The organism is Streptomyces sp. NPDC005435, assembly GCF_040703155.1.
GTDB lineage: Bacteria > Actinomycetota > Actinomycetes > Streptomycetales > Streptomycetaceae > Streptomyces.
In genome coordinates this window covers 113,632-226,474 of record NZ_JBEXEQ010000012.1, presented here as the reverse complement: position 1 = coordinate 226,474, position 112,843 = coordinate 113,632, and the positions used below count along the sequence as shown (strand labels likewise).

Sequence of the window (112,843 nt, the reverse complement as noted above, 5' to 3'; positions counted from 1 at the left end):
CAACCTCGACCTGTTCGAGCGCGAGGGCCTCAACCAGCACGTCCTGGACAACGAGGACGCCTTCCGCGCGACCCTGGAGAAGCTGTACGACCTGCCGATCGTCGGCGACGTACGCGGCAACGGCTTCTTCTACGGCATCGAGCTGGTCAAGGACAAGAACACCAAGGAGTCCTTCGACGACGAGGAGATCGAGCGCATCCTCTACGGCTTCGTCTCCAAGAAGCTGTTCGAGAACGGCCTGTACTGCCGCGCCGACGACCGGGGCGACCCGGTGATCCAGCTCGCCCCGCCGCTGATCTCCGACCAGCGGACCTTCGACGAGATCGAGCAGATTCTGCGCGCCACGCTGACGGAGGCGTGGACCCAGCTCTGACCTCCCGCGGATGCCTCCGGTCGGCAGACCGGCACGGCCCCGGCGCCGCCCGTTCGAGTGAGAACGGCGGGCCGGGGCCGTGTGCTGTCCGGCCACCGGCCGACGGCTCCTTAGCGTGCCCAGTGACCGATCGGCCCGGCGTTTCGTTCCCCCGGACGGGGGACGGGACACGGGAAAAACGGATCAGAACCGAGGTGTACGCCATGGAGGCCCCGCCGGACAACGACGTGCTCTGGGCACGCTCCCTCAGCTTCAGGCACCCCGACGGCTCCCCCGGTGTCGCCGGGATCTCGCTCGGTGTGCGGGAGGGTGAGATCCTCGCCGTCGGCGGTCCGCGCGGCAGCGGCAAGACCACCCTGCTGCGCTGTCTGTCCGGCCAGGTCCGCGTGCGCGACGGCGAGGTCTGGTTCAACAGCACCCCGGTGCACACCATGGGCCCGATCGCCCGCGAGCGGCTGCGCCGCGACCGGTTCGGCTGGATCGACCCGGCCCCGGCCCTCGTCCCCGAGCTGAACGTCTGGGAGAACGCCGCCCTCCCGCTGATGCTGCGCGGCACCTCCCGGCGCCGGGCCAAGGTGGCCGCCATGGAGTGGCTGGAGCGCCTGGACGTCGGCGACAAGTCCCGCAAGCGCCCGCACGCGCTGCTCCACGCCGAACGCCAGCGCGTCGCCATCGCCCGCGCGCTCGCCACCGGCCCCACGGTCCTGTTCGCCGACGAGCCGACCGCCCCGCTGCACCGCGCCGACCGGGGGCATGTGCTGCGCACCCTCACCACGGCGGCCCGCTCGCACGGCATCACCGTCGTCCTCGCCACCCACGACCCCGAGACGGCGGCCCTCGCCGACCGCACCGTCTCCCTGCTGGACGGCCGGCGCGTGAAGACCGTGCACCTGCCGGACGCGGAGGAGAAGGAGGGCCGGGCCGCGTGCTCGCTCTCCGCCTGACCCGTGCGGCCCGGCCCGCCGTCCAGCTGCGCCGCCTGCTGGTGGCCGCGGCCTCGGCGGGCACCGGGTTCCTGCTGCTCGGCTCCCTCGGCTACGCGCTCGGCCACCCCGCGACCCCGGGCGCGGGCGCGCTGCGCCTGGCCTGGTGCGTGGCGCCGCTCGCCGCCACCGCGTACCTCGCGCTCGCGGTGGCCCGCACCGACCCGGGCACCCGGCCGCGCCCGGGGCTCTCGGCGGTCGGGCTCGGCCCCGGGCGGCTGATGGCGATCTCGGCGCTGACCACGGCGCTCTCCTGCGTGCTGGGCTCGCTGGTGGCCCTGATGTTCTTCCTGCATCTGCGCGGCGACATCACGGGGATGCCGTTCGACGGCGACGGGGCCAGGCTGCTCGCCGCCGACCAGCCGCTGCCCGTACCGGCCGCGCTGACCCTGCTCCTCCTCCCGCCGGCCGTCGCGTCGCTGACGGTGGCCCTCGCCCTGCGCCCCACGGAACGGCGGCCGGGGGCGGAACGGCGGCCGGGGGCGCGCTGGTACGACACGGCGCTCGGCCGGCGCCCGGCCGAGGGCGGGACCATCGAGGCCGCCGATGCACCACTCGGTGACTCCCTCGGTGAGACCGAGCCCGAGGCCGTCGCCGTACCGCCCGCCCCGCGCGAGGCGCCGGCCGGTTTCCCCTGGGGTGTGGCCGCGCTGGCCGGCGGTCTCGCCGTCCAGGCGTACGCGGGCCGGGTCGCCCCCGCCCCCTCGCTCGCCGCGCTGCCCGCCGGGGGCGCGGCGGTGCTCGCGGGCTGGATCCTCACCGCCCTCGGTCTCGTCCTGGCCGCGCCGGGGCTGACGTACCTCGCCGGACGCCTGTTGCAGTGCGCCCAGCCCGGTGCGCTCAGGCTGCTGGCCGGGCGGGTCCTGATGGCCGAGGCGACGCGGATCGGGCGCCCGCTCGGCGTGCTCTGCGCGGTGGCGTCCGCCGCGTTCGCGATGACCGTGCTGTACGACGGCTCCGCCCCGCCCTTCGGCCCGCTGACGCTGCTCGGCACGCTGGTGGTGGCCGGCTGCACGCTGGCCACGCTGCTGACCGCCGCCGTGGAGGCCCGCCAGACCCGGGCCGGCACCACCGGCGCGCTGCTGCGCCTCGGTGCCCCGGCGACGATGCTGCGCGGAGCCGCCGCGCTGCGGGCGGCCGCCCTGCTCGCGGTGTTCGGCCCGCTGACGCTGCTGATCGCCTATCTGTCCGTGCTGCCCACCCGCTGAGCCCACCGATGAGTTCCGGGGGTGTCCGCCGTCTACACGACGGACACCATCGAGCACACGGACCCCGGAGGGCCCCATGTACCGTCAGATGATCTTCGTCAACCTGGTCACCGCCGACGTGCCGGCCGCGCGGAAGTTCTTCACCGAGCTGGGCTACGAGATCAACCCGCAGTTCTGCACCGACGAGAACGCCTGCGTCGTCATCAGCGACACCATCGTGGCGATGCTGATGACGCGCGAGCACTACGCCCGCTTCACCGACAAGGAGATCGTGGACGCGCGGACCTCCAGCGAGGTGCTGCTCTGTCTGAGCGCCGAGAGCCGGGCTGCGGTGGACGAGCTGGTGGACAGGGCGATCGCGGCGGGCGGCACGGCCCACGGCGAGCCGCAGGACCTCGGGTTCATGTACGGCCGCGCCTTCGACGACCTCGACGGGCACACCTGGGAGGTCATGTGGATGGACCCGGCGGCGGTCCAGGGCTGAGCGCCGGCCGGGCTCCCTCGTCTTCTCCCGCCGCGGGGGCGGGAGTTGGCCAGGTCAGCGACCGGATAGAGTCGGCACGCGAGGCGTTGAAACGTCTCGTCAGTTAATAAGAAAGTAAAGTCAACGGCTCACAGGTGTCTACGCATTGACACTCCTTATGGAGCGCTTATAAACCTGTGTGTCTCGTGGGGGTGCCGGGGCTCCGCCTCACCCCGCCCCAACTCCCCCACTACCCCCCGCAGTTCTGCACTCAGCAAAGGACAGGACTTGTCCATATCCCGCCGCAACGCACGCCGTTCCGTGCGCATCCTGGGTCTCGCCTCCGCGTCTGCCGCGCTGGTCCTGGGCGTCTCCGGCCAGGCTCTCGCCTGCAACATCAGCGAGTTCTCGGCCGAGGCCGTCTGCAACGGTGGCAAGGCCTCCATCGTCGTCACCGACAAGGACTTCTCCGGCCAGAAGGCCACCGTCACGGTGTTCCTGGAGAACAACGGCGCCGACGAGAAGAAGATCGGTGAGCAGGAGGTGACCGGCACCCGGGAGGGCGCCCAGATCACCTTCGACGAGGACTGGAAGCCCGGCGCGGTCTACCGCGTCAGCGTCAACGTGCCCCGGTTCATCAACAACAAGGACATCACGCCCAACCTGACCGCCCCGGCGACGGCGTGCGAGAAGGAGGCGTCCCCGGCGCCGAGCGACTCGGCCTCCGAGTCCGCCAAGCCGTCCCCGTCGGAGACCAAGCCGGCCGAGGAGAGCGCCTCCCCGTCCGACTCGGCGTCCGAGAGCGCCGCGGCCCCGGCGTCCGACGTCCCGAGCAACGCGCCGTCCGCGGCCATCGGTGACTCGAACCTCGCCGAGACCGGTGCCAACTCCAACACCGGTCTGATCGCCGGTGTCGCGGGCGCCCTCGTGGTCGTCGGCGGCGGCGCCGTGTACTTCGGTATGCGCCGCCGTGGCGCGAAGACCGGCAGCTGACGCCGGGCTTCAGCCGCCCTTGTCATACGGCTGCGGCCCGTCCCCGAATCCACGGGGGCGGGCCGCAGTCGCGTTCCGGTCCGGGTCAGCCGAGGACGACCACGTCCGCCGCGTCGAACACCACGCCCGCCTCGGCGCCGGTCTCCGGCGCGTCGGCGAGCGCGCAGGCCGCTTCGAGGAGGGGTCCGCCGTCGTGCGGCCGCAGCCGCACCGCCACATGGGTGCCCTTGAAGGTGCGCGCGGCCACCGTGCACGCCAGCCCCGCGTCCGTTGCCACGAGCCGTACCCCGGCGGGCCGTACGAGCAGTTCACGGGCGCCCTGCGGCGAGCCCCCGGGCACCGGCAGCTTGCCCCACGGGGTGTCCGCGACCTCGTCGGTGACGGTCGCCGCCACCACGTTGTCGAAGCCGAGGAAGCGCGCCACGAACGCGTCGGCGGGCCGCTTCCACACCTCAAGTGGCGTACCGGACTGGGCGATCCGTCCGTCCCGCATCACGATCACCCGGTCGGCGAGCGCGAACGCCTCGCCCTGGTCGTGCGTGACGGCGAGCACGGTGGTGCCCAACCGGCCGAAGAGTTCGCGGAGTTCGACCACCAGGCGTTCGCGCAGCGAGCGGTCGAGCTGGCCGAGCGGCTCGTCCAGCATCAGCAGCCGGGGCCGGGGCGCCAGCGCCCGCGCGAGCGCGACCCGTTGCTGCTCGCCGCCGGACAGCCCGGCGACAGCCCGCCGTTCGGCACCGGGCAGCCCGACCAGCTCCAGCAACTCCCGCACCTTGGCGTCCCGTTCGGACTTGGAGACGCCGTGCATCCGGGGGCCGAAGGCGACGTTGCCGCCCACGTCGCGCTGCGGGAAGAGCTGGTGGTCCTGGAACATCAGGCCCACACCCCGCCGGTGCGCGGGCACGCCCGCCTGGTCGCGTCCGTCGAGCAACACCCGTCCGGCGTCGAGCGGTTGGAGTCCGGCGACCGTCCTGAGCAGTGTGGACTTGCCGCTGCCGCTGGGTCCGAGCACGCACACCACCTCGTGCTCGGCCACATCGAGGTCCACGCCGTCCAGCACCGGCCGCCCGCCGAGACGTACGGTCGCCTCCCGAAGGCTCAGCAACATCAGAACTCCCCCGTCCGGTCCACGCGGGCCCGCTCCAGGAGGAGCAGGGCGGCCGCGCAGACGACCATGAGAATCGTGGAAAGGGCCATCGCCTGGCCGTAGTTCAGCTCCCCGGGGCGGCTCAGCAGCCGGGCCACCGCGACGGGCAGGGTCGGGTTGTCGGGGCGCGCGATGAAGACGGTCGCCCCGAACTCGCCCAGGGACACGGCGAACGCGAACCCGGCCGCGACCAGCAGCGCCCTGCGCACCAGCGGCAGATCGACCTCCCGCCACACCCGCCAGGGCGAGGCCCCGAGCACGGCGGCCGCCTCCCGCAGCCGCAGGTCCACCGCGCGCAGCACGGGCAGCATGGTCCGTACGACGAAGGGGGCGCCGACCAGTGCCTGGGCGAGCGGGACGAGGATCCAGGACTCGCGCAGGTCGAGCGGGGGGCGGTCCAGGGCGATCAGGAAGCCGAAGCCGACGGTCACGGCGGAGACGCCGAGCGGCAGCATCAGCAGCGCGTCGAACCCGCGCACCAGCCGCCCCGCGTCCCGCCGGGCCAGCGCGGCGGCGGCGAGTCCGCCGATCAGCACCGCGATGGCGGTGGCGGCGGCCGCGTACTCCAGGGAGGTCCACACCGCGTTCAGCGGCGCGGTCAGGAACGTACCGCCGTCGGCGTCGGTGAGCGCCCGGTAGTAGGCGAAGCCGGGCGCGTCCAGGGAGCGGCGGACGAGCACGGCGAGCGGCAGGACCAGGAGCAGGGCGACGGTGCCGAGGACCCCGGCGAGCAGCGCCCGCTGTCCGGCGCCGCGCGGGCGGCGGGCGGTGACGGAGGCGTCGACCAGGCGCAGGGTGCTCTCGCGCCGCCGTACGGTCCAGGCGTGCACGGCGAGGATCGCGCCGACCGCGGCGAACTGGAGCAGGGTCAGGACGGCGGCCGTGGTGAGGTCGAAGACTTCGGAGGTCTGCCGGTAGATCTCCACCTCCAGGGTGGAGAAGGTGGGGCCGCCGAGGATCTGCACCACACCGAAGGAGGTGAAGGTGAACAGGAAGACCATCAGCGCGGCGGCGGCCACGGCGGGCGCGAGCGCGGGCAGGGTGATCCGGCGCCAGGCGCCGAGCGGGGAGGCGCCGAGCATCCGGGCGGCCTCCTCCTGGCGTGGGTCGAGCTGGGCCCACAGTCCGCCGACGGTGCGGACGACGACGGCGTAGTTGAAGAAGACGTGCGCGAGGAGAATCGCCCAGACCGTGGTGTCCAGGCGCAGACCCCACAGCTCGTCGAGCAGTCCGCCGTGGCCGACGAGCGCCAGGAACGCGGTGCCGACGACGACGGTCGGCAGCACGAACGGCACGGTGATGACGGCCCGCAGCACCTGTTTGCCGGGGAAGTCGAGCCGGGCGAAGACGTAGGCGGCGGGCAGCGCGATCAGCAGGGTGAGCGCGGTGGAGGCGAGCGCCTGCCAGGTGGTGAACCACAGCACATGGCGGATGTCCGGGCGGGCGAGCACGTCCGTGACGCGCCCGAGGTGCCAGGTGCCGTCCGCCTTCAGGCCGCGCAGCACGATCGCGGCGACGGGCCAGGCGAAGAACACCGCGAAGAACGCGGCCGGCACGGCCATGAGACCGAGCCGGGCCGCGTTCGCGCGGGCGCGCCGCCTGGCCGCCTGCCGCGCGGCTACTTGAGTACGAGCGACGTCCACGAGCTGACCCACTGGTCGCGGTTGGCGGCGATCCGGCCGGGCGCCATGGTCTCCGGGTCCTTGGCGGCGGGGCCGTACTTCGTGAAGTCGGCGGGCACCTCGGCGCCCTTGACCACCGGGTACACGAACATGTTCAGCGGCATGTCCTGCTGGAAGGTCCGCGACAGCAGGAAGTCGAGGAACGCCTTGCCGCCCTTGGGGTTGCCCGCGTGGCTGAGCAGTCCGGCGAACTCGGTCTGCCGGAAGCAGGTGCCCTCGGAGACGCCGGTCGGGGCGGTCGAGGGCCGCTTCTTGGCGTAGATGACCTCGGCGGGCGGCGAGGAGGCGTAGGAGACGACGAGCGGACGGTCGCCGCCCGCCTTCTTCCCCTCGGAGGAGCCGGAGAACTCCTGGTAGTAGGCCTGCTCCCAGCCGTCCACGACCTTCACGCCGTTGGCCTTGAGCTTCTTCCAGTAGCCCTCCCAGCCCTTGTCGCCGTAGCGGGCGGCGCTGCCGAGCAGGAAGCCGAGGCCGGGCGAGGAGGTGGAGGCGTTCTCGGTGACCAGGAGGTTCTTGTACTTCGGGTCGGCGAGGTCGGCGAAGTTTTGCGGGGGTGTGAGCTTGTGCCGGGTGAAGTACGCCTTGTCGTAGTTGACGCAGATGTCGCCGTAGTCGACGGGCGTGACGCGGTGCTTGTCGCCGTCGAGCTGGAAGGCGGGGTCGACCTGGTCGAGGCCCTTGGCGGTGTACGGCTCGAAGAGGCCGTTGTCGAGGGCGCGGGAGAGCAGGGTGTTGTCGACGCCGAAGAGGACGTCGCCCTGGGGGTGGTCCTTGGTGAGGATCGCCTTGTTGACGGCTTGCCCCGCATCGCCGTCCTTGAGGACGCGGACCTTGTAGCCGGACTGCTTCTCGAAGTCCTTGACGACGCTCTTGGACGCGGCCCACGAGTCGTGGCTGACCAGGGTCACGGTCTTGGTGCCGGCGGCCGTGTGCCCGCCGCCGGCGGCACTGGAGCCGCACGCGGACAGCGTGACCATGCCGAGGCCGACCGCCGCGGCCACAAGGGTCTTGGTGTGCACTGGATGTTCCTCCTGGGTCTGGCCAGGAAGAGACGCGGCCCTGCCCGGTCTCCGCGGACGGAACCCGGGCAGGGCGCAACAGCTTGAGTGGTGACCGAACTTCCTACCCAGAATGACCTGGGCGAGGTTCAGAGGGTCTGCGGGCCTTGGTGCCGCACTCTCAGCGCTGTGGCGCTCCCCTGTCGGAATATGCAGATGTATGACAGATATGAAGTTGTGTGGACCGGCCCAGGTTACCGCTCGGTTGCGGCGAGCTGACCACACGCCCCGTCGATCTCCTGACCGCGGGTGTCCCGGACGGTCACCGGAACGCCGTGCGCGGCGATGGCCTCCACGAACGCCTTCTCGTCCTCGGGGCGGGAGGCGGTCCACTTGGAGCCCGGCGTCGGGTTCAGCGGGATCAGGTTGACGTGCACGGGCCGGCCCTTGAGCAGCCGGCCGAGCCGGTCACCGCGCCACGCCTGGTCGTTGATGTCCCGGATCAGCGCGTACTCGATGGACAGCCGGCGGCCCGACTTCTCCGCGTACTCGAAGCCTGCGTCCAGCACCTCGCGCACCTTCCACCGCGTGTTCACGGGGACGAGGGTGTCGCGCAGCTCGTCGTCGGGGGCGTGCAGGGAGATCGCGAGCCGGCACTTGAAGCCCTCGTCCGCGAAGCGGTGGATGGCGGGGACGAGCCCGACCGTCGACACGGTGATGCCACGCTGCGACAGCCCGAGCCCGTCGGGAGCGGGATCGGTGAGCGCGCGAATGGCTTGGACGACCCGCTTGTAGTTGGCGAGCGGCTCGCCCATCCCCATGAAGACGATGTTGGAGAGCCGCGCGGGCCCGCCGGGCACTTCCCCGTCCCTGAGCGCCCGCATCCCGTCCACGATCTGGTGCACGATCTCGGCGGTGGACAGGTTCCGGTCGAGTCCGGCCTGACCGGTCGCGCAGAACGGACAGTTCATCCCGCATCCGGCCTGGCTGCTGATGCACATGGTCACCCGGTCCGGGTACCGCATCAGCACCGACTCCACGAGCGTGCCGTCGAACAGCCGCCACAGGGTCTTGCGGGTGGTCCCCTGGTCCGTCGACAGATGCCGGACCACCGACATCAGCTCCGGGAACAGCGCCTCCCGCAGCTTCTCCCGCGAGCCGGCCGGAATGTCCGTCCACTCCTCGGGGTCGTGCGCGAACCGGGCGAAGTAGTGCTGCGACAGCTGCTTGGCGCGGAACGGCTTCTCCCCGGCCTCCGCGACAGCGTCCTTGCGCTCGGCAGGCGTGAGATCGGCAAGATGCCGCGGCGGCTTCTTGGCTCCGCGCGGCGCGACGAAAGTGAGTTCTCCGGGCTTGGGCATGGTGGTTCTAGTGTCGCAGATCGACACCGGGTGCCCAGGCCGGAGCGGGGTGGGGGTGGTCACCCGTGGGTGCCTACTGTCAGCGTTGGTCGGCCTCGGGCGCCCCAGGTTCGGTGCTTGGAAGGTGCAGGCACGCCTTGGTAGGCGGGTCTGAAGTGGCCTTGCCGGTACCACCCCCGGCCGCCAGGTGCCGCAATCTTCCATCACCCATGCCGTCACCGTTGCCGTCAGAGCACTCCCATATGCCCGCTAGGCGTACGCAGCACCGCTTTCCACTTCTGGCCGCTCTGTACCTGGGTGGGTGACAGACTGGTGGGATGTCCGATGGTGCTGCCGAATCGCCTCAACCTCACGACCTGCTCGACTTCATGAACGAAGTGTCACACGAGCTGCAATTCGAGTATGAGCGCATTACTCGCAGGTCTAAGCAGGATCCGGGAACCGCTGGCGATGAAGGTGAAAGCTTGTGGAGAGAGATCCTCTCGGGCTGGCTGCCCCGAGACCTTCCCGTCGCAACAAAGGGCAGAATACTTGGCGCTGACGGCAATTCCAGTCCACAAGTAGATGTACTTGTACTCCATTCAGGCTATCCAGAGAAGCTGATCGCGAAAAAGCAGTATCTCGCGGGCGGCGTACTAGCGGCGTTTGAATGCAAGCTAACGCTGCGCAAGCGTGACATCGCTAAAATCGGCGAGAATGCGCACACCATTAGAGAGATCGCTGCTCGCGCGAAAGACGAATCACCGTACAAGGCACTGCATTCGCCGATCGTTTATGGGGTCTTGGCGAACAGTAGCGAGTGGAGCACGCGAGGAGATGCACTTAAGGTCGACTCAGTTATTTCCGATCTATTCTCAAGCACAGTCAGCCACAGGATGTCCTAGACGTTATTTGCATCGCCGACTTGGCTTGCTGGACTCGGTTTACGACCGTGGCGTGCGGCACGCCTTACTGGCCAGCCGATCTATGGGAGAAGTCGCGCAATTTGTACGGATGGCCAGAGGAAGGTGTTATCCACGATCAATATTCGAGATGGATAGAGATGGAAGGGGTGGACGACTCTGCCCCTAACGCGATACATGTTCTCATCAGTAAGCTACTGAGGCGGATCGCTTGGGAAATGCCACAATATCGCGGGCTTGCCGACTACTGGAATATCGCGGACGTTCCAGGCAAAAATGGGGGTGCGGGCGCGGTGCGAAATTGGCCGCTATCTGTCATGCCGGATGAGGTTGTGCAACGGGTTAGGCACCGGTTACCACTAACTCGGTGAATTCACGCATTAGGTCGGCGGAGCGGCTTTGGGCTGGAGCTGCTTTGGGGCGAGTGATCATGGCCCCGTAAGCCGATGGCGAGTCGGGCAGTCTGTGGACCTGCTCGTGAAGCACGACGTTGGGGCCATGATCTTAGAGGCTCGCCCCAAAGCGGCTGCCTAAAGCCGTGGAGCCGCGGGGCCTTGACGAAATAGGGAAAGTCTTACCGCATCATGGTCAACCGGATCGGAGTCGTTCTGCTCCTGACGGGAGCGGTCATGTCGCGCAAGTCTCGATCAGCCGAGGTAGGGCCGCTCGCGGTGTTCCAGGTAGTGGCGGATTCGAAGTCGCTGCGTGTGGTGCATCGGCAGTTGGGCGATCTCCTCCGGCTGGACGAACCGCAGCTCCGTGGACTCGTCCGAGATGGCGAGCCGGCCGCCGGTCGCGCGGGCGGTGAAGCAGATGTTGAACTGTCGGCGCACCTCACCGTCCGAGTAGGCGATGACGTGGCGAGGGTCGGTGTACGTGCCCACGAGCCCGGTGATCTCTACGTCCAGACCGGTTTCTTCGTTCACCTCGCGGACGGCCGCTCCCGGGAGCGAGTCGGTCATGTCCATGCCGCCGCCAGGCAGCGCCCAGAGATCGTTGTCTCGGCGGCGCTGAAGGAGTATGCGCCCTTCGTCGTCGGTGACCACGGCGGACGCGGCGACCACCAAGCTGTTCGGCTCCGGCGCCGCCGGGTCGTCGTAGTACTCGGTCCGTGCCATGGTCACCCTTCTCGTATCGGCGTCGCGGTCCCCCACACCGCGTCGAAGCTGCTGGCGTAGGTGTCGAACAGGCCGCCCGTTCCGCTGCGCCGAAGATGCCATACGGGAGCACCGTAGGCGTTCACACCCCAGACGTGGGCATTGACCAGCGCCTGGTCATCCGCACGGTAGATCGAGTTGTAGAGCGTGGTGGCATGGGTCCGCACCTCGATGCCAGGTACCGCGGCAAGGGGGCGATAGTGCATGAGGGCGAGTCGGCATCGGGATTCGATCCCATGACCGAACCTCTCTTCGGCACCGCGCTGTTGAACGTTCGTGCTGTCCGGGTCGCCGATCGCGATACGCACCGCGCACCCATCGGCGGCTCGCTCTCGCAGCAGGTCGTTGAGCCGTGGGTACGCCTCGTGCAGGAAGACGGCCGCGTACACCAACACGTCGATGTGCTCACGGGCTTGGGTGAGCATGTCCACCAAGGTGGACACGGGGACGTCCGCCCGCTGGTCGTAGAGAGCCACAAGTTCGGGACTGACGGCGCGGGCGGGGCGGGCCTGTCGGAGCGCCGGCCAGAGAGCGTGCACGTCTTCCCCTAGCGTTTCCGCTGCCAACCATAGCCGTGACGCGACGCGGGGTCCGCCCCGGATTGACCCATCGTTCAACGGACTTGGGATCGACGTCGACCTTTTCCGCAAGGGCGGCGTACGTCCAACCGCCGGCTGCCATGACAGCTCGTAACCGCTCGTTCGGCATTCCCATCTCTCCTGACGCTCAGGGACGGCACTAGGGACGTTCTACCCGACACAGGACGTCCCAAAGTGGGCTTTGTCGGAGGTTCCGACGTCCTGGTGGAGAGCGGGATGCTCATTCACATGGCGAGCAACCAGCAGACCAGACCAGGCATCGGTGAGCTGGCGAAAGACACTGCCCGTGGGCGTATCGGCGTCGTCATGGGTGAGGTCGGCGTCCGGGTGCGGATAAGGCCCGTCGGCGGCGGCGTCGAGTGGGACGCCATGCCGGACAACGTGGTGGCCCCGACCGCGCGGGAAGAACTGAGCGCCCGCCTGGCCATCAAGAACGGCAACAGCCGAAGCGGACTGTGATGCGCGCCATCGATCGGTACGGCATAAGTGCCAGGGCACAGCGACCATCAAGGAGATTCGTATGACGGCAACGGCCAACGCCCAGAGGACCGGCCGCGCGGTGGCCGGCGAGGAACTGTTCGACAGCCTCACCCACTTCGTGGTGATCCACAACGGACAGCCGTACGAGCGCGCCGAGCGGATCGCGGACCAGGCGGTGGCCTTCGCGGTCACCGCGGCGACCGCCACCGTGCCCATGAGCCCCTCGGACGACGTGGACCTCGGCCTGCACGCGCTCATCCTGCACACCAAGGAGTACGCCGAGCTGTGCGAGCGGTTCGCGGGCCGCTTTCTCCACCACAACCCGAAGCCGGGTGGAGGGGCACGTGACCCGGAGATGGTCGCCGCCTCCGCACACGCGATGAAGGCGGCCGGGTTCATGGTCTTCGACGACCTGTGGACCGTGGACGGCACGAGCCTCGCGCAGTGCGACTCGGACTGCGGCCGTCCGTACGGTCAGGCGTAGCGACAAGAGCCCAGCGGCGCGGCCGGCCCTCGATGCGGGGTCGGCCGTACCGTCCGGAAGGAGAACAGACGTTGTCCGGGACACCTCCTGAACTGCCGATCGTCGTGCTCGATGCGCTCATGCCCACCGCTCAGCGCCTGGTCCTCGATCGCCGGGGCTCGATGGTCTGGGAGGTCAGGAGCCATCGCGGTCATTACGCCGTGAAGGTCGGCTATCCCATCGAGGCAACGGCCGACTGGCCTTCCCAGCCGTGGACGGCGCTCGCACCCGCACGCGAAGGCTCCGTGCTGTACCGCCTCGGGTTCCATGACGTCGCGTACGGCGAGTGGGAGGGCGGCACGTGGAACTTCCAGCCGTGGCACGAGGGGCCGGATCTCTACCAACTGTGGGAGCCCTGTCGCACGCCGAACTCGCGCATCGAGCCGCACATCAGCGTGGCCCGGGGCTGCGTGAACGCGCTGGCCGAGCTGCACGCCAAGGGCTGGGCTCACGGTGACGTCCAGCCCGCGCACTTCATCATCGGCCCGGAACGGACGCACCTCATCGACCTGGCCCTCGCGCACGGCGGACGCGTAGCCGAGGGATACGACTTCCCGTTCCGCGGCTGTCTCGTCCACTACGAGGCGCCGGAGATCGCGCGCAGCGTGCTCGCCACCGGAGTAGCTGAGCCCACGCGGGAAGCCGACATCTACGCCCTGGGCGCATCCCTGCTCATCTCCGCCACGGGCTGGCGGCCCGTCGAATACCCGGACGACGCACCACGTCCCGAGCAGAGAAAGGCCGTGGCGAGCGGCAGGCGGCGCCCTGTGAAGGTGGGTGGCGAACTGGGTGAGCTGATCGACGCCATGCTCAGCCCCGCGCCCGAGGACAGGCCCACGATCGACGAAGTCGGTAAGGCCCTGAGCTGAACCATCCGCCAACCATGGAGTGCCTGCTACCGGTGATCCGAACAGAACTCCAGCCCCACAATGCCGACGGGCCCCGCCCCGCCGAAGCGGAACGGGGCCCGAGAGCCGTAAGGCAGGGTTCAGGACCCCACGAACGCCACCATCAGCAGCCAGACCACCGGGGCCGTCGGCAGGAGGGAGTCCAGGCGGTCCATGATGCCCCCGTGGCCGGGGAGCAGGGTGCCCATGTCCTTGATGCCGAGGTCCCGCTTGATCATGGACTCGCCGAGGTCGCCCAGCGTGGCGCTCACGGCGACCGCGAGGCCGAGCAGGAGGCCCTGCCACCAGGCGCCGTCGTCGATCAGGAACCGCATGCACAGCGCGCCCGCGACCATGGCGAACAGCACCGCGCCGACCAGGCCCTCGCGGGTCTTGCCGGGGCTGATGCGCGGGGCGAGCTTCTTCTTGCCGAAGCGCCAGCCGACCGCGTAGGCACCGGTGTCGCTGACCACCGTCAGGATGAGGAAGGTCAGGACCCGCCAGGCCCCGTCGTGGGCGGTGAGCAGCAGCGCGACGAACGTGGCCAGGAACGGCACGTAGAACGCGGCGAAGACACCGGCCGTGACGTCCTTGAGGTAGTTCTCCGGCGGCTGCGTCATCCGCCAGACCAGGACCGCGAGCGCGGTGAGCGCCATGGCGATCCAGGCGCCCTCGGCCCCGCGCGCGTACCCGGCGATCACCATGGCCGCGCCGCCCACCGCGAGCGGTACGAGCGGCGCGTTGATCTCCTTGCGCTCGCGCAGCCTGCTGGTCAGCTCCCAGAGCCCGACGACCACGGCGACCGCGATCACGCCGACGAAGACGGCCTTGACGACGAACAGGGACGCGATGATCACCGCGCCGAGTCCGACGCCGACCCCTATGGCCGAGCTCAGGTCACGGCCCGCGCTCTTCTTCTGCGGCGCGGGCGCCGGCTGCGGGGAGTCGGGCATGGGCTCCGGATTCTGCGAAAGGCTCGGATACGGGCTGCCGTGCTGCGGGGCGAGCGCCCCGTCGTACGCCGGACCCGCCGGGGCAGCACCCTGGGCGGGTCCACCGTCGGTGGACCCCCAGTAGCCGGCCTGCCCCGCCTGCGGCGGCGCCCCCCAGGAAGAGTCGCTCATCAGACTTCGAGCAGCTCCGCTTCCTTGTGCTTGAGAAGCTCGTCCACCTGCGCGACGTACTTCGCGGTCAGGTCGTCGAGTTCCTTCTCCGCGCGGCGGCCCTCGTCCTCGCCGACCTCGCCGTCCTTGATCATCTTGTCGATGGCGTCCTTGGCCTTGCGGCGCACGGAACGGATCGAGACCTTGGAGTCCTCGGCCTTGCCCTTGGCGACCTTGATGTAGTCGCGGCGGCGCTCCTCGGTCAGCTCGGGGAACACCACACGGATGATGTTGCCGTCGTTGCTGGGGTTGACGCCCAGGTCGGAGTCACGGATCGCCTGCTCGATGTTGCGCAGCGCGGTCTTGTCGAACGGGGTCACGACGGCCATGCGCGGCTCCGGCACGGAGAACGAGGCCAGCTGGTTGATCGGCGTCGGGGCCCCGTAGTAGTCGGCCACGATCTTGTTGAACATCGCCGGGTGCGCACGCCCGGTGCGGATCGCGGCGAAGTCCTCCTTGGCGACCACGACGGCCTTCTCCATCTTCTCCTCGGCTTCGAGGAGGGTCTCTTCGATCACCACTTGCTCCTGCGTGTCTTGAGTAAGGCCCGGCTGCGGTTCCCCGATCGGGCGGCGGCCGGCTGCGTCGCGTCTGCTTCCTGCACGGTTCCCCACCGGCAGGACATTGTCCATCCCCCGGCCAGGGTGCGTCCGGTCCGGCACCCGGACAAGTCGCACCCCTGGGCGGGGAGTGCCGGTCAGTCCCGGCTGCCCTGGTCACCCACAAGCGTGCCGATCTTCTCACCCTTGACCGCCCGCGCGATATTGCCCTCGGCGAGGAGCTCGAACACGAGGATCGGAAGGCGGTTGTCCCGGCACAGGGTGATGGCGGTGGCGTCGGCGACCTTGAGGTCGCGGGTGATGACCTCGCCGTAGCCGAGCGCGTCGAACTTGACGGCGTCGGGGTTGGTCTTGGGGTCGGAGTCGTAGACCCCGTCCACCCCGTTCTTGCCCATGAGGAGCGCCTCGGCGTCGATCTCGAGGGCGCGCTGGGCGGCGGTGGTGTCGGTGGAGAAGTACGGCATGCCCATGCCGGCGCCGAAGATGACCACGCGGCCCTTCTCCAGGTGGCGCACGGCGCGCAGCGGGATGTACGGCTCGGCGACCTGGCCCATGGTGATGGCGGTCTGCACGCGGCTGTCGATGCCCTCCTTCTCCAGGAAGTCCTGGAGGGCGAGGCAGTTCATGACGGTGCCGAGCATGCCCATGTAGTCGGAGCGGGCGCGGTCCATGCCGCGCTGCTGCAGCTCGGCGCCGCGGAAGAAGTTGCCGCCGCCGATGACGACCGCGATCTCGGCGCCGTCGCGCACGACGGCGGCGATCTCACGGGCGATCTTGTGCACCACGTCCGGGTCCACGCCGAGGCCCCCACCGCCGGAGAAGGCCTCTCCGGACAGCTTCAGCAGAAACCGGCCGCTTACTTTGCCATCGTCGCTCTTCTGGGCCTTGGTGGTCATGGGGAATCCCGTCTTTCACGTGGTGCACATACGAAGAAGGCCATTGCCGGTGGGGTCGCTTCTCGCTCCCTTGCGCGGCAATGGCCTCCTCGTCAGATCTGCTGCCGTCCGTCACACGCCCGGCCGGCGGTGTGCGCGGACGACTGCTGTCGACCCTATCCGGGTCTCGCGTCGAACGCGGTACGGACTCAGATGCCGACCTTGATGCGCGAGAAGCGCTTCAGGGTGACACCGGCCTCGTCCAGGACCTTCTGGACGGACTTCTTGTTGTCCAGGGCGTACGGCTGGCCGAGCAGCGTGGCGTCCTTGAAGAAGCCGTTCAGACGACCCTCGACGATCTTGGCAATCGCGGCCTCGGGCTTGCCCTCGGCGCGGGTGGTCTCCTCGGCGACGCGACGCTCGGTCTCGACGACCTCGGCCGGGACGTCGTCCTTGGAGAGGTACTTCGGCGCGAACGCGGCGATGTGCTGGGCGATGCCCTTGGCGACGTCGGAGTTCGGCTTGTCCAGCTCGACGAGGACACCGATCTGCGGGGGCAGGTCGGGCATCGTGCGGTGCATGTACGCGGTCACGAAGCCGTCGGAGAACTGCGCGAAGCGGTCCAGGACGATCTTCTCGCCGAGGTTGGCGTTGGCCTCGTCCACGAACGCCTGGACGGTCTTGCCGGCCTCGATCTCGGAGGCGAGCAGCGCCTCGAGGTCGGCCGGGTTCGTCTTGGCGATGTGCTCGGCGATGGTGTTGGCCACGGCCTGGAACTTCTCGCCCTTGGCGACGAAGTCCGTCTCGCACTTCAGCTCGACGATGACACCGGAGGAGTTGTCGTCGGCGATGATGGAGACCACGGCGCCGTTCTCGGCGGAGCGGCCCTCGCGCTTGGCGACGCCCTTCTGGCCCTTGATGCGCAGCGCCTCGACGGCCTTCTCGACGTTGCCCTCGGCCTCGTCCAGAGCCTTCTTGCAGTCCATCATGCCGGCGCCGGTGAGCTCACGGAGCTTCTTGACGTCGGCGGCGGTGTAGTTCGCCATGAGTCTGTGAGTCTTTCTGGAAGTCTTGAAAGATCGGAGATCCGCACGGGCCCGCGACCGGCGCGGGGCCGGATCGCGGGCGTCATGTCGGCCTACGGGTGACCGGCGGGGACGGGGTTCATGCCGCCCCCACCGTCAGCACCGTGGGTCAGGCCTGCTCGCCCTCGGCCACCTCGGCGGCGGCCTCCTCGACGGCCTCGGAGACCTTGGCGTCGGGGGCGGGCGTCTCGGCGGCGGCCTCGACGGCCTCGTCCTTCTTCTCGCCCTCGAGCAGGTCGCGCTCCCACTCGGCCAGCGGCTCGGCGACAGCGGCCTTCTCGCCCTTGTCACCGGTGGCGACGCGCGAGCGGGAGATGAGACCCTCGGCGACGGCGTCGGCGATCACGCGGGTGAGCAGGGTGACGGAGCGGATGGCGTCGTCGTTGCCCGGGATCTTGTAGTCGACCTCGTCGGGGTCGCAGTTGGTGTCGAGGATGGCGACGACCGGGATGTTGAGCTTCCGGGCCTCGCCGACCGCGATGTGCTCCTTCTTGGTGTCCACGATCCAGACGGCGCTGGGCACCTTCTGCATCTCGCGGATACCACCGAGGGTCTTCTCCAGCTTGGCCTTCTCGCGGGAGAGGACCAGCAGCTCCTTCTTGGTCAGACCGGAGGCGGCGACGTCCTCGAAGTCGATCTGCTCAAGCTCCTTGAGGCGCTGCAGACGCTTGTAGACGGTCGAGAAGTTGGTGAGCATGCCGCCCAGCCAGCGCTGGTTGACGTAGGGCATGCCGACGCGGGTGGCCTGCTCGGCGATGGCCTCCTGCGCCTGCTTCTTCGTGCCGACGAACATGACCGTGCCGCCGTGGGCGACGGTCTCCTTGACGAACTCGTAGGCGCGGTCGATGTACGACAGCGACTGGAGCAGGTCGATGATGTAGATGCCGTTGCGCTCGGTGAAGATGAAGCGCTTCATCTTCGGGTTCCAGCGACGGGTCTGGTGACCGAAGTGGACGCCGCTCTCCAGCAGCTCCCGCATCGTGACGACGGCCATGGCCATCTCCTTGAGTTTCTCGGTTGTGCCGCGTCCGCCGGACGGCGGTCGCGCCTGACGCCCGCGTGCGCCCAGCCACGAAGGACCGAGGGGCGCTGATACGAGTCGGGTGACCGGCCTCGTACCGGGGCGTGCGAAGTCGACCCGGTGACCCGGATCGCCGTAAGAAGTGTACGGGACGGGCAGGGCACCGGGTGACGCCCCTGTCCACAACCACGCGGTCGTCCACAGCCCGCAGCGGGACCGGCCGGGACACGGCAGGGTTCTCCCATGCGACGAGCACTGCGATACATGACGCTATGGGTGGCTTTACCCCTGGGTACGGCCCTGGCCACGCTCACCCCGGCGGCCTGGGCGGACGTCCCGGAACCCGTCCCCCGGCCCCCCTCGGACACGGGTGCGCCGGTCCCGAAGGCCGCCCGGACCTGGCCGGTGGGCACCCGCCCCGCCGTACTCCGCGGCTGGGAACCACCCGCTTCCGTCTACGGCCCGGGCCACCGCGGTGTCGACCTGGGCGCGGAAAAGGGCGCACCGGTGCGCGCGGTGGCGCCCGGCCGGGTGTCGTACGCGGGCCGGATCGCCGGAAGAGGCGTCGTCGCGGTGGAACTGACGGGCACCGGCCTGCGGACGACGTACGAGCCGGTCACGCCCTCGGTGGAGAAGGGAGCCGAGGTGGAGGCGGGGGACGTGGTGGGCACGGTCGAACCCCCGGCAGGACCGCACTGCGCCCGGGCCTGCGTGCACTGGGGCCTGCTGCGCGGGAAGACCTACCTCAACCCGCTGGAGCTGCTGCCGCCGTGGCTGCTGGATCGGGGTCCGTCGCGGCTGCTGCCGGTGGTGGGGGTGCGGGTGCCGGTGTAGGGGTGGGGGTGAGGAGGGGGGAGGGGGGTGGGGGGTGGGGGGGTCAGCCCCGTACGCCGCGCAGCGCCATCGTCACCGCGGCGTCCGTGATCGCCTCCGGGTCCTCGGCCGCGCCCAGCTCGATCCGGCGTACGGCCGCGTCCACGACGCCCTGGAGCAGCATCGCGGCGAGGCGGGGCTGGGCGTGGCCCAGGTCTCCGAGCGCCTCGACGATCATCGCGACGAGGCCGCCGTGCGCGGCGCGGATCTTCTCCCGTGCGCCGGCGTCCAGTTCGCTCGCGGAGATCGCCACCACGGCTCTGTGCCGCCGGTCGCCGACCAGCGCGAGCTGCCGGCGGACGTACGCCTCGACCTTGCCCTCGGCGGACGCTTCGCCGGCCATCGCGGCCTCGACCTCGGCCGCCCAGACGGGGAAGTCGACCTCGCACAGCTCCTCGACCACGGCGGCCCGCGACCGGAAGTACTCGTACACCGACGAGCGCGCGAGTCCCGTGCGCTCGGCCAGGGCGGGGAAGGTCAGCGCCTCCGTCCCGCCCTCGGACAGCAGCGTCCGGGCCGCGTCCAGCAGGGCGGCTCGCTGCATCGACCGGTGCTCGGCCACGGAGGCCGCTCGAATCCTTGGCACCCCACCACTTTACGGATCCGCCGCGCCGGAGGGGAGATCGTCAGCGTCCGAAGCTCGCCAGCTTGGCCCTCAGCTGGAGGACGGACTTGGTGTGGATCTGGCTGACGCGGCTCTCGGTGACGCCGAGGACGTTGCCGATCTCGGCGAGGGTGAGCCCCTCGTAGTAGTAGAGCGTGACCACCGTTTTCTCCCGGTCGGGCAGTGTGTTGATCGCCCGCGCCAGGAACCGGCGCAGTTCGCGGTCCTCGGCTACCTCCACCGGGTTGTCGGCGGCGGTGTCCTCCAGGGTGTCCATGAGGCTGAGCCGGTCGCCGCTCTCGCCGCCGACGTGCAGCAGCTCCTCCAGGGCGACGACGTTGGCCAGGGACAACTGGCTGAAGACGGCGTGCAGTTCCTCGACCTCCACGCCCAGTTCGGCGGCGACCTCACCCTCGCTGGGTGTCCGCCGCAGCCGTGCCTCCAGGGTGGCGTAGGCGCGCTCGACGTTGCGCGCCTTCTGCCGGACCGAGCGGGGGATCCAGTCCAGCGCCCGCAGTTCGTCGATCATCGCGCCCCGGATGCGGGTGATCGCGTACGTCTCGAACTTGATCTCGCGGTCGATGTCGAACTTCTCGATCGCGTCGATGAGCCCGAACACCCCGGAGGAGACGAAGTCCGCCTGCTCGACGTTGGGCGGCAGGCCGACGCTCACCCGGCCCGCCACGTACTTGACCAGCGGCGAGTAGTGCAGGATCAGCTGCTCCCGGAGCCGGTCGTCCCCCGTCGCCTTGTACGACCGCCACAGCTCGTCGAGTGTCGAGGGAGCGGGCGGCCGCGCGCTGCCACCGTCGCGGGCGGCTGGGGGGATCGCCGCCCGGTCGGACCCGGAGGTGTGCTGGGGCATTCGTCGCCTAGTGCCGTTCTGCCGTGAAGTGCCGTGAAGTGCCGTGCGGTACGAAAAGAGGTGCGGGGTGTGCGGGACGGGTGGGGTGCGGGGTGTGTGGTTCGGGTGGGGTGGGCCACCCGGGTGGGATGCCGGACCGGTGCCGGGTCGCGCGATCCTCACCCGGGACTTCGTGAGCGTAGCGTGACTGAGCTGTCGCGGTGTGCGAACAGCGAGGCACCACCCGTGCGCGAACCCCCTCCACCGGCCGCTCCCCCGCACGCCGTTCCCGCTCGCCGGGAGCCGCCCGGGGCGCCAACTCCGGGAAAACCCAAGGGTGTAGGGGCATTCCCCCGGACGGCCGAACCCGCCGGTCAGCCCGGGGCGGGCCCCGCCCGGACCGCGATCACCGCCTGGCGTGTCAACTTCCAGCCGTCGTCGTGTCGTTCGACATAGCCAAGCGCTCGAAGTTCGTACAGTCTCGCGACCGCCTCCTCCCTGGTCGTCCGTGCGCCGCGTGCGATCTCCCCGGCCTGCGCCGCGCGGCCGCCGGGCAGGGCGGCGAGCACCTCGCGCGCGGCCGGCTCCAGCAGGTCGCGCGGGAGCACCGGGCCGCGCCGGGGCGGGGCCAGCTCGCCGATCGCCCCGACGAGCTCGGCCACCTCGTCCGCGTCGGTGACCAGGAACGCCTCGCCGCGCAGCAGCTCGTGCACCCCGGCCGACAGGGCGCTGGTGACCGGTCCGGGAACCCCCATCGTCGATCTGCCGAGGCGCTGGGCGGCCCGCGCGGTCACCAGTGAACCGCTGCGGCAGGCGGCCTCCACGACGACGGTGCCCCGGGTGAGGGCGGCGATCACGCGGTTGCGCACGATGAACCGGCTCGGTGTCGGGTGGTCGCCCGGCGGCAACTCCCCCACCAGCAGGCCCTGTTCGGCGATCCGGTCGAGCAGTGCGGTGTGGCCGCGCGGGTAGGGCCGGTCCACTCCGCAGGCCAGGACGGCGACAGTGGCCCCGTCGGCCGCGAGCGCGCCCCGGTGGGCGGCGCCGTCGATGCCGTAGGCGCCGCCGGAGACCACCACCCAGCCGCGCTCGGCCAGTCCGGCGGCGAGGGCGGCGGCCGTGTGGGCGCCGTACTCCGTGCAGGCCCGCGCGCCGACGACCGCGACGGATCTCAGCGCCCACATCCTCAGGCCGGGCCGTCCCCGCACCCACAGGCCCACGGGCCGGGCGTCGCCGAGGTCGTCCAGCTGGGCGGGCCACTCGGTGTCCCCGGGGCACACGAACCGTGTCCCGGCCTCGTGCGCGACGGCGAGGTCCCGCTCCGGCTCGGCCCGCTCGGCGCGGGCGAGCAGCCCCTGCCAGCGTTTGCCGCTGACCCCGGGCAGCGGCTCGCCGCCGCCCCGCAGCCGCCGGGCCACTTCCGGCGCCCCCAGCTTCCGCAGCCAGCGCCCGGCCGTCTCGTCACCGGGCTCGACGACCCGGGTGAGGAAGATGCGCGCGGTGCGGTCGTCCCCGTCCGCCTTCCCGGCGGCGGCACTGGACGGGCTCCTGGCGGTGGCACCGGAGGGGCTCCCGGCGTCGTCCCCGGGGATGTCCCAGAGCCCGTCCCCTCCCCCGCTCACGCCGGCGCCCCGATCGCCATCGGCACGCCCCGGGGGACGCCCGTGCGCAGCTGGAGTGCCAGGCGGACGTCGTCCGCTCCGGGGCGGTCGTGTCCGGCCAGGTCGGCGATGGTCCAGGCGACGCGGAGCACCCGGTCGATGCCGCGCGCGGTGAGGACACCGCGCTCCAGGCCGCGTTCGGCCTCGTCCATCGCGCCGGGCTCCGCGTGGAAACGGGTGCGCAGCTCGCGGCCGGGGACCTCGCTGTTGGTGTGCCAGGGGGTTCCGGTGAGCCGGGCCGCCGTGCGCTGCCGGGCCGCGCCCACCCGCTCGGCCACGCGCGCGGTGGACTCGCCCCGCGCGCCGGGACCGGTGAGCTGGGCGCGGGTGACCGGGTCGACCTCGACGCGCAGGTCCACCCGGTCCAGGAGCGGCCCGGACAGCCGGGACTGGTAGCGCCGGATCGCGGAGGGCGGGCAGTCGCACAGGGAGTCGCGCTGGGAGAAGCGTCCGCAGGGGCAGGGGTTGGCCGCGAGGACCATGAGGAACCGGGCCGGGAAGCGGACCACCCCGGCGCTGCGCGCGATCACCACGTGCCCGGACTCCAGGGGCTGTCGCAGGGCGTCCAGGGTCTGGCTGTGGAACTCCGGGGCCTCGTCCAGAAAGAGCACGCCCCGATGCGCCAGGGACACCGCGCCGGGCCGGGCGATGCCGGGGCCGCCGCCGACGAGGGACTGCATGGTCGCGGAGTGGTGCGGGGCGCAGTACGGGGGCACGTCGACCAGGGGCTTGCCCGGGGGCAGCAGCCCGGCCACCGAGTGCACGGCGGTGACTTCCAGGGATTCCTGGCGGCCGAGCCGGGGCAGGACGGCGGGCAGCCGTTCGGCCAGCATGGTCTTGCCCGCGCCCGGCGGGCCTTCGAGGAAGAGGTGGTGTCCTCCGGCGGCGGCCACCTCCAGGGCGGTGCGGGCCGAGGTCTGGCCGACCACGTCGGCCAGGTCGTGGCCCTGGTCCTGCTGGGCTGCTCCGGCGCTGTGCATGGCGGCGGAGGCGCCGGTGCCGGGCATGCGCAGTCCGGCCAGGAGCGGGTCGGGGCGGCCCTCGGTGTCGGGTTCCTCGTCGGGCACGGGTTCGTCGGCGAGGACCGCGATCAGCTGCCGCAGGGTGCGCACTCCGAGGACGGAGATTCCGGGGACGAGGGCGGCCTCGGCGGCGGCGCATTCGGGCACCACGACCTGCTGGTAGCCGGCCTCGGCGGCGGCCAGCACGGCGGGCAGGATGCCCCGCACGGGCCGGACCCGGCCGTCCAGGCCGAGTTCGCCGATCATCACGATGTCGGCCAGGACGCGGGGGTCGATCCGTTCGGCGGCGCCGAGGATCGCGCAGGCCACGGCCACGTCGAAGCCGGAGCCGCCCTTGGGCACCGAGGCGGGGCTGAGGCCGACGGTGAGTTTCTTCTGCGGCCACTCGCCGCCGGAGTTCACCACCGCGGCGCGGACCCGGTCCCGGCTCTCCGAGAGGCTCTTGTCGGGCAGTCCGACGAGGGCGAAGGCGGCGACTCCGGGTTCCAGGTCGGCCTGGACCTCCACGACGACGCCCTCGACGCCGACCAGGGCCACCGAGCATGTACGGGCGAATCCCATCTCAGGCCACCCCCCGGGCGTGCTCCACGGCGGCCGCGCCCCGGCGGGGCAGCAGGACGCCGACCAGGTCGACGCGGACGCCGCCCGGCGGGGCTCCTCCGTGTGAATGGACCCAGCGTTCGGCCAGGCCCAGCAGTCGCCGTGCCTTGCGTGGGGTCACGGCGGCCATCGGATGTTCGAAGCCGCCGTTCCTGCGGGTCTTCACCTCGCAGACGACCAGTGTGTCCCCGTCCCGGGCCACGATGTCGATCTCGCCGGAGCGTCCGCAGCGCCAGTTGCGCTCCAGGATGCTCATCCCGGCCTCGGTCAGCCGCCGCGCGGCCAGATCCTCGCCGTACCGGCCCAGTCCACTGCGTGCCTTGCTCATGTCGGCACCACCTCCGGCACCCACCGTCACGCAGATCCCGGAGCGAAGTGGATCTTGGTGGACCGTCCGGCGGTTGTGGAAAACTCCGCCACTCGTGTGGGGGACGCCCCCGGGACGGCCGGGCAGGCCCGAGTCTCACGCCGGCCCGAGCCTCACGCCGGCCCGAGCCTCACGCCGACCCGGGCCTCAGGCCGGCCCAAGCCTCACGCCCGGGCCCGCCCCCACCCGTCAGCCGCTAGGCAGCTCCAGATCGCTCTTGTTCAGCTCCTCGATGTTCACGTCCTTGAAGGTGAGGACGCGGACCTGTTTGACGAACCGGGCCGGGCGGTACATGTCCCAGACCCAGGCGTCCGCCATGGTCACCTCGAAGAACACCTCACCCTGGACCGAGTGCACCTGCATCTCGTAGTCGTTGGTGAGGTAGAAGCGCCGTTCCGTCTCGATCACGTATTTGAACAGACCGACGACGTCTCGGTACTCCCGGTAGAGCTTCAGCTCCATCTCGGTCTCGTACTTTTCGAGGTCCTCGGCGCTCATGGCATCCCCTTCAGCCGTGCGATCCCCCCATTGTGCGCCAGTCCCGCGGACCCTCAGACGATTTCGGTGTCCAGGATCACGGGGCCGGCCGGGGGACCTTCGTCGAGCAGCGTGCGCAGCAGCCCGGCGAGTCTGGTCGGATACACCGTCTCATGGGCCCGTGCCAGTTCCCCGCACGTCCACCAGCGTGCTCCGCTGACACTGCGCCGCTCCAGCTCCGTCAGCCCGCCCGGCACGCTCTCGGCGGCCTTGGCCGTACGGGCCAGGAAGTACCACTCGTCCTGGTCCCAGCGGCGCCCCGCGAACGGGAACGAGCACCGCCGCCGCCACAGCACCGGCCCGAGCTCGACGTCGGTGATCCCGGTCTCCTCGGCCAGTTCCCGCAGCGCGGCCTGCGCACGCGTCTCGGTGCCCTCCAGGCCGCCGCCCGGGGTGAACCACCAGTCGTCGGACGGGTCGTCCGGCTCGTGCCCGTGCAGCAGCAGGATGCGGTCCTCGGGGTCGAGCAGCACCACCCGCGCCACCCGCCGCAGCCCGCCCGCGTAACCGTCGTCGTGCCCACCGTCATGGCCGTCGTCATGCCCACTGTCATGGCCGCCGTCATGGCCGTCAACGTGGCCGTCGCCGTGGCCGTCGTGCCCGCCACCGTCCACCGGCCCGCCGCCGTCCACCACGCCCTCCTCGCCCCGCCCGCCGTTCTCAGGCGGCACCGACGGCCTCCCGCCCGGTCCGCGCGCGGGAGCGGCTCAGCCGCGCCGCGACCGGCCCGTACGCGCCGCCTGCCAGCACCAGCACCGCGCCGACGACGATCATCGCCTCGATCAGCCGCAGCGGCCCCGGCTGCGACAGCTTCCCGAGCACCTCGAAGCCCGTGGGCCGCGCGATCATGCCCTTCATCGGCCAGACCACGGAGTCCACCCGGGCCGAGACGGCGGAGCGGGCCACGGTGCCGCGGGCCGCGTCGGTCAGATGGGCGGTGGAGTCCAGCGAGCCCTGCCGCTCGTCGCCGAGCAGGAAGAGTCGGCCCTTGGGCACGGTGACGGTCGGAAAGCCCTGGATCTCCGCCGTGCTGCCCTTGGGGAGATACGGTTCCTCGATCGGCCTGCCGTTCACCGTGAGCTTGCCGTCGGTGCAGCAGGCCACCTTGTCGCCGCCGACCGCGACCACGCGCTTGACCACGGCGGCGTTGGTGACCCAGCCCTTGTCGCGGAAGACGACCACGTCACCGCGCCGGACGTCGGCGCCGTCGACTCTCTGGGCAAGCACCCGGTCGCCCGCGTCGATGGTCGGGGTCATCGAACTGGTCGGCACGGTGTACGGCCGGTACACCAGCGCCGCCCAGCCGAACCCGGCCAGAAAGAGCACGAGGCCGAGCGCCACCGCGATGCCCGAGAGCACCCCGCCGACGCCGCCCGAGCCTTCGCCGCCGCGTGCGGCACTTCCCATGAGTCGTCTCCCGGTTCCCGCCCGCCGCCTGCCCGGCGGACCGCCATCCGGTCTGGATAGCACACCGGCCTGGGACACCGCGAGGGCGGTGCGCCCCGGAACCGGTGAAGATCCGGTGTCCGGGGCGCACCGCCCTCGGGCGGCCTGGACCCGCGTTCGCGGTCCCGGCCGTACTGCTGGTGCCGCCACAGCGGCTGCTTCGCTGCATGTGCGCCGCAGCGGCTGCTTCCCCGCATGTGCCGCCGCAGCGGCTACTTCGCGCCCTCGCCCGCCGTCACGCGGCTGCGGCGACGGCGCCACACGGCCAGCGGCACGACGCCCGCGAACGCGGCCGCCGGCGGGGCGTACGGCAGCGAGGCGGCGGCGGAGGCCTGGTCGCCGAGCCCGGGCTGGTCGAAGGTGTCCGGGATGGGCAGCGTGCCCCAGCGGTTGATCGGCCACGCCTTGACGATCGCGCGTCCCACGACGTCCTTCACCGGGACCATGCCGTGGTGCTTGTCGTCCTGGTTGTAGCGCGAGTCGCGCGAGTTCTGGCGGTGGTCGCCCATCACCCAGATGTAGCCCTTGGGGACCTTCACCTTGAACTGGCCGCCCTCGTCGTCCACGCTGCACGGCGTGTTGCCCGGGTAGACGAACGGCTCGTTCAGTGCCTTGCCGTTGACCATCAGCGGGCCGTCGTTCTTGCACTCGACGGTGTCGCCGCCGACGCCGATGACGCGCTTGATGAGGTCCTTCTCCTCGGCGGACGGCATGAGGCCGATCCAGCTGAGGCCCTTCTGGATCACGTTCTGTTCCGGCGTCGGCTCGCCGCGCAGCCACTGGTCGGGGTCGTGGAAGACCACGACCTCGCCGCGCTCGGGCTGGGAGCCGAACCACGGCGTGAGCTTGTCCACCAGGACGCGGTCACCCTGCTGGAGGGTGTTCTGCATCGAGTCGGACGGGATCGAGAACGCCTGCACCAGGAACGTCTTGATCAGCAGGGCGAGGACGAGCGCGATGCCGACCAGGATCGGCAGCTCCTTCCAGAAGGAGCGCGGCTTGTTCGGCCGGCGTCCGGCCTCGTCCCCGCCGTGCGAACGGCTCTCGGGCGGGGTTCCGTCACCGTCCGCCGCGGAGCCGTTCGCGGAGTTCACCGCGCCGGCCTGGGCCTCGGCTCCGGACGCCGCGGACCGGCCGCCGCGCTCCTCGCCGTCGTGCCCGGACCGTGCGCCAACCGCCACATCCCCCACGCCAACTCCTCACTCTCTGCCGCCGCCTGCCCCGGAGTCGGTGCAGGCCCACCACTCCCATAACGAGCGGGAGTTCCGCAGGGGTCGGGAGCCGGGTCATTCCGTTCGGATCGTCCGAGGCAACCCTATGCGACGGGCGGGGGAGGGCGGCCGCTCCCGACACGGAGTCGGTGACGCTTGCGAAGGTTTTAGGTTCCTCCAGGCGCGTCCAGTGGGCGAACGGCCAGCCGATCACCATGGCGCGGCCGACCACGGAGGCCTCGGCGACCGTGCCGCCGTAGGAGGTGTTCTGGTGGTAGCGGGAGTCGGCGGAGTTCCCCCGGTGGTCGCCCATCACCCACAGGCGCCCCTTGGGCACCGTGATGTCGAAGGGCATCGTGGAGGGGGCGTTGCCGGGGTAGAGATAGTCGGTCTCGGACAGCGGGACGCCGTTCACCGTGACCTTGCCGTCGGCGTCGCAGCACTTGACGTGGTCGCCGCCGACCCCGATGACCCGCTTGATGAGGTCCTTCTCGTTGTCGGAGGGCAGCAGTCCGATGAAGGTGAGCCCCTCCTTGAACTGCTTGACGCCGACGGGGTCGTTCTTCTTCGGCGTCTGCTCGTCGTTCAGCCAGCCGCCCGGGTCGTGGAAGACCACCACGTCCCCGCGCTTGGGCTCCGAACCGAACCACGGCGTGAACTTGTCGACCAGCACCCGGTCGCCGATCCGGATCGTCTGCTCCATGGAGCCCGACGGGATCACGAACGCCTGCACCAGGAAGGTCTTCAGGACCAGCGCGATGAGGACGGCGACACCGAGCAGCAGCGGGATCTCGCGCACGGCCGAGCGCCTGCGCTTGCGCTTGACCTTGCGCTGGAGCTTGCGCCGCTCCGCGCGTGACCTGCCCGGCGCCGGCCTGGAGGCGCGCCGTACCCCGGTGGGCAGCAGCTCCTCGGCGGAGGCGCCGCCGGGCACCCCGCGCGGCCTTCCACGACTACCCATGCGTGCCCTCCGCGGCCGGCACGCGCGCGTAGGCGGCGGGACGCTCCAGGCGCGTCCAGCGGTCGTACGGCCATACGATCCAGTCGGCCCGGCCGACGACGGCGCCGACCGGGATCATGCCGCCGCCCGGCGAGCCGAGATGGTCGCGGGAGTCGCTGGAGCGGCTGCGGTGGTCGCCGAGGAGGAACAGCCGCCCCTCGGGCACCACGACGTCGAAGGGCACACCGGACGGTGCGTTCCCGGGATGGAGGAACGCCGTCTCGTCGACCGCCCGGCCGTTCACCTCGATCCTCCCCTTCTTGTCGCAGCAGACGACATGGTCGCCACCCACCCCCACTACGCGCTTGATGTAGTCGGCGTCTCCGAAGTACCCGGTGCCGTCGAAGACGACCACGTCGCCGCGGCGCGGCTGGGCACCGAAACGGTACGCCAACTTATCTACGAGTACGCGGTCGCCGATCCTCAATCCCGGCTCCATGGATCCGCTCGGAATCTGGAACGGGCGCACCACGAAAGCGTTCAGGAGGAACAAAAAGACCAGGCAGGCCAGGGCGGTCAGGGTGATGCGGCCGCCCGGCAGCCACGCGGCGGCCCGCTCCACCAACGCGAAACGCGACCGCGCCTCCGTGCCCGGAGTCCCGGGCGGGGAGGAGCGGTCGCGCTGCGTCTGCTGTGCTTCGGTGTCCATCGGGGCCAGATGCTATCCGGCCCTGTCGTGACTCCGGGAAGGCACTCAGTTGTCGCGCTTCTCCTTGATCTTCGCGGCCTTGCCGCGCAGCTCACGGAGGTAGTACAGCTTGGCGCGGCGCACGTCACCACGGGTGACGAGCTCGATCTTCTCGACGATCGGGGTGTGCACCGGGAAGGTGCGCTCGACGCCGACGGAGAACGAGACCTTGCGAACCGTGAAGGTTTCGCGGACACCGGAGCCCTGGCGGCGGATCACGACGCCCTTGAACTGCTGCACACGGGAGCGGTTGCCCTCGATGACGCGCACGTGGACGTTGACGGTGTCACCCGGGCGGAAGGCCGGGATGTCGCTGCGCAGCGACGCGACGTCGACGGAGTCGAGCAGGTGAGACATTTCGTCTGCTTTCTTCGCTGATGCCACAGGTCATCAACGGAAGCTAGGTGGAACAACAGGGTCGCCGTGCGGGTCGGAACGGGCGTCGTGTCCCCCTGTGGCAGGGGCGCACGCCGGACGGACGCACAACAGCGGACTATTCTTCCACGCTCTCGGTCCTGCGCCAAAATCGCCCGAACGGGACCCCGTCCGGATCAGGCGCCCAGCCCAGGATGGAGAGCATCTCCCGGTCCTTCTTGTCGAAGACCTTCGGGTCGCAGCGCTCGATCAGGTCGGGCCGGTTGAGGGTCGTACGGCGCAGGGCCTCGTCGCGGCGCCAGCGGGCGATCTTCCCGTGGTGGCCGCTGAGCAGCACCTCGGGGATGTCCCTCTCGCGCCACACCGGCGGCTTGGTGTAGACGGGACCCTCCAGGAGGTTCGCCATCGCGCCGGGGGCGAAGGAGTCGTCCCGGTGGGACTCGGCGTTGCCCAGGACGCCGGGCAGCAGCCGCGCCACGGCCTCCGTGATGACCAGGACGGCCGCCTCGCCGCCGGCGAGTACGTAGTCGCCGATGGAGACCTCGTAGACCGGCATCCGGGTCGCGTACTCGTCCATCACGCGCCGGTCGATGCCCTCGTACCGGGCCGGGGTGAAGATCAGCCAGGGGCGCGTCGACAGTTCGACGGCCAGTTCCTGGGTGAAGGGCCGGCCGCTCGGGGTCGGGACGATCAGCGCGGGGGCCTGGGCGCCGGACTCGTAGCCGTCGGCCAGGACGGTGTCCAGGGCGTCGCCCCAGGCCTCGGTCTTCATGACCATGCCGGGGCCGCCGCCGTAGGGGGTGTCGTCGACCGTGTTGTGCCGGTCGTACGTCCAGGAGCGCAGGTCGTGCAGGTGCACGCCGAGCTGTCCCCGGGCCCGCGCCTTGCCCACGAGGGAGACGTTCAGCGGCTCCAGGTACTCCGGGAAGATCGTGACGACGTCGAGCCTCATGCGTCGTCCTCGTCCCGGGACGAGGCGATCTCGGCACGGTCGTCGATCAGACCGGGCGGGGGCGTGACGACGGCCTTCTGTTCGGCCAGGTCGATCTCGCGGACGATCTCCTCCACGAACGGGATCATGACCTCGGTGCCGTCCGGGCGCTCGACGATGAACAGGTCCTGCGAGGGCAGATGGGAGATCTCGGTGATGCGGCCGACCTCCGTGCCGTCCGCGGTGACCACGTCGAGGTCGATCAGCTGATGGTCGTAGTACTCGTCCTCCTCCTCGGGGAGTTCGTCCGGGTCCACGTCGGCGATCAGCAGGATGTTGCGCAGCGCCTCGGCTCCGGTCCGGTCGTTCACCCCCTCGAAGCGCAGAAGGAGACGGCCGCTGTGGACGCGGCCCGCGGCGATGGTCAGCGGCCCGGCGGAGGCCGGGTCGGTGGTCAGGACGGCGCCCGGCCCGAGCCGCAGCTCCGGTTCGTCGGTACGCACCTCGACGGTGACCTCGCCCTTGATCCCATGAGCACGGCCGATCCGTGCGACTACCAGCTGCACGAGTCCAATTCTCCTGTCATACGACTACGGGCCGGGGACGGCCCAGTGGCCCTCCCCGGCCCGAGCCGGATTGCTGTGATGCGTCAGCGGACGTGATCCACGTCGACCAGGTCGACGCGGACACCACGGCCGCCGATGGCGCCCACGACGGTGCGCAGGGCACGCGCGGTACGGCCGTTGCGGCCGATCACCTTGCCGAGGTCGTCGGGGTGCACCCGGACCTCCAGCACGCGCCCGCGGCGCAGGTTGCGCGAGGCGACCTGCACGTCGTCAGGGTTGTCGACGATGCCCTTCACGAGGTGCTCAAGCGCCTCTTCGAGCATGGTGCTCAGGCCTCGGTCGACTCGGACTCGGCAGCGGCCTCGTCCTTCTTCTCAGCCTTCTTCTTCTGGGTGATGGCCTCACCCTTGCCCTCGGTGTCGCCACCGAGCGCCTCGAACGACGGGCGGGCCGGCTTCGGCGCGGCGACGAGCAGCGGCGCGGGAGCCGGCTCGCCCTTGAACTTCTGCCAGTCGCCGGTCTTCTTCAGAATGGCGAGAACCGGCTCGGTCGGCTGCGCGCCGACACCCAGCCAGTAGGCGACGCGGTCGGCGTCCACCTCCATGACCGAGGGGTTGTACGTGGGGTGGTACTTGCCGATCTCCTCGATGGCCCGGCCGTCACGGCGGGTACGGGAGTCGGCGACGACGATGCGGTAGTGAGGCGAACGGATCTTGCCCAGACGCTTCAGCTTGATCTTGACTGCCACGGGAGTGAGTTCTCCTGGTTTTGACGTGTGTTGGGCACGGCGGAGTTGCCGCGTGGGGTTGCGGTACCCGAGTGCCCGATGGACGCGTCAGCCGGAGGAGAGAGGGGTCCTGTGCGACTGTCGAGTACAGCTAGCCATTGTGCCACACCCTGCGGGGCCTTGAGCTCCGGGTAGTGATCTTGAGCGTGCCCGCAGGGCAAAGGGCAAGGGCAAGTGATCGTACGGCTGCCACGAGCAGCCGCCTTGTCAGCTTGCCGCCGCCACTGCCTCCGGGATGCGGAACGGTTTGCCGCAGCCGCCGCAGACGATGGGGGCCTGTTCGAGGACCGAGGGGACCACGCGGACGTTGCGGCCGCAGTCGCAGACGGCCTTGACGCGCACGCCGCCGCCGGAGGAGCCGTGCCGGGCGGCCGGACCCCGGAAGGAGCGGGCGGTGTCGGCGGAGGTGGCCACCGTGTGCGCCTTCAGGGCGCGCTGGAGGCGTTCGATGGTCGGACGGTACCGCCGCTTGGCCTCGGGATTGAGCGTGACCAGCGAGAAACCGCTGCTGGGGTGCGGCTCCTCGGGGTGGTCCAGGCCCAGTTCCTCGGCGACGGCCAGGAAGCGGCGGTTGTGGTAGCGGCCGGCGCGGGAGGTGTCGCGGACACCCCGGGCGGCGGCGATGCCGTGGACTGCCTCGTGCAGCAGTCGCTCGAAGGAGAGCTCGTGTCCGCACGCGGACGACGACTCCCCGATCAGGGATTCCGGCGCGGCGAGATCCGGCAGCTCGGGGTGGTACCGCTGAATGTCGGCCCACGCCTGTGCCAGCTCCGCGGCGAGGACAGGTGGTGTCTGTGTCGTGCTCACGTAATGACAACGAGCGTGGGTGCCCTCGTGTTCCTATTCCGGGGCATCTCAAATAATTTGCACCTACCCGTCAGTTGCCGCCGATGCGGCCGACGCGGGGCGGGTACGCAAATCTGCGGAAGAAGCCGCACAGCTCGTACCAAGCCGGTGCTCAGCAGGGCTCCCGGCCCCCGCGACGTTACCGGTGCCCACCCGCCGCCCCGCACCCACCCCTCAGGTTGCCGGGGCGTGAAATCTCGCCACACACGCCCACACCCCCCAAGCCGGACGCCGCAACCACTGGACGCCGCCGCGCGCCCGGAGTTACCTGGCATACGTGGAGTGCGCGCACGACCACGGGGGGCCACACCCACGGGCACGTACGCGAACTGTCGGCGATTGGGGCGCTTACCTATGACACCTACGCTCGTGCGGGAGCACTTGTCCCACGCGGGTTCCGCACCACCCGGCGCGGACCCCCGAGCACGCGCGCGCGACTGGTCCGAGATCCAGGAGCGCATGTGGGAACCGCTCTACGAAAGTGTCCACGAACGACTCGACGTCGGACCCGGCACCCGCCTCCTCGGCCTGCGCTGCGGCTCCGGACTCGCCCTGCTGCTGGCGGCCGCCCGGGGCGCCGCCGTCACCGGGGCCGACTCATCCCCGGAACTGCTCGCGCTCGCCCGTGACCGCCTCGCGCCGGACACGGCACAGGGCGCGGAGGCGGCGGCCGCGGGCCCCTGGCTGCTGGACACGCTGCCCACCGAGGCGGACGCGCCCGGCTACGACCTGATCACCGTCCTCGAACCCATCGGCTGCCGCCCCGGCGACGCCGAAGCGCTCGGCGCCCTGCTGGCCGACGCCCTCCCCCTCGCGGCACGCGGCGCGGCCGTCGTCCTCACCGCCTGGGGACCGCCGGAGCGGTGCGCCACCTCCGCCGTGCTGGGTGTGGCCGCCAAGCTGGCCGACCCGCTGCACGGCGTGCACGGCCGGCGCCCGGGGCGCCGCGACGACCTGGAGGAGGTCGCCCAGCGCGCGGGGCTGCGCCCGGACGGCTCGGGCCGGGTCGCCTGCCCCTTCGGCTACGCCGACACCGACAGCGCCGTACGCGGGCTGCTCTCGACCGGTCTGTTCGACGCGGCGATCGCGGCGACCGACCGCAAGCAGGCCGAGAAGGAGCTGGCCGAGGCGCTGCATCCGTACCAGCGCGCGGACGGCATCGTGTGGATGCCGAACGTCTTCCGGTACCTGATAGCCCGGGTGCCCTGAGGTTCCGCTCCTCGGCAACGCGCGAGGGCGCCCCTCGTGGAGAGGGGCGCCCTCGGGGACGTCGTACGCGGGCTCGGTCAGCCCATGAACTTCTTGAACTCGTCCGGCAGCTCGAAGTCCTGGCCGCCCTGCTGCGGCGGGACACCGAAGGCGCCTCCGCCCTGCGCGGCGGCCTCGCGGCGCTGGGCCTCCTCCAGCTCCTGCTGCTGGCGCTTCATCGGGTTGCCCGAACGCTGCTTGCCCTTGGCCTTCTTCGGCTGCTTCTTGCTGCGGCCGGGGCCGCCGCCCATGCCCGGCATCCCCGGCATGCCCGGCATGCCGCCGCCCTGGGCCATGCGCGACATCATCTTGCGGGCCTCGAAGAAGCGCTCCACCAGGCCCTTGACCGCGCTGACCTCGACACCGGAACCCTTGGCGATACGGGCGCGGCGGGAGCCGTTGATGATCGTCGGGTCCTGGCGCTCGCCCGGGGTCATCGACTTGATGATCGCGGCCGTGCGGTCCACGTCGCGCTCGTCGATGTTGTTGATCTGCTCCTTGATCTGGCCCATGCCGGGGAGCATGCCGAGCAGCTTGGAGATGCTGCCCATCTTCCTGACCTGTTCCATCTGGGACAGGAAGTCGTCCAGGGTGAAGTCCTGGCCCTTCTTCGACGCCAGCTTGGAGGCCATTTTCTGGGCCTCTTCCTGGCTGAACGTCTTCTCCGCCTGCTCGATCAGGGTGAGCAGGTCACCCATGTCGAGGATGCGGGAGGCCATCCGGTCGGGGTGGAACGCGTCGAACTCGTCCAGCTTCTCGCCGTTGGACGCGAACATGATCGGCTTGCCGGTGACCTGGCGGATGGACAGGGCGGCACCACCGCGAGCGTCACCGTCGAGCTTGGAGAGCACCACGCCGTCGAAGCCGACGCCGTCGCGGAAGGCCTCGGCGGTGTTGACCGCGTCCTGGCCGATCATCGCGTCGACGACGAAGAGGATCTCGTCGGGGCGGACCGCGTCGCGGATGTCCGCGGCCTGCTGCATCATCTCCTGGTCGATGCCCAGGCGGCCCGCGGTGTCCACGATCACGATGTCGTGGACCTTGGACTTCGCGAAGTCGATGGAGTCCTTGGCGACCTTGACCGGGTCACCGACGCCGTTGCCCGGCTCCGGCGCGTACACCGCGACACCGGCGCGCTCGGCGACGACGCTCAGCTGGTTGACGGCGTTGGGGCGCTGGAGGTCACAGGCGACGAGCAGCGGCGAGTGCCCCTGCTCCTTCAGCCACCGGCCGAGCTTGCCCGCGAGCGTGGTCTTACCGGCACCCTGGAGACCGGCCAGCATGATCACGGTGGGGGGCTGCTTGGCGAAGCGGAGACGGCGGGTTTCCCCGCCGAGGATGGTGATCAACTCGTCGTTGACGATCTTGAGCACCTGCTGGCCCGGGTTGAGGGCCTTCGACACCTCTGCGCCGAGGGAGCGCTCCTTGACGTTCTTGATGAACGAGCGGACGACGGGCAGGGCCACGTCGGCTTCGAGGAGCGCGATGCGGATCTCGCGGGCCGTGGCGTCGATGTCCTCCTCGGACAAGCGGCCCTTGCCCCGGAGGGTCTTGAAGGTATTCGCCAAGCGGTCGGAGAGGGTATCGAACACGGCGCTCGTCGGTCCTCAGGTAGGGGGCAGGTGGATCGCCCTCCAGGGTATCGGGCTCCGCAACCGAATCGTCCCTCGCCGGTGCGAACACCGGCGAGGGACGGAAAACCCCGCGTCTGCGGGGACTGTGTGAGCACTCTGAGCGCGAAAGCCGTCGACGCCGGATCACCCCCGCCACTGCGAGGACCACAGCCGTGCAACGAGCCATCGGCCTGGAGGTTATGTACGCAGCGCGTCCTCGATCGCCTTCACCATCGACACGGCCTCCTCCGTCGGGACAGGCAGCCCGGCGACGGTCGTCATGTAGAAGGCATCCACGGCGTTGGAACCCAAGGTCGAGATGTGGGCACTGCGCACCTGAACCCCTGCCTTCTCCAACTCCGCCCCGATGCGGAACAGCAACCCCGGGGCGTCCTGGGCGCGGACCTCGATCACCGTGGCGTGGTGGGAGGCGGCGGGGGCGACGGTGACGCGGGGTGGGGGTGCGGGCCAGCCGCGGCGGCGGGGGTAGGCGGCGTCGCGTTCGGCGAGGCGGCCGGTGATGTCGAGGGTGCCGTCGAGGGCGCGGACGAGGTCGGCGCGGAGCCGGGCGGCCTGGGGCAGGGAGCCATATTCGGCGGCGACGCGCCAGTCCAGGAGCAGGACGGAGCCGTCGTCGACGGCGTCGGGCAGCCGCAGGGCACGCAGCTCGGCGGTGCGGACGGTGAGCCGGTGCACGGCGAGGACGCCGGCGACGGCGGGCAGGACGCCGGGCTGGTCGGGTACGGCGATGAGGAGTTCGACGCCGAGGGGTTCGGGTTCGCCGGAGGCCTCGGCGGCGACGGCGGGTTCGGTCTGGGCGCGCAGGGCGAGGACGGGGGCGCCGGTGCGGTGGGCCTCGATGGCGAGGCGTTCCTGTTCGGCGGTGGGGGCGCCGGGGTCGGGTTCGTCGGGGGTGTCGCCGGCGAGGACGGCGGAGACGCGGCGTACGAGGTCGTCGACGAGGGAGCCGCGCCAGGAGGACCAGGCGGCGGGGCCGGTGGCGAGCGCGTCGGCCTCGGTGAGGGCGTGCAGGAGTTCCAGGGTGCTCTGGGTGCCGACGGCCTCGGCGACGGCGTGGACGGTGGCGGGGTCGTCCAGGTCGCGGCGGGTGGCGGTGTCGACGAGGAGCAGGTGGTGGCGGACGAGGGTGGAGAGGACGCTCACGTCGGCGCGGTCGAAGCCGATGCGGGCGGCGACGTCCTTGGCGATGATCTCGCCGGCCACGGAGTGGTCGCCGGGCCAGCCCTTGCCGATGTCGTGGAGCAGGGCGGCGACGAGGAGGAGGTCGGGGCGGCTGACGCGGCGGGTGAGGGCGGAGGCGCGGACGGCGGTCTCGATGAGGTGCCGGTCGACGGTCCAGACGTGGACGGCGTTGCGCTGGGGGCGGCAGCGGACCCGTTCCCAGTCGGGGAGGAGGCGGCTGATCAGCCCCTCGGACTCCAGTGCCTCCCAGACGTCGACGGTCGGGCGCCCCGAGCCGAGCAGGGTGACGAGCTGCTCGCGGGCCTCGGCGGGCCAGGGCGTGGGCAGCGGGCGGGCGAGGGCGGCCATGCGGCGTACGGCGTGCGGGGAGAGCGGGAGTCCGGCCTGGGCCGCTGCGGCGGCGGCGCGCAGCGGGAGGACGGGGTCGCGTTCGGGGCGGGCGGCGCGGGCGAGGACGGCCTCGCCGTCCTGTTCGACGACGCCTTCGGCGAGCGGGGAGCGTTCGACGGGCGGTTTTCCGCCGCCGAGCATGGCGCGCAGGCGGGGCCGTACGGCGCGGGAGCGCAGGACGCGGTTCACTTCGCGCCAGGTGACGTCGCCGGCGTAGGAGATGATCCCGGCGGCTTCGTAGACCTGGCGGAGCAGGGTGTCGGCGTCGAGGAGGCCGAGTTCGGCGGCGACCTGGTCCTGTTCCTGGAGGGCGAGGCGGTCGGTGGCGCGGCCGGTGACGAGGTGGAGGGCGTCGCGGGCGTCGAGGAGGCGGCGGCGGGCGTCGGCGAGTCCTTCGCGGGGTGCGTCGGCGAGCCAGGAGGCGGCGACGGCGCGCAGTGCGGTGGCGTCGCGCAGTCCGCCGTGGGCTTCCTTGAGGTCGGGTTCGAGGAGGTAGCGCAACTCGCCCTGGCGTTCGGCGCGTTCGGCGCACAGTTCCTGGAGTTCGGGGAGGCGTTTGGGGGCCTGGTTGCGCCAGTCGGCGAGGACGGCGGTGCGCAGTCCGGCGGTGAGGCCGAGGTCGCCGACGAGGTGGCGGGCGTCGAGGAGGCCGAGGTGGACCTTGAGATCCTCGCCCGCGGTCTTGCGGGCCTCTGCCGGGGTGCGTACGGAGTGGTCGAGGGTGAGACCGAGGTCCCAGACGGGGTACCAGAGGCGGTCGGCGAGGGTGGCGACGGCGGTGGGGTCGCTGCCGTCGTGCAGCAGCAGGAGGTCGAGGTCGCTGCGCGGGGAGAGTTCGCCGCGTCCGTAGCCGCCGACGGCGACGAGGGAGACGCCCTTGATGCCGGGGGCGGCGGCGTTGAAGAGTCCGGCGAGCCAGTCGTCGGTGAGTCCGGCGAGGGCGGCGCGGCGCGGCGGCCCGGGCCGCTCCCCCTCGGTGAGGAGGCGCAGCCGGGCCGCCGCGTAGCCGCTGGGTCGTCCCGAGTCGTCCGCTTCTTTCCGGTCATCCCGGTCATCCGTGCGCGTCACCCAGCGGCTCCTGTTCGTGTCGTCGTGTCAGAGCGCGTCCGGGCCGCGCTCGCCGGTGCGGACGCGTACGGCCGTCTCGACGGGCAGGGACCAGACCTTGCCGTCTCCGATCTTGCCGGTGCGGGCGGCCTTGACGATGACGTCGATGAGCTGTTCGGCGTCGTCGTCCTCGGCCAGCACCTCGATGCGGATCTTGGGGACGAGGTCGACGGTGTATTCGGCGCCCCGGTAGACCTCGGTGTGGCCGCGCTGGCGGCCGTAGCCGCTCGCCTCGGTGACGGTGAGTCCGTGGACTCCGAAGGCCTGGAGGGCCTCCTTGATCTCGTCGAGGCGGTGCGGTTTGACGACCGCCGTAATCAGCTTCATGCGTCCACCTTCTTGTTGGGCGAAGCGGCCGTGGCGGGGGCGCCGGCGACGACTCCGCCGCCCGCTCCGCTGAAGTCGTATGCGGTCTCGGCGTGCTCGGCGCGGTCGATGCCGGAGACCTCGACGTCCTCGGGGACGCGCATCCCGATGGTCTTGTCGAGGAGGAAGGCGAGGACGGCGGAGACGACGAGGGAGTAGGCGAGGACCGCGAAGACTCCGGCGCACTGCTTCCAGAGCTGGTCGAAGCTGTGGTCGCCGTAGAAGACGCCGGTGGCGGTGGACTGGCCCTTGCCGGTGGCGAAGAAGCCGATGAGCAGGGAGCCGACGATGCCGCCGACCATGTGGACGCCGACGACGTCGAGGGAGTCGTCGTAGCCGAACTTGAACTTGAGGCCGACGGCGGCGGCGCAGGCGACACCGGCGATGGCGCCGACGGCGATGGCGCCGAGCGGGGAGATCGCGCCGCCGGACGGGGTGATGGCGACGAGGCCGGCGACCGCGCCGGAGGCGGCGCCGAGGGTGGTGAAGGCGCCGTGCTTGATCTTCTCGTAGGCGAGCCAGGCGAGCATGGCGGCGGCGGTGGCGACCTGGGTGTTGACGAACATCAGCGCGCCGACGCCGTCGTCGTTGCCGAGCCAGGAGCCCGCGTTGAAGCCGAACCAGCCGAACCACAGCAGTCCGGCGCCGAGCATGACGAGCGGCAGGCTGTGCGGGCGCATCGGGTCCTTCTTGAAGCCGACGCGCTTGCCGATGACGAGGATGACGCCGAGGGCGGCGGCACCCGCGTTGATGTGGACGGCCGTGCCGCCGGCGAAGTCGATGACGCCGAGCTTGTAGGCCCAGCCGTCGCCGCCCCAGACCCAGTGGGCGACCGGGACGTAGACGATCGTGCCCCACAGGGCGACGAAGAGGGCCCACGCGCTGAACTTGACGCGGTCGGCGAGGGCGCCGCTGATCAGGGCGGGGGTGATGATGGCGAACATCATCTGGAAGACCATGAAGACGAAGACCGGGATGGTGTATCCCGGCCACAGCTCCGTGAGGCCGATGTCGCTGAGGCCGATCCAGTCGGCGTTCCATCCGATGAACGGGGAGCCCGAGCCGAAGGCGAGGGAGAAGCCGTAGAGCACCCAGAGGATGGTGATGATCCCGATGCTGATGAAGCTCATCATCAGCATGTTGAGGGTGCTCTTGACGCGGACCATGCCTCCGTAGAAGAAGGCCAGGCCCGGGGTCATGAGCAGCACCAGGGCGGAACAGATCAGCATGAAGCCTGTGTTCGCGGAGGACAGTTTGGGTGCCTCCGCCGCAAGCGTGATGGCTGGAGCCATCGGCGTCTCCTCATCGGTTGGTACGGCCCCGTGCGGGCGGTGCCTTCAGCGGTCCGGTCGGTTGAGGGGGGCGGTTATGGGCCACGAGACTGACGCAGCGCGGTTTCGGTGGGCGCCCCTCGCTGTTTCACCGGGGTGACGAAGGCGGCTCGCGTGTTACGCGTGGATGAATTGCCGGATGCCGGGCGCGGCGATCGTTATCGTGGCGCAACCATCGGCCCGCGGGCGCGCGCATGACGCAAGCGCGCGGATGAGGAACCGGCCGCGTCCGGCCTCTCGATGACCTGGCATGGGGGAGCCGAGTCGGGCAGTTCGGGAGGACCGGCCGCGGCCGGGGCACGGGGTGCCGGGCTCAGAGGGCCTCGGCGGACTCCGGGAGGTCGGTGGCGAGCTGGTCGGTGAGGTCGGCCACGACGGCGAGGTCCCCGAAATCGCGTACGGCCGTGTCGACCGTCTTGCGGATGCGGGTGTTGACCCGCTCGGAGCGGACCTTGCGGGCTATGTCCATGGCGCGCTTGGCGTAGGCGGTGCCGTGCTCGGGCTCGCGCTGGAGGAGGTGCACGGTGGCCATGCCGATGAGGTTGAGCGCGTAGGAGCGCTGGTGCTCGTCGTCCTTGGCGAACAGTTCGACCGCGCGCTCCATGAGGGGCTCGGCGAGGGAGGCGTAGGTGGGGCTGCGGCCCGCCACGTACGCCAGGTCGCGGAAGGAGTGGCTGTTCTCTCCGTGCAGTTCGGCCTCGGAGAAGAAGCGGATCCAGTCGGGGTCCGGCTCGTCCCACTCGTCGGCCTCGGTGAAGGTGTCCTCGGCCATGCGGACGGCGCGTTTGCACTTGCCGGGCTGGCCCATGTTGGCGTAGGCGCGGGCCTCCATCGCATACAGCATGGACTGGGTGCGGGGTCCGGCGCAGTCGCGGCTGCCGTACTGCGCGAGGTGGATCAGTTCCAGGGCGTCGTCGGGCCGGCCGAGGTGGATCATCTGGCGGCTCATGCTGGAGAGGACGTACGACCCGAGGGGCTTGTCGCCGGCTTCCTTCGCGGCGTGCAGGGCGAGGACGAAGTACTTCTGGGCGGTGGGCTGGAGGCCGACGTCGTACGACATCCAGCCGGCCAGTTCGGCCAGTTCGGCGGCGACTTTGAAGAGCCTGCGGGTGGTGGCCTCGGGCTGGGGTTCCTGGAGGAGGTCGGTGACCTCGTGGAGCTGGCCGACGACCGCCTTGCGGCGCAGTCCGCCGCCGCACTGGGCGTCCCACTGGCGGAACATCCGGGTGGTGGACTCCAGGAGCTCCAGCTCGGGGCGGGAGAGCCGGCCGGGCCTGCGGGAGTCGTGCAGCGGGTCGGGGCCGGGGGGCAGCGGGGAGGCGGGTGAGGGGACCAGCCAGCGCTGCATGGGTTCGACGAGGGCGGGTCCCGCGGCCAGGCCGAGGGAGGTGCCGAGGAAGCCGCGCCGGGCGAGCATCAGGTCGCTGCGGGAGAACTCGCTGAGCAGGGCGACGGTCTGCGGGCCGGTCCAGGGCAGGTCCACGCCGGTCGCGGACGGGGACTGGCGGGCGACGCGCAGGCCGAGGTCGTCGGTGGAGACGACGCAGCCGAAGCGCTCGGAGAACAGCTCGGAGAGGATGCGCGGGATGGGTTCGCGCGGGTTCTCCCCGTCGAGCCAGCGGCGCACGCGCGAGGTGTCGGTCGAGATGTGGTTGGCGCCGAGCTGCCGTGCCCTGCGGTTCACCTGCCGGGCCAGCTCGCCCTTGGACCAGCCGCTGCGCACGAACCACGAGCCGAGCAGCTCGTTGGGGCGCTTGTCAGCGTTTGTCCCGCCTTCGCCGTTGCCGCCCACTGGAACGCCCCCATCCCTGAAACCCTGTCGCCGTGCGCCAAGCCCTATCAGAATGCCGGTAAATACGGCCTCCCGTCCGGCGGTTCTCACCCTTCGAACGAGCTGACGACTTGCCTCCGGCATACCCACGAAGGCAAGTGCCCCCAGGGCTCGCATACTCACAGTAACCCCACGATCACCCTTCCAACCACGGCGATCCTTGAAACGCCACCATTCGCCACCCCTTCGAATGAACTCACGATCGCGCCCTCGCGATTCACTTGACATAGGACGGACGGAAGTGGGCGGAGCGGTGCACGCGGGGGCGCATGGAACCCGGCGCACCACCCGCCGCGCCACGACGCGCCGCCTTGCTCCCGGGGCACCCCGGGAAGGCGGATGTCGTAGCGTCACGTTCCGCATCCATCTCGCTCCGGTTCGTAACCACCGGCGCGCTGGACCCGTTGGAGGGGGCATGGGCTTCACGATCGGCGGCATTCGGGAGATCCGCTCCGGCACGCGCCGGCGCGGCCGGTCGACGGAGTGCACCGCCGTCGCCGAGTTCACGGGCCTGTGGGGCTGGGACGTGGTGCCGGGCGCGCGCACCGCCGGGGGCGTCTGCTCCTGCGGGCGCGCGGACTGTCCGGCGCCGGGCGCGCATCCGCTGGAGTTCGCCGCGCCGGTGCCCGCCGGGGCCACGCTGGACGAGGTGGGCCAGGCCTGGGCCGAGGTGCCGGGCGCCTCGGCGATGCTGCCGGTGGGCCGCGCGTTCGACGTGATCGAGGTGGCCGAGGCGGCCGGGCGCCGCGCCCTGGTCCGCCTGGAGCGCATGGGCCTCCCCCTCGGCCCGGTCGCCGCGACCCCCGAGGGCCGCGCCCACTTCCTGGTCGCCCCCGGCGCCGCCGCCGAGCTGCCCCGGCTGCTCTACCGCCTGGGCTGGGACGACCCCGCCGCCCTGGACCTGCGCGGCCTCGGCGCGGGTGCGTACATCACGGCCCCGCCCTCCGACCGCGGCGGCCTCGGCCCGGTGCGCTGGCTGCGGCCGCCCGCGCTGGACAGCGCGACCAGGCTTCCGGCGGCCCGGCTGCTGCTGGGGACGCTGGCGTATGTGGCGCACCGGTCGCGGGCGGGAGCGTAAAGCCCGCGACCCCTGAACCGGCTTCGGTACGGCGAAGCGCCCGCCCCCCACCGTTCACGTGGGGACGGGCGCTTCGCCGTGTAGTGGGGTGATCGGGTCCGGGGGCTCAGTCACCGAGAAGCGCGTCCACGAACGCCTCCGGGTCGAAGGGCGCCAGGTCGTCGGGGCCCTCGCCCAGGCCGATCAGCTTGACCGGCACGCCCAGCTCGTTCTGGACGGCGATGACGATGCCGCCCTTGGCGGTGCCGTCGAGCTTGGTCAGCACGATGCCGGTGATGTCCACGACCTCGGAGAAGACGCGGGCCTGCACCAGGCCGTTCTGTCCCGTGGTGGCGTCGAGCACGAGCAGCACCTCGTCGAGCGGGGCGTGCTTCTCCACGACGCGCTTGACCTTGCCCAGCTCGTCCATGAGGCCGGTCTTGGTGTGCAGACGTCCGGCGGTGTCGATGAGCACCACGTCGACGTCCATCTCCTTGCCCTCCTTCACCGCGTCGAAGGCGACGGAGGCGGGGTCGCCGCCCTCCGGACCGCGCACGGTGTAGGCGCCGACGCGCTCGCCCCAGGTCTGGAGCTGGTCGGCGGCGGCGGCACGGAAGGTGTCGGCGGCGCCGAGGACGACGGTGCGGCCGTCGGCGACCAGGACGCGGGCGAGCTTGCCGGTGGTGGTGGTCTTGCCGGTGCCGTTGACGCCGACGACCATGACGATGCCGGGCTTGCGGCCCTCGGGCTCGGTCTTGACCTCGCGGTCCATGTCGGTGCCGACGAGCTTGAGCAGCTCCTCGCGGAGCAGGCCGCGCAGTTCCTCGGGGGTGCGGGTGCCGAGCACCTTGACGCGCTCGCGCAGCCGCTCGACCAGTTCCTGGGTGGGCCGCACGCCGACGTCGGCGGTCAGCAGGGTGTCCTCGACCTCCTCCCAGGTGTCCTCGTCCAGGTGCTCGCGCGACAGGAGCGTGAGCAGGCCCTTGCCGAGGGCGTTCTGGGAGCGGGAGAGACGGGCGCGGAGGCGGATGAGCCGCCCCGCGGTGGGCTCCGGGATCTCGATCTCGGGAGCCTTCTCGGCGGCGGGCGGCTCCTCGACGGTGGTGGTCCCGCCGCCCGGGAGGTCCACCTCCTCGATCGTCCGGCGCGGTTCGTCGCGCGGAGTCTCGGCCTCTTCGCCGACCTGTGGCTCGGCCGGCGGCGCGGTGAGGTCGGGCGCGGAGGGCGGCGGCGGTGGCAGCTGCTTCTTTTTCTTGAGTGTGCTGCCGATGAGGAGCCCGCCGAGCGCGCCGAGCACGACCACGGCGATGACTACAGCAAGGATGATGGTTTCCATAACGCGTCCAGTATCGGCCATGGGGTATCCGCCGAAGAGGCTTGCGGCCGCCTGTCGTTTCCTCCAAGAGACAAATGCCACAGGGGCAATGGAGTCGGATTAAACTACGATGACGTTTGGCTCCGCCGCGCGCGTTGAGCCCGTCGTCCTCGTCCCCCACCGCTAGGACACCCCTTTTTCATGAGCAAGACGGCCGCGCGCGAGAGCGCGCTGGAAACCCGTGGCATCGAGCCGGTCCCCGATCACGAACGCACCGCGCGTACGCGCGGGCTCTTCCCCACCTGGGTGGGCGCCAACATCAGCGTCCTGCTGCTCACGATGGGCGCGAGCCTGGTGGTGTCGTACCACCTGAACTTCTGGCAGGCGCTGGTCGTCGCGGGCGTCGCGCCGCTCGTCTCCTACGGCCTGGTCGGTCTGCTCGGCATCGCGGGCAAGCGGGGTGCCGCGCCCGGTATGGCGCTGTCGCGGGCGGTCTTCGGACAGCGCGGCAATCTGCTGCCCGGTTCGCTGATCTGGGTGGCGCGCTGGGGCTGGGAGACGATCAACGCGGTGACCGGCGCGTACGCGCTGCTGACGATCCTGGACCTGGGTCTGGGGATCAAGGCGAACGGCGTGCTGGACCTGGTCACCCTGCTGCTGTTCGTGATCGCGACCTTCGCGATATCCGGGCTCGGCATCAACGCCGTGCAGAAGTGCAGCAAGTACGCGACGTATCTGTTCGGTGTCTTCTCGGTGCTGGTGCTCGGGTATCTCGCGGTGCACACGCACTGGTCGAAGGTGATGCACCAGGGCGCCGGCTCCACGGCCTCGCTGATCACGGCCGTCGGCATGATCGCGGCGGGTGGCGTGAGCTGGATTCCCTCCGCGCCGGACTTCACGCGCTATCTGCCGCGTACGGCGTCGTCCCGGGCGATCGTCGGGAACACGGTCGGCGGTGCGGGCATCGTCGTGCTGCCGCTGGTGCTGATGGGCGCGGTCATGGCGGTCGGCACGCCCGACCTGGCCTCGGCCTCCGACCCGGTCTCGTTCCTCGGCACGATCCTGCCGCTGTGGATCACGGTGCCGTATCTGCTCATCGCGGTGGTCGGCATGCTGCTGATCAACTCGATGTCGATGTACTCGGCCGGTTTCACCGCGCAGACGCTCGGTTTCAAGATCCCGCGCCACTGGGCGGTGTCCGTGAACGCGGTGATCTCGCTGGCGCTGGGCGGCGTGCTGATGCTGGTGGCGACGAGCTTCATGGGCTCGTTCATCGCCTTCCTGTCCATGCTCGCGGTGGCCTTCTCCGCGTGGACCGGTGTCTTCGGCGCGGACATGTTCCGCCGCAAGGAGTACGACGCCCGCGCCATGGCCGACACGGGCCGCACGAGCGCCTACTGGTACCGGGGCGGCTTCTCCCCCGCCGCGGTGGCCTCCTGGGCGATCGGTCTCGTCTCCGGCCTGATGTTCACGACCTCGGACTGGTTCACCGGTCCGCTGGCGAAGAACAACCTCGTCGGCGAGTACGGCCTCGGCTGGATCGCGGCCATCGTGATCTCGGGCGCGCTGTACCTGCTGCTGCCGAAGCCCTCGGTGCCGGCGCCTGCCGAGTCCGGGGCGGCGCCCGCCGAGGAGCGGGTCCCGGCCGAGGTCTGACCTGCGGGGACCTCCGCCGAAGCCCCCTTCCGGGCGAGCCGTTCCGGAGGGGGCTTCGGCGCGTATATCCGATGGCCGCTGTGCCCGGGGCCCTGCGATCATCCGCGCATGCTGACACTGCACGACGATCTCGGCCATCTCTCCTACGACATCACCGGTGACGGCCCGCCCGTCGTGCTGGTGCACGCCGGTGTCGCCGATCACCGCATGTGGGACGCGGTCGTGCCCGCGCTGGCGGCACGGCACACCGTGATCCGGTACGACCTGCGCGGCTTCGGCGGGTCCGCGCTCCCGGCGGGGCCGTTCCGCGAGACCGACGACCTGCGCCGGCTCCTGGACCACCTCGGTTACGAGCGGGTACGGCTGGTGGGCGCGTCCTGGGGCGGCCGCGTGGCGCTGGACTTCACGCTCGCCCATCCGGAGCGGGTGCGCTCGCTGGCGATGATCTCCGCGCCCTGGCCCCGGTACGGCTGGTCGGCGGAGATGGTCGCCTACGACGAGGCCGAGACGGCGGCGCTGGAGGCGGGCGACTTCGACGCGGCCGTGGAGATCAACCTGGACATGTGGCTGCGCGGCCCCGCTCGCGGCTGGGACGACGTGGCCGGCGGACTGGCCGACCGGCTGCGGGGCCCGCTGCGGACGTCGCTGGTGAACCAGGCCGTCGTGGGCCGGTACTCCGAGGGCCCCGGGTCCGGTGACCTCGGGGCCGTCTCCGTCCCGGTGCTGGTGGGCGTCGGCAAGCTCGACGTCGCCGACTTCCAGGACATCGCCCGCCGCTACGCCGCCGGGATACCCGGCGCCACTCTGGTGGAGTTCCCCTCCGCCGCTCATCTCGTCGCCCTGGACGCGCCCGCCGGGCTGAGCGCGGCGCTGGAGCCGTTCCTGGCCCGTTAGGGGGTGTCTCCCCGAGGCCCCGGGTACGACACCGCCGCCCCCGGCCCGGGCAGTGGCCGGGTCGGGGGCGGCGGAGGGTGCGAGGAGAGGGGCAGCGGGGACTTGGCCCTTCTCCCCGGGTCGAGGGGGCTGCTAGCCCATCTCCTCCAGCGTCTTGCCCTTCGTCTCCTTGACGAACTTCAGGACGAACGGGATGGAGAGGGTGGCGAAGATGGCGTAGATCACGTAGGTGCCGGAGAGGTTCCAGTCGGCCAGCGACGGGAAGCTCGCGGTGATGGCCCAGTTGGCGATCCACTGCGCGGAGGCGGCCACACCGAGGGCGGCGGCGCGGATCTTGTTCGGGAACATCTCGCCGAGGAAGACCCAGACCACGACACCCCAGGAGAGGGCGAAGAAGAGGACGAACACGTGGGCGGCGACGAGCGCGACCCAGCCCTGGGTGGCGGGCAGCTTGCCGTCGACCAGGTGGTAGCTGAACGCCCAGGCCTCCAGGGCCAGACCGGCGGCCATGCCGACCGAGCCGATGAGGGCGAGCGGCTTGCGGCCGATGCGGTCCACGAAAATCATCGCGATCACGGTGCCGACGATGTTGATGATCGACGTCGTGAAGGAGTAGAGGAACGAGTCCGAGGGGTCGACGCCGACCGACTGCCACAGCGTCGAGGAGTAGTAGAACGCGACGTTGATGCCGACGAACTGCTGGAAGACCGACAGGCCGATACCGATCCAGACGATGGGCTTGAAGAAGAAGCCGCCGCCGAGCAGGTCCTTGAAGGACGACTTGTGCTCGGACTTCATCGCGTGCTCGATCTCGTCGACGCGCGCGTCGAGGTCGACGCCCTTGCCCTCGACCTCGGCCAGGATCTCGCGGGCGCGCTCACGCTTGCCGACGGAGAGCAGGAAGCGCGGGGACTCGGGGATCGCGAAGGAGAGCAGGCCGTAGAGGACGGCCGGGACGACCATGACGCCCAGCATGACCTGCCAGACCTCAAGGCCCATGAGCTTGCCGCGCTGGTCGCCGCCGGCGGCGTTGAGCAGGCCCCAGTTGACCAGCTGGGAGACGGCGATGCCGATGACGATCGCGGCCTGCTGGAAGGAGCCGAGCCGGCCGCGGTAGGCGGGCGGGGCGACCTCGGCGATGTAGGCCGGGCCGATGACCGAGGCCATGCCGATGGCGAAGCCGCCGATGATGCGCCAGAACGCGAGGTCCCACAGGGCGAACGGAAGGGCGGAGCCCACGGCGCTGACGGTGAACAGCACGGCGGCGATCTGCATGCAGCGGATACGGCCGATGCGGTCGGCTATGCGCCCTGCCGTGGCGGCGCCGATGGCGCAGCCGATCAGGGCGATGGCGATGACCTGCGCGAGGGCGGCGGAGCCCACGTCGTAACGGTCACGGATGGCCTCGACGGCGCCGTTGATGACGGAGCTGTCGTAGCCGAAGAGGAAACCGCCCATGGCGGCCGCGGCCGCGATGAAGATGACGTGCCCGAGATGTTCGGGGTGAGCCGACCGGGCTCCTGGCTGGGGTGCCTGCGCTGTGCTGGTCACGTGTAACTCCTCGGGCCACGGCAACGCTGCCGGGTGGGGGCGAGCCCTTCCAGGTTTCCAGTGGCGCACAACTTGGCACCGCTCACACCTGAAGGTAAATGCAACGTTGCAGAGAATATGCGTTCAAGTTTCGAAGTCAATACCTAGATGACTGTGACGTAAGAGATACGTCGACCCCAGAGATGTTCAAGAAGTGAACGAGAGATTTGTTGATCTTGAAAGCGCGGGCCGGCTGCGGGCTAGCGAAGCCGCTGCGAGATGACCTTGGACACACCGTCGCCCTGCATGGAGACCCCGTAGAGCGCGTCCGCGATCTCCATCGTGCGCTTCTGATGGGTGATGACGATCAGCTGGGACGACTCCTGCAGCTCCCGCATGATCCGGATGAGCCGCTGGAGGTTGGTGTCGTCGAGCGCCGCCTCGACCTCGTCCATCACATAGAAGGGGCTCGGCCGGGCCTTGAAGATGGACACCAGCAGCGCCACCGCCGTCAGTGACCGCTCGCCGCCGGAGAGCAGGCTGAGCCGCTTGACCTTCTTGCCCGGCGGCCGCGCCTCCACGTCCACACCGGTGGCCAGCATGTCGTCGGGGTCGGTCAGGATCAGGCGCCCCTCGCCGCCGGGGAAGAGCCGGGCGAAGACCCCCTCGAACTCGCGCGCGGTGTCACGGAACGCCTCCGTGAAGACCTGCTCCACCCGCTCGTCCACCTCCTTCACCACCCGCAGCAGATCGGCGCGGGTCTTCTTCAGGTCCTCCAGCTGCTCACTGAGGAACTGGTGCCTCTCTTCCAGCGCGGCAAACTCCTCCAGGGCGAGCGGGTTCACCTTGCCGAGCTGCTGATAGGCGCGCTCGGCGGACCGCAGCCGCTTCTCCTGCTCGGCGCGGTCGAAGGGGCGCGGCCGGTTGCGGGGGTGCTCCGGGTCCTCGGGCAGTTCCTCCCCCTCGGCCGGCGGCGAGGGCGGCACCGGCTGCTCCGGGCCGTACTCCGCGACCAGCCCCTCCGGTTCGACGCCCAGCTCCTCCAGCGCCCTGGCCTCCAACTGCTCGATGCGCAGCCGCTTCTCGGCGCCGAGCACCTCGCCCCGGTGCACGGAGTCCGTCAACTTGTCCAGTTCCGCCTTGAGTTCACGCCCGGCGGTGCGCGCCTGCGCCAACTCCCCCTCGCGCAGCGCCTTGACCGCCTCGGCGGCGGAGCGCTCCCGCTCGGAACGGGCGAGGGAGACCTCGATGTGCGCGAGCAGCTGCCGGGCGCCGGCGGCGACCGCCCCGGCGACGGCGGCCTCATGGCGCAACCGGGCCCTGCGCTGCTCGGCCCGCGCCCGTGCCTCGCGTTCCGCGCGGGCGGCCCGGTCCAGCGAGTCGGCCCGTCCGGCCAGCGCCCTGACCCGCTCCTCGTGCGTACGGACCTGGAGGCGGGCCTCCATCTCGGTCTGCCGCGCGTTGGCGCCGTCCGCCGAGAGCCGGTCCCGTACGGAGGTGTCCGGCTCCTCCTCCACCGGCAGCTCCTCGGCCACGGCGAGCCGCTCGGCCAGCTCCTCGGCCTCCTGTACGGCCCGCTCCAGCGCCTCTTGCGCGCGGGCGGCCGCCGCGGCCGAGCGTTCCGCCTCTCCCGCGGCGCCGCGCGCCTGCCCGGCGAGCCGGCCGAGCTGCTGGGCCACGGCCGACTTCTCCCGGTCGGCGGCCCGGCGCCGCTCCCCCAGCTCCTCCACGAGCGCGGCGCTCACGGTCCGCTCCTCCGTGGCCGTCTCCCGGCCCCGCTCCAGTTCCTCACACCGCACGGCCAGCTCCGCCAGCTCGGCGGCGGCCTCGTCCACGGACGCCTGCACCTCAAGCAGACTGGGCGCCCCGGCCGAACCTCCCTGCGCGAAGTGGGCGCCGAGCAGATCGCCCTCGGCGGTGACAGCGGTGAGCGCCGGCCGCGCCCGCACCACTTCCTCCGCCTCCTCCAGCGTCCCGACGACGACGATCCCGCGCAGCAGCCGCCGCACGGCGGGCATGAGGTCGTGGGGGCCGCGCACCAGGTCGGCGGCGAAGGGGTGGCGGATGCGGGGGTCGCTGCGCTGGGCGGCGACGGGGGCGGCTGGCGAAGGGGCGCGCTCGGCGTATGCGCCGGGAGCGGCGACGGTACGGGGGGCTTCGTCGGGGCGCATGTGGGGGGCGGCCGCGGCCGGATCACCGACGGTGCCGGGGTCGCCCACGGGGTGGGCGCCTGCGGCAGCCGCGCCGGCACCGGCCCCGGGCGCGGGACGACCGCCGAGGGCGGACCCGCCGGTCGGCTCCCCCGCCCCGGACGCGTCGCGCCCCGGAGACGCCGAGTCCCGCTCGGCGGAGGCCGGCGACGGGGAGCCGCCCCCGGCCGAGACCGGGTGGACGCCTGCGGCAGCCGCGCCGGACCCGGCACCGGTCGCGGTCCCGGGCGCGGGACGACCACCGCCGAGGGCGGACCCGTCGGTCGCCTCCCCCGCCTCGGTCGCGTCTTGCGCCGAAGGCGCGGAGTCCCGCTCGGCGGGGGCCGGAGGCGGGAAGCCGTGCCCGGTGGGGGCCGCCGACGCCGGGCGCCGCCCCTCGGACACCTCCTCCGGGCCCCCCGCCAACAGGAACGCCGCGCGGCCGCCCTCCTGTTTGCGGAGGAGTTCGATTGCCTCCGTCGCCGCTGTCAGGCCGGTCACGGCGATGGCGTCGGCGGCCGCGCCGAAGGCGGTGGCGAGGGCGGTCTCGTGGCCGGGGGTGACGGTGAGGAGCCCGGCGGCCGGGCCGAGTACGCCGGTGAGCCGGTCGCGGGCCGACAGGAGGGTGCCGGTGCCGTCCTTGCGGCGCAGGCCCAGCGTCAGCGTCTCGTGGCGGGCGCGGGTCGCGGCGCGGCGCCGCTCGGCGTCGGCGGTGGCCTCGCGGGCCGCCCCGAGCGCGTCCTCCGCCGCCGCGAGCCGCCGGCGGGCCTCCTCGTGCCGTACGGCGAGGTCGGCGTCGTCCGCGTCGAGGCCGTCCACCTCGGCTTTGAGGGTCTCGTACTCCTCCTGGGCCCGGGCGGCGCGCTCGGCCGCCTCGTCGCGGGCGGCGGCCAGGCGGTCGATCTCGGCCTGGGCGGAGGCGGCGCGGGAGCGGGCGGCGCTCACCTGTCCGGAGAGCCGGGCCAGGCCCTCGCGGCGGTCGGCGATGGCGCGGGCGACGTCCTTGAGCCGGCGTTCCTCGACGGTGAGCGCGCGTTCCAGTTCGGCGCGGTGGGCGACCGTGTCGTCCAGGGCGTGCCGTGCGGCGTCGAGGGCGGCCTCCAGCTCGGCCTCCTGTTCGCGGACCCGGGCGGCCTCGCGCTCCAGGTCCTCGGGGTCGCGGCCGCGCCGTTCCTCGGGGGGTGCGGAGGTGGCGCTGATGACGCGGGCCTCGGCGAGGGAGACGGTGCCGCGGACGCGTTCGGCGAGCTGGGAGAGTTCGTACCAGGTCTGCTGGGCGCGGGTCAGGCGCGGGGCGAGGCGTCGTACCTCCTCCTCCAGGCGGGCCTCGCGCTGGAGGGCGTCGCGCAGTTCGCGCTCGGCGCTGTCCTTGCGTTCCTTGAGGGCGGCCTCGTCGGCGATCTCGGCGCCGAGGGCTTCGCGCAGGGTGACGAGGTCGTCGGCGAGCAGGCGCAGCCGGGCGTCGCGCAGGTCGGCCTGGATGACGGCGGCGCGGCGGGCGACGGCGGCCTGCCGGCCCAGCGGCTTGAGCTGGCGGCGGAGTTCGTCGGTGAGGTCCTGCACGCGGGCGAGGTTGGCCTTCATCGACTCCAGCTTCCGCAGCGCCTTCTCCTTGCGCTTGCGGTGCTTGAGGACTCCGGCCGCCTCCTCGATGAAGGCGCGGCGGCCCGTGGGGTCGGCGTGCAGGACGGAGTCGAGCTGGCCCTGCCCGACGATGACGTGCATCTCGCGGCCGATGCCGGAGTCGGAGAGGAGTTCCTGGAAGTCGAGCAGCCGGCAGGTCTCGCCGTTGATCTGGTACTCGCTGCCGCCGTTGCGGAACATGATCCGCGTGAGGGTGACCTCGGTGTACTCGATGGGCAGGGCGCCGTCGGAGTTGTCGATGGTGAGGGACACCTCGGCGCGGCCCAGCGGCGGGCGGCCGGTGGTGCCGGCGAAGATGACGTCCTCCATCTTGCCGCCGCGCAGCGACTTGGCGCCCTGCTCGCCCATGACCCAGCTGAGCGCGTCCACGACGTTGGACTTGCCGGAGCCGTTCGGACCGACGACGCACGTGATCCCCGGTTCGAACCGGAGCGTGGTCGCCGAGGCGAACGACTTGAAGCCGCGCAGGGTCAATGCCTTGAGATGCACGCAATCGGACTTTACCGGCAGCGGCTATCTCACTCCACGGACACTCGCAACCCCACGGTTTCGCACATGAACGTGGAGGGCACACCAGATGGTGAAACGGTTGAAAGGATGCGGGGGAAAGTACGAAGGGACGCCGAAGCGTCCCTTGCGGCTCGGACAGCCGGCTAGTGGCTTGCGTCCGAACCTTTCTGAGCGGTTGTCACGGGCGGGCCCGACCGCTGCGCGTGCTTTCGTGGAGCTGATGCGGCGATCAGGTGAGCGCAGGCTCCGCCTGGTGTGCGTCGATGCTCTCCATGATCCTGTCCTGAGAGGCGGCAGCCGCCAGCGCGTCGTTCTCCGCCTGGATCCGTACGAGCTCGGACTCCAGGTCCTGGACGCGCTGCTGAAGCCGTCGCATCTCGGCGAGGAGTCGAGGGTCGGAGCCGCCGACGTAACCGAGAAGCGCCTTTGCCATGATGGATGGTCCTCCACACTGAGTGACCGACCGATGCGGTGTGGGTCGTGAGGGATTCGCACCCGCGGCGCTTGGCACACTCAGATCCTGCTCTGCGTCGCCATGCCAAACAGCTAAGGTGCGCGGGGCTTTCAGCGTCTCACCAAAAAGTTTGACGGTCAACACGATCACACCCCGTATCGGCGGGCGAACCCGGGGCGCGCGGCCGGTTGCCGGCGGCGCTGCGACTCTGCGGGGCCCTGGAGGTGTGTCGATCAGCTGTACACCGGGAGCCTTTCACGACGCGCCCTTCTTGGCAACCACCAGGCCGTTTCCACCCGGGCAGGTGCCGCAGGCACGTCCCGGGGGCCCCGGTGGAGGGGGCAGGCGCGACCCGTTCAGCGGATGGCGAAGCCGTCGTAGCCGCCGCGCGGTGTGTCCCAGATCTCGGTGACTCCGTCCACCCGCCCGGGCGTGTCATCGCCCTGGAGCCAGTCGAGCAGCCCCTCGCAGCCGGTACGGGGGCCCTCGGCGACGACCTGGACCCGGCCGTCGGCGAGATTGAGAGCAAAGCCACTCAGTCCGCCGATCTCCAGCGCCCGTGCCCGGGTGAACCAGCGGAAACCCACACCCTGGACGTGTCCCCGTACCCAGGCGACCAGCCTTGCATCCTCGCTCATGGGTGCAACCTAACCGGACGCATGGGGGCAACCCAACCGGCCAATGTCGCTCGGGGCACACCCGCCCCCCGCGCCATGCGGTACCGTCCCGACCCAATGAATCTCATATGAAACTCACTCGATCGAGTGAGTCGGGTTGGCCAGGGGGTGGCATCGGGCCCGTTTCCGGCGCCCGGCCGACCGCGAGCACGAGGAAGAGGGCAGGGGATGGGACGCCACCGACGCGCCGGTGCGGGGAGCGACGCGCCGCACTCGTATGCGGGTGGGCACGAGCCCCGGGGGACCGCGCCGTATCTGAACCCCGAGGCCTACACCGTCGGCCCGCGCGGGCCCGTTTTTCTGACCGGTGACGAGCCGATGGACGGCCGGGGTTCCCAGCGGGGCCGCAGGCGGGCCAAGAAGGCCGCGACGCCGGTGCGCACGGGTCTGCTCGGCGTCTCCGCCGCGGTGGCCTTCGGCACCGTCGCGGTGGGCGCGGGCGTGGTGCCCGGACTCCAGAGCTACCGCCTCGGCGGCAACACGACCGCCAGTGAGGGCGAGCAGGTGCAGGCGGCCGACCTGCCCGGCGACGGCAACGCGGCCAGCGAGCAGGGCGGCGCGGCGGGCAGCGCGGACGCCCAGGCCGGCGGCGCCTCGGACGGCCAGTCCACGCGGCCCGCCGCTCCGGCACCCGCCCCGTCCGACTCGGACTCCCAGGCGTCCCCCGCGCCCGCCGCCCCGGCCAAGCCCAAGCCCGAGCCCTCGCAGCCGGCCGCCGAGCCGGCCCCGGCCAAGCCCAAGCCGTCCGCGCCCTCGGACAGTTCCTCGAAGCCGGCGGAGAAGGACCCCTCGGCCTCCGCCTCCGCGGTCGTCGCGCCCCAGGCCGAGGCCGAGGCGCAGGTGCTCGCGCTCGTCAACCAGGAGCGCGCGAAGGTCGGCTGCGAGCCGGTCACGGCGAACTCCTCGCTCACGAAGCTGGCCGAGGCGTTCAGCAGTGACATGGCCGCGCGTGACTTCTTCGACCACACCGACCCGGACGGCGCCACCCCCTGGGACCGCGCCTCGGATGCGGGCATCACCGGCCTCGGCGGCGAGAACATAGCCCGCGGCCAGATAGACCCGGCCGCCGTCATGGACGCCTGGATGAACAGCCCCGGCCACCGCGCCAACATCCTCAACTGCGATTTCAAGACCCTCGGCGTGGGCGTCCACTTCGGCGAGGGCGGCCCCTGGTGGACGCAGGACTTCGGCTACTGAGAGCGCGTACTCCGGTCGTGAACCGCCGGCATCCGGCGGGTGAGAGCATCACGGGGTGACAGACGCACCGCTGCCGTCCGGGTGGACCCTCCAGGAGATCCGTGACGTGTCCGGGGACCGGGAGGCTCTGGCGCTGGCTCCGGACCGGACGGTGACGTGGGTGGGCGGGGGCGGGGCGCCGGAGATGCCGCGCCCGGAGATCGTTCTCGGGTTCCACGGCCTGTGCCTCGTGAAGCCCGTGCACGACGCGGGCTGGTACATGGGCAGCCTGTACGACGACGGCAGTGTCGACTGCTGGGCGCTCTACGCGAGCCTGCACGAGGCGCTGCGTGGTCTCTGAACCCCACCCACCCCCTCCCCTACAGCGCTGACCGAGGCACAGCGCCGCCCGGTCAGGACCGTGTGGGGGACGCGGTTTGCCGGCGCAGTCCCCATGCCCTGAACCGGCCGCTCACGAAGACGCCGACGGCGGCGGACAGGGCGATCAGCGTGATGGAGGCCAAGCCGTCCACGGTGGCGTGACGACCTGGGGGCGCCGACCACCCCAGAAACGCGATGATCCCGGCGAAGGTCACGGCGGCCACGGCGAGGAAGACCGCCATTTCGGCCCACCACATCGCAGGCGTCGGTCGAGTCGTCATGACGTAGTTGTACCTCACACCGTCCCGCCGTACCGCGGCGAGAAGCGTTGCCCATCATGTGCATGACCTGCGATGATCCAGGCCACATCATGATCATGGGGGAGTTCGATGCGATCTTCGAAGGTGGCCGCGCTGGCCCTCACCGCCTTCTTCGTCACGGGGTGCGGCAGTTCCGGCGAGGAAGGGCTGCCCGTGCGGCTGGTCAATCAGTCGGCGTGGGGTGCCCGGGTGACCGGTTGTCCGCCGTGCGGGGAGCGCGGAAACGGGGTCGAGGGCGGTATGTACACGGGGTGGACCGAAACCCGCCCGTGGCCCGTCACGTACAAGGTCGTCGTCCGGGGAGTGGAGTCGGTCTGCCCCTTCATCGACCCCGAGCCGGCCAAGGCGAAGGGGGAGGTGGGCACCCGTGACGTCATCTACCTGGTGGACAAGAAGGGGAAATGCGTCGCGGGCACGGGGAGCATCGACGACCTCTGACCTCAGCGGCTGACGCGGCGCTAACCAATGCACAGCGCTGTCTGGTGGCCAGTGCCCCGCTCGCCTACGCTGGGCCCATGAGCGGGATCACCCAGGAGCAGGCGGAGCCGGAGGCGCGGGACGCGTTCGACGTGTTCGCCAAGGCGTGTCCGTCGCGCGGGACGCTGGAGCATGTGACCGGGCGGTGGGGGTCGCTGGTGCTCGGGGCGCTGTACGAGGGGTCGCTGCGGTTCAACGAGCTGCGGCGGCGGGTCGACGGGGTGAGCGAGAAGATGCTCTCCCAGACGCTGCACGCGCTGGAGCGCGACGGGCTCGTGCTGCGGGAGGCGCAGCCGGTGAACCCGCCCCGCGTGGACTACGAACTCACCCCGCTCGGCCGTCAGGTGGCCGAGCGGCTGCTCGCGCTCATCCACTGTGTGGAGGGCGCCATGGGCGACGTACTCGCCGCGCGTGAGCGTTACGACGCGGCGCGCGGCGCCCGCTGACACTTCGGGCAGAAGTAGCTGGAGCGGTTCATCCACGGGCGGCGCAGCATCGGCGTACCGCAGCGGCGGCAGGGCAGGCCCTCGCGGCCGTAGGCGTCCAGGGAGCGGTCGAAGTAGCCGGACTCGCCGTTGACGTTGACGTACAGGCTGTCGAAGCTGGTGCCGCCGGCTTCGAGGGCCGCGTTCATCACGTCCCGGATGTGGCCGAGGAGTTCCGCCGTCACCGGGCGGGTGAAGCCGGCGGTGGGGCGCTCGTAGTGCAGGCGGGAGCGCCAGAGCGCCTCGTCGGCGTAGATGTTGCCGACGCCGCTGATCAGGGACTGGTCGAGCAGGGCCCGCTTGATGGTGGTGCGCTTGCGGCGCAGTGCCTGGTGGAAGGCCTCGTCGTCGAAGAGTTCGTCGAGCGGGTCGCGGGCGATGTGCCCGATGACGTCCGGCAGGCCGTCCGGGGTGTTGTCGTGCAGCGAGAGTCCGCCGAAGGTGCGCTGGTCGACGAAGCGGAGCTCGGTGCCGAGGCCGTCGGCGAAGCGGACCCGGACGCGCAGGTGCTTCTCGTCGGGCGTGGTGTGCGGCTGGACCAGCAGCTGGCCGCTCATGCCGAGGTGCGCCAGGACCGACTGTCCGGTGTCCGCGAGCGGCAGCCACAGATACTTGCCGCGCCTGCTCGGCACCCCGAAGGTGTGCCCCTTCAGCCGGTGCGCGAAGTCGTCGGCCCCCGCGAGATGCCGGCGCACCGCACGCGGATGCAGCACCTCCGCCTCGGCGACGGTCCGCGCGGCCACCCACCGCGCCAGCCCACGCCGGACGACCTCGACCTCGGGCAACTCGGGCATCGACAACCCCCTGTGGGAAAACCTGGTGACCTGTGGGACCTGTGGGACCCGGTGAAAAGGACCGAGCGCCCGCCCCCGTCGTACGGGTGCGGGCGCTCGGGGAAACGCTCGGTCAGGCGGTGGCCGACGACGGGGCGTCGTCCTGCGCGACCTCGGCGGGCGGCGGGGTGCCGTCCACGGCGGCCGGGGCCGCCTTCGCCTCGGCGGCTGCCTTGGCGCGCTCGTCCGCCGCGGCCTTGATGGCCCGCCAGGCGGATTCGGCGGCCTGCTGCTCCGCCTCCTTCTTGCTGCGGCCGGTGCCGGTGCCGTACGAGACGCCCCCGACGCGGGCAGCAGCAGTGAAGGTCTTCTCGTGGTCCGGGCCGGTCTCCGTGACCAGGTACTCGGGCACGCCGAGTCCTTCGGTCGCGGTCAGCTCCTGGAGACTGGTCTTCCAGTCCAGGCCGGCGCCGAGGTTCGAGGACTTCTCGATGAGCGGGTCGAACAGGCGGTGCACCAGTTCGGAGGCCGCGTCGAGGCCCTGATCGAGATAGACCGCGCCGATGACCGCTTCCAGGGTATCGGCGAGAATGGAGGCCTTGTCCCGGCCGCCCGTGCCCTCTTCACCACGGCCGAGCCGGATGAAGGAGCCCAGGTCGAGGCCGCGGCCCACCTCCGCAAGCGCACGCGAGTTGACCACCGCGGCCCGCAACTTGGCCAGCTGGCCTTCGGGCAGGTCGGGGTGGATGCGGTACAGCGTGTCGGTGACGACGAGGCCGAGCACGGAGTCCCCGAGGAACTCCAGCCGCTCGTTCGTCGGCAGACCGCCGTTCTCGTAGGCGTAGGAGCGGTGGGTCAGCGCACGCACCAGAAGGGCGGACTCGACGTGGTAGCCGAGCCGCCCTTCCAGAAGCGTGTGGGACGAGGCCTTGTTGTCCGCCGAGCCGTTCCCGCGTCGGCGGGAAGTACCTGCTTCGGCGTCTTCCACCTTCTTGGCAGTGGACACAGTGCCTCTCACCAGCCGCTCAGACCTCGAGGACCTGGCGCTTGTTGTAGGTGCCGCAAGACGGGCACGCGATGTGCTGCTGCTTGGGCTCGTGGCAGCGCTCGCACGCAACCAGGGTGGGGACCGCAGCCTTCCACTGCGACCGGCGGTGGCGCGTGTTGCTGCGCGACATCTTCCGCTTCGGAACAGCCACGGCTACTTCTCCTGCTTCTCGTCGACGCCCGCTTCGGCGCCGCTCATCTCGTCCTTCTCGCCGTCTTCGAGTGAACCGGCGAGTCCCTGCAAAGCCGCCCAACGGATGTCGACGGCGTCATGGTGGTGGTCCGGGTCGTCCGTGAGCCGCGCTCCGCACTCGGAGCACAGGCCCGCACAGTCGTCCTGGCACACCGGCTGCATCGGCAGTGCGAGCACCACCGCATCCCGCAGCAGGGGTTCGAGGTCGATCAGACCGTCCTCGATGTAGAGCTTGTCCTCGTCGTCCTCGGCGTCGTCGCCCGGTTCCGCGCTCACGCGGCCACGGTCGTCGGCGTCAGGGTACGAGAACATCTCCTGGAAGTCCGCTTCGAGCTCCAGCCCGACCGGCTCCAGACACCTTACGCACTCCCCCTTGGCCGATGCACGGGCGGTGCCTGTGACAAGCACCCCTTCCATGACCGACTCCAGGCGGAGGTCGAGCTCCATCGGCGCGCCTTCCGGCACTCCGATGACACCCTCGATACCGAGGTCGCGGGGGGCGTCGACGTCACGGGTCAGGCGCTGCATCGCACCAGGACGCCGGCCCAGCTCGTGCGTATCGATCACGAGAGGGTTGCGGTGGTCGAGGCGTGCGTTGGAGGCCATGGCCGCTTTCGGTCTTCGAGCTCGGGGAACGCCGCCCGCAGGTGTTCCGGGCAGCGGTGATCGCGGACATACACGCGACCGAAGAGCCAGGATACTGGACCTTTCGCTCAGGGCCCAATCCGGTCCCCTCGCCCCGATCCCGCCTACATCCCCCGGCCCTGCTCATAGGCCCGCAGCTGCTCGGCGCTGATCATGCTGGTGTCGAAGAGGCTGGCCTCGTCGAGCGCGTAGTCCTGCGGCTGCCCCTGGTGCTGCTGGGGCAGCTGGGGCTGCTGGTGCTGCGGGGCCTGCCCCTGGTTCGGGTCGTACGCCCCCTGCTGCGCGTCGTAGCCGTGGAAGGCGCCGTCGGTCTGCGGGGCGTAGCCGTTCGGGGCGTACGGGTCCTGCTGGTAGCCGTACGCCTCCTGCGGGGCGTAGCCGGGCTGCTGCGGGTAGCCGGGGTAGGCGTCGGGCTGCTGCTGGTAGCCGTACGCCTCCTGCGGCTCGTACGCGGGCTCCGGCGCGGCCGGGTCGTACGGCGACTCCTGGGCGGCCGGGTCGTACGCCGGTTCCGGGGCGGCGGGGGCCGCCGGGGTGCGCTGGGCCGGGGTGTCGGCCAGGGCCGCGAGGTCGGCGAGGTAGTCGGCGTCGCTGGAGTGCTGGAAGGTCGTGGTGTCGTCGGCGAGGGCGCCGAGGTCGTCGGTGGCGATCCGGCCGTGCAGCTTCTGGCGGCCGCGGTGGACGGCGTCCAGGGTCTTGGCGAGGACGGCCTCGAAGGCGCCGAGCTTGGCGTCGACGTAGGAGTCGGCGGTGTGGCGCAGGGTCTCGGGGTCCTGGCTGCGCTCGGGGGCGTCCTCGTCCTCGTAGCCGTTCTCGTCCAGGCCGGGGCCCGTGCCGAGCAGCTTCTCGCGGCCGCGGCCGACCGAGCCGAGGGTCTTGGTGAGGACGACCTCGAAGTTCGCGAGCTTGGAGTCCACGTAGTCGTCGGCGTCCGCGCGGACCTGCTCGGCCTCGGTGCGGGCCTCGTGCAGGATGCGGTCGGCCTCGGCCTGCGACTGGCGGGCCACCTCGGTGCCCGCGATCAGCGAGCCGCGCTCGGCGTGCGCGCTCTCGATGATCCGGTCGGCCTCCAGGCGGGCCTGCTCGACCAGCTGCTCACGGCCCCCGATCAGCTCCTGCGCCTGCGCGAGGGAGCCGGGCAGCGCCTGGCGGACCTCTTCGAGCAGCGCGAGCAGCTCGGCGCGGTTGACCACGCAGGAGGCCGACATCGGCATGGACCGGGCGGTGGAGACCGTGGAGACGATCTCGTCGAGCTTGTTCTGGATGTCCACCTGTGCTCGCCACTCTCTACAGCTGTGTTGGAGACGGACGGCACGACTGTACGGCCCTGGGGCGGCCGTCCGACACGGGGTGACGTCTTGTCACCTTCCAAGGGGGCGCGGGCGCGTGCCGGCGGGGCGCGGACGCGGGCGCACCGGGGCGGTCAGTCTCTTTTCAGCCGGTCGCGCAGCGCGCTGAGCACGGCCGGGGGCACCAGGTGGGAGACGTCGCCGCCCCACGCCGCGACCTCCTTCACCAGGGAGGAGGAGAGGAAGCTGTAGGTGGGGTTGGTGGGCACGAACAGCGTTTCGACGCCGGTGAGGCCGTTGTTCATCTGGGCCATCTGGAGTTCGTAGTCGAAGTCGCTGACGGCGCGCAGGCCCTTGACGATGGCGGGGATGTCCCGCTCCTTGCAGAAGTCGACGAGGAGGCCGTGGTGGGCCTCGACCCGCACGTTGGCGTACTCGGCGGTGACGTCGCGGATCAGCGCCATCCGCTCGTCGATGTCGAACAGGCCCTGCTTGGACTTGTTGACCATCACCGCGACGTAGACCTCGTCGTAGAGGCGGGACGCGCGGGCGATGATGTCGAGATGTCCGTTGGTGATCGGGTCGAACGACCCGGGACAGACGGCGCGGCGCACTTGAGATCCCTCGCTCTCCGGTCCGGTCATCGTGCGTCTTCGCACGTAGAGGCGGCGCGACCGTACCAAAACGTTCCCTCGCCGTAGCGCCGGGACCGGATCGGCTCGAAGCCCTCCGGCCACCCGAATTCACCGCCTCTGGTGCTGCGCTCCACGGTGACCAGGGCGTCTTCGGTCAGCCAGCCCCCTGCGCGGAGTGTGAGGAGGATCTCGCGGAGATCGTCGTCGGAGACCGCGTACGGGGGGTCGAGGAAGACCAGGTCGTACGGTGCGGCGGGGGGTGCGGTGCGGATGACTTGCTCCGCTTTGCCCGTTCTGACCTCGGCGCCGGGGAGGCCGATGTTCTTCACGTTCTCCCGCACGGTTTTCGCCGCGCGGGCGTCGGCTTCCACGAGGAGGGTGTGGCTGGCGCCCCGGGAGAGGGCTTCCAGGCCTACGGCCCCCGAGCCGGCGTAGAGGTCCAGGACCCGGGTGCCGTCCAGGGGGGTGGCGAGGAGGGACTGCCAGGTGGAGAAGAGGGCTTCGCGTGCGCGGTCCGAGGTGGGGCGGGTTCCAGTGCCGGGCGGCACCGAGAGGCGCCGTCCGCCTGCGGTGCCGGCGATCACGCGAGTCATGTGAGCGGTCCTTTATTTGGCGGGGTTCGCTTTATTTTCGCAGGTGGTGGGGAGGGGTTCCGTACGTCGGCGGGTACCGGTCGCATGTGGCTGATCGCGCAGTTCCCCGCGCCCCTTCAGGGAGATGAGCCTCAGCCCTTTTCCAGGTACTGCTCTCTCTCCTCGTCCACGAGGGCGTCCAGGGCTGTGCGTAGAGCCGGGTAGTTCTCCAGGTCGGGGTCGGACTCGACGATGGCCGTCGCTTCCTTCCTGGCCTCCGCGATGATCTCCTCGTCCTCGATGACCTCCAGGACGCGCAGGCTGGTGCGGGCGCCGGACTGGGCCTGGCCGAGGACGTCGCCTTCTCGGCGTTCCTCCAGGTCCAGGCGGGAGAGTTCGAAGCCGTCGAGGGTGGAGGCCACGGCGGCGAGGCGGCGGCGGGCGGGGCTGGCCTCGGGCATCTCGGAGACCAGGAGGCAGAGGCCGGGGGCGCTGCCCCGGCCCACGCGGCCGCGGAGCTGGTGGAGCTGGGAGACGCCGAAGCGGTCGGCGTCCATGATGACCATGGCGGTGGCGTTGGGGACGTTGACGCCGACCTCGATGACCGTGGTGGCGACCAGGACGTCCGTCTCCCCTGCCGCGAAGCGGCGCATCACCGCGTCCTTGTCGTCGGGGTGCATCCTGCCGTGCAGGACCTCGACGCGCAGTCCCTGGAGGGGGCCCTTGGCGAGGTGGTCGGCGACGTCGAGGACGGCGAGCGGGGGGCGTTTGTCGCCTTCGGTGGCCTTCTTCTCGGCGGCGGTGTCCTGTTCGTCGCCGATGCGGGGGCAGACGACGTACGCCTGATGGCCGCCCTCCACCTCCTCGCGGACGCGTTCCCAGGCGCGGGTGAGGAAGTGGGGTTTGTCGGCGGCCGGGACGACATGGGTGGCGATCGGGGAGCGGCCCGCCGGGAGCTGGTCCAGGACGGAGGTCTCCAGGTCGCCGAAGACGGTCATCGCGACCGTGCGCGGGATCGGGGTGGCCGTCATGACGAGCAGGTGCGGGGGCTGTTTGCCCTTGCCGCGCAGGGCGTCGCGCTGTTCGACACCGAAGCGGTGCTGCTCGTCCACGACCACCAGACCGAGATCGTGGAACTGCACCACGTCCTCGATCAGCGCGTGGGTGCCGATGACGACGCCCGCCTCCCCGGTGACGATGTCGAGCAGCGCCTTGCGCCGGGCTGCCGCCCCCATCGACCCGGTGAGCAGCACCACCTTGGTGGCGTGCTCGGTCCCGCCCAGCATCCCGCCCTCGGCCAGCTCCCCCATCATCTCGGTGATGGACCGGTGGTGCTGCTGGGCGAGCACTTCGGTCGGCGCGAGCATGGCGGCCTGCCCGCCGGCGTCGACGGTGGCGAGCATGGCGCGCAGGGCGACGAGTGTCTTGCCCGATCCGACCTCCCCCTGGAGCAGCCGGTGCATCGGGTGGGCCGTGGCGAGGTCGGTGAAGATCTCGGCGGAGACGCGTTGCTGGCCTTCGGTGAGGGTGAAGGGGAGGCGGGCGTCGAAGGCGGTGAGGAGGCCGTCGGGCCGGGGCTTGCGGGGGACGGCGGGGAGTTGGGTGTCGGCGTGGCGGCGGCGGGCCAGGGCGACCTGGAGGACGAAGGCCTCGTCCCACTTCAGGCGGGCGCGGGCGTCGGTGACGTCGGCCTGGGTGGCGGGGCGGTGGATCTTGCGGAGGGCCTCGGGGAGGGTGACGAGGCCGCGGCCCTCGCGCAGGGCGGGCGGGAGGGGGTCGAGGGCTTCGGCGGCGCTGGGCAGGACCGTCTGGACGGCCTTGCCGATCTTCCAGGACTCCAGTTTGGCGGTGGCCGGGTAGAGGGGGATCAGGGCGCCGGCCCAGTTCTCCGCCGCGTCCTCGGTGTCGTCGTCCTTGTCGAGGAGTTCGTAGGCGGGGTGGGCGAGTTGGAGGCGGCGGTTGAAGACGGAGACCTTGCCGGAGAACATCGCGCGGGTGCCGGGCAGGAGTTCCTTGTGCGGCTTGTGCACGCCGTTGCCGAAGAAGACCAGCTGGAGGCGGCCCATGCCGTCCGTGATGGTGACTTCGAGCCGCTGGCCCTTGCCGCGCGGGGCGCGGGCGGAGGCGAAGGTGTGCAGCCGGGCGTCCGCGACCTGGGCGACCACCGTGACGTGTTCGTCCATGGGGAGGTCGGCGAGGTGGGTGAGCTGGCCGCGCTCCTCGTATCTGCGGGGGTAGTGGTGCAGCAGATCGCCGACGGAGTGCAGGCCGAGGTGCTCGGCCATCACCTTCGCGGTGGCGGGGCCGAGCACTTTCTTCAGTGGTTCTCGCAGTGCGGGCACGAGATCCATTGCACACCACGCCACCGACAATGCCCCACCCGCCGCCCCGCCCCCGCGAACAGCCCCGCCGTCCGCGGCCGTATACGGCGTACGGCCCCCTGGTCAGGGACATCGGTGAAACCCCTGGTCAGCTCATCGGCTCGGGCCTAGGATGGCGCGCCCCAGCCATCCCCCCGCGGTCACCGCCCCACCCGGACCGCCCGACCCCGCGCCGGACACCGTTCCCCCCACCGGCGCCGTGACGATGGACTCCCAGACCTCACAGTCATCCCATGCCTCCCAGTCGCCCCATACGTTCCAGGTCGACCTGCGTGGCCTGGTGGACCTGCTCTCCCATCACCTCTACTCCAGCCCCAAGGTCTATCTGCGCGAGCTGCTGCAGAACGCCGTGGACGCCGTCACCGCCCGGCGGGAGCGGGACCCCGGCGCCCCGGCGACCGTGCGGCTGTACGCCGACGGGGAGGGCGGGCTGCGGATCGAGGACAGCGGCATCGGGCTCACCGAGCCGGACGTGCACAGTCTGCTCGCGACGATCGGGCGCAGTTCCAAGCGGGCCGAGGGGCTGCAGGAGGCCCGGTCCGGGTTCCTCGGGCAGTTCGGGATCGGGCTGCTGGCCTGTTTCGTGGTGGCCGAGCGGGTCCGCGTGGTCAGCCGCAGCGCCCTCGATCCTGAGGCGCCGCCGGTGGAGTGGACGGCGCGTGACGACGGGTCGTACACCGTGCGCACGCTGCCCGCCTCGGCGCGGAGCGAGCCGGGCACCACCGTGCACCTGGTGGCGCGGGCGGGCGCGGCCGAGTGGCTGTCTCCGGAGCGGGTGCGGGCGCTGGCGCGGGACTTCGGCTCGCTGCTGCCGTACGACGTCCGGGTCGGCGAGGAGCCGGTCGCGGAGCTGCCCGCGCCCTGGGACCGCGCCTGGCCGAGTCCGGCCGAGCGGCGGGCGGGGCTGGCCCGGCACTGCCACGAGCTGTTCGGCTTCACCCCGCTGGACTCGATCACGCTGGACGTGCCGCTGGCCGGGGTGCGCGGGGTGGCGTACGTGCTGCCCTCGGCGGTGAGCCCCGCGCAGCGGGCCACGCACCGGGTGCATCTGAAGGGCATGCTGCTGACCGAGCGGGCCGAACAGCTGCTGCCCGACTGGGCGTTCTTCGTGCGCTGTGTGCTGGACACCGACAGTCTGCGGCCGACGGCCTCGCGCGAGGCGCTGTACGAGGACGAGACGCTGGCGGCCGTGCGGGAGGCGCTGGGCGAGCGCATCCGGGGCTGGCTGACCGGGCTCGCGGCGGGCGATCCGGAGCGGCTGAGCGCGTTCCTCGCGGTGCATCACCTGGGCGTGAAGTCGCTGGCGCGGCACGACCCGGAGATGCTGCGGATCATGCTGCCCTGGCTGCCGTTCGAGACGACGGACGGCCGGCTGTCCCTGGAGGAGTTCGCGCAGCGGCATCCGGTGGTGCACTTCACGCGGACGGTGGAGGAGTACCGGCAGGTCGCGGCGATCGCCTCGGCGCAGGGCATCGGTGTGATCAATGGCGGTTACACCTACGACGGTGAGCTGGTGGAGGCGCTGCCCTCGGTACGGCCCGGGACGGTGGTCGCGGAGCTGGACCCGGACACCGTGACCGCGCATCTGGACACCGTCGATCCGGCGGAGGAGCTGGCGCTGTCGGGGTTCCTGGCGGCGGCGCGGGCGAAGCTGGACCCGCTGGGCTGTGACGTGGTGCTGCGCGCGTTCCATCCGCTGTCGGTGCCCGCGCTGCATCTGGACGACCGGGCGGCGCGGCACGAGCAGGCGCGCGCGGAGGCGGAGGAGCGGGCGGACGAGCTGTGGGCGGGCATCCTGGGTTCGCTGCGCGGGAGCGCGCCGCGTGCCCGGCTGGTGCTGAACCATCTCAACCCGCTGATCCGGCGCATCGGTTCACTGGGCGACGCCGAACTGATCGGCACCGCGACGGAGTCGCTGTACGGGCAGGCGCTGCTGATGGCGCGGCGGCCGCTCCGGCCCGCCGACTCGGCGCTGCTGAACCGGGCGTTCATCGGGCTGCTGGAGTGGGCGACCCATGGGGAGGACGGCAAGTGACGGACGCGATCGGGGACTTCGACGCGCTGCGCCGGGCCATGGCGGAGAACGCCGAGCGACCCGAGGGTCCGGCGCGCAACGCCCGTGCGGAGGAACTGCTCACCGAGGCGGAGAAGTTGGGCGTTCCGCTGGCGGTGATCGAGGCGCTGGGCCACCAGTTGAACGTCTACAACTACAGCTCCGAGAAGGACCGCATGTTCGTGCCCTTCGCGCGGCTGCTGCGGATGTGGGACGAACGCCCGGAGGACTTCGACGAGTACGAGGCGCACTCGCTGCACTGGGTGTTCAAGTGGATGTCGGCGGGGATGCTGGGCCAGCCGCACATCGCGCTGGCCTCGGTGGAGACGTGGCTGGGCGAGATGGAAAACCGGTACCGGATCGCCGGATACTCCGAACGGGCCGTGCGCAGCGCCGAGTTCAGCGTGGCCGCGCATGTCGGTGACCGGGCGCGGGCGGAGCGGGCGTATGCCGCGTGGCTGGCGGCCGACCGGGACGCGATGGCGGACTGCCACGCCTGCGAACTGCACGGACAGGGCGTCTGGCAGGCCGAACTGGGTCGGGACGCCGAGGCGTTGGAGCTGTGGCGGCCGGTCCTGGACGGCGAGTTCAGCTGTGCGCACGAGCCGCACCAGGTGCTGGGGTCCTCGCTGCTCCCGCTGCTGCGGCTGGGCCGCCCGGACGAGGCGCGCGCCCATCATCTGCGGGGTTTCCGGCTGGTGCGGCCGATGGAGAGCATGCGGGACGCCTACGCGGACCATGTGGAGTTCTGCGCGCTGACCGGCAACGAGGCGCGCGGTCTGGAGCTGCTCGCGCAGCGGCCCGCGTACTTCACGGACAGCGGGCATCCGCGCAGCCGGCTGGACTTCCTGGCGGTGGTGACGCTGCTGGCGGACCGGCTGACCGGGCTCGGCCTGGGCGAGCGGCAGGTGCCGGGGCCCGCGGGGCGGACCTGGACCGCGCGGGAGCTGGCCGGGTGGGCGCGGGCCGAGGCGCTGGAGCTGGCCGGGCGTTTCGACGCCCGCAACGGCACCTCGTCCGTGGGCGACCGGGCCCGGGCGCGCATGGCGCAGGAGCCGCTGGTGGAGCGGCTGCCGCTGGGCGTGCGGACGGTACGGGCCGCTCCGGCGCCGGTGGCCGCGCCGCCCGGGGCGCCGGCCGTACCGGACCGGGCGGGGCTGCCCGCGCTGCTCGCGGAGGCGCGGCGGCTTTCGGACGGGCTCCGTCCGCACGCGACCGAGGCGTGGGAGGCGGTGGCGCGGGCCGCCGAGGGCGTGGAGCTGGACGTCCGCGACCGGGCGGAGATCGCGGACCACGAGGCGATCGCCCGGGGCCCGGAGGGCATCGCGCTCTTCGAGCGGGCCGCCGGGCTGTACCTGGAGGCGGGCGACCCCGGCGAGGCACTGGCCGCCCGGGGCCGGGCCGCGTACATCCGCGCCCTCACCGGCGAGGTCGCACCCGCGCTGGCCGCGACCGAGGAGCTGTACGACCGCGCGCTCGCGCTGTACGCCGAGGACGGCACCGGGGTCCGGCAGACGGCCGCGGTGCTGATGAGCCGGGCCCGGGTGCTGATGCGCGCGGTGCACGGCGGCGCGGCGGTCCTCGGGGACGCCCCGGAGCCCGAGCAGGCGCCGGAGCCCGATGCGGAGGCCGCCGAGACCGTCGTACGGCTCGTGCGGGAGCTCCTGGCGCTGGTCGACGGGCACACCGGGGACGACGTGCGGCTGGCCGCGCGGGCCGCCGAGGCGCACGCGATGCTGGCCGAACTGGCCGAGCTGAGCGGTGATCTGGAGCAGGCAATGACGCTGTTCCGGCAGGCCACCGAGGAGTTCGTGGCCGCCGGGCTGCCCTGGCTCACGCCGGAGTACGACGTACGGGTGGCGGCGCTGGCGCACCGGCTCGGGCGGACGGACGAGACCGAGGAGGTGTTGCGGGACGCCCTGGCGCACGGCGGGCCGTATCTCGAACCGGTCGCGCGGGCGCAGCTGCACCTCCAGCTCGCCGAGGTGACCGGCGGCCGGGGCGACGCCCGGGAGGCCGCCGCGCACGCGCTGGACGCCGCGCACTGGGCGGACGAGGCGGGCGAGAGCGGCACGCTCGGCGCCTGGGCCCGGCATCTGCTGGGTGGCGCCCTGCTGCGCCAGGGGCGCTGTGCGGAGGCGGCGGAGGTGCTGGAGTCGGCGCTCGCGGAGCTGTCGGTGGAGCGGCACGGGGACGGCACGGTGGTGCAGACCCGGTGGTGGCTCGGGGACTGTCTGAGCGAGCTGGGCGAGCACCGGGACGCCGCCGAGCAGCGGCTGCTGGCCGCCGAGATCGCCCGGCACTGGCCCGAGCAGCAGGACCACGCCACACTGGCACACCTCGCGGGCGAATCCCTGGGTCACGCGGGGCTGCCGGACGAGGCCGACCGCGCCTATGTGCGGGCCGCGGAGCTGTGGCGGGAGCTGGGCAACGCCCGCTTCCTGGTCCGCTCGCTGCGCGCCCGCGCGTGGCTGGCGGCGGCCGCGCAGGAGGGGGACGGGAACGGGAACGGGGACGGGACCAGGGACGGCGCCGGGGACGCGCGGCGGCTGATGGCGGAGGCGGTGCGCGCATGCGCACAGGCGCGCGAGAACGCGGCCGACCCCGTCGAGCACACCGAACTCACCGCCGAACTGGGCCACACCCACCGCCAGTTCGGTGACCTGCTGTTCCGCCTGGCCACCGAGGCGGCCGAAGAGGACGCGGTCCAGGCCACGTTGACCGGTGCGCTGGAGCAGCTGGAGCTGGCGGCGACCGTCTTCGCCGACCTGGGCTCCGACGGACTCCACAGCCGTACGAGTGCCGAACTGGCCGCCGGACGCCTGGAGTTCGACCTCGGCCACCAGGAGGGCGCCCAGACCCGCGCCCGTACCGTCCTCGCGCTGTACGCCGACGCCGACGACACGGACGAGGTGGCCACCGCCCGCCGCACGGAGGCCGCGCGGCTGCTGGGCGGCGCCCCCGAGCGGCCCGGGGAGGCCTGAGGTCCTACTCCACGCCGATCAGCAGCAGCGACCCCTGCCTGCCGCCCCGGTACACCACCGTGTCCACGGCCAGGTAGGAGTCGCGGACCCGGGACTCCAGGCGGTCGGCGACCTCCTCGGGGGTCTCGTCGCCCACCACCAGGGTGACCAGCTCGCCGCCGGCCTGGAGCATCCGGTCCAGGACGGTCTCGGCGGTGGCCGTGAGATCGGGGCCGATGACCGCCACGTCGCCGTCGATCAGGCCCAGCACGTCCCCGGCCTGGCAGATCCCGGCCGAGGTCCACGACTGGCGCTCGGCGACGACGACCTCGGCGTGCCGGGTGGCGCCCGCCGCCGAGGTCATCTGGACCACGTCCTCGTCGAAGCGGCGCCCCGGCTCGTGCACGGCGAGCGCGGCGATGCCCTGCACCGCCGAGCGGGTCGGGATGAGGGCCACCCGGATGCCCTCGGCGCGGGCCTGTTCGGCGGCCGCGGCGGCGGTGTGGCGCAGTTCGGCGTCGTTCGGCAGCAGCACCACCTCGCGGGCGTGCGCGCGCCGCAGCGCCTCGGCCAGCTCCCCGCTCGCGGGCGGCTCCCCGGGCCGGGCGAGGACGGTGGTGGCCCCGGCCTCGGCGTACAGCCCCGCGAGCCCCTCCCCCGGTACGACGGCCACGACGGCCCGCTGGACGCGCTCGCGCGCGGGCGGCTCCCCTCCGGTGTGCACGTCACCGGCCGCGAAGTGGGTGATCCTGATCCGGTACGGCCGCCCGGCCTCCACGCCCGCCTCCACGGCGGCCCCGGCGTCGTCGACGTGCACATGGACGTTCCACAGCCCGTCGCCGCCGACCACCACGAGGGAGTCCCCGAGGGCGTCGAGGCGCTCCCGCAGCCGGGCGACGGCCGCGTCCCCGGCCTCCAGCAGGTAGATGACCTCGTAGGCGGGGCCCCCGGGCTCCACGCTCTCGGGGCACGCCCCGGCCGGGACGGAGCTGGGAGCGGGAAGGGCGGCGGGAGCGACGGCGTCCTCCTCGACCGCCTCCCCCGTGACCGCCTCCACGAGCGCCCCGAGCACCGCCACCAGACCGCGTCCACCCGCGTCCACGACCCCGGCCCGGCCCAGCACCGCGAGCAGGCGCGGGGTCTCGGCCAGGGCGGTACGCGCGCCCTCGTGGGCGGCCCGGGCGACGGCCCCGCAGTCGTCGCCGGCCACCTCGGCCGCGTCGGCCGCCGCCGAGGCCACCGTCAGCACCGTGCCCTCCACCGGGTGCGCCACCGCCTCGCGCGCGGAGTCGGCGGCGTGCCGCAGCGCAAGCCGCAGCCGGGCCCCGTCGACGTGAGCGGCGCCACCGTCGCTCTCCGCGAGCACCTGGGACATCCCCCGCAGCAGCTGCGCCAGGATCGTCCCGGAGTTGCCGCGCGCCCCGATGAGCGCCCCGTGGGCCATCGCACGCACGGCGCCGGCGAGCGAGGGCCGCCCGGCGCCCGTCTCGTACCCGGCGAAGACCGCCTCCACGGCGGCGCCGGCCGACTCCATGGTCAGGTAGAGGTTGGTGCCCGTGTCCCCGTCCGCGACGGGATAGACGTTGATGGCGTCGATCTCCTCGCGCGCGCGTCCGAGCGCCCGCAGCGCCCCACCGCACCAGGTGCGCACCGCGAGAGCATCGAGGAATGTCAGCGGCACCTGCGCCACCTGCGCCTCCCTGACTGGCCGGCCGTGGCTCGCAGCGTAGACCCCGCGCCGGGGTGCCCCCGAGCAGGGCCGGGAGCGGGCACACCCCCAGGCCGTGGTAGTTTCGTTGTACGGAAGCAGCCGATGTATGCTGCTCCGGTTGCCCGATCTCGGTCGGGCCATTCCCCCTGGCAACGCCACTCAAGATCTCGGACCTCCGGGTCTCGATCCCGGCCTGCCGGGATCAACCGTAAGTGCATCTGAAGTCTTTGGAGTGACCCGTGGCTGCCAACTGCGACGTCTGCGGCAAGGGGCCGGGCTTCGGCAACAACATCTCGTTTTCGCACCGCCGTACGCCTCGTCGCTGGAACCCGAACATCCAGCGCGTCCGTACCGTGGTCGGCGGGACGCCGAAGCGCGTGAACGCTTGCACCTCGTGCATCAAGGCCGGCAAGGTCTCGCGCTGACGAATTGCTAAGCGCGCGGCCATAGTCGGTTGCTGCGTCGAGCCGGTCCACCTTCGGGTGGGCCGGCTCTTCGCGTTGCCCCGATGAGGTCCGTACGACGCCTGTACGGCCGTTCCAGGCCCGGAGCCCTTGCGGCGCCGGGCCTTCACCGGTTCCGGAAGCGCCAGCCGTGGTCGACCGGCCCGATGCCCGCGCCCAGCGCGAACCCGGCCTCGATCGCCCCGGTGACGTACTCCTTGGCCGCTGTGGCCGCCTCCGGCACCGGGAGCCCCTTGGCCAGCTCGGCGGCGAGCGCGGAGGCGAGCGTGCAGCCCGTGCCGTGGGTGTGCCGGTTGTCGTGACGTGGAGCACGCAGCCAGTACTCCGCGGAGCCGTCCGTGAGCAGATCGACGGCGTCCCCGGCCAGATGGCCGCCCTTGATCAGCACCCAGCGCGGCCCGAACTCCAGCACCGCGTCGGCCGCGCGGCGCAGATCGCCCTCCGACTCGGCCCGAATCCCTGTGAGTTGCGCCACTTCGTCCAGATTCGGGGTGGCCACGGTGGCCACCGGCAGCAACCGGGTGCGCACGGAATCCAGCGCGGACGCGGCGAGCAGCGGATCGCCGTGCTTGGAGACGCCGACCGGGTCCACCACCACGGGCGCGTCCGTGCCGGAGATCAACTCCGCCACCGCCTCGACCAGTTCCGCCGAGGCCAGCATCCCGGTCTTCACGGCCTGGACGCCGATGTCGTCGACCACGCTGCGGTACTGCGCGCGTACCGCCTCCACCGGCAGTTCCCAGGCGCCCTGCACCCCGAGCGAATTCTGCGCCGTCACGGCCGTGATGACGCTCATGCCGTGCACGCCGAGGGCCAGCATCGTCTTCAGGTCGGCCTGGATCCCGGCGCCTCCGCCGGAGTCCGAGCCCGCGACGGTCAGGACGCGCGGCGGCACCCGGGATGCGCTCACGACTCCACGTCCCCGAAGTGGTCCCAGCCGCCCTTGTTCGTCCAGGGCGCCCCGTCCACGGTCACCTGGGGCAGCGCCGAGGGGTTGAGGACCTCGCCGATGATCTTCCAGCGGGCGGGCAGCTTGGCGTCCGGCGGGAAGGTGGCCACGATCGCGTGGTCCTCTCCCCCGGTCAGCACCCACTGCAGCGGGTCCACGCCGACGGCCTGCCCGATGTCGTTCATCTGGGTCGGGATGTCGATCGCGCCGGAGCGGATGTCGATGCGCACCTTGCTGGCCTCGGCGATGTGCCCGAGGTCCGCGATCAGCCCGTCGCTCACGTCGCACATCGCGGTGGCGCCGAGCGCGGCGGCGGCCGGACCCGCGTGGTACGGCGGCTCGGGGCGCCGGTGGGCCTCCACGAACGCGCGCGGCGAGCGGAAGCCCCGGGAGAGCACCGCGAACCCGGCGGCGGACCAGCCGAGCCAGCCGGTGACGGCCACCAGGTCGCCGGGCTGTGCCCCGCCCCGGGTGACCGGCTCCTGGTTGCGCAGATCGCCGAGCGCGGTGATCGACACCATGATCGTGTCCCCGCGTACGACGTCCCCGCCGACCACGGAGGCCCCGGCGACCCGGCACTCGTCGCGCAGGCCGTCCATCAGCTCGCTGGGCCAGGTGACCGGCAGCTCGGCCGGGACGACCAGGCCGAGCAGCAGCGCGGTCGGCACGGCGCCCATCGCGGCGATGTCCGCGAGGTTCTGCGCGGCGGCCTTGCGGCCCACGTCGTAGGCCGTGGACCAGTCGCGGCGGAAGTGCCGGCCCTCCAGCAGGATGTCGGTGCTCGCCACCACCCGGCGGTCCGGAGCGGCGACCACCGCGGCGTCGTCACCGGGGCCGACCCGGACCGCCGGGGTGGTGGTGAGACGGGAGGTCAGCTCCCGGATGAGCCCGAACTCGCCGAGCTCACCCACTGTGCCCTTCATGGCGTCAAGCCCCTTCTCTGCCTGTCCGTGCCCGGTCGCGTCTTCAGTGTCCCCGATACGCCCCGGACGGCCTTCCCGGGGACGCCGGCCGTCAACTTCCGTACCGTCCGCACCCCGGCACGCGGCACCGGTCGCGGAGGTCTCCCCGCGGGGACCGGCGACGCGATACCGTGGCGTTCCTTTCCCCCACATGATCCTCGTGGCCGCACCCTGGAGGTTCCGTGGTACAGGCGTACATCCTGATCCAGACGGAGGTCGGCAAGGCGTCGACCGTCGCCGAGACGATCGGCAAGATTCCCGGAGTGATCCGGGCCGAGGACGTCACCGGGCCCTACGACGTCATCGTGCGCGCACAGGCCGACACCGTCGACGAGCTGGGTCGGATGGTGGTCGCGAAGGTCCAGCAGGTGGACGGCATCACGCGCACCCTGACCTGTCCAGTCGTCCATCTGTAGCCCCCGTCTACGCTTGGCCGGTGAACTTCTTCCGTCACCGGCCCCTCGCCCTGCTCGCGCCCGTGCTGCTGACCGCGGTCGCGGGCTGCTCCGCGGCGCACGACGGCGGTTCGGCCGGGGCTCCCCGCCCCGACGCGAGGACCGCCCCCCTGTGCCGGAAGCTGCACGAGGTGCTGCCCGGGACGGTGGACGGCAAGCGCCGAGGCGACCCCGGTCCCCGGTCCGTGTACACGGCGGGCTGGGGAGGCTCGGCGATCATACTGCGCTGCGGGGTGGTCCGGCCGCCCAAGATGATCGACCCGAAGGTGGCCACGGGAGACGACCCCGACGCGATCGCGGGCGGGGTCGACGGCGTGGACTGGCTCATGGAGAAACAGGGCGACGGGGTCTGGCGTTTCACCACCGCCAACCGGCGTGCGTACGTGGAGCTGACCCTGCGCGGCCTGTCCGGCCCGGACGACGCCTCCCCGGCGCTGATCGCCCTGGCCCCGGCCGTGAAGAAGGCGATCCCCGAGGGGATCGCCTCCATGCGGTGATGGATCCGGGACGGCCTCAGCCCACTCAGGGGCGCGGGCCGGGTCGATGTGCGGCTCCGCCGCGTGGGCGCGACAAGCCACCACGGGCCCGCGGCCGGCGAACAACCGGTGCCGCCCTCCCAGCGGAGCGCCCCGTCAGCGCAGCCCGGTGGAGCGCCGCAGCGCCGCCTGGATCAGGCGGTCCACCAGCTCCGGGTAGGCGATGCCGGAGGCCTCCCACATCTTGGGGTACATCGAGATCGGCGTGAACCCGGGCAGGGTGTTGATCTCGTTGATGACGAACTCGCCGCCGTCGGTGAGGAAGAAGTCCGCGCGCACCAGCCCCTCGCAGGCCGCCGCCTCGAACGCCTCCACCGCGAGACGCCGCACCTCGGCGGTCTCCTCTTCGGTGAGCGGCGCGGGGACGACACCGGGCGTGGAGTCGATGTACTTGGCGTCGAAGTCGTAGTACGCGTGGGCGCTCGGCGGCGGGATCTCGGCCGGGACGGAGGCGCGCGGCCCGTCCTCGAACTCCAGGACGCCGCACTCGATCTCGCGGCCGCTCAGCGCGGCCTCCACGATGATCTTCGGGTCGTGCCGCTGGGCCTCGGCGATCGCCTCGTCCAGACCGGCCAGGCCGTCGACCTTGGTGATGCCGATGGAGGAACCCGCGCGGGCGGGCTTCACGAACAGCGGCCAGCCGTGCTCACCGGCGAAGTCCACGATCTTCTTGCGGGCGGCGGACTCGTCCCGCTCCCACTCGCGGGGCCGGATCACCACGTACGGGCCGACCTTGAGCCCGAAGGAGGTGAACACCCGCTTCATGTACTCCTTGTCCTGGCCCACGGCCGAGGCGAGCACACCGCAGCCGACGTACGGCACACCGGACAGCTCCAGGAGTCCCTGCAGGGTGCCGTCCTCGCCGTAGGGGCCGTGCAGCACCGGGAAGACCACGTCGACCTCGCCGAGCGCCTTCGGGACCGCGCCGGGCTCGCTGTAGACGACCTCGCGGTTCGCGGGGTCGACGGGGAGCACCACGCCGCCCTCGCCGGACTCGGCCACGTCGGCGACCTCGGGGGTGCGGCGGTCGGCGATGGCCATGCGCTCCGGCTCGTCGGCCGTCAGCACCCAGCGGCCGTCCCGGGTGATGCCGATGGGCAGGACGTCGTACTTGGTCCGGTCGACGGCACCGAGGACGGCGCCGGCGGTGACCGTGGAGATGCCGTGTTCGGAGCTGCGGCCGCCGAAGACGACGGCCACACGCGGCTTGCGCGACGGCTTCTGCTCGGGGCTCTGGGGGAGGTTCTCGGTGCTCATATCGCGATGAGCGTACCCGCTGGTACGGCATGGCGACAGCGTTGACCGGGGGCTCCGGACGCGGTGTCGCTCAGTGTCGTTCGGGCTTCGCGCTGCGCGACATCAGCTCCTTGAGGGCGACCACCGGCGGCTTGCCCTCGTGCACGATGTCCACCACCGTCTCGGTGATGGGCATGTCGACACCGTGCCTGCGGGCCAGATCCAGCACGGACTCGCAGGACTTGACGCCCTCGGCGGTCTGCCGGGTGACCGCGATCGTCTCCTGGAGGGTCATGCCCTTGCCGAGGTTGGTGCCGAAGGTGTGGTTGCGCGAGAGCGGCGAGGAGCAGGTGGCGACCAGGTCCCCGAGTCCGGCGAGGCCGGAGAAGGTGAGCGGGTCGGCGCCGAGCGCCATGCCGAGCCGGGTGGTCTCCGCCAGGCCGCGTGTGATGAGCGAGCCCTTGGCGTTGTCGCCGAGGCCCATGCCGTCGGCGATGCCGACCGCGAGGCCGATCACGTTCTTGACCGCGCCGCCGAGTTCGCAGCCGGCCACGTCGGTGTTGGTGTACGGCCGGAAGTACGGGGTGTGGCAGGCCGCCTGGAGCCGCCGGGCCACGGCCTCGTCGGTGCAGGCGACCACGGCGGCGGCCGGCATCCGCGCGGCCACCTCACGGGCGAGGTTCGGCCCGGTGACCACCGCGACGCGCTCGGCCGGGATCTTCGCGACGTCCTCGACGACCTCGCTCATCCGCATGGCCGAGCCGAGTTCGATCCCCTTCATCAGGGAGACGACGACGGTGTGCGGGGCGAGCAGCGGGGCCCACTCGGCAAGGTTGGCGCGCAGCGTCTGGGAGGGGATCGTCAGGACGGTGAAGTCCGCGTCCCGCAGCGCCTCGGCGGCGTCGGAGGTGGCGCGCAGGTTCTCCGGGAGTTCGACACCGGGGAGGTAGTCGGGGTTGGTGCGCGTGGAGTTGACCGTCCCGGCCACCTCCGGACGGCGGGCCCACAGGGTCACCTCGCAGCCCGCGTCGGCGAGCACCATCGCGAAGGCGGTGCCCCACGAACCGGTGCCCATGACTGCGGCGCGGACGGGTGTGCTCACTTGCCGCTCCCCCCTTCGGTGGCGGCGGTCTCGGCGGCGGGGGCCGGCTCCTTCACGGCCGGTGCCGCGGTGCCGGACTGGGCGCGGGTCCTGCGGCGCTGCTCGATCCGCTCGCGGCGCGGGTCGTAGGGCGTGGCGGGCGCCTTCTCGCCGCGGATCTCCTCCAGCTGGCGGGTGATGGCGGCCATGATGACCTCGGTCGCCTCCTTGAGCAGCTCGGCGGTCATCTCGCGGTCGTAGAACCGGGAGAGGTCGACGGGCGGCCCGGCGAGGACGTGGTGGGTCTTGCGCGGGAAGAGATGGGGCTTCTTCGCGTAGGGCGGCAGGAGTTCGTTGCAGCCCCACTGCGCGACGGGGACGACCGGGCACTTGGTCTGGAGGGCGACGCGGGCCGCTCCGGTCTTGGCGGTCATGGGCCAGCCGTCGGGGTCGCGGGTGAGGGTGCCCTCGGGGTAGAAGGCGACGCACTCGCCGCGCTCCACGGCGTCGATCGCGGCGCGGAACGCGCTCAGCGCGTCGGTGCTCTCGCGGTAAACCGGGATCTGTCCGGTGCCGCGCATCGCGGCGCCCACAAATCCCTTCTTGAAAAGGCCGCTCTTCGCGAGGAATCGCGGAACCCGGCCGGTGTTGTACTGATAGTGCGCGTACGCGAAGGGGTCGACGTGTGAATTGTGGTTCACCGCGGTGATAAATCCGCCCTCGGCCGGAATGTGCTCCATTCCGCGCCAGTCACGCTTGATCAGAACCGCCAGCGGCGGTTTGCAGATCACCGCGGCGAAGCGGTACCAGAAGCCGATTCTGCGGCGGGACACGCGGACACCTTCCTCCAGGGCCTCTGAGGGCCGTCATCTCGGCCGGTGGTCGCACAAGTTTCACTTGAGGCCGCCGGTCTGTCGAGAACACCGTACGCCCGCACGTCAGTACGCACCGCCCCCGGACGGGGCTTCACAGCATTCCCCCAAAACCGGCCGGACGGAAGACGCCGGGGTCCGCGGGTGACAATGATCGCGACGAGAGAGGGACGGTACGCCGGTGCAGTGGACCTTGGTGATACCCCTGAAACCCTTGGCACAGGCCAAGAGCAGGCTCGCGGCCGCCGTTCCGGACGGGGTGCGGGCCGGGCTGGTCCTGGCGTTCGCGCAGGACACGGTGGCGGCGGTGCTGGGGTGTACACGGGTGACGGATGTGGCGGTCGTCACGGACGACCCGGTGGCCGGCCGGGAACTGGCCGCGCTGGGCGCCCGGATCGTCCCCGACGTGCCGGGCGGCGGTCTGAACGCCGCTCTGGCGCACGGTGCGGCCGCCGTGCGCACCGTACGGCCCGGTGCGGCCGTCGCCGCGCTCAACGCCGATCTGCCCGCGCTGCGCCCGGCGGAGCTGTCCCGGGTGCTGGACGCGGCCGCCGCCTTCCCGCGCGCGTTCCTCGCGGACGCGGCCGGGATCGGCACCACCCTGCTCACGGCGGCGCCCGGTCATCCCCTCGTCCCCGGCTTCGGCGGCGCCTCCCGCGACCGACACCGCGCCTCGGGGGCGGCGGAACTGCTGCTCGCGGACGTGGACTCGGTACGGCAGGACGTGGACACCCGCGCGGATCTGCGGGCGGCGCTGGCGCTCGGAGTGGGCCCCTACACGGCCGCTTCGGCGGCTCTGCCGCCTTCGGCGGTGCCCGCGCCCGGCCAGTAGGCTGCCGTCATGCAGGCGACCGCTTACACGTACGACCCCGAAACCCGCACCGGGCAGGTGCTGCTGGACGACGGCACCCCGCTGCCCTTCGACGCGGCGGCGTTCGACGCGGGCGGGCTGCGGCTGCTGCGGCCGGGTCAGCGGGTGCGGATCGAGACGGCGACGGCCGGAGAGGCCGGGGGCGCCGAGGGAGCGGCCGGCGGGGAACGCCGGATCACGCTGGTGACGCTCCAGACGTTCTGAACCCCCGTGCGGACACACCGCGGGCCGGACTCCCGGGGGGAGTCCGGCCCGGCGCGTGGTGCCCTCGGGTGTCCTGGCCGGCCGTGCGGACCTGACGCCTAGCGGGCGGTGGCCTTCTTGGCGGCGGTCTTGCGCGCCGTCGACTTCTTGGCCGGGGCCTTCTTCGCGGTGACCTTCTTCGCCGGGGCCTTCTTGGCGGTGGTCTTCTTCGCGGTGGCGGTCTTGGCGGTCGCCGCCGACTTCTTGGCGGGCGCCTTCTTGGCCGTGGTCTTCTTCGCGGCGGCCGCGGTCTTGGCCGGGGCCGCCTTCTTGGCCGTGGTCTTCTTCGCGGCGGCGGCCTTGGTGGTCTTCTTGGCCGCGGCCTTCTTCACCGTCGCGGAAGCGCCGCCGGTGAGGCTGCCCTTGGGCGCCTTCTTCACCGAGACCTCGCCACCGCGCGGCAGCTTCTTCGAACCGCTCACCAGATCCTTGAAACCCTGGCCGGCGCGGAAGCGCGGCACGGAGGTCTTCTTCACCCGGACCCGCTCGCCGGTCTGCGGGTTACGGGCGTAGCGGGCGGGGCGGTCCACCTTCTCGAAGGACCCGAAGCCCGTGACCGAGACCCGGTCGCCCGCGACGACGGCGCGGACGATGGCGTCCAGGACCGCGTCGACAGCATCGGCGGCCTGCTGGCGGCCCCCCATCTTGTCGGCAATCGCTTCTACGAGCTGCGCCTTGTTCACGTCTTCCCCTTCGGAGACATCGCCAGAACGAAAGTGTTCAAGCTTTTTCGCACGTTAGGCAGATATATACCGCAAATCAAACACGAAACGGGCTTCTCACCCTTGTGCCGCAACGGAATCGGCGTTTCTCCGGAGTAGTTCAGTTGTCCTCTTCGGGCACTCGGCCCGCGTCGAGGTCTTCGGTGAACCGCTCCAGCCGCCTTGCCGCACCGGCGAGATCGTGTTTGGCCATGGCCGTGATGACCAGCAGCTTCCGGGTCAGCGCCATCCGTACGCCCTCCGGGACTTGCAGTGCGCGCACTGTTGTGTGCGCTTGTTTGAGTTGGTCCGCGACTGCCGCATAGAGCTGGAGTTGGCCGTCGTGTTCCATGCACAGATTGTGCCATCTGGGGCGAGTTGTCGCCTGCGCAGGGGGCAACTGCCGCCTCCGCGTGCCGCGCGAGGGCCCTTCGCGGGCCCGGTACGGAGGGGCCCTTTCACCTGCAACTACGGCTGGACAAAGGGGAGTTGGAGGAGAGAAGAGAGCGGCCGGAGGACGTCAGGACCCGGACATGGCTGTACCCCCAATCGTGGTGATCGGGGGTACAGAGGGGACGTTGAGGTGGCCGAAACCCGTCTTGCCGGACGGGTCGGGATCAGGCCCGCAGCGTCCGGGGCTTGAAGGCGGGGCGCTTCTCCTCGTAGGCCGCGATGTCGCCTTCGTCGCGCAGCGTGAGGGAGATGTCGTCCAGGCCGTTCAGCAGCCGCCAGCGGGAGTTCTCGTCCAGCTCGAAGGAGGCGGTGACGCCCTCGGCGCGCACCTCGCGGGCTTCGAGGTCGACGGTGATCTCCGCCTCGGGGTCGTTCTCGGTCAGCTCCCACAGCGCGTCCACGACCTTCTGGTCGAGCACCACCGTGAGCAGCCCGTTCTTCAGCGAGTTGCCCCGGAAGATGTCGGCGAAGCGGGCGGAGATCACGGTCTTGAAGCCGTAGTTCTGCAGCGCCCAGACCGCGTGCTCGCGGGAGGAGCCGGTGCCGAAGTCGGGACCGGCGACCAGGACCGTGGCGCCCTGCCGCTCGGGGCGGTTGAGGACGAAGGAGGGGTCCTTGCGCCACGCCTCGAAGAGGCCGTCCTCGAAGCCGTCCCGGGTGACCTTCTTGAGCCAGTGCGCGGGGATGATCTGGTCGGTGTCGACGTTGCTCCGGCGCAGCGGTACGGCCCGGCCGGTGTGGGTGGTGAAGGCTTCCATGGTGTTCGGGCTCCGGTTCTCAGACTCCGGCGCCGGCGGGCGCGGCGGCGTCGGACAGGTCGGCGGGCGAGGCCAGATGGCCGAGGACGGCGGTGGCGGCGGCGACCTGCGGGGAGACCAGGTGCGTACGGCCGCCCTTGCCCTGCCTGCCCTCGAAGTTGCGGTTGGAGGTGGAGGCGGAACGCTCGCCCGGCGCCAGCTGGTCGGGGTTCATGCCGAGACACATCGAGCAGCCCGCGTACCGCCATTCGGCACCGGCCTCCTTGAAGACCACGTCCAGCCCCTCGGAGACGGCCTGGAGACCGACCCGCGCGGAGCCGGGGACGACCAGCATCCGTACGCCGTCGGCGACTTTGCGGCCCTCCAGGATCTCGGCGACCGAGCGCAGGTCCTCGATGCGGCCGTTGGTGCAGGAGCCTACGAAGACGGTGTCCACGGCGATGTCGCGCAGCGGCTGCCCGGCGGTCAACCCCATGTATTCCAGGGCCCTTTCGGCGGCGTGCCGCTCCGAAGCGTCTTCGTACGAAGCCGGGTCGGGGACGGACGCCGAAAGCGGCGCGCCCTGGCCGGGGTTGGTGCCCCAGGTGACGAACGGCGAGAGCGCGGAGGCGTCGATGACGACCTCGGCGTCGAAGACCGCGTCGTCGTCGGTGCGCAGGGTCTTCCAGTACTCCACCGCCGCGTCCCAGTCGGCGCCCTCGGGGGCGTGCGGGCGGCCCTGGAGGTAGGCGAAGGTCGTCTCGTCGGGGGCGATCATGCCCGCGCGGGCGCCGGCCTCGATGGACATGTTGCAGATGGTCATCCGCGCCTCCATCGAGAGCTTCTCGACGGCCGGGCCCCGGTACTCCAGGACGTAGCCCTGGCCGCCGCCGGTGCCGATGCGGGCGATGATCGCGAGGATGAGGTCCTTGGCGGTGACGCCGCCGGGCAGTTCGCCCTCGACCGTGATGGCCATGGTCTTCGGGCGGGCCAGCGGCAGGGTCTGGGTGGCGAGCACGTGCTCGACCTGGGAGGTGCCGATGCCGAACGCCAGCGCGCCGAACGCGCCGTGCGTGGAGGTGTGGGAGTCGCCGCAGACGACGGTGGTGCCGGGCTGGGTCAGGCCCAGCTGCGGTCCCACGACGTGGACGACGCCCTGCTCGACGTCGCCGAGCGGGTGCAGCCGGACGCCGAACTCCGCGCAGTTCTTGCGCAGCGTCTCCAGCTGGGCGCGGGAGACCGGGTCGGCGATGGGCTTGTCGATGTCCAGGGTCGGGGTGTTGTGGTCCTCGGTGGCGATGGTGAGGTCGAGGCGGCGCACCCGGCGGCCGTCCTTGCGCAGCCCGTCGAAGGCCTGCGGGCTGGTCACCTCGTGCAGCAGGTGCAGATCGATGTAGAGGAGGTCGGGCTCGCCCTCGGCGCGCCGGACGACATGGTCGTCCCAGACCTTCTCCGCGAGTGTCCTACCCATCGCTTTCCCTCCGGCCGGCCACGGTCGCGCCGACGCATCTAGATCCTGAGGAAGCGACGCCCGCGCCGTGACCTTGAGGGCGGACGGGCGTCCGGCACCCGGCCCGCCGTGCGCGGACCGCCGTGTGCTTCAAGGGTGGCGCGTTCCGGAGAAAATTGAACTTGCGTTTCACAGAGTGAGACGGGAGTATCGTTTCATGGACAACAGTAGCGGCGTCGGCGTTCTGGACAAGGCGGCCCTTGTCCTGAGCGCTCTGGAGTCCGGTCCGGCCACCCTCGCGGGTCTGGTCGGGGCCACCGGACTGGCACGGCCCACGGCCCACCGGCTGGCCGTGGCTCTGGAACACCACCGGCTGGTGGCACGGGACATGCAGGGCCGGTTCATCCTCGGCCCGCGCCTTTCGGAACTGGCCGCGGCGGCCGGTGAGGACCGCCTGCTGGCGACGGCGGGCCCGGTGCTCACGCATCTGCGGGACGTGACGGGCGAGAGCGCCCAGCTCTACCGGCGCCAGGGCGACATGCGGATCTGTGTGGCGGCCGCCGAGCGGCTGTCCGGACTGCGGGACACGGTGCCGGTGGGCTCGACGCTCACGATGAAGGCCGGCTCCTCGGCGCAGATCCTCATGGCCTGGGAGGAGCCGGAGCGGCTGCACCGGGGCCTCCAGGGCGCCCGCTTCACGGCGACGGCCCTGTCGGGCGTACGGCGGCGCGGCTGGGCCCAGTCCATCGGCGAGCGGGAGCCGGGCGTGGCCTCGGTCTCGGCGCCGGTGCGGGGGCCCTCCAACCGCGTGGTGGCCGCCGTCTCGGTCTCCGGACCGATCGAGCGCCTGACCCGGCACCCGGGCCGGATGCACGCGCAGGCGGTCATCGACGCCGCCGCCCGCCTCTCGGAGGCGCTGCGCCGCTCGGGCTGACCGCCCCCCTCCGCGTTCTCCCCTTCTCCTTCTCCGCCGGATCCGGTGCGGGGAGGGCCCGCCTCAACGCCGCGGCAGGCTCTCCCCGCACCGGGCACCGCTCACGGCGCCGACGGCTCCCGCTTCAGGCCGAGCCGGTCGGCCGCGCGCTCGCCCCGCCGCCCCACCGGTATGACACCCGTGGCCGCGCCCAGCCCGAAGGCGGGCATGTTCACGTACACGGACTCGTAGGACCCGGCCGGCACGACGTACGTCTCGTGCCAGATGCCGACCTTGCCCCTGCCCTGCCGCAGCCGCCGGTTGAACTCGCCCCACGCGGGCCGGTGCTCCTTGTCCGGCGCCGACGCGTAGGCGAGCAGCTTCTCCTTGGACTCCCAGTACTGCACGACGTACACGACCCGCGGAAAGCCCAGCAGGGTCTGGTACCCCAGCAGTCCGTTCTCCTTCTCGCGCGCCAGCTCCTTGAGCATCGGCCGCATCGCGCGTGCCGAGGGCACCCAACTCCGCAGCGCGGTGAAGCTGTTGATCCGCAGCCCGATGAGGAAGACGACGATCTCGTCCTCCGCCGCGGCGGTCACACGCCCCTCGATCGGCTCGCTCATGACGTCCCCCACTCCCTGTCGGTGTCTCGTCTGTCCTTCGCCTGTTCCCGCTGCCGTGCACACATTGGATAGCTGAACTATCCATGCTTGGATAGTGACACTTTCCAATGGAGGGTGCAAGAGGAAGCGTGAAGGAGGGGCGGACATGCGACTGGCGGAGCTGAGCGAGCGCAGCGGGGTCTCCACGGCCACGATCAAGTACTACCTGCGCGAGGGGCTGCTCCCGGCCGGACGCCGGGTCACGGCGACCCAGGCCGAGTACGACGAGGGGCATCTGCGCCGGCTGCGTCTGGTGCGGGCGCTCATCCAGGTGGGCGGGGTCACGGTGTCCTCGGCCCGCGAGGTGCTCGGCGCGCTCCAGGACGAGGACCTCGACCACAACGAGCGCCTGGGCACCGCCGTCTGGGCGCTCCCCCACGGCCCCGCGCCCGCCGCGGACGATCCGGCGGCGGCCGAGGCGGCGCGGCGCGCCGGTGAACTGGTGCGCCGGCTCGGCTGGGGTCATGGCGAAGACCTCGCCGAGGCGCCCGCCTACGGGATGCTGGTGGGCGCGATCGCGGCGCTCACCCGGCTCGGATACCCGTGCGCCGTCGAGGACTTGGAGCCGTACGGCCGGGCGATGGGTGACATCGCCGGTTCCGATCTGGACCTGGTGGAGCGCTACGGCGGCTCGGCGGACGAGCAGGTGGAGGCGGCGGTGGCGCTCACCGTGCTGTACGAGCCGGTGCTGCTGAGCCTCAGGCGGCTGGCCGAGGCGGAGGAGTCGCGGCGCCGGTTCACGGGGAAGTGACGGCGCCCGCGGGGCCCTCCCCGCGGGCCCCCGAACACGCCGAAGGCCCTCCACCGAAGTGGAGGGCCTTCGAACTGCGTACCCCCGACCGGATTCGAACCGGCGCTACCGCCTTGAGAGGGCGGCGTGCTAGGCCGCTACACAACGGGGGCCTGGACACTGCGTTTCCGCAGGTCCGAGCTGGTCTACCTGGACTCGAACCAAGACTAACTGAACCAGAATCAGTCGTGCTGCCAATTACACCATAGACCAATGATGGTTTAGACCAGTCGTACCCCCGACCGGATTCGAACCGGCGCTACCGCCTTGAGAGGGCGGCGTGCTAGGCCGCTACACAACGGGGGCCCTAGCGATTCCGAGTGATCGGAACCAGTACCCCCGACCGGATTCGAACCGGCGCTACTGCCTTGAGAGGGCAGCGTGCTAGGCCGCTACACAACGGGGGCTTGCGGATGTGATCCGCGGTGCAGATGAGCTCTGCGAGCTGGCCTACCTGGACTCGAACCAAGACTAACTGAACCAGAATCAGTCGTGCTGCCAATTACACCATAGGCCACTGGAACGCAAGCCCCGGAAGGGGATCTTGTTCTAGTTTGTGCGCTTGGGGCCCGGCCTTTCGGCCTGTTCCCCTCGGCGCAGGAAGAACATTACCCGAAGGTGGACGGGGCTCCAAAACGGGTATCCCCAGGGGCCTGCGCGGCTCAGCCTTCGGTCGGGTCCGGGGCCACGAAGAAGTCCGTGAGGAAGCAGGTGATCTCGCCGTCGGCGCCGCGGCCGACCCAGGTGGGATAGGCGCCGTCGCCCCACCCGGAGGAGAAGGCGATCAGGTCGTGTCCGGCGTCGGGGGACGTGATCCGGTGCGGCCCCGGGGCCCACCCGCTGCCCTCGAAGGCGTCCCAGAGCGGCCCCTCGTCGTCCTCGCCGCCCGGGAAGGCGCCGTCGGCGGACGCGTCGTAGAAGCAGCCGGTGCCGGCGTCGACGCCGTAGCCGTAGAACTCGTCCTCGCCGAGCTCGGCGGGGTCCTGGCCGGGGAGCAGCGCGGGTTCCCATGTGACGGCCGGCTCGTCGCGTATGACCAGGCGCGCGGCGGCCACCCGGAGGTGCGGGGTGTCCGAGGGCGCCTCGCCGGGCTGGGTGAGGGTCGCCATGGCCACCTCGACGCGGTAGCGGCCCGGCTCGACCTCGGCCGTGAACGGGTCGATGTCGCCGGTGCCGAGACAGACGAACGGGTCGCAGGCGACCACGCGGCCGGTGGGCAGCGACAGTTCCCCGCCGTCCACGACGTGGATCACGCCGGTGGGCCCGGAGTCCTCGTACGTGAACGAGCTTCCGGGGGTGAACAGCCAGGTGTGATCGCGAGCGGACATCGGCACGACGGCGCCTTTCCTCGGGGTCGGTTTCCCGCAGCGTAGGCCCCGCCACCGACAACGAAGGGGCGGCACCCGGTGACCGGATGCCGCCCCTCGCAGGGTGTGGCGCGCGTTACGCGGTGAGCCTCGCAGGGTGTGGCGCGCGTTACGCGGCGAGCCTCGCCAGCGCCGCGTCGATACGGGCCAGCGTGGTGTCCTTGCCCAGGACCTCCAGCGACTCGAACAGCGGCAGGCCCACCGTGCGGCCGGTGACGGCCACGCGGACCGGGGCCTGCGCCTTGCCGAGCTTGAGGCCGTGGGCCTCACCGGCGGCCAGGACGGCCTCCTTCAGGGACTCCGCCGAGGTCCAGTCCGCAGACTCCAGCTTCTCGCGGGCGGTGCGCAGCAGGGCGTCGGAGCCCTCCTTCATCGCCTTGGTCCAGCTCGCCTCGTCGAAGGCCGGCTCCGGGAGGAACAGGAAGTCGACGTTGTCGGTGATCTCGGAGAGGACCTTCAGACGCGTCTGGGCGTGCGGGGCGATCGCCTGCCACTTGGTCTCGTCGAAGTCCTCCGGCGCCCAGGGGGCGAACGGGGCCTTCAGCCACGGCGCGCAGCGCTCGGTGAAGTCCTTCACGTCGAGCATGCGGATGTGGTCGGCGTTGATCGCCTCGCACTTCTTCAGGTCGAAGCGCGCCGGGTTGGGGTTCACGTCCGAGATCTCGAAGGCCGCGACCATCTCCTCGATGGAGAAGATGTCCTGGTCCGCCGAGAACGACCAGCCCAGCAGGGAAAGGTAGTTGAGCAGCCCCTCGGGCAGGAAGCCGCGCTCGCGGTAGAGGTTGAGGGACGACTCCGGGTCGCGCTTGGAGAGCTTCTTGTTGCCCTCGCCCATCACGTACGGCAGATGGCCGAAGGCGGGGATCCGCTGCGCGATGCCCAGCTCCGTCAGCGCCTTGTACAGGGCGATCTGGCGCGGGGTGGAGGAGAGCAGGTCCTCGCCGCGCAGGACGTGGGTGATGTCCATCAGCGCGTCGTCGACCGGGTTCACCAGGGTGTACAGCGGGGCGCCGTTGGCGCGCACGATGCCGTAGTCCGGGACGTTCTCGGGGAGGTAGGTGATCTCGCCGCGCACCAGGTCGTCGAAGGTGATCGTCTCGTCCGGCATGCGGAAGCGGACGATCGGCTCGCGGCCCTGCGCCCGGTACTCCTCGACCTGCTCGGCGCTCAGCTCGCGGCAGTGGCCGTCGTACCCGGAGGGCTTGCCGGCGGCGCGGGCGGCCTCGCGGCGGGTGTCCAGCTCGTCCTGGGAGCAGTAGCAGTGGTAGGCGTAGCCGCCGTCCAGGAGCTTGGCCGCGACGTCCTGGTAGATGTCCATCCGCTGCGACTGGCGGTACGGCGCGTGCGGGCCGCCGACCTCGGGACCCTCGTCCCAGTCGAAGCCGAGCCAGCGCATGGAGTCCAGGAGCTGGTTGTAGGACTCCTCGGAGTCGCGGGCGGCGTCGGTGTCCTCGATGCGGAAGACCAGGGTGCCCTCGTGGTGCCGGGCGAACGCCCAGTTGAACAGGGCGGTGCGCACCAGGCCGACGTGGGGGTTGCCGGTGGGCGAGGGACAGAAACGGACGCGTACGGGGGCAGGTGCGCTAGCCACGCTTGACAACCTTGTTGGTGAGAGTGCCGATGCCTTCGATGGTGACGGCGACCTCGTCGCCGACGTTCAGGGGTCCGACGCCCGCGGGGGTGCCGGTGAGGATGACGTCGCCGGGGAGCAGGGTCATCGCCTCGGAGATGTTGACGATCAGGTCCTCGATGGGGCGGATCATCTCGCTGGTGCGGCCCAGCTGGCGCTGTTCGCCGTTCACCGTGAGCTGCACGGTGAGGTCGTTCGCGCGGGCGAGGTCGATGTCCGTCTCGATCCACGGGCCGAGCGGGCAGGCGGTGTCGAAGCCCTTGGCGCGGGCCCACTGCTTCTCGCGGCGCTGCACGTCGCGGGCGGTGAGGTCGTTGGCGCACGTGTAGCCGAGGATGACGTCCTTGACGCGCTCGCGGGGCACCTCGCGGCACATGCGGCCGATGACGACGGCCAGCTCCGCCTCGTACTGGAGGTCCTCGGTGAAGGACGGGTACTGGATGTCGTCGCCCGGACCGATCACCGAGGTGGACGGCTTGAGGAAGGCGAAGGGGACGTCGGGCACCTCGTGGCCCAGTTCCTTCGCGTGCTCGGCGTAGTTGCGGCCGAAGGCCACGACCTTGTTGGGGAGCACCGGCGGGAGCAGCCTGACCTTGCTCAGCGGGACCTTGGTCCCGGACAGCTCGTGGTCGGCGAACGGGATGCCCTTGATGATGTCGAGGACCAGCTCGTCCTGCTTGTCGCCCTCGACAGCGCCGAAGGCTACGTTCCCGTCGATGGAGAACCTGGCGATGCGCACGGGATTCCTGCGCCTCTCATTGAGAACCGGCGTACTGTCGTCCCAGGTTAACCGCTCCGGCGGCGCGGTGTTCGCCGTAGCCCGTGGCGGGGGAGTTTATCGGCGCCGAATACCGGGCCCGGGTGAATTGTGAATTCGCCGGGCCGGGGCGGCCGCGGGTCACGTGGGGCGCCCCGCCGGGCGGCACAGGGCGGGCGCGGGGGCGGGCAGCCGGGGCGCGGGGAAATTCCATGGCTTTTCCGGTCGGCGGCGGGGAAAATACCGCGCGGTCGGCGGGTGCGGGATTAGCGGTTTTCACAGCCGTGTCCGCTGCCTGGGGAGCGGCCCGGAAATGACTGAGCGCGGCCGGGAAGAACACGGCGGTGCGTGGTCTTCCCGGCCGCGCTCAGTGCGCGGTCCGCGGCTCGCGTCAGACGGCGGCGGAGGCGGGCAGCTCCATCAGGATGGTGCGCCGGGGGTTGGCGGTGCTCGCGGGCAGCTCGCCGGTGTGCTCCTGCGGCTCGGGCGCCCACAGTTCGGTGGCGTCCTCCAGGTGTGCCAGCGTCGTGCGGCGCGGGTTGGCGGTCTTCTGGAACATCTGAGTCGTCTTCACCGTTGTCTTCCTGTGGCCTCGGGTAGTGGGGGCGGTCGGTGGGCAGAGCCGCTCATCCTGTAAAGCGCCAGGCTAAACATGCGATTCGCCGCCACCGAGGTGATCCACGCATGAATCACGTGTGAGTTTGCTCACTCACTCGCGAGCAAAACGGTCAATCTGGACCGTCAATTCGTCATGCCGAAACGGACATTGACGACCTGAAGCCACCATTCCGCTCCTGATCATGGCGACTGGGACACCCTCCGGCCCCCGGTGGTTCGCCGGGATGCGCCCGCTTTGCGGGAGATCGACTTGCACGCTTCGTGTCTCACGCATCACCCCCTGTCACGTAGGTCACAGCTCGGGGTACGTGCCTTGTTGGAGATCCTGCACTGTGCTGGAATGCCACGGACCGCCGCAGGATCGAGCCGGCGCGGGGGGCGCGAAACCGCGCCGCGCGGCGGTGAGAACAAGGGGGTAATCCAGCGCCGGTCACTTCAAGACCGACACGGGGGGCGTATTCAGGGCGCTCTCCGAGACGCCGACACCGTGTCCCGCCGTTCGCGCGGAGGGGCGCCTGGTCCAGAGGTTGCGACGCTAGTGCAGGGACGTTTCAAGAGGGATGGCAGCGCTTCGGCCGAGCCGGAGCCGCACGGCGGGACCGGCCGCGGTGCCTCGCCCCAGCACGCCCAGAACCCGACTCCGGCCCCGTCCGGCGAGAACGGTGAGCGCTCCGGGGGCCCGGGCGCGTCCGCACCGTCGGGCACGCCGGGTTCCGTGACCCCGACGCCGGCCGTGAAGGCGGCCAAGGACGTCGAGGGCCCCGGTTCACGGCTGGCGATGCGCAACTGGCGCATCTCCACCCGTCTGGTGTCACTGCTCGCCCTGCCGGTCGTCGCGGCCACCACCCTCGGTGGCCTGCGCATCGGCGACTCGATGGACGACATCAAGCAGCTCGACAACATGAAGCTGCTGACGGAGATGACCCAGCGCGCCACCGAGCTCGCCGCGGCGCTCCAGGACGAGCGTGACCAGTCCGCCGGTCCGATGTCGCACGGCGTCAAGGCCTCGGACTTCACCCTCAAGGGCTACCGCGACAAGTCCGACCGCGCGAAGCTCAACTTCGAGGACGCGGCCGAGCAGATCGACGCGGCCAGCAAGGACGGCAACCTCAAGGGTGTCCGCGACACCGTCGTCAGCCTCGTGGGCCAGCTGAACACCCTCAGCAAGGTCCGCAGCGACGCGTACGCCACCCAGGGCAACTCCAGCCAGACCATCGAGTCGTACCACCGGCTGATCACCCAGCTGATCGACCTCTCCCAGGACATGGCCGAGGCGACCAGCAACCCCGAGATGATCCAGCGCACCCGCGCGCTGTCGGCGTTCTCCAGCGCCAAGGAGTACGCCTCGGTGCAGCGGGCCATCATCGCCGCCGCGCTGCCCGCCAACACCAGCAGCAAGGGCGACCTCTCCACGAACGACCGCCTCTACGGTGAGTCGGCCTTCGACAGCGAGCGCTCCGAGCTCAAGATCTTCCGCAAGGTCGACGGCGCCGGCGCCGAGGCGATGCTCGCGCCGATCCAGAAGGACACCCCGCAGATCCAGGCGGCGGACCACTACGCCAAGCAGGCCCTGGCCCCGAACGGCTTCGCGGACCTGCCGCCGCGCTCCTACCGCGACTGGCTGGACGACAGCACCAACAAGCTCCAGCAGATGAAGAACATCGAGCACGAGCTGCTCGGTGACATGGAGCAGAAGGCCCGTGAGCTGAAGTCGACCTCGGAGCAGGAGGCGATCCTCTCCGGTGCGCTGATCCTGCTCGTGCTCGGCGTCTCGCTCGTCGGCGCCTTCGTCGTGGCCCGCTCCATGATCCGCTCGCTGCGCCGCCTGCAGGAGACCGCCACCCGCGTCGCCCAGGACCGCCTGCCCGAGCTGGTCAAGCAGCTGTCCGAGTCCGACCCGCAGGACGTCGACACCTCCGTCGAGTCCGTCGGTGTGCACTCCAGCGACGAGATCGGCCAGGTGGCCGCGGCCTTCGACGACGTGCACCGCGAGGCGGTCCGACTGGCCGCCGAGCAGGCCCTGCTGCGGGGCAACGTCAACGCGATGTTCACCAACCTCTCGCGCCGTTCCCAGGGTCTGATCCAGCGTCAGCTCTCGCTCATCTCCGAACTGGAGTCCCGCGAGGCCGACCCGGACCAGCTGTCCTCCCTCTTCAAGCTCGACCACCTCGCGACGCGTATGCGCCGTAACGGTGAGAACCTCCTCGTCCTCGCCGGTGAAGAGCCGGGCCGACGCTGGACCCGCCCGGTTCCGCTGGTCGACGTCCTCCGCGCCGCCGCCTCCGAGGTGGAGCAGTACGAGCGCATCGAGCTGGCCTCGGTGCCCAGCACCCAGGTCGCGGGCCGCGTCGTCAACGACCTCGTGCACCTCCTCGCCGAGCTGCTGGAGAACGCCACGTCGTTCTCCTCCCCGCAGACCAAGGTCAAGGTGACCGGTCACGCGCTGCCCGACGGCCGCGTGCTGATCGAGATCCACGACACCGGTATCGGCCTCTCCCCCGAGGACCTGGCCGCGATCAACGAGCGCCTCGCGGCGCCGCCCACGGTGGACGTCTCGGTGTCCCGCCGCATGGGTCTGTTCGTGGTCGGCCGTCTGTCCCAGCGACACGGCATCCGTATCCAGCTGCGTCCGTCCGACTCCGGTGGTACGACCGCGCTCGTCATGCTGCCCGTCGATGTCGCCCAGGGCGGCAAGAAGCCCGCTCCGGGCAAGGCCGGCGGTCCCGGCGCCGGTGGCGGTCCCGCCGCCGCGCAGGCGGCCGCGGGTGCCGCGGCGGCCCGCCGGAACAAGGGCGGCGGCGGCCAGGGCGGTGCCCTCGGCGGCGCTCCCGCCGGTGGCGGACTCCTCGGCGGCTCCGCGCCGCGCGGTCAGGTCGGTTCCGGCCAGGGCCCGCGCGCCGCGCTGCCCGGTGCCGGACAGGGCGGCCGTCCCGGCGGCGGCCGTGCGCAGGGTGCCGGTGCCGCGTTCCAGGGCCGGCAGGCCGCGGGCGCCGCGGCCGGCGGCCAGAACGGCCAGGCTCCCGGCGGTCCGCAGGGTCTCCAGGCCGCGCACCCCGGCGGTCCGCAGCAGGACGCCTTCGGCGGCCGCGGTCCGGCCGCCCCGCGGGGCGGTGCCGACCAGGGCCGTCAGGCCCAGCTGCCGCCGCGCGGCGGCCCGCGTGCCGAGCTGCCCGGCGGCAACCCGCAGCAGCGCGGCCCGGAGTGGGGCGACGCCCCGCAGAACCGCGCCTCGATGGACGCCCCGCGCGGCCACGACGAGCAGGCCCCGCACACCGCGCGGATGCCGCGTGTCGACGACCGCCAGGGCGCGGGCGCGACCGCGGAGATGCCCCGCATCGACGCCCACGACCCGTCCGGCACGGGCGAGTTCCCGCGCCAGGACCTCTACGGCAACAACGAGGGCCACCACACCGGCCAGTTCGCCCGGCCCGGCGCGGGCAACCCGCAGCACAACACGGGCCAGTTCGCGCGGCCCGGAGCAGGCGAGCAGCAGAACACCGGCCAGTTCCAGCGGCCCGGCATGAACGACCAGCAGAACACCGGTCAGTTCGCGCGGCCCGGGACGAACGAGCAGCAGAACACGGGCCAGTTCCAGCGTCCCGGTGCCCAGCAGGGCGGCCGGTTCGCCCAGCAGGGCGGCGGCCACGACCCGTACGCCCAGAACAACGGCTTCGGCGGCCAGGACCCGCAGAGCACCGGCCAGTTCGCGGCGCCGCAGGCCTACGACAACGGGTACGCGGCGGGCGACACCGGTCAGCACGCGCTGCCCGGCAGCCACGGCGCGAGCGGCCCGCACACCGGCCAGTTCGAGCGTCCGCAGCAGGGCGGTCCGGCGGACTTCGGCGCGCAGCGCCCGCAGTTCCCGCAGCGCCAGGCGGCTCCCGAGCCCGAGCGCGCCCCCGCGCAGCGGCAGGCGCCGAACGAGGGCTGGGCGGCGCTGCCCCCGGCCGGCGGTCCCGGCGACGGCCGTACCCCGCTGTACGACACGCTGGAGACCAACTGGTTCCACGGCGGCGGCCAGCAGGAGGCCGAGCAGGCCCCGGCTCCGGCCGCCCCGGCCGCTCCGGCGGCCCGGCAGACGCCCGCACAGGCTCCGGCCCCGCAGCGTTCCGCCTCTCCCGCTTCCCCCGCGTCCACCACGGGCTCCTGGCGCACCTCGCCGAACGACGAGATCGTCCGGCAGGCCGAGCGCGTACGGCAGCCCGCGGCGGGCGGCATCACCACCTCCGGTCTGCCGCGCCGGGTGCCCAAGGCGAACCTCGTCCCGGGCACCGCACAGCAACAGCAGCAGACCCCGACCGGTCCGCAGGTTTCGCGCTCTCCCGACGAGGTGCGCGGCCGGCTGACCAATCTCCGCCGGGGCATCGCGCAGGGCCGCCAGGCCGGCAACGGCCAGACCGGCAGCTTTCCCAGCCCCACTCACCAGCAGGAGCGTTAGTTGAGTCCGATGAGCCAGGCGGCACAGAACCTGAACTGGTTGATCACCAACTTCGTGGACAACACCCCAGGGGTGTCGCACACGGTGGTGGTCTCCGCCGACGGCCTTCTGCTGGCGATGTCCGAAGGTTTCCCCCGTGACCGCGCCGACCAGCTGGCCGCGGTCGCCTCCGGGCTGACCTCTCTCACGGCCGGGGCATCCCGGATCTTCGAGGGGGGCAGCGTGTCGCAGACCGTCGTCGAGATGGAACGCGGCTTCCTCTTCCTCATGTCCGTCTCGGACGGGTCGTCCCTCGCGGTTCTGGCCCACCCCGAGTGCGACATCGGTCTCGTCGGCTACGAGATGGCGCTGCTCGTCGACCGCGCGGGTGCGGTACTCACCCCGGATCTGCGCGCCGAACTACAAGGCAGTCTGCTCCACTGACCCGCCCCGGCACCACCCACCTCACAAAACAACCGTCCGGCCGCCACAATCCCCCCACCGGCCCCGTCAGACGGCACGACTGACCGACTTGCTGTCCCGCCCGGAGGATTCATGACCCCGCCCAACGCCTCTCATGATCCGTACGCGGAGTCGTACGGCGATGAGGGGGACCAGCCGCTGGTCCGTCCGTACGCGATGACCGGCGGCCGGACGCGGCCGCGCTATCAGCTCGCCATCGAGGCGCTGATCAGCACGACGGCCGACCCGGCAGCGCTCATGGGACTGCTCCCGGAGCACCAGCGCATCTGCCAACTGTGCGTCGAGGTGAAGTCGGTCGCGGAGGTGTCCGCGCTACTGGCCATGCCGCTCGGTGTGGCCCGGATTCTGGTCGCCGACCTCGCCGAGGCCGGCCTGGTCGCCATCCACCAGCCGGGTGGCGACGAGAACAACGGCGGCGCTCCCGATGTGACGCTGCTCGAAAGGGTGCTCAGTGGACTTCGCAAGCTCTGACGGAGGGCGGGCCACGACCTCCGCGAAGATCGTGGTGGCGGGTGGCTTCGGCGTGGGCAAGACCACGTTCGTGGGCGCCGTCTCGGAGATCAACCCGCTGCGTACCGAGGCCGTGATGACGTCCGCGTCCGCGGGCATCGACGACCTCACCCACACCGGCGACAAGACCACCACCACGGTGGCCATGGACTTCGGCCGTATCACCCTGGACCAGGACCTGATCCTGTACCTCTTCGGTACGCCCGGTCAGGACCGCTTCTGGTTCATGTGGGACGACCTGGTGCGCGGTGCCATCGGCGCGGTGGTCCTGGTGGACACGCGGCGGCTGGCGGACTGCTTCCCGGCGGTGGACTACTTCGAGAACTCGGGTCTGCCGTTCGTCGTCGCGCTCAACGGCTTCGACGGGCAGCAGCCGTACAACCCGGAGGAGGTGCGCGAGGCCCTGCAGATCGGCCCCGACACCCCCATCATCACCACGGACGCCCGGCACCGGTCGGACGCCAAGAGCGCGCTGATCACGCTGGTGGAGCACGCGCTGATGGCCCGCCTGCGGTAGCAGGACCATCGCAGTACTCAAGTGGGATCTGCCGTACGGCAGTTGTCCTGAACGGACCGGAGCCGGCTGTGGCCTTGGACACGGCCGGCTCCGGTGTTCATAACAGTTCGGCAGAGGAATATCCGGCGATCGCCACGGGGCGCGTTCGACCGGTACCGCTGCGCGCACGAACCCCCGGCCTTTTGCCGGGGCTCGCTCGGTATTGACCCGTTTTATCTGGGCCTTACAACTGCGCTGCCCCTGTTTGGAACTGCGCTGGTCCACGTGCTGGAATGCCTGAACTGCCCAGGGGTCAAAGACGTACTGAGTGGTCGAAGACGAACCGGGCTCTGCGAAGACGAACCGGGCTCTGAGAGACTGCGGCACGAGACGGTGCCGACCGCCGAGAGGTTGTTGGTCGAGTGAGGCGAAGCAAGAACGGTCCCGAGCCGTCGGCGCGGGGCAACTTCACCCCGCCGCCGCGCGCTGCGGCGCCCGCGCCGGTTGCACCGGGTCCGGAGCCCGAGGCCGCGGCACCCGCGGCTTCCGGGGGCCGGTTCTCGCCGCGCAACTGGCGGGTGCCCACCAGGCTGAACGCGATCCTGCTCATACCCGTGATAGTCGGTCTGGTCATGGGCGGCTTCCAGGTGAAGAACTCGATCGACACCTGGCAGGACGCGCAGGACGCGAAGAACACCGCCATCCTGGTGCGGGCGTCGCTGTCGTACGCGGACGCCCTGTACAACGAACGTGACATCAGCGCCGCCCCCCTGCTGAAGGGCAAGGCCGAGACCGCCCAGGACAAGGCGACGGTCGAGGCGGCGCGCAAGGCCACCGACGAGGCCGCCGACGCCTTCGACAAGGCCGCCGAGAACATGCCGGACAAGCCGGGCCTGAAGCGCCGGCTGAAGCTGTTCAAGGAACAGGAGCCCGTCCTCCAGAACCTGCGCAAGGGCGCCTACACGTCCGCGTTCACCGGCGTGCAGACCGAAGAGGGCTACATCAAGGTCGCCCACCCGCTCATGGAGTTCGCCAACGAGCTGGGCCTGGGCACCGGAAACATCACCTCCTACGGCCGTACGGTCTACGCCATCTCGCTGACCAAGGCGGCGCTCTCGCTTGAGCGCTCCATCGGCATGCACATGCTGGTCAAGCCCGGCCCGGACGCCCCCAACCTGGCCAGCCAGCGCGTCGCGCTCCTCTCCTACGCCTATCTGGAGGGCATCGCGGTCGAGGAGTACCTCGGCGGCGGTACCCAGGAGGACTCCGACCGGCTGGACCAGGAGAAGCGGGACATCCAGACGCAGGGCGCCAAGCTGGTGGCCGAGGCCAAGGCCCAGGACCCCTCGTACAAGGCGCCCCCGGCCGACCCGCAGAACATGGTCACGGCGCTCGGTCAGCTCAAGACCACCGACCCGGTCGAGCGGCAGCAGCTGGCCCAGCAGGGCATCACCCCCGCCAACTGGTGGGCGGTGAACACCCTGAAGTTCAAGGCGTACCGCTCCATCGAGTCGGACCTCACCAACAAGGCCGTGAACGAGGCGTCGGGCATCGCCGACGACGCCAAGATCTCCGCCATCATCACCGGTGCGGCCGTCATGATCGCGCTGCTCCTCGCCTTCGTCCTCGCCGGTACGGTGGCCCGCCAGATGAGCCGCTCGATGCGCCAGCTGCGCAACGCGGCCTTCGGTATCGCCGAGCAGCGCCTGCCGATGCTGGTCGACCAGCTCTCCCGCACCGACCCCGGCCGGGTCGACACCCGGGTCGCCCCGATCCCGATCCACACCAAGGACGAGATCGGCGAAGTCGCCCGCGCCTTCGACCAGGTCCACCGCGAAGCGGTCCGGCTCGCCTCCGAGCAGGCCCTGCTGCGGGGCAACATCAACGCGATCTTCACCAACCTCTCGCGCCGCAACCAGTCGCTGATCGAGGGCCAGCTGACCCTGATCACCGACCTGGAGAACAACGAGGCCGACCCGGACCAGCTGGAGAACCTCTTCAAGCTGGACCACCTGGCGACCCGTATGCGCCGCAACGGCGAGAACCTCCTGGTCCTCGCCGGCGAGGAGCCCGGCCGCCGCTGGGACCAGCCGGTCCCGCTGGTCGACGTCCTGCGCGCCGCCTCCTCCGAGGTGGAGCAGTACGAGCGCATCGAGCTGTCGGGCGTCCCGGAGGCCGAGATCCACGGCCGCGCGGTCACCGACCTCGTGCACCTGCTGGCCGAGCTCCTGGAGAACGCGACGACGTTCTCCTCCCCGCAGACCAAGGTCAAGGTCACCGCGACCCGTCTCCCGGACGGCCGTGTGATGATCGAGATCCACGACAAGGGCATCGGCCTGACGGCCGAGGACTTCGCGGACATCAACCACAAGCTGGCCAACCCGCCGACCGTGGACGCCGCGATCTCCCAGCGCATGGGCCTCTTCGTGGTCGGCCGGCTGTCCGACCGGCACGGCATCCGCGTCCAGCTGCGCCCCTCGGGCGAGCAGGCCGGCACCACCTCGCTGGTCATGCTCCCGGACGCCATCACGCACGGCGGTGGCGGCGAAGTCCCGCTGGAGCGCGAGGAGTTCACGGTCTCGCAGATCATCCCGGAGCAGCAGTTCCGGGGCGAGAACTTCGGTCAGCAGCAGCAACAGCAGCAGCCTCAGCAGCAGCCGTTGCGCACCGCCGCCGAACTGGGCTTCGACGACAGCCGCTACGAGGTCCCGGACGACATCCGGGGTCTGGACCCCGTCGGCCGCTCGCTGATGCGCGAGGAGCGCCGGGCCGCGCTGGAGGACCGGGGCCACCCGCAGGAGGACACCGGGCAGCAGCCCGCGTTCCCCGACGCCTTCGAGCAGCCGCAGCAGGGCTTCGAGGACACCTCCGGCTTCCCGGTGCAGCAGCACCCGCAGGCCGCCGCCCCCGAGGCGCAGCAGCCGTACCAGGAGCTGCCGCAGGCGCCGTACGACGAGCAGCAGTACTACGCGCAGGACGCCGGGCTGCCGCAGAACGACGGCTTCGCCGCGGGCGGCGGTTACCCCGACGCGTACCAGGAGCAGGCCCAGAACGGGCATGCGCCGGCGCACGCCCCCTCGCCCGACGCGTTCGGTCCGTACGACGGCGGCAACCGCCAGGACGAGTGGTCCGGGCAGAACGGTTTCCAGAACGACTATCCGGCCCAGTACGCTGCGGAAACGGAGTCTTCGCAGGCCGGTGACGTGAGTGAGCGGAACCGCGTAGGCTTCGAGCGTCCCGGACCGGCCTCCTCCTCCGCCGCCCACGACATGACGAACGCCGGGCTTCCCCGCCGCGGTGGCGTCACGAGCGGTGCGAACGGCGTGAACGGCACGGCCCACGGGCAGCAGGCGGCGCCGGCCTCCACGGCGGGCCCGCTCGCCGCGAACAACGGTGACAGCGGCTGGCGTTCGGCGAACGACGACCGCTGGCAGCAGGCGTCGCAGCTGCGCAAACCCAAGGCGGGCGGAGTCACCTCCTCCGGTCTGCCGCGGCGGGTACCCAAGGCCAACCTGGTCGAGGGCACCGCCGAGAGCACCCCTCAGGGGGGCCCACAGGTCTCCCGCGCCCCGGAAGACGTCCGGGGCAGGCTGAGCAACCTGCGTCGAGGCGTCGAACGCGGACGCAACGCAGGCAGTGAAACGAACGGCCAGGCCACCAACAATCAGCACGGTGGTCCTGACAGCACCTACAACCAGGAGCGTTAGTGTGAGCCCGATGAGCCAGGCGGCACAGAACCTGAACTGGTTGATCACCAACTTCGTGGACAACACCCCGGGGGTGTCCCACACGGTGGTGGTCTCCGCCGACGGACTCCTTCTGGCGATGTCCGAAGGCTTCCCGCGCGACCGCGCCGACCAGCTCGCGGCCGTCGCCTCCGGCCTGACGTCTCTGACGGCAGGCGCCTCCCGGATCTTCGAGGGAGGCAGTGTGAACCAGACCGTTGTGGAGATGGAGCGAGGATTCCTCTTCATCATGTCCGTATCCGACGGTTCCTCGCTCGCCGTACTGGCCCACCCGGAAGCGGACATCGGCCTCATCGGGTACGAGATGGCCCTTCTGGTGGACCGCGCGGGCACGGTCCTCACCCCGGATCTGCGTGCGGAACTCCAGGGCAGCCTTCTCAACTAGCAAGTGGACGGTGCGCGTTCGCGTCCCGGGGCCGTAAGGTTTCGGGACGCGGCCCCGCACATGGGTGCCCGGCACAGTCGGAGGAGGAGAGAAAGTGGCAACACCCCCAGGCGGTTCGCATACGGGTGGCTGGTCGTACGGTCCCGCACAGGGACAGGACGGCGGTCCCGCGAACCCGTACGCTCCCTCCCCCGGCCACCGGCAGCCCTACGCACCACAGGGGCCCGGTCCGTCTCCCTACGAGCAGCCCCAGGCCCCGCGTATCCAGCCGGTCCCGCCGCGCCGCTCCGAGCCGGCGTCGGCCCCGGCCGCGTCCAACAACCCCTTGGTGCGTCCGTACGCCATGACCGGCGGCCGGACGCGCCCGCGCTACCAGCTCGCCATCGAGGCACTGGTGCACACCACCGCCGCTCCGCACCAGATGCAGGGTCAGCTGCCCGAGCATCAGCGGATCTGCAACCTGTGCCGGGAGATCAAGTCGGTGGCCGAGATCTCGGCCCTGCTGACGATCCCCCTCGGCGTGGCCAGGATTCTCGTCGCCGACTTGGCGGAGGCGGGCCTGGTCGCCATCCATCAGCCCGGCGGCGACGAGAACGCCGGTGGCCAGCCAGCCGTGACTTTGCTCGAAAGGGTGCTCAGTGGACTTCGCAAGCTCTAGCGGAGGGCCTTCCCGCTCCACCACGTCCGCGAAGATCGTGGTGGCGGGCGGCTTCGGTGTGGGCAAAACCACGTTCGTCGGCGCCGTCTCGGAGATCAACCCGCTGCGCACCGAGGCCGTCATGACGTCCGCTTCGGCCGGCATCGACGACCTCACCCACACCGGGGACAAGAAGACCACCACGGTGGCCATGGACTTCGGCCGTATCACCCTGGACCAGGACCTGATCCTGTACCTCTTCGGTACGCCCGGTCAGGACCGCTTCTGGTTCATGTGGGACGACCTCGTCCGCGGTGCCATCGGCGCCATCGTCCTGGTCGACACCCGTCGTCTCGCCGACTGCTTCCCCGCGGTCGACTACTTCGAGAACTCGGGCCTGCCGTTCGTCATCGCCCTCAACGGCTTCGACGGCAGCCAGCCGTACAACCCGGACGAGGTCCGCGAGGCCCTCCAGATCGGCCCCGACACCCCCATCATCACCACGGACGCCCGCCACCGCGCGGACGCCAAGAGCGCGCTGATCACCCTGGTGGAACACGCGCTGATGGCCCGCCTGCGGTAGCAGGCCCCGATCCACGTCCGAAGGCCCCGTACCGCCACCGAGCGGTACGGGGCCTTCGCCGTACCCGTACCCCTGCCCGGGCGGGCATGCCGTATCCCGTACCCGGCCGGGTACGACGAAGGCCCCGCCTCCCCCGGAAGGGGGAAGCGGGGCCCTGTCGTCGTGCCCGGGGCTCAGTGCCAGCTGTGCGGGGCTCGGAAGCCCGGTTCGCGCTCCAGGCGGCGCCAGGCGGCGCGGGGGCGGCCGGCGGAGGGACGGGTGGTGTGGCGGGCCGCGGCGCGGGCGAGGAGGACGGCCGTGATGGCGGCGACTTCCTCGGGCTCGGCGTGGCCCTTCTCGACGCGGATGTCGGGAGTGCTCATGGTTCTGGTCTCCGAGGGCTCGATCACTGCGGCGGGTTGCCGTGCTTGCGGGAGGGCAGGTCGGCGTGCTTCGACTGGAGCATCGCCAGCGACTTGACCAGTACCTCGCGGGTCTCGGCGGGGTCGATCACGTCGTCCACCAGGCCGCGCTCCGCCGCGTAGTACGGGTGCATGAGCTCGGCCTTGTACTCCTTGACCATCTTCTGGCGCATCGCCTCGGGGTCCTCGGCCTCGGCGATCTGGCGGCGGAAGATGACGTTGGCGGCGCCCTCGGCGCCCATCACGGCGATCTCGTTCGTGGGCCACGCGTAGGTGAGGTCCGCACCGATGGACTGGCTGTCCATGACGATGTAGGCACCGCCGTACGCCTTGCGCAGGATGAGCGAAATCCGCGGCACGGTCGCGTTGCAGTAGGCGTAGAGGAGCTTCGCGCCGTGCCGGATGATTCCGCCGTGCTCCTGGTCGACACCGGGCAGGAAGCCCGGCACGTCCAGCAGCGTGATGATCGGGATATTGAAAGCGTCACACATCTGGACAAAGCGCGCAGCTTTTTCGCTCGCCTCGATGTCCAGCACGCCGGCCAGCACCTGCGGCTGGTTGGCGATGATGCCGACGACCTGGCCGTCCAGGCGGGCCATCGCGCAGATGATGTTCCGCGCCCAGCGCTCGTGGACCTCCAGGTACTCGCCGTCGTCCACCAGCTCCTCGATGACCTTGGTCATGTCGTAGGGCCGGTTCCCGTCGGCGGGGACCAGGTCGAGCAGGACGTCACCGCGCCGGTCGGCGGGGTCGGAGGACTCCACGCGGGGCGGGTTCTCGCGGTTGTTCTGCGGGAGCAGCGACAGGAGGTAGCGCACCTCCGCGATGCAGGTCTCCTCGTCGTCGTACGCGAAGTGGCAGACGCCGGAGGTCTCGGCGTGCACGTCGGCGCCGCCCAGGCCGTTCTGGGAGATCTCCTCGCCGGTGACCGCCTTGACGACGTCCGGGCCGGTGATGAACATCTGCGAGGTCTCGCGGACCATGAAGACGAAGTCGGTGAGGGCGGGGCTGTAGGCCGCGCCGCCCGCGCACGGGCCGAGCATCACGGAGATCTGCGGGATGACGCCGGACGCCCTGGTGTTGCGCTGGAAGATGCCGCCGTAGCCGGCGAGCGCGGAGACGCCCTCCTGGATACGGGCACCGGCGCCGTCGTTCAGGGAGACCAGCGGGGCACCGGCCGCGATGGCCATGTCCATGATCTTGTGAATCTTGGTGGCGTGGGCCTCGCCCAGCGCGCCGCCGAAGATCCGGAAGTCGTGCGCGTAGACGAAGACCGTGCGGCCCTCGACCGTGCCCCAGCCGGTGATGACACCGTCGCTGTACGGCTTCTTGGCCTCCAGGCCGAAGCCGGTCGCGCGGTGCCGGCGCAGCTGCTCGACCTCCTGGAAGGAACCCGGGTCCAGGAGCAGCTCGATGCGCTCCCGCGCCGTCAGCTTGCCCTTGGCGTGCTGCGCCTCGGTCGCCTTCTCGCTGGGGCCCGCCAGGGCCCGCGCACGGATCTCGTGCAGCTCGGCGACCCGACCACGCGCGTCCGTCGGCTCACCCGTCGTCTCTTCCAAAACGGTCATGTAGCGACCTTACGAAGGACATCAAGGAAAGCCAGCCGTCCACTCCGTACAGTCTCCGAAGCGTTTTCCTGGTACCACCGAACAGAACCACGCCGACATGCAGCTGTTCTTACTGCCCGGAGGGCGTCGGCGTTGTAGGGGTGCGACAAAGGCCACCGCCGGAGCGGGGCGCGCGTCCGGCGCCGCGACACGCCAGCCGGGGAGTGAAACGGGACCTCCGGACGGCCGACCCCGCCTACCGTACCCCGAACGGCGACGGGGGCCGCCCGGGAACGTTTCGCCCCGGTACAGCCCCCTTCCGCGCGGCCCGCTCAGCAGCCGCCGCAGTTGTAGTAGAGGACGTCCCAGTGGTTGCCCTCGTCGGCGTAGATGTTGCCGGAGCCGGACTGGTACTGCGGCGCGCCGTCGCCGCGCAGCCCGATGTAGCTGAAGGTGTTCTTGATGTACGACGTCACGCAGGTGTTCTTGCCGTAGTCCAGCTTTTGACATCCTCTCCGGCCTGAAGGCCGGGGATTCCCGCCTGCTCCCACACAAGCTGTGCGGGTTGCTTCGGGTGGGTTCCTGCTTCGCTGCGCTGTGCCGGGAGGAGTCCCGGTCTTACCTGCGCTCGACAGGCTGACACCGCCAGTCCGGCGGCCTTGGCGACATTGATCGCCGCATTGATGTCCCGGTCCAGGACCGCACCGCACGCTCCGCAGGTCCACACACGGATGTGGAGGGGCTTGGGGCCGTCCTTGACGCCGCACTGCGAGCACACCTGGGAAGTGGGCTCGAACCGGCCGATCCGGATCAAGACGCGTCCGTACCGGGCCGCCTTGTAGGCCAGCATGTTCACGAACGCCGACCATCCGGCGTCATGCACGGACTTGGCCAGGCGCGTGCGCGCGAGTCCTTTCACCGCCAGGTCCTCCACCGCGATCGCTTGGTTCTCGCGGATCAACTGGGTGGAGAGCCGGTGGTGGAACTCACGGCGCACGTCGGCCACCCGCGCATGCGCGCGGGCGACCTTCACCCTGGCCTTGTCCCTGTTCCTGCTGCCCTTCTGCTTACGGGAGAGAGCCCGCTGCGCCTTCTTCAACCGCTTCTCCGCCCGGCGCAGGAAGCGCGGACTGTCGATCTTCCGGCCGTCGGAGAGCACGGCGAAGTGCGTCAGGCCGAGGTCGACGCCCACCGCAGGCGTCGTTTTCGGCAGGGCTTCCTCGGGGCCGGTGTCGACGACGAAGGACGCGAAGTACCGGTCGGCGCTGTCCCTGACCACCGTCACCGAGGACGGGGTGGAAGGCAGCATGCGGGACCACTTCACCGTGAGGTCGCCGATCTTCGGCAGGCGCAGCTTCCCGCCCGGCGTGATCGACCAGCGGGCATTGGCGGTGAAGCGGATCGACTGCCGGGTGTCCCGTTTCGACTTGAAGCGGGGTGCGCTTATGCGTGGGCGCCTGCCCTTCAGACTGTCGAAGAAGTTCCGGTACGCGGTGTCCAGATCGCGCAGGGATTGTTGGAGGACCACCGAAGAGACCTCGCCGAGCCACGCCCGCTCCGGGGTGTTCTTCGTCGCCGTGAGGCGCTTGGACAGCTCCGCCGATGTGACGAACGGCAGCCCCGCCGCGCGGGCCTCCTCGCGGACGCGCAACGCGTCGTTGAAGACCACCCGCACACACCCGAACGCCTTCGCCAACGCCGCACGCTGACCGGCGCCCAGGCACAAGCGAAAGCTGTACCGAAGCTGCACACCGATCACCGTACGCAGCGGAATGACAGGTATCGACGGGAACATTCGTACGGTCCGTCACCATCATTCCGTACACGCGTCCACTTGCTTTCGTGACGAAGTACCAGCACTCCGTCTTCACCGACCGGCACCTGACGCGGTGCGAAGAGCTCATGCGGGCCGTACGCGAGGACTTCGAGGCCGAAACCGGCCGAGGTCAACGGCGAGAACAAGCGCGGGTCCGCCCACGGCGCACCCCTCAGCATCGTCAAGCAGCACACCCAGAAGCAGAACCGCCCGCTCCGACCCGGTAGCCGTTCCCGCGCGAGTAGGTCCCGGAGGCATGGCCGGTCTCGGTGCCGCCGGTGATGTTGAGCGCGCAGGCGCTGGCGCGCTTGAGGGCCTGGGCACCCTGGGCGGTCGGCAGAGAGAGTCGGTCGAACGACGTGCACGTGGAGTCGTTGCGGTCCGAGCGGTTGCCAGAGGAGGACCAGGTGATCCTGCGGTGGGCCGTGCTTCCTGTGGGGCGGCTGTGCAGGCGGTGCTCCGCAGATGGTGCCCGAGTTCTACGCGCGTCCGCCAGAGGGCGTACGGGGTGACTGTGTGTTGGCGTGAAAACACGCACCGGATGATGTTGAAAATCAAACAGAATGGCGTTACGGTCGTAACAGCAGGGTTCGTTGAACCTTAAACAAACTCCCGAGGAGCACACGATGGGCATCTTCAGCCGCAAGGACAGCACCCCCGAGACGACCACCGCCGCCCCGGCCGGCGCCACGCTGGCGGGCCTGACCGGTGACTACACGATCGACCCCGCGCACACCTCGATCGGCTTCACGGCGCGCCACGCGATGGTCACCAACGTCAAGGGCAGCTTCACCGAGTTCACCGGCACGCTGCACCTGGACGGCGAGAACCCCGCGAACTCCACCGCGAGCCTCGACGTGACGATGGACAGCATCGACACCGGCAACGCGGACCGGGACACCCACCTGAAGTCCGCCGACTTCTTCAAGACGGACGAGTTCCCGACGATGACCTTCCGCTCCACCAAGGCGGAGTCCCTGGGCGGCGACGACTACCGCATCACCGGTGACCTCTCGATCCTCGGCACCACCAAGCCGATCACCATCGACCTGGAGTTCAACGGCTCCGCCAAGGACCCGTTCGGCAACGACCGCGTGGGCTTCGAGGGCAAGGCCGAGCTGCTCCGCTCGGAGTGGGGCCTGACCTGGAACGCGGCCCTGGAGACGGGTGGCGTGCTGATCTCCGACAAGATCAAGCTCAGCTTCGACGTGTCGGCCATCAAGAACGCGTGAGCCTCCGGCGGCTTGGCCGCTGTACCGACGAGCGCCCCACTCCCCCTGGCCGGAGGAGGGGGCGCTCGCGCGCGTGACGGGGGTGCACCCACGCTCCCTTCAGGCTCCGGCCGCCCTGAGGACCCCGAACGTCAGGCCCCGGTCGCCCTGAGGACCCCGAGCGTCTCGGCCGCCGGCCGCCTCGGGCTCCGGACACCGGGCACCCCGGACACCAGCCCCCTTTAGGCCCCGAACGCCTCGGCCGCCAGCCGCCTCGGGCTCCGGACACCAGCCCCCTTAGGCCCCGAACGCCTCGGCCACCGGCCGCCTCGGGCCGCAGGCCCCGAACACCAGGCGCCCCCGGACATCAGCGCCCCCTTCAGCGCCGGGCCGCACCAAGCCCCGGCCGCCCTGGACACCAGCGCCCTCAGTCCCCGGCTCCCCTCAGGTCCCGGCTCCCCCAGGTCCCCGGTCCCCCCAGATCCCGGCTCCCCCAAGGTCCCCTCAGATCCCGAGTGCCCCTGACACCGGCCCCCTCAGAAACCTCCGCCGAAGTCGCCGCCTCCGCCGAAGTCCCCGCCGCCCCCGAAGTCGCCGCCGCCACCACCGCCGAAGCCGCCGAAGTCACCGGGGTCGAAGTTGCTGCCGGAGAGGTCGCCGCCCTCGAAGCCGCCGAAGCCGCCGGCGGAGCCGTCGCCGAACCCGCCGCCGTAGTCGGACGCGTAGGCGGGGGTGGACATCATGCCGCCGAGCATGGTGCCGACGAGCAGACCGGGCAGCAGGCCGCCGCCGAAGTAGCCGCCCGCCCAGGGGCCGTAGGCCGGGCCCGCGTCCCAGTAGGGGCGGCGGCCGTACTCGGTGTCGACCTCGCGCACCGCCGGGTCGTGGCCGTCGGCGAGCCGGGTCGCGTCGGCCGCGCAGACCGGGACCTCGCGCGGGCTGCCGCCGGCCGGCGTCCACAGGGCGTCGGTGACCGACGGGCCGTGGCGCGGGTCGAAGAAGCAGGGCGGGCGCCGCTCGGGCAGCGCGCGGCCCTCGCGGCGGGCGGCCAGTACGGCGAGCGAGAAGCGGCCGTCCTCCAGTGTCTCGGTGACCGCGCGCACGTCCTCGGGTCTGCGGGCCCGCTCCATGAGCTGCTTGGCGTTGTCGTAGGCGTTCAGGGCGCGCTCGTAGTCGGCGCGCATGGCGTCGTCGGCGCCGGGCTCGCCGGGCCGGAAGTCGAGCCGGTCCAGCTCCTCGCCGAAGGCGGTGATGTCCTCGTCCACCACCACGCGGAGCCGGTCGAGGGCGGCGCGCTGCTCGTCGTCGCGGCGGCGCCGGCTGCGGCGGACCAGCGTGTAGGCGCCCGCGCCGGCCACCACCAGGACACCGGCGGCCACGATCAGCCCGGTGCCGGACACTCCCCCGCCCGAGTCCCAGCCGGAGGGGGCGTGTCCCTGGACGGTGTCGAGGGCGCGGTCGGTGAAGTCGGTGAGCTGCGCCTTGGCGTCCTCGCCCTGGACGCTCGCGATCAGGTTCTTGCGGGCCGTGTCCGAGATGACCACGGAGTCGGCCTGGGCGTCGAAGCGGTCGCCCAGCCGTATGCCGTACAGCCCGGTGATGCCGGTGGCGGTGCGCAGGTCGGAGAACAGGTCCTTGGTCCGGTACCCGTCCGGCAGGACCACGACGAACACCGGTTTCCCGGCGTCCTTGATCCGCTGGGACAGCGCGTCGGCGTCCGCGCGGGAGAGCTGCCCGGAGGCGGCCGGGTCGACGTAGACCGGGTTCTCGCGCAGGGCCCGGCCGATGGTGGAGACGCTGGTGTCCGCGCTCGCGGCGGGCGCGAACACGGTCGTGAACGCCAGCACCAGCGCGGCGAGCAGCAGCGCGGGGAGGCTTCGGGTCGGCAGGACGGCCTTCATCCTTCGACGCTACCCGAAGCCTCCCCTTTTCGGTCAGGTGTGCGGATCGCTGGTTCGGGTGAATCAGGCCGCCCGGTAGGCCTCCGCCAGCTTGCGCAGCGCCAGCGCGTAGTTCCCGGTCAGCAGCGCGTGGTCGGCCTCGGCGAAGGGCTTCGCCAGCGCCGCCGTGATCCGCTGTCCGGCCTTGTCCTGGACGATCAGCCGGGCCTTGGTGACCAGGGCCCGGCCGAGCTTGCCGTCGTGCGCCCGGCCGGCCCGTTCCGCCGCGGTGCCGAGCGCCTTCAGCTCCGCCGCGCCGCCCCTCGGCACGGTGGTGCGGGTGGTCAGGCCCCACCCGTAGGGGTACTGCGGGTCGTACGACGCGTCCCCGACATTGATCGGCAGCTGCGCCTCGGACCTCGGCCAGGTGACCGGGAGCTGCCCGGTGAAGGCCCGCCTGCCGTAGAGCACGTCGGCCACGCCGTCGCCCTCGGTGCCGGGCAGCCAGGAGGCGACCAGGGCGCCGATCTTGCCGAGCCGGTCCCCGACGAGCTGGGGGCGTCCGGAGACGATCAGCACCGCGCACTTCATGGCCGCGCACACCTTGTCCACGGCGGCTCGGTCGGCGGCGGACAGCGAGAGGGTGTGTCCGTTGCCGACGTCACCCACCCCTTCGGCGTAGGGGGTCTCCCCGACGACGACCACGCCCACGTCGTAGCCCTTGGTGGGCGCGGAGGCGTCCTTGGAGTAGGTGACGTCGCCGCCGGCCCTCCGCATCCCCTGGAGGATGGTGGTGCCGGGGACGGTGTTCCCCGAAGCGCCCTGCCAGGTGACGGTCCAGCCGCCGGTCTGGTTGCCGATGTCGTCGGCGTTGGACCCGGCGACGTACACCTTCTGGTTCTTCTTCAGCGGCAGCAGTCCGCCGCTGTTCTTCAGGAGCACCTGGGACTCGGCGGCGGCCTGGCGGGCGACGGCGCGGTGGGCCGGGGAGCCGATCGCGGACGCGCCCGAGGTGTTCGCGTAGGGGTGCTCGAAGAGGCCGAGGCGGAACTTCTGGGTGAGGATGCGGGAGACCGCGTCGTCGATCCGCCGCTCGGTGACGCGTCCGGCCTTCACCTCGGTGGTGAGGGCCGCGGTGAAGTCCTTGTAGGTGTAGGGGACCATCATCATGTCGACGCCCGCGTTGACCGAGGCGCGCACGTGCGCGGCGTAGTCGCCGGGGAGCTGGTCGATGGCGTTCCAGTCGCTGATGACGAAGCCGTCGAAGCCCATGCGGCCCTTGAGTACGCCGTTGATCATGTCCGCGCGGGCGTGCATCTTGACCGGGCCGAGTCCGTCGCCGATGACGTCGAGCGAGGAGTACGAGGGCATGACCGTGCCGATGCCCCGGTCCACGGCGTCCTGGTACGGCGCGAGGTGGACGGCCTCCAGCTGCTTCCGGGTGACCTTGGTGACGCCCTGGTCGATGGTGTAGGTGCCGGTGGTGGAGGAGCCGTAGGCGGTGCCGCCGTCGCCGACGAAGTGCTTGGCGGTGGCGAGGACCTTGTCGGGGCGGGCGAGGTCACGCCCGTCGGCGCGTCCCTGGAGACCCTGGATCACCGTCTCCAGGGACTCGACCAGCGCCGGGTCCTCGCCGAAGGACTCGTAACCGCGCCCCCAGCGTTCGTCGCGGGTCACGCACAGGCAGGGCGCGAAGTCCCAGGGGATGCCGGTGGCGCGTACCTCGGCGGCGGTCACCGCGCCGGTCTGCTGGGCGAGTTGGGGGTCACGGGTGGCGCCGATGCCGATGTTGTGGGGCATGATCGTGGCGCCGACGAGGTTGTTGTGGCCGTGCACCGCGTCCACGCCGTAGATCAGGGGAATCTGGAACCGGCCGGCCTGGGCGCGCAGTTGGAAGCCGTCGATCATCTTCGCCCACGCCTCGGGGGTGTTGGGGGTGGGCGTGGAGCCGCCGCCGGAGAGCAGGGAGCCGAGGCCGTAGGCCGCGATGTCGGCCGGGTCGCTGACGGCGCCGCGCTCGGCCTGCGTCATCTGGCCCGCCTTCTCCGCGAGCGACATCCGCCCGAGGAGGTCGGCCACCCGCTTGCGGACGGGCAACTTGGCGTCCAGGTACGGCAGTCCGTGGGCGTCGATGACGATCTCGGGGTTCTCGGCGGGGGCCTTGGCGCCGGTCACCGTGAGCCTGAGCGGGATCGTCTCGGCGGGCTCGGCCGTGCGGTCCTTCAGGGTGGTCACCTTGACGGTCCGCGTGGTGCCGGAGGGGGTGCCGGCCGGGAAGGTGAGGGTGCCGTCCACCGGCTTGTAGTCGCTGCCGGGGCGGGCGGTGCCGCCGGAGGTGGTGTAGGCGACGGTCACCGGGTCGGTGAGCGGCTTCTCGCCGGTGGTGGAGACGGTGACGCGGACGGCGGCGGTGCCGCCCTCGCGGACGGGGTGGACGGCCGCGTCGGTGGTCACGGAGGCGTGCAGCGCGGGGTCGGCGGCGCCGTAGAGTTCGACGCCGTCCATGGCGAAGCGGCCCTTGATCCCGGTGGGCAGGGTGACGGCGTAGCCCCACATCTCGGTGAGGCCGAGGACGTGGTCGATGCCGCCGACGGGCTGGTAGTCGGTGCGGTAGGTGAAGGAGCCGAAGGGCAGCTCGATCTGCTTCCAGCCGGTGAAGTCGTCGGTGAAGGAGGTCGTCCACAGCTCGGACGCCTCGCCGTTCGCGCCGCCGTCCTTGATCTCGAAGGCGATCTTCCTGCCGTTGTCCTGGCCGTCCCACCAGAAGCGGATGCCCCGGTGCGCGGACCAGTCGTGGGCGGGGCCTGCGGCGGCGTAGTCGTGGGTGAAGCCGCCGTAGCCGCTGATGTCGTAGCCGCCGGAGAGGACCTTGGCGCCCTCGGGGGCGTCGGCGCGCGCGGCCAGTTCCAGGGCGGGCGGGTCGTCGCTGTCGCCGCCCCAGGTGAAGAGGCCCTCGGCAGGCTGGGCGGCGAAGGGGACCTCGCCCTCGAAGCGGTCGACGGAGACCGGCGGCGGGTCGGCGGCGCCGGAGGCGGTGGCGGCCGCGGTCAGCGGGAGAGTGGCGGTCAGCAAGGCGGCGGAGACGAGCAGGGCGGTTCTTCGCATGGGCCCTTCCCTTGGCTCAGAGGTCACTCATCTGGCTCGGGTTCACTCATGACTTAACTCACGGCGTGAGTCAACTGGCGCCCCCGGCAGGCGTCAAGGCTTCACGCCGGAAGTGGTACATCGCCAACTCAGGTGTTTAGCAGGGGGGTTGTGTGTTCGCCTTCTGAATGCGCGACCCCTTGACGGACCGTGGAAGCCGTCATTTACTCACGCCTCGCACGCCGCTGTTCCTCAACTCCCCCCACCTCTTCGAAGGGCGGCGCACCATGAGACCACCTCTGCGTCCGGTCCGGCTGCTGCTGGCCGCGCTGCTGACCACCGCCGGGCTCGGCATCCTCGCCGTCCCCGCCGCGCACGCGGCGGGCGAGCCGGTGACGGCCTGGCTCACCACCACCGACGACTCCGGCGGGCGGCACGTCACCCGAGGGCTCCAGCAACAGGCGCCGTTCGCCTTCTCCTCGGGCACCGGCGGCTCGGGCGAGAACATCACGGTCGACGAGGGCACCCGCTACCAGACGTTCACCGGTGGCGGCGCGTCCTTCACCGACACCGCCGCGTGGCTGATGAACAGCAGCGGGGCGCTCTCCCAGGCCACCCGCGACGCCACCCTGCGCAAGCTGTTCTCCCCCACGGACGGCATCGGCCTGTCGTTTCTGCGCAACCCGATGGGCGCCTCCGACCTGGCGCGCTCCGGCTACACCTACGACGACGTGCCGGCCGGGCAGAGCGACCCCTCGCTGGCGAAGTTCTCGATCGCGCACGACCTCGCGGACGTCGTCCCGCTCACCCGGCAGGCCCTCCAGCTGAACCCGTCCCTCACCGTGATGGCCTCGCCCTGGACGGCCCCGGCCTGGATGAAGGACAGCGGCTCGCTCAACGGCGGCTGGCTGAAGGCGGAGGACTACGGCGCCTACGCGTCGTACTTCGTCAAGTACCTTCAGGCGTACCGCGATCAGGGTGTGAACGTCTCCTACGTCACCGCCCAGAACGAGCCGACCTGCTGCTCGGGCTACCCCTCGATGAGCTGGAACGCCAGCGGGCTGGCCTACTTCACCAAGAGCGAGCTGCTGCCCAGGCTCCAGCAGGCGGGGCTGTCCACCAAGGTCCTGGCGCACGACTGGAACTGGGACGTCTACGACTCCTACGCCGCCCAGACCGTGGACGACGCGGCGGTGCGCAGCCACCCCAACTTCGGCGGGATCGCCTGGCACGGCTACGGCGGTGACGTCTCCAAGCAGACCTCGGTGCACAACCAGTACCCGAACCTGGACGCCTTCGCCACCGAGCACTCCGGCGGCACCTGGATCGCCGACCAGCAGCGCGAGGACATGACCGACATCATCGACTACACGCGCAACTGGGCGAAGTCGGTGACCAAGTGGTCCCTCGCGGTGGACCAGAACATGGGCCCGCACAACGGGGGTTGCGGCACCTGCACCGGGCTGATCACGGTGCACAACGGCGACGGGCGCAGCGGGAGCGTGGACTACACCGTCGAGTACTACGACATGGGCCACCTCACCAAGTTCGTCCGCCCCGGCGCCCAGCGCATCGCCTCGACGGCGTCCACGGCCGTGCCCAACGTGGCCTGGCGCAACCCCGACGGCAGCAAGGCGCTGATCGCCTACAACGGCGGCGCCTCGGCCCGCACGGTGACCGTCAACTGGGGCGGCCAGCACGCCACTTACTCCCTGCCCGCCCGCACCTCCGCCACCTTCACCTGGTCCGGCACCCCGTCCGGCGACGGCTCCCGCACCGGCGCCTTCACCGGTCTCGCGGGCAAGTGCCTGGACGTGGCGGGCGGTTCGTCCGTCAACGGCACCGCCGTCCAGCTCTACGACTGCAACGGCAGCTCCGCCCAGCAGTGGACGGTCGCCCCCGACGGCTCGGTCCGCGCCCTCGGCAAGTGCCTCGACGTCACCTCGGCCTCCACCGCCAACGGCGCCAAGGTCCAGCTCTACGACTGCAACGCCACCGGCGCCCAGCAGTGGACCTACAACCCCTCCACCGGCGACGTCGTCAACACGGCGGCGGACAAGTGCCTGGACGTGACCGACAACTCCTCGGCGAACGGGGCACGGGCCCAGATCTGGTCGTGCACGGGAGCGGCGAACCAGAAATGGACGCTGCGCTAGTCCGCACGGCGGCGCGACGGGTTTCCCGGCCGGGCGGCGGTGGTACGCGGCCCGTATCACCCCCTCCTGACCGGGAGCCCCAGATGACCACACCGCAGGATCTGCTGTTCGTCGTGCTCGATGTGCGGGCCGAGCGGCCCGTGGAGCGGGGGGATCTTTCGTTGGCGCTCGCGGGGGCCGAGTTGCTGGATCTGGTGGGGGCCGGGGTGGTCGAGGTGCGGGAGGAGCGGATCGTGCCGGCCTCGGGGCATCTGACCGGGGACCGGCTGCTGGATCAGGCGTCCTCGGTGCTGGTGCGGGAGGAGCCGTACGAGTCGGTGGAGGACTGGCTGTGGCGGCGGGGGGACGGGCTCGCCGCGACTTATACGGCCGCGCTGGAGCCGGGCGGGTCGGGGCTGCGGCAGCTGTTCAAGCGGGCCGAGCCGGGCGACTCCGCCGAGCGGCGGCAGGCGGCGGAGCGGTGGGCCGTACGGGAGCCCGTGCTGACCGGGCTCGCGGCGGAGCTGGGCATCGGGGAGCCGGGGGCAAAAGGCACGGAGGAGAACCCGGAGAGCGACACGGTCGCCCTCGTGCTCGCCGCCGTCGGGGACGCGCTGACCGAGCTGGAGGCGGTACGGCAGCGGCGGCGGATCGAGGAGGACGCGTTCGACAACGTCTGGCGCGCCCCCTGACCGCCGCCGCAGGCGATCCTCCGCCCTACTCGGCCGGCTCCACGCCCGCGCGCAGCAGGCCGTAGGTGCAGGCGTCCTCCAGGGCCTGCCAGGAGGCGGCGATGACGTTCTCCGCGACGCCGACCGTGGACCACTCCCC

The 112,843-nt window shown here is 71.3% G+C and carries 106 protein-coding genes, 5 tRNA genes, 2 pseudogenes and 1 riboswitch (2 of these 114 running past the window's edge); of the genes and pseudogenes, 38 read left to right on the top strand and 75 right to left on the bottom strand.

What is annotated here, in order from left to right:
• From AB0898_RS17815 to AB0898_RS17795, 5 genes are all read left to right on the top strand, one after another.
• Positions 1-373, top strand: partial view of an aspartate aminotransferase family protein gene (locus AB0898_RS17815; protein WP_366803848.1) — the final stretch only. The gene continues 992 nt to the left of window position 1, outside the view; the window shows 373 of its 1,365 coding nt (coding positions 993-1,365); the start codon falls outside the window, past its left edge; it ends in the stop codon at positions 371-373.
• Between the two features lie 203 nt (positions 374-576).
• Positions 577-1,317, top strand: coding sequence for an ATP-binding cassette domain-containing protein (locus tag AB0898_RS17810; RefSeq protein ID WP_366803847.1), 741 nt, complete (start codon positions 577-579; stop codon positions 1,315-1,317).
• Positions 1,299-2,564: a hypothetical protein gene (locus AB0898_RS17805; protein ID WP_366803846.1), complete on the top strand. Its 1,266-nt coding sequence runs from the start codon at positions 1,299-1,301 to the stop codon at positions 2,562-2,564. The genes AB0898_RS17810 and AB0898_RS17805 overlap by 19 nt, the downstream gene beginning before the upstream one ends.
• 76 nt (positions 2,565-2,640) lie before the next feature.
• Positions 2,641-3,048, top strand: coding sequence for a VOC family protein (locus AB0898_RS17800; RefSeq protein WP_366803845.1), 408 nt, complete (start codon positions 2,641-2,643; stop codon positions 3,046-3,048).
• A gap of 267 nt (positions 3,049-3,315) precedes the next feature.
• Complete coding sequence (locus AB0898_RS17795; RefSeq protein WP_366803844.1) at positions 3,316-4,020, top strand: LAETG motif-containing sortase-dependent surface protein; 705 nt, start codon at positions 3,316-3,318, stop codon at positions 4,018-4,020.
• 85 nt (positions 4,021-4,105) lie between these two features.
• On the opposite strand, the gene AB0898_RS17790 is transcribed toward AB0898_RS17795, so the two are convergent.
• From AB0898_RS17790 to rlmN, 4 genes are all read right to left on the bottom strand, one after another.
• Positions 4,106-5,128 carry an ABC transporter ATP-binding protein gene (locus AB0898_RS17790; RefSeq protein ID WP_366803843.1) on the bottom strand — a complete coding sequence of 341 codons (1,023 nt, stop codon included), beginning with the start codon at positions 5,126-5,128 and terminating at the stop codon, positions 4,106-4,108.
• Positions 5,128-6,729, bottom strand: coding sequence for an iron ABC transporter permease (locus AB0898_RS17785; protein ID WP_366803888.1), 1,602 nt, complete (start codon positions 6,727-6,729; stop codon positions 5,128-5,130). The genes AB0898_RS17790 and AB0898_RS17785 overlap by 1 nt, the downstream gene beginning before the upstream one ends.
• Positions 6,730-6,785: 56 nt before the next feature.
• Positions 6,786-7,868 (bottom strand): thiamine ABC transporter substrate-binding protein, encoded by a 1,083-nt coding sequence (locus AB0898_RS17780; protein WP_366803842.1) that lies wholly within the window; start codon positions 7,866-7,868, stop codon positions 6,786-6,788.
• Between the two features lie 82 nt (positions 7,869-7,950).
• A riboswitch (TPP riboswitch) is annotated at positions 7,951-8,059 on the bottom strand.
• A 42-nt stretch (positions 8,060-8,101) separates the two neighbouring features.
• Positions 8,102-9,208 carry a 23S rRNA (adenine(2503)-C(2))-methyltransferase RlmN gene (gene rlmN, locus AB0898_RS17775; protein ID WP_366803841.1) on the bottom strand — a complete coding sequence of 369 codons (1,107 nt, stop codon included), beginning with the start codon at positions 9,206-9,208 and terminating at the stop codon, positions 8,102-8,104.
• A 317-nt stretch (positions 9,209-9,525) separates the two neighbouring features.
• On the opposite strand from rlmN, the gene AB0898_RS17770 reads away from it, so the two are divergent.
• Positions 9,526-10,092 (top strand): DUF6602 domain-containing protein, encoded by a 567-nt coding sequence (locus AB0898_RS17770; RefSeq protein ID WP_366803840.1) that lies wholly within the window; start codon positions 9,526-9,528, stop codon positions 10,090-10,092.
• A gap of 665 nt (positions 10,093-10,757) precedes the next feature.
• On the opposite strand, the gene AB0898_RS17765 is transcribed toward AB0898_RS17770, so the two are convergent.
• Both AB0898_RS17765 and AB0898_RS17760 read right to left on the bottom strand, forming a co-directional pair.
• Positions 10,758-11,228, bottom strand: coding sequence for an NUDIX domain-containing protein (locus tag AB0898_RS17765; protein WP_366803839.1), 471 nt, complete (start codon positions 11,226-11,228; stop codon positions 10,758-10,760).
• Positions 11,229-11,230: 2 nt separating this feature from the next.
• Positions 11,231-11,975, bottom strand: a pseudogene (locus AB0898_RS17760) (XRE family transcriptional regulator).
• Positions 11,976-12,082: 107 nt separating this feature from the next.
• Here AB0898_RS17760 and AB0898_RS17755 point away from each other — a divergent pair.
• The 3 genes from AB0898_RS17755 to AB0898_RS17745 all read left to right on the top strand — a co-directional run bounded on the left by AB0898_RS17755 (position 12,083) and on the right by AB0898_RS17745 (position 13,738).
• Positions 12,083-12,325: a hypothetical protein gene (locus AB0898_RS17755; protein ID WP_366803838.1), complete on the top strand. Its 243-nt coding sequence runs from the start codon at positions 12,083-12,085 to the stop codon at positions 12,323-12,325.
• A gap of 61 nt (positions 12,326-12,386) precedes the next feature.
• Complete coding sequence (locus tag AB0898_RS17750; protein WP_366803837.1) at positions 12,387-12,830, top strand: hypothetical protein; 444 nt, start codon at positions 12,387-12,389, stop codon at positions 12,828-12,830.
• Between the two features lie 71 nt (positions 12,831-12,901).
• Positions 12,902-13,738: a protein kinase domain-containing protein gene (locus tag AB0898_RS17745; RefSeq protein ID WP_366803836.1), complete on the top strand. Its 837-nt coding sequence runs from the start codon at positions 12,902-12,904 to the stop codon at positions 13,736-13,738.
• A gap of 119 nt (positions 13,739-13,857) precedes the next feature.
• Here the strand turns inward: AB0898_RS17745 and AB0898_RS17740 are convergent, their stop codons facing one another.
• From AB0898_RS17740 to rpsB, 5 genes are all read right to left on the bottom strand, one after another.
• Positions 13,858-14,880, bottom strand: a complete 1,023-nt coding sequence (locus tag AB0898_RS17740; protein ID WP_366803835.1) for a phosphatidate cytidylyltransferase — start codon at positions 14,878-14,880, stop codon at positions 13,858-13,860.
• The gene (frr, locus tag AB0898_RS17735; RefSeq protein WP_366803834.1) at positions 14,880-15,437 is read right to left on the bottom strand and encodes a ribosome recycling factor; all 558 of its coding nucleotides are present in this window, start codon (positions 15,435-15,437) and stop codon (positions 14,880-14,882) included. Before frr ends, AB0898_RS17740 begins: the two co-directional genes overlap by 1 nt.
• Before the next feature lie 179 nt (positions 15,438-15,616).
• Positions 15,617-16,375, bottom strand: a complete 759-nt coding sequence (pyrH, locus tag AB0898_RS17730; protein WP_199585279.1) for a UMP kinase — start codon at positions 16,373-16,375, stop codon at positions 15,617-15,619.
• A gap of 188 nt (positions 16,376-16,563) precedes the next feature.
• Positions 16,564-17,400, bottom strand: a complete 837-nt coding sequence (gene tsf, locus AB0898_RS17725; RefSeq protein WP_366803833.1) for a translation elongation factor Ts — start codon at positions 17,398-17,400, stop codon at positions 16,564-16,566.
• 148 nt (positions 17,401-17,548) lie between these two features.
• Positions 17,549-18,433: a 30S ribosomal protein S2 gene (gene rpsB / locus AB0898_RS17720; RefSeq protein ID WP_366803832.1), complete on the bottom strand. Its 885-nt coding sequence runs from the start codon at positions 18,431-18,433 to the stop codon at positions 17,549-17,551.
• A gap of 291 nt (positions 18,434-18,724) precedes the next feature.
• Here rpsB and AB0898_RS17715 point away from each other — a divergent pair, with 291 nt between their 5' ends.
• Positions 18,725-19,294: a murein hydrolase activator EnvC family protein gene (locus tag AB0898_RS17715; RefSeq protein ID WP_407078359.1), complete on the top strand. Its 570-nt coding sequence runs from the start codon at positions 18,725-18,727 to the stop codon at positions 19,292-19,294.
• A 43-nt stretch (positions 19,295-19,337) separates the two neighbouring features.
• On the opposite strand, the gene AB0898_RS17710 is transcribed toward AB0898_RS17715, so the two are convergent.
• The 17 genes from AB0898_RS17710 to AB0898_RS17630 all read right to left on the bottom strand — a co-directional run bounded on the left by AB0898_RS17710 (position 19,338) and on the right by AB0898_RS17630 (position 32,779).
• Positions 19,338-19,895, bottom strand: coding sequence for a helix-turn-helix domain-containing protein (locus AB0898_RS17710; protein WP_366803887.1), 558 nt, complete (start codon positions 19,893-19,895; stop codon positions 19,338-19,340).
• A gap of 64 nt (positions 19,896-19,959) precedes the next feature.
• Complete coding sequence (gene whiG / locus AB0898_RS17705) at positions 19,960-20,802, bottom strand: RNA polymerase sigma factor WhiG (RefSeq protein ID WP_366803830.1); 843 nt, start codon at positions 20,800-20,802, stop codon at positions 19,960-19,962.
• A 353-nt stretch (positions 20,803-21,155) separates the two neighbouring features.
• Entirely contained in the window at positions 21,156-22,274 is a 1,119-nt protein-coding gene (gene dprA / locus AB0898_RS17700) for a DNA-processing protein DprA (protein WP_366803886.1), read from the bottom strand.
• 125 nt (positions 22,275-22,399) lie between these two features.
• A complete protein-coding gene (locus AB0898_RS17695) occupies positions 22,400-24,025 on the bottom strand; it encodes a YifB family Mg chelatase-like AAA ATPase (protein ID WP_366803829.1) in 1,626 nt (541 codons plus the stop codon).
• A 1-nt stretch (position 24,026) separates the two neighbouring features.
• The gene (locus tag AB0898_RS17690) at positions 24,027-24,422 is read right to left on the bottom strand and encodes a YraN family protein (RefSeq protein ID WP_366803828.1); all 396 of its coding nucleotides are present in this window, start codon (positions 24,420-24,422) and stop codon (positions 24,027-24,029) included.
• A gap of 198 nt (positions 24,423-24,620) precedes the next feature.
• Complete coding sequence (locus AB0898_RS17685) at positions 24,621-24,929, bottom strand: DUF2469 domain-containing protein (RefSeq protein ID WP_018544766.1); 309 nt, start codon at positions 24,927-24,929, stop codon at positions 24,621-24,623.
• Between the two features lie 53 nt (positions 24,930-24,982).
• Positions 24,983-25,462 (bottom strand): NUDIX hydrolase, encoded by a 480-nt coding sequence (locus tag AB0898_RS17680; protein WP_366803885.1) that lies wholly within the window; start codon positions 25,460-25,462, stop codon positions 24,983-24,985.
• A gap of 166 nt (positions 25,463-25,628) precedes the next feature.
• Positions 25,629-26,375 (bottom strand): signal peptidase I, encoded by a 747-nt coding sequence (gene lepB / locus AB0898_RS17675; protein WP_366803827.1) that lies wholly within the window; start codon positions 26,373-26,375, stop codon positions 25,629-25,631.
• Positions 26,376-26,626: 251 nt separating this feature from the next.
• Positions 26,627-27,508, bottom strand: coding sequence for a signal peptidase I (lepB, locus tag AB0898_RS17670; protein WP_366803826.1), 882 nt, complete (start codon positions 27,506-27,508; stop codon positions 26,627-26,629).
• Complete coding sequence (gene lepB / locus AB0898_RS17665) at positions 27,474-28,586, bottom strand: signal peptidase I (protein WP_366803825.1); 1,113 nt, start codon at positions 28,584-28,586, stop codon at positions 27,474-27,476. Before lepB (AB0898_RS17665) ends, lepB (AB0898_RS17670) begins: the two co-directional genes overlap by 35 nt.
• Complete coding sequence (lepB, locus tag AB0898_RS17660; protein ID WP_366803824.1) at positions 28,579-29,274, bottom strand: signal peptidase I; 696 nt, start codon at positions 29,272-29,274, stop codon at positions 28,579-28,581. Before lepB (AB0898_RS17660) ends, lepB (AB0898_RS17665) begins: the two co-directional genes overlap by 8 nt.
• A gap of 45 nt (positions 29,275-29,319) precedes the next feature.
• Positions 29,320-29,670 (bottom strand): 50S ribosomal protein L19, encoded by a 351-nt coding sequence (gene rplS, locus AB0898_RS17655; protein WP_366803823.1) that lies wholly within the window; start codon positions 29,668-29,670, stop codon positions 29,320-29,322.
• Positions 29,671-29,806: 136 nt separating this feature from the next.
• The gene (gene trmD / locus AB0898_RS17650) at positions 29,807-30,640 is read right to left on the bottom strand and encodes a tRNA (guanosine(37)-N1)-methyltransferase TrmD (protein WP_366803822.1); all 834 of its coding nucleotides are present in this window, start codon (positions 30,638-30,640) and stop codon (positions 29,807-29,809) included.
• A complete protein-coding gene (gene rimM / locus AB0898_RS17645; protein ID WP_366803821.1) occupies positions 30,637-31,185 on the bottom strand; it encodes a ribosome maturation factor RimM in 549 nt (182 codons plus the stop codon). Before rimM ends, trmD begins: the two co-directional genes overlap by 4 nt.
• An 83-nt stretch (positions 31,186-31,268) precedes the next feature.
• Positions 31,269-31,508 (bottom strand): RNA-binding protein, encoded by a 240-nt coding sequence (locus tag AB0898_RS17640; protein WP_003973401.1) that lies wholly within the window; start codon positions 31,506-31,508, stop codon positions 31,269-31,271.
• Between the two features lie 5 nt (positions 31,509-31,513).
• Entirely contained in the window at positions 31,514-31,933 is a 420-nt protein-coding gene (gene rpsP / locus AB0898_RS17635) for a 30S ribosomal protein S16 (RefSeq protein WP_366803820.1), read from the bottom strand.
• A gap of 246 nt (positions 31,934-32,179) precedes the next feature.
• A complete protein-coding gene (locus AB0898_RS17630; protein WP_199585302.1) occupies positions 32,180-32,779 on the bottom strand; it encodes a hypothetical protein in 600 nt (199 codons plus the stop codon).
• A gap of 393 nt (positions 32,780-33,172) precedes the next feature.
• On the opposite strand from AB0898_RS17630, the gene AB0898_RS17625 reads away from it, so the two are divergent.
• Positions 33,173-34,027 (top strand): SAM-dependent methyltransferase, encoded by an 855-nt coding sequence (locus AB0898_RS17625; RefSeq protein ID WP_366803819.1) that lies wholly within the window; start codon positions 33,173-33,175, stop codon positions 34,025-34,027.
• A 77-nt stretch (positions 34,028-34,104) separates the two neighbouring features.
• On the opposite strand, the gene ffh is transcribed toward AB0898_RS17625, so the two are convergent.
• The 5 genes from ffh to AB0898_RS17600 all read right to left on the bottom strand — a co-directional run bounded on the left by ffh (position 34,105) and on the right by AB0898_RS17600 (position 41,868).
• Positions 34,105-35,658, bottom strand: a complete 1,554-nt coding sequence (gene ffh, locus AB0898_RS17620; RefSeq protein ID WP_366803818.1) for a signal recognition particle protein — start codon at positions 35,656-35,658, stop codon at positions 34,105-34,107.
• Positions 35,659-35,877: 219 nt separating this feature from the next.
• The gene (locus AB0898_RS17615) at positions 35,878-38,340 is read right to left on the bottom strand and encodes a [protein-PII] uridylyltransferase (protein ID WP_366803817.1); all 2,463 of its coding nucleotides are present in this window, start codon (positions 38,338-38,340) and stop codon (positions 35,878-35,880) included.
• 27 nt (positions 38,341-38,367) lie between these two features.
• Positions 38,368-38,706, bottom strand: a complete 339-nt coding sequence (locus tag AB0898_RS17610; RefSeq protein WP_003997576.1) for a P-II family nitrogen regulator — start codon at positions 38,704-38,706, stop codon at positions 38,368-38,370.
• The gene (locus tag AB0898_RS17605) at positions 38,703-40,037 is read right to left on the bottom strand and encodes an ammonium transporter (RefSeq protein ID WP_366803816.1); all 1,335 of its coding nucleotides are present in this window, start codon (positions 40,035-40,037) and stop codon (positions 38,703-38,705) included. The genes AB0898_RS17610 and AB0898_RS17605 overlap by 4 nt, the downstream gene beginning before the upstream one ends.
• 352 nt (positions 40,038-40,389) lie before the next feature.
• Positions 40,390-41,868, bottom strand: a complete 1,479-nt coding sequence (locus AB0898_RS17600; protein ID WP_366803815.1) for a hypothetical protein — start codon at positions 41,866-41,868, stop codon at positions 40,390-40,392.
• Between the two features lie 454 nt (positions 41,869-42,322).
• Between AB0898_RS17600 and AB0898_RS17595 the strand changes: the two genes are divergently transcribed.
• Positions 42,323-42,985, top strand: a complete 663-nt coding sequence (locus tag AB0898_RS17595; protein WP_366803814.1) for a bifunctional DNA primase/polymerase — start codon at positions 42,323-42,325, stop codon at positions 42,983-42,985.
• 106 nt (positions 42,986-43,091) lie between these two features.
• On the opposite strand, the gene ftsY is transcribed toward AB0898_RS17595, so the two are convergent.
• Positions 43,092-44,300 carry a signal recognition particle-docking protein FtsY gene (gene ftsY / locus AB0898_RS17590; protein ID WP_366803813.1) on the bottom strand — a complete coding sequence of 403 codons (1,209 nt, stop codon included), beginning with the start codon at positions 44,298-44,300 and terminating at the stop codon, positions 43,092-43,094.
• A 180-nt stretch (positions 44,301-44,480) separates the two neighbouring features.
• Here ftsY and AB0898_RS17585 point away from each other — a divergent pair, with 180 nt between their 5' ends.
• Both AB0898_RS17585 and AB0898_RS17580 read left to right on the top strand, forming a co-directional pair.
• Positions 44,481-45,935 carry a cytosine permease gene (locus tag AB0898_RS17585; RefSeq protein WP_366803812.1) on the top strand — a complete coding sequence of 485 codons (1,455 nt, stop codon included), beginning with the start codon at positions 44,481-44,483 and terminating at the stop codon, positions 45,933-45,935.
• A 108-nt stretch (positions 45,936-46,043) separates the two neighbouring features.
• A complete protein-coding gene (locus AB0898_RS17580) occupies positions 46,044-46,829 on the top strand; it encodes an alpha/beta fold hydrolase (protein WP_366803811.1) in 786 nt (261 codons plus the stop codon).
• Between the two features lie 132 nt (positions 46,830-46,961).
• Here AB0898_RS17580 and AB0898_RS17575 read toward each other — a convergent pair whose 3' ends face one another.
• From AB0898_RS17575 to AB0898_RS17560, 4 genes are all read right to left on the bottom strand, one after another.
• Complete coding sequence (locus tag AB0898_RS17575) at positions 46,962-48,380, bottom strand: sugar porter family MFS transporter (protein ID WP_366803810.1); 1,419 nt, start codon at positions 48,378-48,380, stop codon at positions 46,962-46,964.
• A gap of 239 nt (positions 48,381-48,619) precedes the next feature.
• The gene (locus AB0898_RS17570; RefSeq protein ID WP_366803809.1) at positions 48,620-52,681 is read right to left on the bottom strand and encodes an AAA family ATPase; all 4,062 of its coding nucleotides are present in this window, start codon (positions 52,679-52,681) and stop codon (positions 48,620-48,622) included.
• 250 nt (positions 52,682-52,931) lie between these two features.
• The gene (locus tag AB0898_RS17565; protein WP_018544743.1) at positions 52,932-53,135 is read right to left on the bottom strand and encodes a hypothetical protein; all 204 of its coding nucleotides are present in this window, start codon (positions 53,133-53,135) and stop codon (positions 52,932-52,934) included.
• A gap of 377 nt (positions 53,136-53,512) precedes the next feature.
• The gene (locus AB0898_RS17560) at positions 53,513-53,794 is read right to left on the bottom strand and encodes an acylphosphatase (protein ID WP_026248381.1); all 282 of its coding nucleotides are present in this window, start codon (positions 53,792-53,794) and stop codon (positions 53,513-53,515) included.
• A 207-nt stretch (positions 53,795-54,001) separates the two neighbouring features.
• Between AB0898_RS17560 and AB0898_RS17555 the strand changes: the two genes are divergently transcribed.
• Positions 54,002-55,030, top strand: coding sequence for a CAP domain-containing protein (locus tag AB0898_RS17555; RefSeq protein ID WP_366803808.1), 1,029 nt, complete (start codon positions 54,002-54,004; stop codon positions 55,028-55,030).
• Positions 55,031-55,085: 55 nt separating this feature from the next.
• Positions 55,086-55,370, top strand: a complete 285-nt coding sequence (locus AB0898_RS17550) for a hypothetical protein (RefSeq protein WP_366803807.1) — start codon at positions 55,086-55,088, stop codon at positions 55,368-55,370.
• Positions 55,371-55,422: 52 nt separating this feature from the next.
• Here AB0898_RS17550 and AB0898_RS17545 read toward each other — a convergent pair whose 3' ends face one another.
• The gene (locus AB0898_RS17545; protein ID WP_366803806.1) at positions 55,423-55,671 is read right to left on the bottom strand and encodes a hypothetical protein; all 249 of its coding nucleotides are present in this window, start codon (positions 55,669-55,671) and stop codon (positions 55,423-55,425) included.
• A 108-nt stretch (positions 55,672-55,779) separates the two neighbouring features.
• Between AB0898_RS17545 and AB0898_RS17540 the strand changes: the two genes are divergently transcribed.
• Together AB0898_RS17540 and AB0898_RS17535 are read left to right on the top strand one after the other, a co-directional pair.
• Positions 55,780-56,148, top strand: a complete 369-nt coding sequence (locus AB0898_RS17540) for a hypothetical protein (protein ID WP_366803805.1) — start codon at positions 55,780-55,782, stop codon at positions 56,146-56,148.
• Positions 56,149-56,225: 77 nt separating this feature from the next.
• Positions 56,226-56,633, top strand: a complete 408-nt coding sequence (locus tag AB0898_RS17535; RefSeq protein ID WP_161182632.1) for a helix-turn-helix domain-containing protein — start codon at positions 56,226-56,228, stop codon at positions 56,631-56,633.
• Here the strand turns inward: AB0898_RS17535 and mutM are convergent.
• The 8 genes from mutM to recG all read right to left on the bottom strand — a co-directional run bounded on the left by mutM (position 56,606) and on the right by recG (position 64,177).
• Positions 56,606-57,466 carry a bifunctional DNA-formamidopyrimidine glycosylase/DNA-(apurinic or apyrimidinic site) lyase gene (gene mutM / locus AB0898_RS17530; RefSeq protein ID WP_366803804.1) on the bottom strand — a complete coding sequence of 287 codons (861 nt, stop codon included), beginning with the start codon at positions 57,464-57,466 and terminating at the stop codon, positions 56,606-56,608. The genes AB0898_RS17535 and mutM overlap by 28 nt on opposite strands.
• Positions 57,467-57,578: 112 nt before the next feature.
• The gene (gene rnc, locus AB0898_RS17525; RefSeq protein WP_366803803.1) at positions 57,579-58,463 is read right to left on the bottom strand and encodes a ribonuclease III; all 885 of its coding nucleotides are present in this window, start codon (positions 58,461-58,463) and stop codon (positions 57,579-57,581) included.
• A gap of 7 nt (positions 58,464-58,470) precedes the next feature.
• On the bottom strand, positions 58,471-58,644 hold the full coding sequence (gene rpmF, locus AB0898_RS17520; protein ID WP_003951102.1) for a 50S ribosomal protein L32: 174 nt from the start codon (positions 58,642-58,644) through the stop codon (positions 58,471-58,473).
• Positions 58,645-58,646: 2 nt separating this feature from the next.
• Complete coding sequence (locus tag AB0898_RS17515) at positions 58,647-59,291, bottom strand: DUF177 domain-containing protein (RefSeq protein ID WP_366803802.1); 645 nt, start codon at positions 59,289-59,291, stop codon at positions 58,647-58,649.
• Between the two features lie 143 nt (positions 59,292-59,434).
• On the bottom strand, positions 59,435-60,601 hold the full coding sequence (locus AB0898_RS17510) for a cell division initiation protein (protein WP_366803801.1): 1,167 nt from the start codon (positions 60,599-60,601) through the stop codon (positions 59,435-59,437).
• Between the two features lie 152 nt (positions 60,602-60,753).
• The gene (gene coaD, locus AB0898_RS17505; protein ID WP_366803884.1) at positions 60,754-61,233 is read right to left on the bottom strand and encodes a pantetheine-phosphate adenylyltransferase; all 480 of its coding nucleotides are present in this window, start codon (positions 61,231-61,233) and stop codon (positions 60,754-60,756) included.
• A 26-nt stretch (positions 61,234-61,259) separates the two neighbouring features.
• Entirely contained in the window at positions 61,260-61,847 is a 588-nt protein-coding gene (gene rsmD, locus AB0898_RS17500) for a 16S rRNA (guanine(966)-N(2))-methyltransferase RsmD (protein WP_366803800.1), read from the bottom strand.
• A gap of 131 nt (positions 61,848-61,978) precedes the next feature.
• Complete coding sequence (gene recG, locus AB0898_RS17495; protein ID WP_366803799.1) at positions 61,979-64,177, bottom strand: ATP-dependent DNA helicase RecG; 2,199 nt, start codon at positions 64,175-64,177, stop codon at positions 61,979-61,981.
• A gap of 235 nt (positions 64,178-64,412) precedes the next feature.
• Here recG and AB0898_RS17490 point away from each other — a divergent pair, with 235 nt between their 5' ends.
• Both AB0898_RS17490 and AB0898_RS17485 read left to right on the top strand, forming a co-directional pair.
• Positions 64,413-66,242 (top strand): HSP90 family protein, encoded by a 1,830-nt coding sequence (locus tag AB0898_RS17490; protein ID WP_366803883.1) that lies wholly within the window; start codon positions 64,413-64,415, stop codon positions 66,240-66,242.
• 38 nt (positions 66,243-66,280) lie between these two features.
• Positions 66,281-69,244, top strand: a complete 2,964-nt coding sequence (locus AB0898_RS17485; protein ID WP_366803882.1) for a tetratricopeptide repeat protein — start codon at positions 66,281-66,283, stop codon at positions 69,242-69,244.
• Positions 69,245-69,248: 4 nt separating this feature from the next.
• Here the strand turns inward: AB0898_RS17485 and AB0898_RS17480 are convergent, their stop codons facing one another.
• The gene (locus tag AB0898_RS17480; protein WP_366803798.1) at positions 69,249-70,913 is read right to left on the bottom strand and encodes a DAK2 domain-containing protein; all 1,665 of its coding nucleotides are present in this window, start codon (positions 70,911-70,913) and stop codon (positions 69,249-69,251) included.
• Positions 70,914-71,173: 260 nt separating this feature from the next.
• Here AB0898_RS17480 and rpmB point away from each other — a divergent pair, with 260 nt between their 5' ends.
• Positions 71,174-71,359 carry a 50S ribosomal protein L28 gene (rpmB, locus tag AB0898_RS17475; RefSeq protein ID WP_366803797.1) on the top strand — a complete coding sequence of 62 codons (186 nt, stop codon included), beginning with the start codon at positions 71,174-71,176 and terminating at the stop codon, positions 71,357-71,359.
• Between the two features lie 145 nt (positions 71,360-71,504).
• On the opposite strand, the gene thiD is transcribed toward rpmB, so the two are convergent.
• Both thiD and AB0898_RS17465 read right to left on the bottom strand, forming a co-directional pair.
• A complete protein-coding gene (gene thiD, locus AB0898_RS17470; protein WP_366803881.1) occupies positions 71,505-72,293 on the bottom strand; it encodes a bifunctional hydroxymethylpyrimidine kinase/phosphomethylpyrimidine kinase in 789 nt (262 codons plus the stop codon).
• 11 nt (positions 72,294-72,304) lie between these two features.
• On the bottom strand, positions 72,305-73,270 hold the full coding sequence (locus AB0898_RS17465) for a thiamine-phosphate kinase (RefSeq protein WP_199585353.1): 966 nt from the start codon (positions 73,268-73,270) through the stop codon (positions 72,305-72,307).
• 221 nt (positions 73,271-73,491) lie between these two features.
• Here AB0898_RS17465 and AB0898_RS17460 point away from each other — a divergent pair, with 221 nt between their 5' ends.
• Both AB0898_RS17460 and AB0898_RS17455 read left to right on the top strand, forming a co-directional pair.
• Complete coding sequence (locus tag AB0898_RS17460; protein ID WP_161181519.1) at positions 73,492-73,725, top strand: Lrp/AsnC ligand binding domain-containing protein; 234 nt, start codon at positions 73,492-73,494, stop codon at positions 73,723-73,725.
• 20 nt (positions 73,726-73,745) lie between these two features.
• Positions 73,746-74,261, top strand: a complete 516-nt coding sequence (locus AB0898_RS17455; RefSeq protein ID WP_366803796.1) for a DUF3515 family protein — start codon at positions 73,746-73,748, stop codon at positions 74,259-74,261.
• Between the two features lie 135 nt (positions 74,262-74,396).
• On the opposite strand, the gene AB0898_RS17450 is transcribed toward AB0898_RS17455, so the two are convergent.
• The 3 genes from AB0898_RS17450 to AB0898_RS17440 form a co-directional block, all read right to left on the bottom strand.
• On the bottom strand, positions 74,397-75,557 hold the full coding sequence (locus AB0898_RS17450) for a D-alanine--D-alanine ligase family protein (RefSeq protein ID WP_366803795.1): 1,161 nt from the start codon (positions 75,555-75,557) through the stop codon (positions 74,397-74,399).
• Positions 75,558-75,627: 70 nt separating this feature from the next.
• Positions 75,628-76,638, bottom strand: a complete 1,011-nt coding sequence (locus tag AB0898_RS17445) for an NAD(P)H-dependent glycerol-3-phosphate dehydrogenase (RefSeq protein WP_366803794.1) — start codon at positions 76,636-76,638, stop codon at positions 75,628-75,630.
• Positions 76,635-77,450, bottom strand: a complete 816-nt coding sequence (locus tag AB0898_RS17440) for a lysophospholipid acyltransferase family protein (RefSeq protein ID WP_366803793.1) — start codon at positions 77,448-77,450, stop codon at positions 76,635-76,637. Before AB0898_RS17440 ends, AB0898_RS17445 begins: the two co-directional genes overlap by 4 nt.
• A 220-nt stretch (positions 77,451-77,670) precedes the next feature.
• On the opposite strand from AB0898_RS17440, the gene cofC reads away from it, so the two are divergent.
• Both cofC and AB0898_RS17430 read left to right on the top strand, forming a co-directional pair.
• The gene (gene cofC / locus AB0898_RS17435; RefSeq protein WP_366803792.1) at positions 77,671-78,321 is read left to right on the top strand and encodes a 2-phospho-L-lactate guanylyltransferase; all 651 of its coding nucleotides are present in this window, start codon (positions 77,671-77,673) and stop codon (positions 78,319-78,321) included.
• Between the two features lie 9 nt (positions 78,322-78,330).
• Entirely contained in the window at positions 78,331-78,564 is a 234-nt protein-coding gene (locus AB0898_RS17430) for a hypothetical protein (RefSeq protein ID WP_366803791.1), read from the top strand.
• A gap of 98 nt (positions 78,565-78,662) precedes the next feature.
• Here AB0898_RS17430 and AB0898_RS17425 read toward each other — a convergent pair whose 3' ends face one another.
• From AB0898_RS17425 to leuC, 4 genes are all read right to left on the bottom strand, one after another.
• On the bottom strand, positions 78,663-79,286 hold the full coding sequence (locus tag AB0898_RS17425; RefSeq protein WP_366803790.1) for an HU family DNA-binding protein: 624 nt from the start codon (positions 79,284-79,286) through the stop codon (positions 78,663-78,665).
• Between the two features lie 139 nt (positions 79,287-79,425).
• On the bottom strand, positions 79,426-79,656 hold the full coding sequence (locus tag AB0898_RS17420; protein ID WP_199585371.1) for a hypothetical protein: 231 nt from the start codon (positions 79,654-79,656) through the stop codon (positions 79,426-79,428).
• Between the two features lie 265 nt (positions 79,657-79,921).
• Positions 79,922-80,515 (bottom strand): 3-isopropylmalate dehydratase small subunit, encoded by a 594-nt coding sequence (gene leuD, locus AB0898_RS17415; protein WP_366803789.1) that lies wholly within the window; start codon positions 80,513-80,515, stop codon positions 79,922-79,924.
• A gap of 19 nt (positions 80,516-80,534) precedes the next feature.
• The gene (gene leuC / locus AB0898_RS17410) at positions 80,535-81,965 is read right to left on the bottom strand and encodes a 3-isopropylmalate dehydratase large subunit (protein ID WP_366803788.1); all 1,431 of its coding nucleotides are present in this window, start codon (positions 81,963-81,965) and stop codon (positions 80,535-80,537) included.
• A 196-nt stretch (positions 81,966-82,161) separates the two neighbouring features.
• Here leuC and ndgR point away from each other — a divergent pair, with 196 nt between their 5' ends.
• The gene (ndgR, locus tag AB0898_RS17405) at positions 82,162-82,878 is read left to right on the top strand and encodes an IclR family transcriptional regulator NdgR (protein WP_018544714.1); all 717 of its coding nucleotides are present in this window, start codon (positions 82,162-82,164) and stop codon (positions 82,876-82,878) included.
• Between the two features lie 101 nt (positions 82,879-82,979).
• On the opposite strand, the gene AB0898_RS17400 is transcribed toward ndgR, so the two are convergent.
• Complete coding sequence (locus AB0898_RS17400) at positions 82,980-83,480, bottom strand: DUF4188 domain-containing protein (protein WP_366803787.1); 501 nt, start codon at positions 83,478-83,480, stop codon at positions 82,980-82,982.
• A gap of 145 nt (positions 83,481-83,625) precedes the next feature.
• Between AB0898_RS17400 and AB0898_RS17395 the strand changes: the two genes are divergently transcribed.
• Positions 83,626-84,270, top strand: coding sequence for a MerR family transcriptional regulator (locus AB0898_RS17395; protein WP_366803786.1), 645 nt, complete (start codon positions 83,626-83,628; stop codon positions 84,268-84,270).
• A 79-nt stretch (positions 84,271-84,349) separates the two neighbouring features.
• On the opposite strand, the gene AB0898_RS17390 is transcribed toward AB0898_RS17395, so the two are convergent.
• The 9 genes from AB0898_RS17390 to AB0898_RS17350 all read right to left on the bottom strand — a co-directional run bounded on the left by AB0898_RS17390 (position 84,350) and on the right by AB0898_RS17350 (position 88,637).
• A tRNA-Glu gene (locus tag AB0898_RS17390) sits at positions 84,350-84,422 on the bottom strand.
• 28 nt (positions 84,423-84,450) lie between these two features.
• Positions 84,451-84,522, bottom strand: a tRNA-Gln gene (locus AB0898_RS17385).
• 20 nt (positions 84,523-84,542) lie between these two features.
• Positions 84,543-84,615, bottom strand: a tRNA-Glu gene (locus AB0898_RS17380).
• A gap of 28 nt (positions 84,616-84,643) precedes the next feature.
• Positions 84,644-84,716: transfer RNA gene (locus tag AB0898_RS17375), tRNA-Glu, on the bottom strand.
• 38 nt (positions 84,717-84,754) lie between these two features.
• Positions 84,755-84,826, bottom strand: a tRNA-Gln gene (locus AB0898_RS17370).
• Positions 84,827-84,971: 145 nt separating this feature from the next.
• Positions 84,972-85,643 (bottom strand): DUF4241 domain-containing protein, encoded by a 672-nt coding sequence (locus AB0898_RS17365; protein ID WP_366803785.1) that lies wholly within the window; start codon positions 85,641-85,643, stop codon positions 84,972-84,974.
• Between the two features lie 142 nt (positions 85,644-85,785).
• On the bottom strand, positions 85,786-87,267 hold the full coding sequence (gene gltX, locus AB0898_RS17360; protein ID WP_366803784.1) for a glutamate--tRNA ligase: 1,482 nt from the start codon (positions 87,265-87,267) through the stop codon (positions 85,786-85,788).
• Positions 87,260-88,045, bottom strand: coding sequence for a fumarylacetoacetate hydrolase family protein (locus AB0898_RS17355; protein ID WP_161178751.1), 786 nt, complete (start codon positions 88,043-88,045; stop codon positions 87,260-87,262). Before AB0898_RS17355 ends, gltX begins: the two co-directional genes overlap by 8 nt.
• Positions 88,046-88,454: 409 nt before the next feature.
• Positions 88,455-88,637 carry a hypothetical protein gene (locus AB0898_RS17350; protein ID WP_026248376.1) on the bottom strand — a complete coding sequence of 61 codons (183 nt, stop codon included), beginning with the start codon at positions 88,635-88,637 and terminating at the stop codon, positions 88,455-88,457.
• A 582-nt stretch (positions 88,638-89,219) separates the two neighbouring features.
• Between AB0898_RS17350 and AB0898_RS17345 the strand changes: the two genes are divergently transcribed.
• The 8 genes from AB0898_RS17345 to AB0898_RS17310 all read left to right on the top strand — a co-directional run bounded on the left by AB0898_RS17345 (position 89,220) and on the right by AB0898_RS17310 (position 99,938).
• Positions 89,220-93,119 (top strand): nitrate- and nitrite sensing domain-containing protein, encoded by a 3,900-nt coding sequence (locus tag AB0898_RS17345; protein WP_366803783.1) that lies wholly within the window; start codon positions 89,220-89,222, stop codon positions 93,117-93,119.
• A 9-nt stretch (positions 93,120-93,128) separates the two neighbouring features.
• Complete coding sequence (locus tag AB0898_RS17340) at positions 93,129-93,542, top strand: roadblock/LC7 domain-containing protein (RefSeq protein ID WP_018544706.1); 414 nt, start codon at positions 93,129-93,131, stop codon at positions 93,540-93,542.
• Between the two features lie 111 nt (positions 93,543-93,653).
• Complete coding sequence (locus tag AB0898_RS17335) at positions 93,654-94,052, top strand: DUF742 domain-containing protein (protein WP_161183362.1); 399 nt, start codon at positions 93,654-93,656, stop codon at positions 94,050-94,052.
• Complete coding sequence (locus AB0898_RS17330) at positions 94,033-94,608, top strand: ATP/GTP-binding protein (RefSeq protein ID WP_199585381.1); 576 nt, start codon at positions 94,033-94,035, stop codon at positions 94,606-94,608. Before AB0898_RS17335 ends, AB0898_RS17330 begins: the two co-directional genes overlap by 20 nt.
• 401 nt (positions 94,609-95,009) lie before the next feature.
• A complete protein-coding gene (locus tag AB0898_RS17325; RefSeq protein ID WP_366803782.1) occupies positions 95,010-98,294 on the top strand; it encodes a nitrate- and nitrite sensing domain-containing protein in 3,285 nt (1,094 codons plus the stop codon).
• Positions 98,295-98,304: 10 nt separating this feature from the next.
• Positions 98,305-98,718, top strand: coding sequence for a roadblock/LC7 domain-containing protein (locus AB0898_RS17320; RefSeq protein WP_005479603.1), 414 nt, complete (start codon positions 98,305-98,307; stop codon positions 98,716-98,718).
• 94 nt (positions 98,719-98,812) lie between these two features.
• Positions 98,813-99,376 carry a DUF742 domain-containing protein gene (locus AB0898_RS17315; protein ID WP_366803781.1) on the top strand — a complete coding sequence of 188 codons (564 nt, stop codon included), beginning with the start codon at positions 98,813-98,815 and terminating at the stop codon, positions 99,374-99,376.
• Positions 99,357-99,938: an ATP/GTP-binding protein gene (locus tag AB0898_RS17310; RefSeq protein ID WP_199585384.1), complete on the top strand. Its 582-nt coding sequence runs from the start codon at positions 99,357-99,359 to the stop codon at positions 99,936-99,938. Before AB0898_RS17315 ends, AB0898_RS17310 begins: the two co-directional genes overlap by 20 nt.
• Positions 99,939-100,111: 173 nt before the next feature.
• Here the strand turns inward: AB0898_RS17310 and AB0898_RS17305 are convergent, their stop codons facing one another.
• The 5 genes and pseudogenes from AB0898_RS17305 to AB0898_RS17285 all read right to left on the bottom strand — a co-directional run.
• Positions 100,112-100,300, bottom strand: a complete 189-nt coding sequence (locus AB0898_RS17305) for an acyl-CoA carboxylase subunit epsilon (protein ID WP_361105882.1) — start codon at positions 100,298-100,300, stop codon at positions 100,112-100,114.
• A gap of 23 nt (positions 100,301-100,323) precedes the next feature.
• A complete protein-coding gene (locus tag AB0898_RS17300; RefSeq protein ID WP_366803778.1) occupies positions 100,324-101,907 on the bottom strand; it encodes an acyl-CoA carboxylase subunit beta in 1,584 nt (527 codons plus the stop codon).
• Between the two features lie 311 nt (positions 101,908-102,218).
• Complete coding sequence (locus tag AB0898_RS17295) at positions 102,219-102,362, bottom strand: hypothetical protein (protein WP_366803890.1); 144 nt, start codon at positions 102,360-102,362, stop codon at positions 102,219-102,221.
• Positions 102,359-103,636: an RNA-guided endonuclease TnpB family protein gene (locus tag AB0898_RS17290; RefSeq protein WP_366803880.1), complete on the bottom strand. Its 1,278-nt coding sequence runs from the start codon at positions 103,634-103,636 to the stop codon at positions 102,359-102,361. Before AB0898_RS17290 ends, AB0898_RS17295 begins: the two co-directional genes overlap by 4 nt.
• A gap of 274 nt (positions 103,637-103,910) precedes the next feature.
• Positions 103,911-104,117, bottom strand: a pseudogene (locus tag AB0898_RS17285) (hypothetical protein); the annotation flags it as partial.
• A gap of 211 nt (positions 104,118-104,328) precedes the next feature.
• Between AB0898_RS17285 and AB0898_RS17280 the strand changes: the two are divergent.
• Positions 104,329-104,934 (top strand): YceI family protein, encoded by a 606-nt coding sequence (locus AB0898_RS17280; protein ID WP_366803777.1) that lies wholly within the window; start codon positions 104,329-104,331, stop codon positions 104,932-104,934.
• Between the two features lie 515 nt (positions 104,935-105,449).
• Here the strand turns inward: AB0898_RS17280 and AB0898_RS17275 are convergent.
• Entirely contained in the window at positions 105,450-106,814 is a 1,365-nt protein-coding gene (locus AB0898_RS17275; protein WP_366803776.1) for a hypothetical protein, read from the bottom strand.
• 63 nt (positions 106,815-106,877) lie between these two features.
• Positions 106,878-109,898: a glycoside hydrolase family 3 N-terminal domain-containing protein gene (locus AB0898_RS17270; protein WP_366803775.1), complete on the bottom strand. Its 3,021-nt coding sequence runs from the start codon at positions 109,896-109,898 to the stop codon at positions 106,878-106,880.
• A 266-nt stretch (positions 109,899-110,164) separates the two neighbouring features.
• On the opposite strand from AB0898_RS17270, the gene AB0898_RS17265 reads away from it, so the two are divergent.
• On the top strand, positions 110,165-112,033 hold the full coding sequence (locus tag AB0898_RS17265) for a ricin-type beta-trefoil lectin domain protein (RefSeq protein ID WP_366803774.1): 1,869 nt from the start codon (positions 110,165-110,167) through the stop codon (positions 112,031-112,033).
• An 83-nt stretch (positions 112,034-112,116) separates the two neighbouring features.
• Positions 112,117-112,704 carry a GPP34 family phosphoprotein gene (locus tag AB0898_RS17260; RefSeq protein WP_366803773.1) on the top strand — a complete coding sequence of 196 codons (588 nt, stop codon included), beginning with the start codon at positions 112,117-112,119 and terminating at the stop codon, positions 112,702-112,704.
• Between the two features lie 25 nt (positions 112,705-112,729).
• On the opposite strand, the gene cimA is transcribed toward AB0898_RS17260, so the two are convergent.
• Positions 112,730-112,843, bottom strand: the 3' portion of a protein-coding gene (gene cimA / locus AB0898_RS17255) for a citramalate synthase (RefSeq protein WP_366803772.1). Its footprint extends 1,491 nt past the window's final position; only the last 114 of its 1,605 coding nucleotides appear in the window; its start codon lies beyond the right edge, outside the window; the stop codon is at positions 112,730-112,732.

What these genes read in the sequence shown, in the direction of transcription:
- AB0898_RS17810 (WP_366803847.1), top strand. Translation starts at nt 577, where the DNA reads ATGGAGGCCCCGCCGGACAACGACGTGCTCTGGGCACGCTCCCTCAGC.
- AB0898_RS17800 (WP_366803845.1), top strand. Translation starts at nt 2,641, where the DNA reads ATGTACCGTCAGATGATCTTCGTCAACCTGGTCACCGCCGACGTGCCG.
- AB0898_RS17790 (WP_366803843.1), bottom strand. Translation starts at nt 5,128, where the DNA reads ATGTTGCTGAGCCTTCGGGAGGCGACCGTACGTCTCGGCGGGCGGCCG.
- AB0898_RS17785 (WP_366803888.1), bottom strand. Translation starts at nt 6,729, where the DNA reads ATGGCCGTGCCGGCCGCGTTCTTCGCGGTGTTCTTCGCCTGGCCCGTC.
- rlmN (WP_366803841.1), bottom strand. Translation starts at nt 9,208, where the DNA reads ATGCCCAAGCCCGGAGAACTCACTTTCGTCGCGCCGCGCGGAGCCAAG.
- AB0898_RS17770 (WP_366803840.1), top strand. Translation starts at nt 9,526, where the DNA reads ATGTCCGATGGTGCTGCCGAATCGCCTCAACCTCACGACCTGCTCGAC.
- AB0898_RS17765 (WP_366803839.1), bottom strand. Translation starts at nt 11,228, where the DNA reads ATGGCACGGACCGAGTACTACGACGACCCGGCGGCGCCGGAGCCGAAC.
- AB0898_RS17755 (WP_366803838.1), top strand. Translation starts at nt 12,083, where the DNA reads ATGCTCATTCACATGGCGAGCAACCAGCAGACCAGACCAGGCATCGGT.
- AB0898_RS17750 (WP_366803837.1), top strand. Translation starts at nt 12,387, where the DNA reads ATGACGGCAACGGCCAACGCCCAGAGGACCGGCCGCGCGGTGGCCGGC.
- AB0898_RS17740 (WP_366803835.1), bottom strand. Translation starts at nt 14,880, where the DNA reads ATGAGCGACTCTTCCTGGGGGGCGCCGCCGCAGGCGGGGCAGGCCGGC.
- pyrH (WP_199585279.1), bottom strand. Translation starts at nt 16,375, where the DNA reads ATGACCACCAAGGCCCAGAAGAGCGACGATGGCAAAGTAAGCGGCCGG.
- tsf (WP_366803833.1), bottom strand. Translation starts at nt 17,400, where the DNA reads ATGGCGAACTACACCGCCGCCGACGTCAAGAAGCTCCGTGAGCTCACC.
- rpsB (WP_366803832.1), bottom strand. Translation starts at nt 18,433, where the DNA reads ATGGCCGTCGTCACGATGCGGGAGCTGCTGGAGAGCGGCGTCCACTTC.
- AB0898_RS17715 (WP_407078359.1), top strand. Translation starts at nt 18,725, where the DNA reads ATGACGCTATGGGTGGCTTTACCCCTGGGTACGGCCCTGGCCACGCTC.
- whiG (WP_366803830.1), bottom strand. Translation starts at nt 20,802, where the DNA reads ATGCCCCAGCACACCTCCGGGTCCGACCGGGCGGCGATCCCCCCAGCC.
- AB0898_RS17695 (WP_366803829.1), bottom strand. Translation starts at nt 24,025, where the DNA reads ATGGGATTCGCCCGTACATGCTCGGTGGCCCTGGTCGGCGTCGAGGGC.
- AB0898_RS17685 (WP_018544766.1), bottom strand. Translation starts at nt 24,929, where the DNA reads ATGAGCGCCGAGGACCTCGAAAAGTACGAGACCGAGATGGAGCTGAAG.
- lepB (WP_366803827.1), bottom strand. Translation starts at nt 26,375, where the DNA reads ATGGGAAGTGCCGCACGCGGCGGCGAAGGCTCGGGCGGCGTCGGCGGG.
- lepB (WP_366803825.1), bottom strand. Translation starts at nt 28,586, where the DNA reads ATGGGTAGTCGTGGAAGGCCGCGCGGGGTGCCCGGCGGCGCCTCCGCC.
- lepB (WP_366803824.1), bottom strand. Translation starts at nt 29,274, where the DNA reads ATGGACACCGAAGCACAGCAGACGCAGCGCGACCGCTCCTCCCCGCCC.
- rplS (WP_366803823.1), bottom strand. Translation starts at nt 29,670, where the DNA reads ATGTCTCACCTGCTCGACTCCGTCGACGTCGCGTCGCTGCGCAGCGAC.
- trmD (WP_366803822.1), bottom strand. Translation starts at nt 30,640, where the DNA reads ATGAGGCTCGACGTCGTCACGATCTTCCCGGAGTACCTGGAGCCGCTG.
- AB0898_RS17640 (WP_003973401.1), bottom strand. Translation starts at nt 31,508, where the DNA reads ATGCTCGAAGAGGCGCTTGAGCACCTCGTGAAGGGCATCGTCGACAAC.
- AB0898_RS17625 (WP_366803819.1), top strand. Translation starts at nt 33,173, where the DNA reads ATGACACCTACGCTCGTGCGGGAGCACTTGTCCCACGCGGGTTCCGCA.
- AB0898_RS17610 (WP_003997576.1), bottom strand. Translation starts at nt 38,706, where the DNA reads ATGAAGCTGATTACGGCGGTCGTCAAACCGCACCGCCTCGACGAGATC.
- AB0898_RS17605 (WP_366803816.1), bottom strand. Translation starts at nt 40,037, where the DNA reads ATGGCTCCAGCCATCACGCTTGCGGCGGAGGCACCCAAACTGTCCTCC.
- AB0898_RS17595 (WP_366803814.1), top strand. Translation starts at nt 42,323, where the DNA reads ATGGGCTTCACGATCGGCGGCATTCGGGAGATCCGCTCCGGCACGCGC.
- ftsY (WP_366803813.1), bottom strand. Translation starts at nt 44,300, where the DNA reads ATGGAAACCATCATCCTTGCTGTAGTCATCGCCGTGGTCGTGCTCGGC.
- AB0898_RS17585 (WP_366803812.1), top strand. Translation starts at nt 44,481, where the DNA reads ATGAGCAAGACGGCCGCGCGCGAGAGCGCGCTGGAAACCCGTGGCATC.
- AB0898_RS17580 (WP_366803811.1), top strand. Translation starts at nt 46,044, where the DNA reads ATGCTGACACTGCACGACGATCTCGGCCATCTCTCCTACGACATCACC.
- AB0898_RS17565 (WP_018544743.1), bottom strand. Translation starts at nt 53,135, where the DNA reads ATGGCAAAGGCGCTTCTCGGTTACGTCGGCGGCTCCGACCCTCGACTC.
- AB0898_RS17560 (WP_026248381.1), bottom strand. Translation starts at nt 53,794, where the DNA reads ATGAGCGAGGATGCAAGGCTGGTCGCCTGGGTACGGGGACACGTCCAG.
- AB0898_RS17555 (WP_366803808.1), top strand. Translation starts at nt 54,002, where the DNA reads ATGGGACGCCACCGACGCGCCGGTGCGGGGAGCGACGCGCCGCACTCG.
- AB0898_RS17545 (WP_366803806.1), bottom strand. Translation starts at nt 55,671, where the DNA reads ATGACGACTCGACCGACGCCTGCGATGTGGTGGGCCGAAATGGCGGTC.
- AB0898_RS17540 (WP_366803805.1), top strand. Translation starts at nt 55,780, where the DNA reads ATGCGATCTTCGAAGGTGGCCGCGCTGGCCCTCACCGCCTTCTTCGTC.
- AB0898_RS17535 (WP_161182632.1), top strand. Translation starts at nt 56,226, where the DNA reads ATGAGCGGGATCACCCAGGAGCAGGCGGAGCCGGAGGCGCGGGACGCG.
- mutM (WP_366803804.1), bottom strand. Translation starts at nt 57,466, where the DNA reads ATGCCCGAGTTGCCCGAGGTCGAGGTCGTCCGGCGTGGGCTGGCGCGG.
- AB0898_RS17515 (WP_366803802.1), bottom strand. Translation starts at nt 59,291, where the DNA reads ATGGCCTCCAACGCACGCCTCGACCACCGCAACCCTCTCGTGATCGAT.
- rsmD (WP_366803800.1), bottom strand. Translation starts at nt 61,847, where the DNA reads ATGACTCGCGTGATCGCCGGCACCGCAGGCGGACGGCGCCTCTCGGTG.
- recG (WP_366803799.1), bottom strand. Translation starts at nt 64,177, where the DNA reads ATGGATCTCGTGCCCGCACTGCGAGAACCACTGAAGAAAGTGCTCGGC.
- AB0898_RS17490 (WP_366803883.1), top strand. Translation starts at nt 64,413, where the DNA reads ATGGACTCCCAGACCTCACAGTCATCCCATGCCTCCCAGTCGCCCCAT.
- AB0898_RS17485 (WP_366803882.1), top strand. Translation starts at nt 66,281, where the DNA reads ATGGCGGAGAACGCCGAGCGACCCGAGGGTCCGGCGCGCAACGCCCGT.
- AB0898_RS17465 (WP_199585353.1), bottom strand. Translation starts at nt 73,270, where the DNA reads ATGAAGGGCACAGTGGGTGAGCTCGGCGAGTTCGGGCTCATCCGGGAG.
- AB0898_RS17450 (WP_366803795.1), bottom strand. Translation starts at nt 75,557, where the DNA reads ATGAGCACCGAGAACCTCCCCCAGAGCCCCGAGCAGAAGCCGTCGCGC.
- AB0898_RS17430 (WP_366803791.1), top strand. Translation starts at nt 78,331, where the DNA reads ATGCAGGCGACCGCTTACACGTACGACCCCGAAACCCGCACCGGGCAG.
- AB0898_RS17420 (WP_199585371.1), bottom strand. Translation starts at nt 79,656, where the DNA reads ATGGAACACGACGGCCAACTCCAGCTCTATGCGGCAGTCGCGGACCAA.
- leuD (WP_366803789.1), bottom strand. Translation starts at nt 80,515, where the DNA reads ATGGAAGCCTTCACCACCCACACCGGCCGGGCCGTACCGCTGCGCCGG.
- leuC (WP_366803788.1), bottom strand. Translation starts at nt 81,965, where the DNA reads ATGGGTAGGACACTCGCGGAGAAGGTCTGGGACGACCATGTCGTCCGG.
- ndgR (WP_018544714.1), top strand. Translation starts at nt 82,162, where the DNA reads ATGGACAACAGTAGCGGCGTCGGCGTTCTGGACAAGGCGGCCCTTGTC.
- AB0898_RS17400 (WP_366803787.1), bottom strand. Translation starts at nt 83,480, where the DNA reads ATGAGCGAGCCGATCGAGGGGCGTGTGACCGCCGCGGCGGAGGACGAG.
- AB0898_RS17395 (WP_366803786.1), top strand. Translation starts at nt 83,626, where the DNA reads ATGCGACTGGCGGAGCTGAGCGAGCGCAGCGGGGTCTCCACGGCCACG.
- AB0898_RS17340 (WP_018544706.1), top strand. Translation starts at nt 93,129, where the DNA reads ATGAGCCAGGCGGCACAGAACCTGAACTGGTTGATCACCAACTTCGTG.
- AB0898_RS17335 (WP_161183362.1), top strand. Translation starts at nt 93,654, where the DNA reads ATGACCCCGCCCAACGCCTCTCATGATCCGTACGCGGAGTCGTACGGC.
- AB0898_RS17320 (WP_005479603.1), top strand. Translation starts at nt 98,305, where the DNA reads ATGAGCCAGGCGGCACAGAACCTGAACTGGTTGATCACCAACTTCGTG.
- AB0898_RS17305 (WP_361105882.1), bottom strand. Translation starts at nt 100,300, where the DNA reads ATGAGCACTCCCGACATCCGCGTCGAGAAGGGCCACGCCGAGCCCGAG.
- AB0898_RS17300 (WP_366803778.1), bottom strand. Translation starts at nt 101,907, where the DNA reads ATGACCGTTTTGGAAGAGACGACGGGTGAGCCGACGGACGCGCGTGGT.
- AB0898_RS17280 (WP_366803777.1), top strand. Translation starts at nt 104,329, where the DNA reads ATGGGCATCTTCAGCCGCAAGGACAGCACCCCCGAGACGACCACCGCC.
- AB0898_RS17275 (WP_366803776.1), bottom strand. Translation starts at nt 106,814, where the DNA reads ATGAAGGCCGTCCTGCCGACCCGAAGCCTCCCCGCGCTGCTGCTCGCC.
- AB0898_RS17270 (WP_366803775.1), bottom strand. Translation starts at nt 109,898, where the DNA reads ATGCGAAGAACCGCCCTGCTCGTCTCCGCCGCCTTGCTGACCGCCACT.
- AB0898_RS17265 (WP_366803774.1), top strand. Translation starts at nt 110,165, where the DNA reads ATGAGACCACCTCTGCGTCCGGTCCGGCTGCTGCTGGCCGCGCTGCTG.
- AB0898_RS17260 (WP_366803773.1), top strand. Translation starts at nt 112,117, where the DNA reads ATGACCACACCGCAGGATCTGCTGTTCGTCGTGCTCGATGTGCGGGCC.